Annotated in this window: 114 protein-coding genes and 1 pseudogene (2 of these 115 only partly in view); 64 read left to right on the forward strand and 51 right to left on the reverse strand. The window is 73.1% G+C overall.

Annotation, left to right across the window (positions count from 1 at the left end; translation table 11 throughout):
- The 6 genes from CK485_RS11255 to ligD form a co-directional block, all read left to right on the forward strand.
- Positions 1–79: the 3' end of a monovalent cation/H(+) antiporter subunit G gene (locus tag CK485_RS11255; RefSeq protein ID WP_109449556.1), read on the forward strand. 230 nt of this gene lie to the left of the window's left edge; 79 of the gene's 309 nt are visible here — the last part of the coding sequence; the start codon falls outside the window, past its left edge; its stop codon occupies positions 77–79.
- A 5-nt stretch (positions 80–84) separates the two neighbouring features.
- The gene (locus tag CK485_RS11260; protein WP_109452807.1) at positions 85–384 is read left to right on the forward strand and encodes a DUF4040 domain-containing protein; all 300 of its coding nucleotides are present in this window, start codon (positions 85–87) and stop codon (positions 382–384) included.
- Entirely contained in the window at positions 381–1,160 is a 780-nt protein-coding gene (gene mbhE, locus CK485_RS11265) for a hydrogen gas-evolving membrane-bound hydrogenase subunit E (protein ID WP_109449558.1), read from the forward strand. The genes CK485_RS11260 and mbhE overlap by 4 nt, the downstream gene beginning before the upstream one ends.
- Positions 1,157–1,501, forward strand: coding sequence for a sodium:proton antiporter (locus CK485_RS11270; RefSeq protein ID WP_109449560.1), 345 nt, complete (start codon positions 1,157–1,159; stop codon positions 1,499–1,501). Before mbhE ends, CK485_RS11270 begins: the two co-directional genes overlap by 4 nt.
- An 8-nt stretch (positions 1,502–1,509) precedes the next feature.
- Positions 1,510–3,363, forward strand: coding sequence for a complex I subunit 5 family protein (locus CK485_RS11275; RefSeq protein ID WP_109449562.1), 1,854 nt, complete (start codon positions 1,510–1,512; stop codon positions 3,361–3,363).
- A gap of 88 nt (positions 3,364–3,451) precedes the next feature.
- Positions 3,452–4,369 carry a non-homologous end-joining DNA ligase gene (gene ligD, locus CK485_RS11280; RefSeq protein ID WP_109449564.1) on the forward strand — a complete coding sequence of 306 codons (918 nt, stop codon included), beginning with the start codon at positions 3,452–3,454 and terminating at the stop codon, positions 4,367–4,369.
- A gap of 53 nt (positions 4,370–4,422) precedes the next feature.
- Here ligD and CK485_RS11285 read toward each other — a convergent pair whose 3' ends face one another.
- Positions 4,423–4,962: an isochorismatase family cysteine hydrolase gene (locus CK485_RS11285; RefSeq protein WP_275124608.1), complete on the reverse strand. Its 540-nt coding sequence runs from the start codon at positions 4,960–4,962 to the stop codon at positions 4,423–4,425.
- A gap of 15 nt (positions 4,963–4,977) precedes the next feature.
- The gene (locus tag CK485_RS11290; protein ID WP_109449566.1) at positions 4,978–5,943 is read right to left on the reverse strand and encodes an LLM class F420-dependent oxidoreductase; all 966 of its coding nucleotides are present in this window, start codon (positions 5,941–5,943) and stop codon (positions 4,978–4,980) included.
- Between the two features lie 586 nt (positions 5,944–6,529).
- On the opposite strand from CK485_RS11290, the gene CK485_RS11295 reads away from it, so the two are divergent.
- The 3 genes from CK485_RS11295 (at position 6,530) to CK485_RS11305 (ending at position 8,758) form a co-directional block, all read left to right on the forward strand.
- The gene (locus CK485_RS11295) at positions 6,530–7,330 is read left to right on the forward strand and encodes a SigB/SigF/SigG family RNA polymerase sigma factor (RefSeq protein WP_109449568.1); all 801 of its coding nucleotides are present in this window, start codon (positions 6,530–6,532) and stop codon (positions 7,328–7,330) included.
- A gap of 209 nt (positions 7,331–7,539) precedes the next feature.
- Positions 7,540–8,211 carry a biliverdin-producing heme oxygenase gene (locus CK485_RS11300; RefSeq protein WP_109449570.1) on the forward strand — a complete coding sequence of 224 codons (672 nt, stop codon included), beginning with the start codon at positions 7,540–7,542 and terminating at the stop codon, positions 8,209–8,211.
- A 133-nt stretch (positions 8,212–8,344) separates the two neighbouring features.
- A complete protein-coding gene (locus CK485_RS11305) occupies positions 8,345–8,758 on the forward strand; it encodes an SsgA family sporulation/cell division regulator (protein WP_109449572.1) in 414 nt (137 codons plus the stop codon).
- A gap of 68 nt (positions 8,759–8,826) precedes the next feature.
- Here CK485_RS11305 and CK485_RS11310 read toward each other — a convergent pair whose 3' ends face one another.
- Positions 8,827–9,318 carry a DUF5709 domain-containing protein gene (locus CK485_RS11310; RefSeq protein WP_109449574.1) on the reverse strand — a complete coding sequence of 164 codons (492 nt, stop codon included), beginning with the start codon at positions 9,316–9,318 and terminating at the stop codon, positions 8,827–8,829.
- Between the two features lie 45 nt (positions 9,319–9,363).
- Complete coding sequence (locus CK485_RS11315) at positions 9,364–10,497, reverse strand: glutathione-independent formaldehyde dehydrogenase (RefSeq protein WP_109449576.1); 1,134 nt, start codon at positions 10,495–10,497, stop codon at positions 9,364–9,366.
- A gap of 182 nt (positions 10,498–10,679) precedes the next feature.
- Between CK485_RS11315 and CK485_RS11320 the strand changes: the two genes are divergently transcribed.
- Positions 10,680–11,015, forward strand: a complete 336-nt coding sequence (locus CK485_RS11320) for an STAS domain-containing protein (RefSeq protein WP_109449578.1) — start codon at positions 10,680–10,682, stop codon at positions 11,013–11,015.
- Here the strand turns inward: CK485_RS11320 and CK485_RS11325 are convergent.
- From CK485_RS11325 to CK485_RS11345, 5 genes are all read right to left on the reverse strand, one after another.
- Complete coding sequence (locus tag CK485_RS11325) at positions 11,007–11,420, reverse strand: ATP-binding protein (protein WP_146214521.1); 414 nt, start codon at positions 11,418–11,420, stop codon at positions 11,007–11,009. The two genes, CK485_RS11320 and CK485_RS11325, sit on opposite strands and share 9 nt — an antisense overlap.
- A gap of 100 nt (positions 11,421–11,520) precedes the next feature.
- Positions 11,521–12,405, reverse strand: a complete 885-nt coding sequence (locus CK485_RS11330) for a SigB/SigF/SigG family RNA polymerase sigma factor (protein WP_199239315.1) — start codon at positions 12,403–12,405, stop codon at positions 11,521–11,523.
- A 224-nt stretch (positions 12,406–12,629) separates the two neighbouring features.
- Positions 12,630–13,328, reverse strand: a complete 699-nt coding sequence (locus tag CK485_RS11335; protein ID WP_109449582.1) for a haloacid dehalogenase type II — start codon at positions 13,326–13,328, stop codon at positions 12,630–12,632.
- A gap of 18 nt (positions 13,329–13,346) precedes the next feature.
- A complete protein-coding gene (locus CK485_RS11340; RefSeq protein ID WP_109449584.1) occupies positions 13,347–13,745 on the reverse strand; it encodes a hypothetical protein in 399 nt (132 codons plus the stop codon).
- An 81-nt stretch (positions 13,746–13,826) separates the two neighbouring features.
- Positions 13,827–14,540: a UdgX family uracil-DNA binding protein gene (locus CK485_RS11345; RefSeq protein ID WP_109449586.1), complete on the reverse strand. Its 714-nt coding sequence runs from the start codon at positions 14,538–14,540 to the stop codon at positions 13,827–13,829.
- A 95-nt stretch (positions 14,541–14,635) separates the two neighbouring features.
- Here CK485_RS11345 and CK485_RS11350 point away from each other — a divergent pair, with 95 nt between their 5' ends.
- Positions 14,636–15,424 carry a DNA-formamidopyrimidine glycosylase family protein gene (locus tag CK485_RS11350; RefSeq protein WP_109449588.1) on the forward strand — a complete coding sequence of 263 codons (789 nt, stop codon included), beginning with the start codon at positions 14,636–14,638 and terminating at the stop codon, positions 15,422–15,424.
- Between the two features lie 116 nt (positions 15,425–15,540).
- Positions 15,541–15,708 carry a hydrophobic protein gene (locus CK485_RS11355; protein WP_109449590.1) on the forward strand — a complete coding sequence of 56 codons (168 nt, stop codon included), beginning with the start codon at positions 15,541–15,543 and terminating at the stop codon, positions 15,706–15,708.
- A gap of 119 nt (positions 15,709–15,827) precedes the next feature.
- Here the strand turns inward: CK485_RS11355 and CK485_RS11360 are convergent, their stop codons facing one another.
- The 3 genes from CK485_RS11360 to CK485_RS11370 all read right to left on the reverse strand — a co-directional run bounded on the left by CK485_RS11360 (position 15,828) and on the right by CK485_RS11370 (position 19,083).
- Entirely contained in the window at positions 15,828–16,271 is a 444-nt protein-coding gene (locus CK485_RS11360) for a response regulator (protein ID WP_109449592.1), read from the reverse strand.
- The gene (locus CK485_RS11365) at positions 16,268–17,863 is read right to left on the reverse strand and encodes a sensor histidine kinase (RefSeq protein ID WP_241968284.1); all 1,596 of its coding nucleotides are present in this window, start codon (positions 17,861–17,863) and stop codon (positions 16,268–16,270) included. Before CK485_RS11365 ends, CK485_RS11360 begins: the two co-directional genes overlap by 4 nt.
- A gap of 62 nt (positions 17,864–17,925) precedes the next feature.
- Positions 17,926–19,083 carry a SpoIIE family protein phosphatase gene (locus tag CK485_RS11370; RefSeq protein ID WP_241968440.1) on the reverse strand — a complete coding sequence of 386 codons (1,158 nt, stop codon included), beginning with the start codon at positions 19,081–19,083 and terminating at the stop codon, positions 17,926–17,928.
- A 315-nt stretch (positions 19,084–19,398) separates the two neighbouring features.
- On the opposite strand from CK485_RS11370, the gene CK485_RS11375 reads away from it, so the two are divergent.
- On the forward strand, positions 19,399–19,773 hold the full coding sequence (locus CK485_RS11375; RefSeq protein WP_109449596.1) for an ATP-binding protein: 375 nt from the start codon (positions 19,399–19,401) through the stop codon (positions 19,771–19,773).
- Between the two features lie 48 nt (positions 19,774–19,821).
- Here CK485_RS11375 and CK485_RS11380 read toward each other — a convergent pair whose 3' ends face one another.
- On the reverse strand, positions 19,822–20,301 hold the full coding sequence (locus CK485_RS11380; protein WP_109449598.1) for a MarR family transcriptional regulator: 480 nt from the start codon (positions 20,299–20,301) through the stop codon (positions 19,822–19,824).
- Positions 20,302–20,493: 192 nt separating this feature from the next.
- On the opposite strand from CK485_RS11380, the gene CK485_RS11385 reads away from it, so the two are divergent.
- Complete coding sequence (locus tag CK485_RS11385) at positions 20,494–21,678, forward strand: PP2C family protein-serine/threonine phosphatase (protein WP_241968285.1); 1,185 nt, start codon at positions 20,494–20,496, stop codon at positions 21,676–21,678.
- 54 nt (positions 21,679–21,732) lie between these two features.
- On the opposite strand, the gene CK485_RS11390 is transcribed toward CK485_RS11385, so the two are convergent.
- Together CK485_RS11390 and CK485_RS11395 are read right to left on the reverse strand one after the other, a co-directional pair.
- Positions 21,733–22,197, reverse strand: a complete 465-nt coding sequence (locus CK485_RS11390; RefSeq protein WP_109449600.1) for a MarR family transcriptional regulator — start codon at positions 22,195–22,197, stop codon at positions 21,733–21,735.
- Entirely contained in the window at positions 22,187–22,690 is a 504-nt protein-coding gene (locus CK485_RS11395) for an STAS domain-containing protein (RefSeq protein ID WP_109449602.1), read from the reverse strand. The genes CK485_RS11390 and CK485_RS11395 overlap by 11 nt, the downstream gene beginning before the upstream one ends.
- 183 nt (positions 22,691–22,873) lie before the next feature.
- Here CK485_RS11395 and CK485_RS11400 point away from each other — a divergent pair, with 183 nt between their 5' ends.
- Both CK485_RS11400 and CK485_RS11405 read left to right on the forward strand, forming a co-directional pair.
- Positions 22,874–23,293, forward strand: coding sequence for an ATP-binding protein (locus CK485_RS11400; protein WP_109449604.1), 420 nt, complete (start codon positions 22,874–22,876; stop codon positions 23,291–23,293).
- Positions 23,294–23,373: 80 nt separating this feature from the next.
- Positions 23,374–24,945 carry a CYTH and CHAD domain-containing protein gene (locus tag CK485_RS11405; protein WP_109449605.1) on the forward strand — a complete coding sequence of 524 codons (1,572 nt, stop codon included), beginning with the start codon at positions 23,374–23,376 and terminating at the stop codon, positions 24,943–24,945.
- Positions 24,946–25,036: 91 nt separating this feature from the next.
- Here the strand turns inward: CK485_RS11405 and CK485_RS11410 are convergent, their stop codons facing one another.
- Positions 25,037–25,873: an RNA polymerase sigma factor SigF gene (locus CK485_RS11410; protein ID WP_109449607.1), complete on the reverse strand. Its 837-nt coding sequence runs from the start codon at positions 25,871–25,873 to the stop codon at positions 25,037–25,039.
- A gap of 198 nt (positions 25,874–26,071) precedes the next feature.
- Positions 26,072–26,557 carry a hypothetical protein gene (locus CK485_RS11415; protein WP_109449609.1) on the reverse strand — a complete coding sequence of 162 codons (486 nt, stop codon included), beginning with the start codon at positions 26,555–26,557 and terminating at the stop codon, positions 26,072–26,074.
- 259 nt (positions 26,558–26,816) lie between these two features.
- Between CK485_RS11415 and CK485_RS11420 the strand changes: the two genes are divergently transcribed.
- Together CK485_RS11420 and CK485_RS11425 are read left to right on the forward strand one after the other, a co-directional pair.
- Positions 26,817–27,518, forward strand: coding sequence for a hypothetical protein (locus CK485_RS11420; RefSeq protein ID WP_109449611.1), 702 nt, complete (start codon positions 26,817–26,819; stop codon positions 27,516–27,518).
- Between the two features lie 156 nt (positions 27,519–27,674).
- Entirely contained in the window at positions 27,675–29,504 is a 1,830-nt protein-coding gene (locus CK485_RS11425) for an MFS transporter (protein ID WP_342673474.1), read from the forward strand.
- Between the two features lie 75 nt (positions 29,505–29,579).
- Here CK485_RS11425 and CK485_RS11430 read toward each other — a convergent pair whose 3' ends face one another.
- Both CK485_RS11430 and CK485_RS11435 read right to left on the reverse strand, forming a co-directional pair.
- Complete coding sequence (locus tag CK485_RS11430; RefSeq protein ID WP_109449613.1) at positions 29,580–30,881, reverse strand: glycoside hydrolase family 27 protein; 1,302 nt, start codon at positions 30,879–30,881, stop codon at positions 29,580–29,582.
- Between the two features lie 175 nt (positions 30,882–31,056).
- Positions 31,057–32,556: a sugar porter family MFS transporter gene (locus tag CK485_RS11435; protein ID WP_109449615.1), complete on the reverse strand. Its 1,500-nt coding sequence runs from the start codon at positions 32,554–32,556 to the stop codon at positions 31,057–31,059.
- Between the two features lie 270 nt (positions 32,557–32,826).
- Between CK485_RS11435 and CK485_RS11440 the strand changes: the two genes are divergently transcribed.
- The 5 genes from CK485_RS11440 (at position 32,827) to CK485_RS11460 (ending at position 37,274) form a co-directional block, all read left to right on the forward strand.
- On the forward strand, positions 32,827–33,705 hold the full coding sequence (locus tag CK485_RS11440; RefSeq protein WP_199239420.1) for an SIS domain-containing protein: 879 nt from the start codon (positions 32,827–32,829) through the stop codon (positions 33,703–33,705).
- Positions 33,702–34,730, forward strand: a complete 1,029-nt coding sequence (locus CK485_RS11445; RefSeq protein WP_109449619.1) for an ROK family protein — start codon at positions 33,702–33,704, stop codon at positions 34,728–34,730. Before CK485_RS11440 ends, CK485_RS11445 begins: the two co-directional genes overlap by 4 nt.
- Before the next feature lie 124 nt (positions 34,731–34,854).
- Positions 34,855–35,739 (forward strand): class II fructose-bisphosphate aldolase, encoded by an 885-nt coding sequence (locus tag CK485_RS11450; RefSeq protein ID WP_109449621.1) that lies wholly within the window; start codon positions 34,855–34,857, stop codon positions 35,737–35,739.
- Positions 35,736–36,530, forward strand: coding sequence for a DeoR/GlpR family DNA-binding transcription regulator (locus CK485_RS11455; protein ID WP_109449623.1), 795 nt, complete (start codon positions 35,736–35,738; stop codon positions 36,528–36,530). Before CK485_RS11450 ends, CK485_RS11455 begins: the two co-directional genes overlap by 4 nt.
- A 105-nt stretch (positions 36,531–36,635) precedes the next feature.
- Positions 36,636–37,274, forward strand: a complete 639-nt coding sequence (locus CK485_RS11460) for an AAA family ATPase (RefSeq protein ID WP_109449625.1) — start codon at positions 36,636–36,638, stop codon at positions 37,272–37,274.
- Here CK485_RS11460 and CK485_RS11465 read toward each other — a convergent pair.
- Both CK485_RS11465 and CK485_RS11470 read right to left on the reverse strand, forming a co-directional pair.
- Positions 37,210–37,842, reverse strand: a complete 633-nt coding sequence (locus CK485_RS11465) for a flavin reductase family protein (protein WP_109449627.1) — start codon at positions 37,840–37,842, stop codon at positions 37,210–37,212. The two genes, CK485_RS11460 and CK485_RS11465, sit on opposite strands and share 65 nt — an antisense overlap.
- Before the next feature lie 165 nt (positions 37,843–38,007).
- Positions 38,008–39,495 carry an MFS transporter gene (locus tag CK485_RS11470; protein ID WP_109449629.1) on the reverse strand — a complete coding sequence of 496 codons (1,488 nt, stop codon included), beginning with the start codon at positions 39,493–39,495 and terminating at the stop codon, positions 38,008–38,010.
- Between the two features lie 138 nt (positions 39,496–39,633).
- Between CK485_RS11470 and CK485_RS11475 the strand changes: the two genes are divergently transcribed.
- Positions 39,634–40,089 carry a MarR family transcriptional regulator gene (locus CK485_RS11475; protein WP_109449631.1) on the forward strand — a complete coding sequence of 152 codons (456 nt, stop codon included), beginning with the start codon at positions 39,634–39,636 and terminating at the stop codon, positions 40,087–40,089.
- A gap of 277 nt (positions 40,090–40,366) precedes the next feature.
- Here the strand turns inward: CK485_RS11475 and CK485_RS11480 are convergent, their stop codons facing one another.
- The 3 genes from CK485_RS11480 to sigJ all read right to left on the reverse strand — a co-directional run bounded on the left by CK485_RS11480 (position 40,367) and on the right by sigJ (position 43,189).
- Positions 40,367–40,795, reverse strand: coding sequence for a hypothetical protein (locus tag CK485_RS11480; RefSeq protein WP_109449632.1), 429 nt, complete (start codon positions 40,793–40,795; stop codon positions 40,367–40,369).
- 353 nt (positions 40,796–41,148) lie between these two features.
- Complete coding sequence (locus CK485_RS11485; RefSeq protein ID WP_109449634.1) at positions 41,149–42,216, reverse strand: FAD-dependent oxidoreductase; 1,068 nt, start codon at positions 42,214–42,216, stop codon at positions 41,149–41,151.
- A gap of 82 nt (positions 42,217–42,298) precedes the next feature.
- The gene (sigJ, locus tag CK485_RS11490; RefSeq protein ID WP_241968286.1) at positions 42,299–43,189 is read right to left on the reverse strand and encodes an RNA polymerase sigma factor SigJ; all 891 of its coding nucleotides are present in this window, start codon (positions 43,187–43,189) and stop codon (positions 42,299–42,301) included.
- Between the two features lie 214 nt (positions 43,190–43,403).
- Here sigJ and CK485_RS11495 point away from each other — a divergent pair, with 214 nt between their 5' ends.
- From CK485_RS11495 to CK485_RS11510, 4 genes are all read left to right on the forward strand, one after another.
- A complete protein-coding gene (locus tag CK485_RS11495) occupies positions 43,404–44,255 on the forward strand; it encodes a PP2C family protein-serine/threonine phosphatase (RefSeq protein WP_109449638.1) in 852 nt (283 codons plus the stop codon).
- Positions 44,256–44,397: 142 nt separating this feature from the next.
- Positions 44,398–45,396 carry an MASE1 domain-containing protein gene (locus tag CK485_RS11500; RefSeq protein WP_109449640.1) on the forward strand — a complete coding sequence of 333 codons (999 nt, stop codon included), beginning with the start codon at positions 44,398–44,400 and terminating at the stop codon, positions 45,394–45,396.
- A 157-nt stretch (positions 45,397–45,553) separates the two neighbouring features.
- Positions 45,554–46,885 (forward strand): phosphodiester glycosidase family protein, encoded by a 1,332-nt coding sequence (locus CK485_RS11505; protein WP_241968287.1) that lies wholly within the window; start codon positions 45,554–45,556, stop codon positions 46,883–46,885.
- 96 nt (positions 46,886–46,981) lie between these two features.
- Positions 46,982–48,127, forward strand: a complete 1,146-nt coding sequence (locus CK485_RS11510) for an AI-2E family transporter (protein ID WP_241968288.1) — start codon at positions 46,982–46,984, stop codon at positions 48,125–48,127.
- On the opposite strand, the gene CK485_RS11515 is transcribed toward CK485_RS11510, so the two are convergent.
- The 7 genes from CK485_RS11515 to CK485_RS11540 form a co-directional block, all read right to left on the reverse strand.
- Complete coding sequence (locus tag CK485_RS11515; RefSeq protein ID WP_109449644.1) at positions 48,105–48,635, reverse strand: hypothetical protein; 531 nt, start codon at positions 48,633–48,635, stop codon at positions 48,105–48,107. The two genes, CK485_RS11510 and CK485_RS11515, sit on opposite strands and share 23 nt — an antisense overlap.
- 131 nt (positions 48,636–48,766) lie before the next feature.
- On the reverse strand, positions 48,767–51,268 hold the full coding sequence (locus CK485_RS30070; protein ID WP_275124609.1) for an acyl-CoA reductase: 2,502 nt from the start codon (positions 51,266–51,268) through the stop codon (positions 48,767–48,769).
- Positions 51,265–52,434 carry an acyl-protein synthase gene (locus CK485_RS11525; protein WP_109449647.1) on the reverse strand — a complete coding sequence of 390 codons (1,170 nt, stop codon included), beginning with the start codon at positions 52,432–52,434 and terminating at the stop codon, positions 51,265–51,267. The genes CK485_RS30070 and CK485_RS11525 overlap by 4 nt, the downstream gene beginning before the upstream one ends.
- Positions 52,431–53,570, reverse strand: coding sequence for a GNAT family N-acetyltransferase (locus CK485_RS11530; RefSeq protein ID WP_109449649.1), 1,140 nt, complete (start codon positions 53,568–53,570; stop codon positions 52,431–52,433). Before CK485_RS11530 ends, CK485_RS11525 begins: the two co-directional genes overlap by 4 nt.
- Positions 53,567–54,880 (reverse strand): MFS transporter, encoded by a 1,314-nt coding sequence (locus CK485_RS11535; protein WP_241968289.1) that lies wholly within the window; start codon positions 54,878–54,880, stop codon positions 53,567–53,569. The genes CK485_RS11530 and CK485_RS11535 overlap by 4 nt, the downstream gene beginning before the upstream one ends.
- Positions 54,877–56,139 (reverse strand): phenylacetate--CoA ligase family protein, encoded by a 1,263-nt coding sequence (locus CK485_RS29570; RefSeq protein WP_241968290.1) that lies wholly within the window; start codon positions 56,137–56,139, stop codon positions 54,877–54,879. Before CK485_RS29570 ends, CK485_RS11535 begins: the two co-directional genes overlap by 4 nt.
- Positions 56,140–56,705: 566 nt before the next feature.
- On the reverse strand, positions 56,706–56,879 hold the full coding sequence (locus tag CK485_RS11540) for a CsbD family protein (RefSeq protein WP_109449653.1): 174 nt from the start codon (positions 56,877–56,879) through the stop codon (positions 56,706–56,708).
- 144 nt (positions 56,880–57,023) lie between these two features.
- Between CK485_RS11540 and CK485_RS11545 the strand changes: the two genes are divergently transcribed.
- Positions 57,024–58,634, forward strand: a complete 1,611-nt coding sequence (locus CK485_RS11545) for an APC family permease (protein WP_109449655.1) — start codon at positions 57,024–57,026, stop codon at positions 58,632–58,634.
- A gap of 54 nt (positions 58,635–58,688) precedes the next feature.
- Here CK485_RS11545 and CK485_RS11550 read toward each other — a convergent pair whose 3' ends face one another.
- Positions 58,689–59,753: a PP2C family protein-serine/threonine phosphatase gene (locus CK485_RS11550; RefSeq protein ID WP_241968291.1), complete on the reverse strand. Its 1,065-nt coding sequence runs from the start codon at positions 59,751–59,753 to the stop codon at positions 58,689–58,691.
- A 218-nt stretch (positions 59,754–59,971) separates the two neighbouring features.
- Between CK485_RS11550 and CK485_RS11555 the strand changes: the two genes are divergently transcribed.
- The 3 genes from CK485_RS11555 (at position 59,972) to CK485_RS11565 (ending at position 62,523) form a co-directional block, all read left to right on the forward strand.
- Positions 59,972–60,154 (forward strand): antitoxin, encoded by a 183-nt coding sequence (locus tag CK485_RS11555; RefSeq protein ID WP_109449658.1) that lies wholly within the window; start codon positions 59,972–59,974, stop codon positions 60,152–60,154.
- 171 nt (positions 60,155–60,325) lie between these two features.
- On the forward strand, positions 60,326–60,775 hold the full coding sequence (locus tag CK485_RS11560) for a MarR family transcriptional regulator (protein WP_109449660.1): 450 nt from the start codon (positions 60,326–60,328) through the stop codon (positions 60,773–60,775).
- Positions 60,772–62,523 (forward strand): MFS transporter, encoded by a 1,752-nt coding sequence (locus CK485_RS11565; RefSeq protein ID WP_109449662.1) that lies wholly within the window; start codon positions 60,772–60,774, stop codon positions 62,521–62,523. Before CK485_RS11560 ends, CK485_RS11565 begins: the two co-directional genes overlap by 4 nt.
- 42 nt (positions 62,524–62,565) lie before the next feature.
- On the opposite strand, the gene CK485_RS11570 is transcribed toward CK485_RS11565, so the two are convergent.
- From CK485_RS11570 to CK485_RS11585, 4 genes are all read right to left on the reverse strand, one after another.
- Positions 62,566–63,438 (reverse strand): fructosamine kinase family protein, encoded by an 873-nt coding sequence (locus CK485_RS11570; RefSeq protein ID WP_199239316.1) that lies wholly within the window; start codon positions 63,436–63,438, stop codon positions 62,566–62,568.
- Complete coding sequence (locus CK485_RS11575) at positions 63,435–63,899, reverse strand: low molecular weight protein-tyrosine-phosphatase (RefSeq protein ID WP_109452829.1); 465 nt, start codon at positions 63,897–63,899, stop codon at positions 63,435–63,437. The genes CK485_RS11570 and CK485_RS11575 overlap by 4 nt, the downstream gene beginning before the upstream one ends.
- Positions 63,900–63,925: 26 nt before the next feature.
- Positions 63,926–64,318, reverse strand: a complete 393-nt coding sequence (locus CK485_RS11580) for an MmcQ/YjbR family DNA-binding protein (protein ID WP_109452831.1) — start codon at positions 64,316–64,318, stop codon at positions 63,926–63,928.
- A gap of 113 nt (positions 64,319–64,431) precedes the next feature.
- Entirely contained in the window at positions 64,432–64,965 is a 534-nt protein-coding gene (locus tag CK485_RS11585) for a universal stress protein (protein WP_109449664.1), read from the reverse strand.
- 294 nt (positions 64,966–65,259) lie between these two features.
- Between CK485_RS11585 and CK485_RS11590 the strand changes: the two genes are divergently transcribed.
- Complete coding sequence (locus tag CK485_RS11590; RefSeq protein WP_109449666.1) at positions 65,260–66,975, forward strand: hypothetical protein; 1,716 nt, start codon at positions 65,260–65,262, stop codon at positions 66,973–66,975.
- A 154-nt stretch (positions 66,976–67,129) separates the two neighbouring features.
- Positions 67,130–67,822 (forward strand): HAD family hydrolase, encoded by a 693-nt coding sequence (locus CK485_RS11595; protein WP_109449668.1) that lies wholly within the window; start codon positions 67,130–67,132, stop codon positions 67,820–67,822.
- A gap of 66 nt (positions 67,823–67,888) precedes the next feature.
- On the opposite strand, the gene CK485_RS11600 is transcribed toward CK485_RS11595, so the two are convergent.
- From CK485_RS11600 to CK485_RS11610, 3 genes are all read right to left on the reverse strand, one after another.
- Positions 67,889–68,494 carry a hypothetical protein gene (locus CK485_RS11600; protein ID WP_146214522.1) on the reverse strand — a complete coding sequence of 202 codons (606 nt, stop codon included), beginning with the start codon at positions 68,492–68,494 and terminating at the stop codon, positions 67,889–67,891.
- A gap of 191 nt (positions 68,495–68,685) precedes the next feature.
- On the reverse strand, positions 68,686–68,904 hold the full coding sequence (locus tag CK485_RS11605) for a ferredoxin (protein WP_109449672.1): 219 nt from the start codon (positions 68,902–68,904) through the stop codon (positions 68,686–68,688).
- Between the two features lie 5 nt (positions 68,905–68,909).
- On the reverse strand, positions 68,910–70,097 hold the full coding sequence (locus CK485_RS11610) for a cytochrome P450 (RefSeq protein WP_241968293.1): 1,188 nt from the start codon (positions 70,095–70,097) through the stop codon (positions 68,910–68,912).
- Between the two features lie 124 nt (positions 70,098–70,221).
- Here CK485_RS11610 and CK485_RS11615 point away from each other — a divergent pair, with 124 nt between their 5' ends.
- The 9 genes from CK485_RS11615 to CK485_RS11655 all read left to right on the forward strand — a co-directional run bounded on the left by CK485_RS11615 (position 70,222) and on the right by CK485_RS11655 (position 78,613).
- Positions 70,222–70,785 (forward strand): TetR/AcrR family transcriptional regulator, encoded by a 564-nt coding sequence (locus CK485_RS11615; RefSeq protein WP_109449676.1) that lies wholly within the window; start codon positions 70,222–70,224, stop codon positions 70,783–70,785.
- Positions 70,786–70,884: 99 nt separating this feature from the next.
- Positions 70,885–71,403 (forward strand): 2Fe-2S iron-sulfur cluster-binding protein, encoded by a 519-nt coding sequence (locus CK485_RS11620; protein ID WP_109449677.1) that lies wholly within the window; start codon positions 70,885–70,887, stop codon positions 71,401–71,403.
- Positions 71,400–72,401 (forward strand): xanthine dehydrogenase family protein subunit M, encoded by a 1,002-nt coding sequence (locus CK485_RS11625; protein ID WP_109449679.1) that lies wholly within the window; start codon positions 71,400–71,402, stop codon positions 72,399–72,401. The genes CK485_RS11620 and CK485_RS11625 overlap by 4 nt, the downstream gene beginning before the upstream one ends.
- Positions 72,398–74,491 carry a xanthine dehydrogenase family protein molybdopterin-binding subunit gene (locus CK485_RS11630; protein ID WP_109449681.1) on the forward strand — a complete coding sequence of 698 codons (2,094 nt, stop codon included), beginning with the start codon at positions 72,398–72,400 and terminating at the stop codon, positions 74,489–74,491. Before CK485_RS11625 ends, CK485_RS11630 begins: the two co-directional genes overlap by 4 nt.
- 261 nt (positions 74,492–74,752) lie before the next feature.
- Entirely contained in the window at positions 74,753–74,944 is a 192-nt protein-coding gene (locus CK485_RS11635; RefSeq protein WP_109449683.1) for a hypothetical protein, read from the forward strand.
- Positions 74,945–74,956: 12 nt separating this feature from the next.
- On the forward strand, positions 74,957–75,664 hold the full coding sequence (locus CK485_RS11640; protein WP_109449685.1) for a hypothetical protein: 708 nt from the start codon (positions 74,957–74,959) through the stop codon (positions 75,662–75,664).
- Positions 75,661–76,626, forward strand: a complete 966-nt coding sequence (locus tag CK485_RS11645) for a hypothetical protein (RefSeq protein ID WP_241968294.1) — start codon at positions 75,661–75,663, stop codon at positions 76,624–76,626. The genes CK485_RS11640 and CK485_RS11645 overlap by 4 nt, the downstream gene beginning before the upstream one ends.
- Positions 76,623–77,543, forward strand: a complete 921-nt coding sequence (locus tag CK485_RS11650; RefSeq protein WP_109449687.1) for a hypothetical protein — start codon at positions 76,623–76,625, stop codon at positions 77,541–77,543. Before CK485_RS11645 ends, CK485_RS11650 begins: the two co-directional genes overlap by 4 nt.
- A gap of 59 nt (positions 77,544–77,602) precedes the next feature.
- Complete coding sequence (locus CK485_RS11655) at positions 77,603–78,613, forward strand: serine hydrolase domain-containing protein (RefSeq protein WP_241968443.1); 1,011 nt, start codon at positions 77,603–77,605, stop codon at positions 78,611–78,613.
- Positions 78,614–78,639: 26 nt separating this feature from the next.
- Here CK485_RS11655 and CK485_RS11660 read toward each other — a convergent pair whose 3' ends face one another.
- Positions 78,640–80,052, reverse strand: coding sequence for an APC family permease (locus CK485_RS11660; RefSeq protein ID WP_109449690.1), 1,413 nt, complete (start codon positions 80,050–80,052; stop codon positions 78,640–78,642).
- Positions 80,053–80,173: 121 nt separating this feature from the next.
- Here CK485_RS11660 and CK485_RS11665 point away from each other — a divergent pair, with 121 nt between their 5' ends.
- Positions 80,174–80,923, forward strand: coding sequence for a Mut7-C ubiquitin/RNAse domain-containing protein (locus tag CK485_RS11665; RefSeq protein WP_241968295.1), 750 nt, complete (start codon positions 80,174–80,176; stop codon positions 80,921–80,923).
- A gap of 127 nt (positions 80,924–81,050) precedes the next feature.
- On the opposite strand, the gene CK485_RS11670 is transcribed toward CK485_RS11665, so the two are convergent.
- Positions 81,051–81,281, reverse strand: a complete 231-nt coding sequence (locus tag CK485_RS11670) for a hypothetical protein (protein ID WP_109449694.1) — start codon at positions 81,279–81,281, stop codon at positions 81,051–81,053.
- A 272-nt stretch (positions 81,282–81,553) separates the two neighbouring features.
- On the opposite strand from CK485_RS11670, the gene CK485_RS11675 reads away from it, so the two are divergent.
- The 5 genes from CK485_RS11675 to CK485_RS11695 all read left to right on the forward strand — a co-directional run bounded on the left by CK485_RS11675 (position 81,554) and on the right by CK485_RS11695 (position 86,420).
- On the forward strand, positions 81,554–82,495 hold the full coding sequence (locus CK485_RS11675) for a GDSL-type esterase/lipase family protein (protein ID WP_109449696.1): 942 nt from the start codon (positions 81,554–81,556) through the stop codon (positions 82,493–82,495).
- A gap of 271 nt (positions 82,496–82,766) precedes the next feature.
- Positions 82,767–83,795 (forward strand): L-threonine 3-dehydrogenase, encoded by a 1,029-nt coding sequence (gene tdh / locus CK485_RS11680; RefSeq protein WP_109449698.1) that lies wholly within the window; start codon positions 82,767–82,769, stop codon positions 83,793–83,795.
- 49 nt (positions 83,796–83,844) lie between these two features.
- Positions 83,845–85,038, forward strand: a complete 1,194-nt coding sequence (locus tag CK485_RS11685) for a glycine C-acetyltransferase (RefSeq protein ID WP_109449700.1) — start codon at positions 83,845–83,847, stop codon at positions 85,036–85,038.
- Positions 85,035–85,949, forward strand: a complete 915-nt coding sequence (locus CK485_RS11690; protein WP_109449701.1) for a LysR family transcriptional regulator — start codon at positions 85,035–85,037, stop codon at positions 85,947–85,949. Before CK485_RS11685 ends, CK485_RS11690 begins: the two co-directional genes overlap by 4 nt.
- Positions 85,950–86,096: 147 nt before the next feature.
- The gene (locus CK485_RS11695) at positions 86,097–86,420 is read left to right on the forward strand and encodes a DUF1330 domain-containing protein (protein WP_109449703.1); all 324 of its coding nucleotides are present in this window, start codon (positions 86,097–86,099) and stop codon (positions 86,418–86,420) included.
- A 69-nt stretch (positions 86,421–86,489) separates the two neighbouring features.
- Here CK485_RS11695 and CK485_RS11700 read toward each other — a convergent pair whose 3' ends face one another.
- Entirely contained in the window at positions 86,490–87,380 is an 891-nt protein-coding gene (locus CK485_RS11700) for an NAD(P)-dependent oxidoreductase (RefSeq protein ID WP_109452835.1), read from the reverse strand.
- Between the two features lie 155 nt (positions 87,381–87,535).
- Between CK485_RS11700 and CK485_RS11705 the strand changes: the two genes are divergently transcribed.
- From CK485_RS11705 to CK485_RS11715, 3 genes are all read left to right on the forward strand, one after another.
- Positions 87,536–88,084: a GNAT family N-acetyltransferase gene (locus CK485_RS11705; RefSeq protein WP_199239317.1), complete on the forward strand. Its 549-nt coding sequence runs from the start codon at positions 87,536–87,538 to the stop codon at positions 88,082–88,084.
- 58 nt (positions 88,085–88,142) lie between these two features.
- Positions 88,143–88,742 carry a TetR/AcrR family transcriptional regulator gene (locus CK485_RS11710; RefSeq protein WP_109449706.1) on the forward strand — a complete coding sequence of 200 codons (600 nt, stop codon included), beginning with the start codon at positions 88,143–88,145 and terminating at the stop codon, positions 88,740–88,742.
- Positions 88,743–88,950: 208 nt separating this feature from the next.
- Positions 88,951–90,276 carry an MFS transporter gene (locus CK485_RS11715; RefSeq protein ID WP_241968296.1) on the forward strand — a complete coding sequence of 442 codons (1,326 nt, stop codon included), beginning with the start codon at positions 88,951–88,953 and terminating at the stop codon, positions 90,274–90,276.
- A gap of 99 nt (positions 90,277–90,375) precedes the next feature.
- Here CK485_RS11715 and CK485_RS11720 read toward each other — a convergent pair whose 3' ends face one another.
- The 4 genes from CK485_RS11720 to CK485_RS11735 are packed head-to-tail and all read right to left on the reverse strand — an operon-like array spanning position 90,376 to position 95,084.
- Positions 90,376–92,160: an SDR family oxidoreductase gene (locus CK485_RS11720; RefSeq protein ID WP_109449708.1), complete on the reverse strand. Its 1,785-nt coding sequence runs from the start codon at positions 92,158–92,160 to the stop codon at positions 90,376–90,378.
- Complete coding sequence (locus CK485_RS11725; protein WP_109449710.1) at positions 92,157–93,020, reverse strand: M24 family metallopeptidase; 864 nt, start codon at positions 93,018–93,020, stop codon at positions 92,157–92,159. The genes CK485_RS11720 and CK485_RS11725 overlap by 4 nt, the downstream gene beginning before the upstream one ends.
- Before the next feature lie 55 nt (positions 93,021–93,075).
- Positions 93,076–94,179, reverse strand: a complete 1,104-nt coding sequence (locus CK485_RS11730; protein WP_109449712.1) for a PDR/VanB family oxidoreductase — start codon at positions 94,177–94,179, stop codon at positions 93,076–93,078.
- Between the two features lie 26 nt (positions 94,180–94,205).
- Positions 94,206–95,084 (reverse strand): metal-dependent hydrolase, encoded by an 879-nt coding sequence (locus CK485_RS11735; protein WP_109449714.1) that lies wholly within the window; start codon positions 95,082–95,084, stop codon positions 94,206–94,208.
- 136 nt (positions 95,085–95,220) lie between these two features.
- Between CK485_RS11735 and CK485_RS11740 the strand changes: the two genes are divergently transcribed.
- Positions 95,221–95,874, forward strand: coding sequence for a TetR/AcrR family transcriptional regulator (locus CK485_RS11740; protein WP_109449716.1), 654 nt, complete (start codon positions 95,221–95,223; stop codon positions 95,872–95,874).
- A gap of 91 nt (positions 95,875–95,965) precedes the next feature.
- On the opposite strand, the gene CK485_RS11745 is transcribed toward CK485_RS11740, so the two are convergent.
- The 4 genes and pseudogenes from CK485_RS11745 to CK485_RS11760 all read right to left on the reverse strand — a co-directional run bounded on the left by CK485_RS11745 (position 95,966) and on the right by CK485_RS11760 (position 100,934).
- Positions 95,966–96,853, reverse strand: coding sequence for a chitosanase (locus tag CK485_RS11745; protein WP_109449718.1), 888 nt, complete (start codon positions 96,851–96,853; stop codon positions 95,966–95,968).
- Positions 96,854–96,907: 54 nt separating this feature from the next.
- A complete protein-coding gene (locus CK485_RS11750) occupies positions 96,908–97,570 on the reverse strand; it encodes a polysaccharide lyase (protein WP_109449719.1) in 663 nt (220 codons plus the stop codon).
- A gap of 474 nt (positions 97,571–98,044) precedes the next feature.
- Positions 98,045–100,194 (reverse strand): annotated as a pseudogene (gene helR, locus CK485_RS11755) (RNA polymerase recycling motor ATPase HelR).
- A 323-nt stretch (positions 100,195–100,517) separates the two neighbouring features.
- Positions 100,518–100,934 (reverse strand): CBS domain-containing protein, encoded by a 417-nt coding sequence (locus tag CK485_RS11760; RefSeq protein ID WP_109449721.1) that lies wholly within the window; start codon positions 100,932–100,934, stop codon positions 100,518–100,520.
- A 243-nt stretch (positions 100,935–101,177) separates the two neighbouring features.
- On the opposite strand from CK485_RS11760, the gene CK485_RS11765 reads away from it, so the two are divergent.
- The 7 genes from CK485_RS11765 (at position 101,178) to CK485_RS11795 (ending at position 106,597) form a co-directional block, all read left to right on the forward strand.
- Positions 101,178–101,588, forward strand: a complete 411-nt coding sequence (locus tag CK485_RS11765) for a VOC family protein (protein ID WP_109449723.1) — start codon at positions 101,178–101,180, stop codon at positions 101,586–101,588.
- A 205-nt stretch (positions 101,589–101,793) separates the two neighbouring features.
- Positions 101,794–101,961 (forward strand): hydrophobic protein, encoded by a 168-nt coding sequence (locus tag CK485_RS11770; RefSeq protein ID WP_109452839.1) that lies wholly within the window; start codon positions 101,794–101,796, stop codon positions 101,959–101,961.
- Between the two features lie 454 nt (positions 101,962–102,415).
- Entirely contained in the window at positions 102,416–103,303 is an 888-nt protein-coding gene (locus CK485_RS11775) for an SDR family oxidoreductase (protein WP_109452841.1), read from the forward strand.
- Positions 103,304–103,376: 73 nt separating this feature from the next.
- Positions 103,377–104,567: a glutamate--cysteine ligase gene (locus CK485_RS11780; RefSeq protein ID WP_109449725.1), complete on the forward strand. Its 1,191-nt coding sequence runs from the start codon at positions 103,377–103,379 to the stop codon at positions 104,565–104,567.
- A complete protein-coding gene (locus CK485_RS11785; protein ID WP_109449727.1) occupies positions 104,564–105,664 on the forward strand; it encodes an iron-containing redox enzyme family protein in 1,101 nt (366 codons plus the stop codon). Before CK485_RS11780 ends, CK485_RS11785 begins: the two co-directional genes overlap by 4 nt.
- 14 nt (positions 105,665–105,678) lie before the next feature.
- On the forward strand, positions 105,679–106,350 hold the full coding sequence (locus tag CK485_RS11790; protein WP_109449729.1) for a HemK2/MTQ2 family protein methyltransferase: 672 nt from the start codon (positions 105,679–105,681) through the stop codon (positions 106,348–106,350).
- Positions 106,351–106,417: 67 nt separating this feature from the next.
- Positions 106,418–106,597, forward strand: a complete 180-nt coding sequence (locus tag CK485_RS11795; RefSeq protein WP_109452843.1) for a CDGSH iron-sulfur domain-containing protein — start codon at positions 106,418–106,420, stop codon at positions 106,595–106,597.
- A gap of 30 nt (positions 106,598–106,627) precedes the next feature.
- Here the strand turns inward: CK485_RS11795 and CK485_RS11800 are convergent, their stop codons facing one another.
- Complete coding sequence (locus CK485_RS11800) at positions 106,628–106,906, reverse strand: DUF6343 family protein (RefSeq protein WP_109449730.1); 279 nt, start codon at positions 106,904–106,906, stop codon at positions 106,628–106,630.
- Between the two features lie 142 nt (positions 106,907–107,048).
- On the opposite strand from CK485_RS11800, the gene CK485_RS11805 reads away from it, so the two are divergent.
- The 4 genes in view from CK485_RS11805 to CK485_RS11820 are tightly spaced (each overlapping or abutting the next) and all read left to right on the forward strand, a layout consistent with a single transcriptional unit that may run on beyond the window.
- On the forward strand, positions 107,049–108,098 hold the full coding sequence (locus CK485_RS11805; RefSeq protein WP_241968298.1) for an acyl-CoA dehydrogenase family protein: 1,050 nt from the start codon (positions 107,049–107,051) through the stop codon (positions 108,096–108,098).
- Positions 108,095–108,913: a PIG-L family deacetylase gene (locus CK485_RS11810; RefSeq protein WP_109449732.1), complete on the forward strand. Its 819-nt coding sequence runs from the start codon at positions 108,095–108,097 to the stop codon at positions 108,911–108,913. The genes CK485_RS11805 and CK485_RS11810 overlap by 4 nt, the downstream gene beginning before the upstream one ends.
- A complete protein-coding gene (locus tag CK485_RS11815) occupies positions 108,910–109,536 on the forward strand; it encodes an SAM-dependent methyltransferase (RefSeq protein ID WP_109449734.1) in 627 nt (208 codons plus the stop codon). Before CK485_RS11810 ends, CK485_RS11815 begins: the two co-directional genes overlap by 4 nt.
- Positions 109,533–109,548: the 5' portion of a glycosyltransferase family 2 protein gene (locus CK485_RS11820; protein ID WP_109449736.1), read on the forward strand. Its footprint extends 740 nt past the window's final position; the window shows 16 of its 756 coding nt (coding positions 1–16); it begins with the start codon at positions 109,533–109,535; its stop codon lies beyond the right edge, outside the window. The genes CK485_RS11815 and CK485_RS11820 overlap by 4 nt, the downstream gene beginning before the upstream one ends.

A 109,548-nucleotide genomic window follows, 5' to 3' on the forward strand; every position in this document is an offset into this window, starting at 1 on the left:
CGGGCCGGTCACCACGATGGCGGTCGGGCGGGCCACCGCGCAGGCCGACGGCCTGGTCGAGAGGGACTCCCCGCAATGAACGGCATCGCCCAGTACCTCGTCGTGGTGGCCCTGCTGCTGGTCGCCGCGAGCGCCACGGCCGCCGCCCTCGCCCGCGACCCGGTCACCCAGTCGACCCTGCTGGCCATGCTCGGGATCGCGCTGGCCGTGCTCTTCACCGTGTTGCAGGCGCCCGACGTGGCCCTGTCGCAGCTGGGCGTGGGCACGGCCGTCACCCCGCTGCTGATCCTGCTGACGGTGCGCAAGGTGCGCCGCGGCACGGGCGAGGACGAAGGCGCGAAGACGGACAGCTCCGACGGGGACACGGGCGGGCGGCGCCGATGAGCCGACGCCTTCGCACCTGGCTGTTCCTCGCCGCCGCCGTCGTCGTCGCCGCCTTCTACGCCGCCGCCTGTACGGGCCTGCCGCACTTCGCCGGGCTCGTCCACCCCTACGGGACCCGGGCGGTCGCGGCGGCGATGCGGCAGCGCACCGCCAACGTCATCTCCTCCGTCAACTTCGACCAACGCGCCTTCGACACCCTCGGCGAGGAGTCGATCCTGTTCGCCGCCGTGCTGGGCGCCATCGTGCTGCTGCGGCGGGCCCGCGACGAGCGCGAGGCGGCACCCGCGCCCGGCCGCGTGATGCCCTCCACGCGGCTGTTCGGCACCGTGATGCTGCCGATCACCCTGCTCACCGGCTTCTACATCGTCGCCCACGGGCAACTCTCGCCCGGTGGCGGCTTCCAGGGCGGCGTCATCCTCGCCACCGGGCTCCACCTCGCCTACATCGCCGCCGACTACCGGGCGCTGGAGCGCATCAGGCCGCTGGCCTCGCTGGACGTCGCCGACGCGCTCGCCGCCGGCGCCTTCGCCGCGCTGGGCTTCGTGGGAATCGCCAAGGGCGCCTCGTACCTCCAGAACGTCCTGCCGCTGGGCACCTTCGGGCAGTTGTCCTCCGGCGGCCTGGTGCCGGTCATCAACGCCGCCGTGGGCGTCGAGGTCGGCTCGGGCATCGTCGTGCTGATCGCCCACTTCATCGACCAGGCCGTCGAGATCGAATCGCCCTCGGACGGCGAACGGCCGAACGACGCGTCCGGCGCGGACGGAGGGAACCGATGAGTGTCTTCCCCTACCTGGTGGCGGGCTGGATCTTCCTGATCGGCGTCTACGGCATGGTCCGCAGCCGCGACGCCATCCACACCATCGGCTGCCTGGCCGTCGCGCAGTCGTCCACCTACGTGCTGCTGCTCGCGGTGGGATACCGGCGCGGCGGTACCTCGCCGTACTTCTCCGACACCCCGAAGTCCACACAGGTGGTGGACCCCGTGGTGCAGGCGCTGGCGCTGACCGACGTGGTGGTCGGGGCGACCGTGACCGCCCTGCTGCTGGCGCTCGCCATCCAGTTGCGCAAACGGCACGGCACCATCGACCCCGACTCGCTCACCGGGCTGAAGGGCTGACCGCGCACGTGCCCACCCAGGACCTGCTTCCCTTCGCCGTCGCCGTGCCCCTGCTGGGCGCGGTGCTGCTCGTCGTCGCCGGACGCCGGCTGCCGCGCGTGGCCATCGACTGCCTGGTGACCGCCCTGGCCGCCGCCGACGTGGCCGACCTGGCCCTGCTGTGGGCGCGCACCGGCGACGGCCGCACCGTCGCCTGGCTCGGCGGCTGGCGGCCGGCGCACGGCGAGAGCGTGGGCATCGTGATGGTCGGCGACCGCGTCGGCATCGGACTCGCCCTGCTGGCCGCGGTGCTCATCCTGGCCGTCGTCGGCTACTCCTGGCGCTACTTCGAGCAGCCGCCCACCGAGCACCCGGGGACGTTCCCCGCGCTCATCCTGATCTTCGAGGCCGGGATGTGCGGATTCGCGCTCACCGGCGACCTGTTCGACGCCTTCGTCTTCTTCGAGCTGATGGGTGCCGTCGCCTACGCGCTCACCGGCTTCCGCATCGAGGACCCGCGCCCGCTCCAGGGCGCGTTGACCTTCGGCGTCCTCAACTCCCTGGCCGCGTACGCCTCGTTGCTGGGCATCGGACTGCTGTACGCGCGCACCGGCGAACTCGGGTTCGCCCAGATCGGACAGCATCTCGCCCACCACCGCGCGGACGCCCTGCTGGTAGCCGCCTTCGTGCTGGTGCTCACCGGGCCACTGGTCAAGGCGGCGGTGGCTCCGTTCCACTTCTGGCTGCCGGACGCGCACGCGGTCGCGCCCACACCGGTGTGCATGCTGCTGTCCGGCGTGATGGTGGAACTCGGGATCTACGGCGCCGCGCGGATCTACTGGACGGTCTTCTCCGGCCCGCACGGCGTTCCCATGGCGTGCTTCCGCGACACGTTCGTGGCCTTCGGCGCGCTGACCGCCGTGGTGGGGGCGGTGATGTGCTGGCAGCAACGGCACCTCAAGCGCATGCTGGCCTTCTCCACCGTGGGACACGTGGGACTGTTCCTGATCGGCGTGGCGCTGCTGACCCCGGAGGGCGTCGCCGGGACCGCGCTGTACGTCGCGGGGCACGCGGGCGTGAAGGCGGCGCTGTTCGCCGTCACCGGGGTGCTGCTGGACCGGTACGGCTCGGTGGACGAGCACGGACTGCACGGCCGGGCCCGCGAACTGAGGCTGGGCGCCGTGCTGTTCACCGCCGGCGGCCTCGCGCTCGCCGGGCTGCCGCCGTTCGGCACCGGTCTGGGCAAGGCCGTCCTGGAGCACGCGGCCCTGTCCCGCTTCCCCTGGCTGCTCGTGGTCTTCGTAGGCGTCTCGGCGCTCACCGCCGGCGCGGTGCTGCGGGCGGCCGCGCGGGTGTTCGCCGGGGCGGGACCGCGACCGCGGGAGCGCTACGCGGGCACCGAGACGACCGGCGGCGGTGAGGAACCGGAGGTCCGCGACCCCTCGCGAGCGGTCCCCGCGCCCATGCTGGCGGTGCCCACCATCCTGCTGCTCGGCGCCCTCGCGGTCGGGGTGCTCCCCGGCATCGGCCGCCAACTCGCTGCGGCGGCGAGTTTGTTCACCGATCGCGCGGGATATGTGGCGGCGCTGTACGGGCCCGCCCCCGCCCCGTCAGGCGCGCCCCCGGCCACCGACTGGACCGCGGAGGGCGTCAGCCTCGGACTGCTGTCCACCCTTCTGGCGGTCGCCGTCGCCGCGCTGGCGGTGTGGGGCCCGGCGGTGCCGTCGGGCGCCGTGCACCGGGCCCGCGCGGCGTTCGAGGCGACCGGGCGGCGCGTGGTGCTGCCGTTGCGGCGCCTGCACTCCGGCCACATCGGCGACTACGTGAGCTGGCTGGCGGTCGGGCTCGCGGTGCTGATGGTGGTGACGGCGGCGCAGGTCTGAGCGGCGCGCACGACGGTACCGCCCGGGGCCGTACGGCGGGTTTGCCCCGCGTGAGCCCGGGGACCCGGAAGGAACGGTGAGGAGGACCATGGCCACCACGACGAAGGACCGGGTGCGCGTCGGCGGGCGCACCGTCGAGCTGACCCACCCGGACAAGGAGCTCTTCCCCGACGACGGCATCACCAAGGCGGAACTGGCCGACCACTACCGCCGGTTCGCCCGCCGCATGCTGCCCCACCTGCGGGACCGTCCGCTGGTGATGGAGCGCTACCCGGACGGCTACCGGGGGAAGTCCTTCTACCACAAGGACGTTCCCGACTACTTCCCCGACTGGATCCGCACCCGCGAGGTCCCCAAGGAGGGCGGTACGGTCACCATGGTGGTCTGCGACGACGCCGCCACCCTGGTCTACCTCACCAACCAGGCGTGTCTGACACCGCACCCCTGGTTGAGCAGGGCCGGACGACTCGACTGCCCCGACCGCCTGGTGTTCGACCTCGACCCGCCCGGCGAGGTCGACTTCGCCACGGTGCGCTGGGCCGCGCGGCGACTGGGCGACCTGCTCACCGGCCTCGGGCTGCGGCCCGCCCTGATGACCACGGGCTCACGCGGTCTGCACGTCGTCGTACCGCTGGTGCGCGGGACCGACTTCGACACCGCCCGGGGCTTCGCCCGCGCCGTCGGCGACACGCTCGCCTCCCGCCACCCGGACCGGCTCACCACTCAGGTCCGCAAGGACAAGCGCGGGGGGCGTCTCTACCTCGACATCCAGCGCAACGCCTACGCCCAGACCTCCGTCGCCCCCTACGCGGTGCGGGCCAGGCCGCACGCCCCGGTGGCCACACCGATCGACTGGGACGAACTGGACGACCCCGAACTCGGCCCGCGACGGTGGACGCTGCGTACGATCGGCGACCGGCTGGAGAAGCACGGCGACCCGTGGCGCGGCCTGAGCCGTTGCGCCCGCTCCCTGGGCCCGGCGATGCGCCGGCTGGAGCAGGAGTAGCAGGCGGGCCCCGACGCGGTGCCGCCGCGCCGGGGCCCGGCCGGCCTCCGCGCTCAGAAGACGATCGCATCGGCCGGACGGATGGCCGCGCCCATGTTCCGTTCCATCATCCGCAGCGCCGCCCGCGCCAGATCCTCGTGGATGTGGGCCACCGCGTCCTCGGCCACCGTCACGCCGAGCCTGCGGATGTGCGCGTCCAGCGCGGAGTACAGCACGCACTGCTCGGTGACCTGACCACACAGCACGACGTGGTCGGCGCCGAGTTGGGACAGCAGGTACTCCAGCGGGGTCTGGTAGAAGATCGAGTGCCGTGCCTTCACCACGAACAGCGACTCCTCGTCCGGCCTGATGGGCTCGACCAGTTCGGCGTACGGGCCGTCGAGGACGGCCGCCAGCAACTCGTCGTGGTGCGAGCGCCAGCGGCCGAAGTTGTCGTTGACGTAGACGACGGCGACGTCCTCCTCGCGAGCCCGCGCGATCAGGCGCTCTATGGCGGGCAGCACCTCGCGCACGGAGGCCACCAGCGCGTCGGCGTCCTCGTGCTCATAGGTGTTGATCATGTCGATGACGACGAGGGCGGCGCGTCCGGACACGGTGGCCGTCCTGCCTCACAGCTCGCGCAGCGCGGGCAGCAACTCCTTCTCCGCCCAGTCGAAGAAGGGCAGTTGGTGGCCGCCGCCGATCTGCACCAGGGCCACCTCGGTGAACCCCGCCTCCGCGTAAGGGCGCACCGCGTCCACGAACGCGCTCACGTCGTTCCCGCACGGGATCGACTCGGCCACGTCCTCCTTGCGCACGAACTGCGTGGCGGAGTCGAAGCCACTGGTCCCCGGCAGCTCGGAGTTGACCTTCCAGCCGCCGCCGAACCAGCGGAACTGGTCGTGGGCGCGGTCGATGGCCGCGTCACGGTCGGTGTCGTAGCAGACCGGAAGCTGCCCCACCCGGGGCTTGCCCGTGCCGCCGTGCCGGTCGAAGGCGGTCAGCAGCTCGGACTTCGGCTCGACGGCGATGACCAGATCGCCAAGCCGGCCCGCCAGTTCGCAGGACTGCTCGCCCGACACCGCGATACCGATGGGCGGCGGCTGGTCCGGCCGGTCCCACAACTTGGCCGACTCCACGTCGTAGTGCGTCCCGTGGTGGTTGACGTAACCGCCCTCGAAGAGCGAGCGGATGATCTCGACGGCTTCGCCCAGCATCTCGTGCCGGACGTCGACGGCGGGCCAGCCGCCGCCGATCACGTGCTCGTTGAGGTTCTCGCCCGCCCCGAGGCCCAGCCGGAACCGCCCCTGCGACAGCAGTTGCACGGTTGCCGCCTTCTGGGCGACCACGGCCGGGTGGTAGCGCATCGTCGGACAGGTCACGTAGGTCATCAGCGGAATGCGTGAGGTGGCCTGTGCGGCGGCGCCCAGCACGCTCCAGGCGTAAGGGGCGTGCCCCTGGGAGTCGAGCCACGGCGAGTAGTGGTCGGAGATGACGGAGAAGTCGAAGCCTGTCTCCTCCGCCCGCACCACATGCTCGACCAGCTCCCGCGGGCCGGCCTGCTCGGTCATCATCGTGTATCCGATTCGCACCATATGAGGCGGCTTCCCGGTCGTGTGGCAGGGAAACGTGCGACGGCGGTGTGCCCCGGATGCGCGCGATGGCGCGAGGTCCGCGTGTGCGGGCACCACGACGGCCGCCGCGCGAACGCGCGCGGCGGCCGTCGGACGACTCAGTACGGCAGCTGACGGCCGGACGGAGTGCGCAGGTCGAGGGGCGGGGGCTGCTTGGGGCGCTGGGCCCTCGGGACGAGGATGCGTGTCATGGCCGATCGCCTCCTGGTGCGGACTGCCGGTTCTCCCCGTTGTCGCGCTCCCAGTCTGCTCCGGGGCGCTCGCGCGTCGCCGGAGGCTCCGGAACCGCCGGGACGGCGACCCGTGGTGGCGTCGATCCCGTGCAGTGTGTCTGCTCGCCGGCCGTGCTTCTCAACCGCACTCGCCCGCGCCAATTGATCTCGCCCGAAAAGTCGTGAATGACGTTTGAAGGCGTGTGACAGGGACAGGCGTGACCTCGTGCTTCGGGTCGGCGGCAGCAGCCGACAGGGCGGCCGGGCCGCCCGCCGCGTGCGCACGGGGTAGTGCCCGCGCCAAAGGACCCATCGTGCATATCCCTGGAGACGCCATGCGTGAATTCGCGCGTCCCGCCCGTGCGGGTCGTTCCCTGCGGCACCACGACACCCCGGACACCGACGAGTCGTTCGAACGACTCACCCGAATGGCCGAAGGTCCGGAGCGCGAGGCGCTGCGCCAGGAGGTCATCACCGCCTGGATGCCGATGGCCGAGCGGCTGGCGACCCGGTTCCACAATCGCGGCGAGGACGACGACGACCTGCGCCAAATCGCCGCCCTGGGGCTGGTGAAGGCGGTCGACCGCTACGACCCGCGGCGCGGCACGGCGTTCGCCAGCTTCGCGGTGCCCACGGTGGTGGGCGAGATCAAACGGCACTTCAGGGACCACCTGTGGAGCCTGCACGTGCCACGCAGGGTGCAGGAGCTGCGCAACCGGGTGCGGCGGGCCCGCGTGGAGCTGTCACAGGGGCTGGACGCGCGCTCGCCGAGCGTGGGTCAGGTGGCCGAGCACACCGGCCTGACCGAGGAGGAGGTGCTGCTGGGCCTTGAGGCCATCGACAGCTTCTCCACCCTCTCCCTCGACGCCGAGCTGCCCGGTTCGGACGGCTACTCGCTGAAGGACACCATCGGCGCGGGCGACGGCGCGATGGACCTGGTGGTCGACCGCGAGTCCGCCAAACCGTGCCTGCGTCAACTACCGGACCGGGAGAGGGACATCCTCTACCTCAGGTTCTTCCGGGGCATGACGCAGAGCCAGATCGCCAGGGACATGGGGATATCCCAGATGCACGTCTCCCGGCTGCTGAGCCGCACCTGTTCGCAGCTGAGGACCCAGATCCTGGCCGACGCCTGAACGCGTCGTCCTCCCCCTCTTCCCCCAGGGGCCCGGCTCGGTGCCGGGTCCCTTTCCGTTCCCTACGGCCGCGCCCGCTTGCCGGGGGAGTGGCGTGGGTGCGTTACGGGTAAAGTTGCCGACACCTTGTCGGCAAACTGCGAGTGAGGTTCCCCTGACTCGCATCGGCGCGAACGCGCCGCCCGTCGTCCCCCCTGGAGGACCGCCCCATGACCGAGACGGTGTCCACCGGCTCCACCGGTTTCGCAGCGCTGCTGCGCGACGCCAGCGCGCAGGAACACCGCAGGGCGGAGCAGTCCCGCTTCATGGGCAACCTGCTCGGCGGCCGCCTCGGGATCGACGCGTACGCCGAACTGGCCGGGCAACTGTGGTTCGTCTACCGCGAGTTGGAGGAGACGGGTGCGCGGCTCGCCGCCGACCCGGTGGTCGGCCCCTTCATCGACCCCGCGCTGGAGCGCACCGGTGCCCTGGAGCGGGACCTGCGCCACCTGCGGGGCGAGGGCTGGCGCGACACGCTGTCAGCGCTGCCGGCCACGGAGGCGTACGCGGCCCGGCTGCGCGAGGTCGCCCGCGACTGGGCCCCCGGACACCTCGCCCACCACTACACCCGTTACCTGGGCGACCTGTCCGGCGGCCAGATCATCCGGGGTGTCGCGGAGAAGACCTGGGGTTTCGAGCGCAAGGGCGACGGCGTGCGCTTCTACGTCTTCGAGGGCGTCGCCAACCCGGCCGCCTTCAAGCGCGAGTACCGCGCCAGGCTGGACGCCGTCGCGGTGGACGAGGTCGAGCGGCAGCGGATCGCGGAGGAGTGCAAGCTCGCCTTCCGGCTCAACACGGCCCTCTTCCAAGACCTCGACGGACGCTTCCCGCTCACCGCCTGAACGCCCTGAGCGCGTCGCCGCGCGCGTCGCGAAGAGTGAGCCGGGCGAACCGGCCGACGTCCCCGGGGGTTTGACCACCCGCCGCTCGGGTTACCCGCGCAGCGAGGACAGACCCGTCCCGTGGAGGGCGCCGATGGACTACCGCTTCTATCACTACACGACCGGAGTCCTGCGGCTGCCCGCCCCAGAAGGCCCGGTCCACGTACCCACCGAACTGCGCTACAGCGACGCGGACTGCCTCGCCGTGCACATGACGTTCCACGTGCCCGGCAACCCGTCCGTCACCTGGGTGTTCGGCTGGGAACTGCTGGGTGAGGGAACGATTCACCCGGCGGGGGAGGGCGACGTACGGGTGGCGCCCGCCCCGGACGCGCCGTGCGACGTCGACCTGCTGCTGCGGGCGCCGGAGGGCGAGGTGCGCGTCCGGTACTCGGCACGGGACCTGCGGGAGTTCGTCGGCCGGGTCCGGGCGATGTCCGCCAGGAGCCTGTCGCGGATGTCGCAGGAAGCCGACCGCGAGCTGCTGGACATCCTGGAAGGCGCCTGAGAGCGGGGCGGTGGCCCGGTGGCGGGGAGGAAGAGCCGCCGCCGGAACACCGCCCCGCCTTCGCCGGCCTACTCCTGATCCTCTTCCACGCCGGCCTCCGGGTCGTCCACCGTGTGCACCGCCGCCTCCTCCGCCGAGGCCGCGCCGCCCGCGATGCCGACCTCCGACGCGGCGGTGTCGTCCACCTCGCCGGAGTGCCCGGGCACACCCTCGTCGTCGGCGACCAGCCGCCCCGAGCGGTCCTCGCCCGCCTCCGGGTCCACCGGCTCACCCGTGGCGCCGGGCGCGTCACCGATGCCGTTGCCGGGCGGGGCCTCGACGTCCGGTACCTCCTGCGACAACCGCTGGTCCAGGCTCTCGCCTGAGCGCTGCTCGTTCGCCGTGGTGCCGTAGTGCTCGGCCTCCCGCGGCCGCTCCGGTGGCGAGTACCCCTCGTCCAGCGCCGGATCGACCCCCCGGTCGTCCAGGGTGTCGAGCGGGTCCATCAGCCCCGCGTCGTCCTGCACCTCGGAGTCGTCCGGCTGGTAGACCTCGTCGCCGCGTGCCTCGTCGTCCGTCATGGCTCGCCCCTCCTTCTTCGCCTCGTACGTCGTCGTGTCCGCCGCTCACGGGCGCAGGACGACCTTCGTCCAGCCGTCGTCGCGGTTGTCGAAGTGCCGGTAAGCCTCGGGCGCGTCGTCGAGGTCGACGTGGTGCGAGACCAGGAACGACGGCTTGGCGCGGTCCGCCGCGATCAGATCGCGCAGCTGCCGGTTGTACCGCTTGACGTGCGCCTGGCCGGAGCCCATCCGCAGGCCCTTCTGGAAGAAGACGCCCAGGTCGAACGCGACCTGCCCCTCGCGGCCCAGCTCGTCGGGCGAGCCGGGGTCCTCGGGGACGAAGACGCCGACCACGCCGATGCCGCCGGTCGCCCGGACCGAGGCGACCAGGTTGTTCATGGTCGCGTTGGGGTGCTCGGTGCCGGACGGGTCGTGCGCCTGCCAGCCCACGCACTCGCAGCCCCGGTCGGCGCCCTCTCCGCCGGTCAGGTCCAGTACCTGCTCGACCGCGTCACCCGCGCTGTCGTCCACCGGGATCGCGCCGATCTTGTCGACCAGCCTCAGCCGGTCCGGCTGCCGGTCGACCACCATGACCTTGCTGGCGCCGAACAGCGTCGCAGAGTACGCGGCCATCAGCCCGACCGGCCCGGCACCGTAGATCACCACGGAGTCGCCTGGCTCCATCCCGGCCAGCTGGGTGGCGTGGTGCCCGGTGGGCCAGATGTCGGCCAGCATCACGTAGTCGTCCTCGCGCTCCCGCGCGTCCGGCGGCAGCCGCAGGCAGTTGAAGTCGCCGAACGGCACCCGCAGCAGCTCCGCCTGGCCTCCGCTGTACGGCCCCATGTCGGCGAACCCGTAGGCGCCGCCGGCGAACCCCGGGTTGACCGTCAGACAGGCTCCCGTGAAGCCGCGTTCGCAGTTCTTGCAGAAGCCGCACGCGACGTTGAACGGCACGCACACCCGGTCGCCGACCCGCACCCGGGTCACCGCGGGTCCGGCCTCGACGACCTCGCCGAGGTTCTCGTGGCCCAGCACGCGACCTTCCTCCAGGTCGGTGCGGCCTTCGTACATGTGCAGGTCGGAACCGCAGATGTTTGACGAGGTGATCTTCACCAGGACGTCGGTGGGCGCCTCGACGCGGGCGTCCGGCACGTCCTTGACGGCCACCTGCCGGGGGCCCTCGTAGACCAGTGCCCTCATGACGGCCTCCTCTTCGCTGGTCCGGCGGTTCGCTGGTCCCGTCGTGGGGCGGTTTTCATGGGTTCGTGCACGGGCCGGGTTCCCCGAGGCGGCGGCCTCAATCGCCGCACCTGCCGAAAAGCCCGCCGCCCCCGCACCGTCCGCGAGGGGCGGGGTGCGGCCGGGTGGGGGAGAATGACGCCATGTCCCAGGTGAGTTTCGCCGTCCGACGCGGCGGCGGGGGAGCGGGACCCGTCGTGCTCGCGCTGACCGGCGACATCGACCGCGACGAGTCGGTGGTGCTCGCCGAGGCCGCCGCAAGCGTCGGGGAGGGCGACCGCGACCTGCGCGTGGACCTGAGCGGCGTGCGCTTCATGGACTCCAGCGGCCTGCACTTCCTCGTCGCCCTGCGCAACGAGGCCGAGGCGCGCGGCGCCCGCTTCAGCCTCAGCGGCGTACGGCCGCAGGCCGCCCGGCTGGTCCGGCTGGTGGGCCTGGAGGACTTCCTCGGCCTGCCGCCCGAGACCCGGTCAGCCTGAGACCGCGGGCGGGCCGACCCGCAGTGCGGCCCGCACCACCTTGCCGCCGGGCGCGGGCTGGACCTCGACCCCCTCGGACAGCCGCGCCACGATGCGCAGCCCGTACCCGGCCGGTTCGGGCGCGTCCCCGGCGAACGGGGCGGACGGATCGCTGTCCGCGACCGCCACGTCCACGTACGGCGGCTCGACGGTCACCTTGAGCGTGCACGGGCCCGGGGCGTGACGGCAGGCGTTCGAGGTCAGCTCGGTCACGATCAGGACGACGTCCTCGGCCGCCCGCTCGTCCAGCTCCCCCTCGTACGCGGTCGGGAGGGTGTCGAGGAAGGCCCGGGCGGCCCACCCGGCGCGGTGGACCGAGCCGGCTCGTCCGTCCATCCGGACGACGAGGACCGGCGGGTCGTCCACGGCCACCACCTCGCGCTCGTCGCCTCGTCGCTGCCCACAGGTCTGCCCCTGCGGGCGGGTGGTATGCGCGGACGGGAAGAAGGGTTGCGGGGCGGGCGGCTCAGCCCGTGCGGGGCGGGTCGTCCTCCTGCCAGCGGGCCCGCAGGTCCCGCAGCGTGCCCGACAGCAGCCGGGAGACGTGCATCTGGGAGACGCCGATCCGCTCGGCGATCTCGACCTGCGTCATGTTCCCCCAGAAGCGCAGCAGCACGATGGTCCGCTCGCGCGGCGGCAGGTCGTTGAGCAGCACCCCGAGTGTCTCCCGGACCTCGGTGAGCTCCAGCTCGTTGTCGTCCTCGCCCAGGCGCTCCGACAGCGGGGTGCCGGGCTGGTCGTCGCCGGGATCGCCCAGCGCGTCGAGGCGGTCGATCCGGTACGCGCGCGCCGCCCGGATCCCGTCGTCCACGTCGCACGCCCGCACGTGCAGGTACGCGGCGATCTCGTCGGTGCTGGGGGCGCGGCCGAGGTCCTGCTCGAGCCGGTCGGAGCCGCGCGCCACGGCGAGGTAGAGCTCCTGCACCCGCCGGGGCACGTGCACCGGCCACGAGGTGTCCCGGAAGTAGCGCTTGATCTCGCCGGAGATGGTGGGGATCGCGAACGTGGAGAACTCCACGCCGCGCTCGACGTCGTAGGCGTCGACCGCCTTGATCAGGCCCACGACCCCGACCTGCACGATGTCGTCCATCGACTCGTGCCGGTGGCGGTAGGAGGCGGCGACGTAGCGCACCAGCGGGAGGCTGAGTTCGATGAGGGTGCCGCGCACGTAGCCGTAGGCGGGGTCGGCCGGGTCGAGCGCGGCCAGTCGGCGCAGCAGCACGTCGGTCAGCGCACGCGCCTCGGCCTTGCCCATGGCACGCATCTGCTCGGGTTGCAGGCGCGGCAGGCGGCCCCCGCCGGGGGCGGGGGGCGTCCCGGCCGCGCGGGTCGTCCGGGTCGACGTGGGCATGAGAGGTCATCCCCTAGCGCCGGCAACGGTGTTCCCGGCGGTGTCTCGTCGGTTCACGCCGGGCGAACGGACCACCGGTCCGCTCGCCGTGGTCCCGGCCCTGACGCCCGGACCGGGCCTGACACCCGGACCCGGCGCGAACCGGGACGACCTTCACCCCTCCACCCTGCCGTGCCCGGCCGGTGAGCGCCAACGCACGCCCGTCCGGGTGACGCGTGTCCGCCCTATCCGGTCCGCGTCAGCCCTTCCGTGAGGCGGTCGGCCAGGGCTCTGAGGTCGTCGGCGACGAGCGAAGGGCGGGTCAGGGTGCGCGGGAACTCGGCGCCGTCCCGGTGCACCCAGGCCGCGTGCAGCCCCGCCCGCCGCGCGCCGTCGACGTCCCAGGGGTGGACGGCGACCAGGAGGGCCTCGCCGGGCGCGACGCCCAGGCGTTCGACGGCGTCCAGGTAGGCACGCGGCGCGGGCTTCCACTGCCGCGTCGCCTCGACGCTGAGCATCGCCTCGAAGCGGTCGGCCAGTCCTGCCTGCCCGAGCAGCCGTTCCGCGACGGCCGCCGGGCCGTTGGAGAGCGTGGCCAGCCGGAACCCCGCGGTGTGCAGCGCCATCACGCCCTCGGGCACGTCGGCGTGCGGCTCCAGGGCGGCGAACCCGGCCAGCACGTGGTCGACCGCGCCGTCCAGGTCCGCCGGGGGCCGCGGCAGGCCGGACAGCAGGGTGCGCGCCTCGTCGTGGGCGAGGGCGAGGAAGTCGGCGTAGCCGCCCGCGGCGGTCGCCGCGATGCCGTCGCGCAGCAGCGCGGACAGCCACGCCTCCGCCAGGTGGGCGGGCGCGCCGATCGCACGGAAGCGGCCGGCCAGCGGTGCCGGATCGCTGAGCGTGCCGTTGACGTCGAAGAGGATCACGTGCGGTCCCGGGAGTGCCATGCCCGTCTCCCGGCCCGCTCAGCGCTTTCCGCGTCCGCCTGACGTCCGCTCGGGTACGGACGTCAGGCACAGCACCTGCTCCATCTCCTGGTCCCCCAGGCTGCTGCCGCGGTCCTCGGCCGCGAAGTCGTCCATCAGCGCGCCGCGGGCCTCGCGCACGGCCGTGGGCTGCCCGGACAGGTAGGCGCTGACCTCACCGGAGATGCGCTTCGGACCCTGCGAGGGGCGGCACTCGCTGGTGTCGTAGTGCGCGTAGCGGATCACCGGCCGTTCGCCGTCGTGGGCCTCGGTGACCTCACCCGGCCCCTGCTCGGTGGTGAAGTGCTCCGCGAGGGCGCCGAACACCACATTGGCGTCCTTGGCGGAGCACCCGGCGAGCTTGACGTCGACGTGGTGCACGTTGCTGTCTGTGGCCATCGGAATTCGTCCTTTCCTGACCGGATCCGGCCGCCGGCTGTCCGGCGCGGGTGACGAACGGGGCGTCGCGGGGCCGCGACGTCACGTCAGCTCCCGCGCCGCCACCTTCAGGTCGGAGACCAGCCCCTGGTAGACCTTCTCGCGTTCGTCGTCGTCGGCACGCAGTACGGCCGACGGATGGATGGTGGCCACCAGGCCGCACGCCGGACGCCCCGACGCCTCGCCGCGGTGGCCGTCGCCGGGCTCGCCGCCGCCCTGACCGAGATCGGGCATCGGCATGAGCACCCCGCGCTGCTTCGTCACCCGGAAGGACGACCCCAGCAGCGCCTTGCCCGCCGTCGCGCCCAGCGCCACGACGACCTGAGGGTCCAGCAGGTCGAGCTCGGCCGCGAGCCACGGGCGGCACGCGGTCATCTCGCGCAGGTTCGGCGGCTTGTGGATGCGCCGCTTGCCGCGGGTGGCCATGGAGAACTTGAAGTGCTTGACGGCGTTGGTGACGTAGCCGACCTCGGGATCGATGCCCGCGTCGTCCAGGGCCCGCGCCAGCAGCTTCCCGGCCGGTCCGACGAACGGCCTGCCCTGCCGGTCCTCCTGGTCGCCCGGCTGCTCCCCGAGCAGCACGATCCGCGCCGCCGCGTCGCCCTCACCGAAGACGGTCTGCGTGGCGTCCCGGTACAGCGGGCAGCCGTGACACCCGGCCGCCGCCTTCCGCAGCGCCGTCAGGTCCGCGTGTGCGGGCACGAACGAGGACGCGTCATACGCCTGACCGGCTCGTTCGCCGTCACTGGATGCCATCGCGCCCTCCGTTCGCTCTGGCGGGGCGGGTACCCGGCTGCTCACGGCTTATGTGGACATATGCCTGGCGGACGGATTCCGGTTACGGTGACGGCATGCCCGAGTTGCCGGACGTCGAAGGCTTCCGCGAGGTGCTGGCGCGGCACGGCGAGGGCCACCGCGTGGAGCGGGTGAAGGTCGCCGACGCGGGCGTGCTGCGCGGGGTGTCGGCCGCACGATTGCGCCGCGAGCTGCGCGGCCGCCGCCTGGGCACCCCCACCCGGCGCGGCAAATGGCTGATCGCGCCCACCGGGGGACCGACGCTGCTGCTGCACTTCGGCATGACCGGCCGGCTGGTCCACTGCGCGGAGAAGGACGCACCGCACCCCCACGACCGCGTCGTCATCGCCCTGCGCGGCGACGGCCAGTTGCGCTTCCGGGACCAGCGCAAACTGCAGGGCATCCGGCTGGAGGACGACGCCGGAGTGCGGCGCGTGCTGGACTCGCAGGGGCCGGACGCGCTGGAGGTGGACCGCGCCGGCTTCGACGACCTGATGAGGGGACGACGAGCCCGTGTGAAGTCCGTGCTGATCGACCAGTCCGCACTGGCCGGGCTCGGCAACCTGCTCGCAGACGAGATCCTCTGGCGCGCCCGCCTGCACCCCGCCCGGCGCGCCGACACCCTCGGCCCGGACGAACTGCGCCGGCTCTACGGCCGCATGCGCGGCGTGCTGCGCTCAGCCGTGCCCACCGGTCGGGTGCCGCCGAGGCGCTCGTGGCTGACCGGCCACCGCGCCGACCCGGACCCGCACTGCCCGCGCTGCGGCCATCCGCTGCGCCGCGGCCGGGTGGCGGGGCGCGGGACGGTGTGGTGCCCGCAGTGCCAGCCCGAGAAAGGCGGCTGAGCGGATGGGCGCCGCGCACGCGGGGCGCGCCCGCCCGGCGTACTCGCGCCAATCCGGGTGCCGGGTGCGTGCGGGCCCGGAAGCGGGGCAGACGCTCCAACGGAGGTGGATGTCCTATGGTTCCCCTGCTTCTGGTGCTGCTCCTGGCGGTGCTGTTGTTCGGCGTGGGCTTCGCGCTGCACGTCCTGTGGTGGGTCGCGATCGTCGTGCTGGTGCTGTGGCTGCTGGGCTTCCTGGTACGCCCGGGCTCCGGCGCCGGGCGCGGTCGCTGGTACCGATGGTGACGCCGACGAGGTGTCGATGACGTCCCCGTGACGTCCCCGGGCGGGCACGACGCGCTCCGCCCCCGCGGGCCGGTTACCTGACCGGCCCGCTCCCCTGAGCGCCGGGCGGCCCCCGGCGCTCAGTTACGGCCCGGCAGCTTGACGACCGTGACGAAGAAGTAGTCGATCTGCCGGATCGCCGCCATGAACTGGTCGAGGTCGACCGGCTTGGTGACGTAGGCGTTGGCGTGCAGCCGGTAGCTGCGCAGGATGTCCTCCTCGGCGGCCGAGGTGGTCAGCACCACGACCGGGATGTGCTCCAGGTCCGGATCGGACTTGATGCGTTCCAGCACCTGACGTCCGTCGTACTTGGGCAGGTTGAGGTCGAGCAGGATCAGGTCGGGGGACGGCGCGTCGGTGTGGTCGCCGCGCCGGTAGAGGAAGTCCAGGGCTTCCAGGCCGTCCCGCACGACGTGCAGGTTGTTGCCGATCTTGTTGTCCTCGAACGCCTCGCGCGTCATCATCTCGTCGCCCGGGTCGTCCTCGACGAGCAGGACCTCTACGGGCTGGGCGGTGGCGTTCATGCCGGAGTTCCTTCCGTGGTGCGCGGAGCGTCGTGCCGTGCCGGGGCGTCCTCGGCGGGCAGGGTGAAGCACACCCGGGTGCCCTGGGCGCGGGTGGTGTCGAGCCAGATGCGGCCGCCGTGGTGCTCGACGATCTTCTTGCACATCGCCAGTCCGATGCCGGTGCCCTCGTAGGCGTCCCGGGTGTGCAGCCGCTGGAAGATGACGAAGACCTTCTCGGCGAACTCCGGCGCGATGCCGATGCCGTCGTCGGTCACCGTGAGGAGCCACATCCCGTCCTCGTCCCGCACGCAGTCGATCCGCACGTGCGGGGCGGTGTCGGGGACGCGGAACTTGATCGCGTTGCCGACGAGGTTCTGCCACAGCATCGTCAGCAGCGTCGGGTCGCCGGTGAGCACCGGGAGGTCGCGCGGGCGCTCGATGTCCGCGTGCGTCTCCTCGGCGACCGCCTCCAGGTTCGCCAGAGCCTTGCCCAGCGCGGCTCCCAGGTCGACCGGCTCGCGGGCGTCGTAGTGGCGGCCGACGCGGGAGAAGGTGAGCAGGTCGTTGATGAGCACCTGCATGCGCTTGGCGCCGTCCACCGCGAACGCGATGTACTGCGTACCGCGTTCGTCCAGCTGGTCGCCGTAGCGCTTCTCGATCAGCTGGCAGAACGACGCCACCTTGCGCAGCGGCTCCTGCAGGTCGTGCGAGGCGACGTAGGCGAACTGCTCCAGCTCGGCGTTGGATCGCTGGAGTTCGACCGCCTGGTCGCTGAGTTTCGCCTGCTGCTCGCGCGCGGCGGTCAGCGCGGCGACGACCGTCTCGCGCATCGATTCCACGTCCTCGCCCAGATCGCGGATGTCGCGGGGCCCGGCCGCCGGGATGCGCCGGGCGAAGTCCCCGCCGGCCACCTGCCGCGCCGACAGCCGCAGGGACTCCAGCGGCCTGCCGACGTTGCGCCGGGCGAGCACCATCAGCGCGGCACCGGTCAGCAGGAAGAGGACCAGCAGCGCGGCGAACGTCGCGTCGCGCACGGTCTCGTCGGTGTCCAGCCGGTGGCGCAACTGAGCGGAGTCGGTGTCGAAGTGCGCGTTCTGGGCGGTCATCAGGGCGCGCAGGTGGTCGAACGCGGTCTTGCTGCCGTCGACCGTCGTCGGGCTCACCGTACGGCCCGCCCGGGTGGCGGCGACGATCGGCTCGGCGTACTGGCGCCGCCAGTTCCCGGCGGCTTCCTCCAGAGCCGTCAGGTCCTGGACGAGGGCCGGCCGGTGCCCGACGAGCCGGGTGATGGTGGTGGACGCCTGCCGTTCCGTCGTCAGGCCCTGGGTGTACGGCTGGAGGAACTCGGTGTCGCGGGAGATCACGTAGCCGCGCACCCCGGTCTCCTGGTCGAGCAGGGCGGACTGGAGGGTGACGGCGGCCACCCGGGCCGGCGCCACGTGGTCGGTCAGCTGGTCCGAGGTGTCCTGGGTGGTCCGGAACAGCACCACCCCCGCCACTCCGGCGACGACGACCAGGACGGTCATCACCCCGGCCATGAGCTGGCACCAGCCCTGCACGGTCAGTCCCCGGCGCGCGGTGCTCCGCGGTGCCCGTGCCGCCTGCGTCACTCGAATGCCCTCCGTCGTCCTCGTGTCCCGGGTCGCCTCGGTCGGCCCGGTCGCCTCGGCCGTCACGGCGCGTCCCACCGAAGCTCGACCACCGCGACGTCGTCGGCGAATCCGTCGCCGGTCGTGGTGGCCTCCTCCGCGTCGGCGATGAGCGCGTCCACGAAGGCGGCGCCGTCCAGCGCGGCACGGCGCGCGGCCAGTTCCGCCAGGCCGTCCTCGCCCAGCCGGGCCACACCCGCGCCACCGAGCCTGCCCTCGAAGAGCCCGTCGGTATAGAGGGCGACCGCGCCGCCCGGCGGAAGCTTGAGCGGCACCGGCCGCCAGTGGTCGCCGGACGACGACAGCAGCCCGAGCGCCGGGCCGAACGGTGGATCGACCAGCTCGACTTCGCCGGCGGAGCGCAGCAGCAGGCCCGGGTGCCCGGCGCGCAATACCGACAGGCTGCCGTTCGTGCAGTCCAGCGCGACGGACGAGACGGTGGCGAAGATCTCGGGCCCCGAGCGTTCGGCGATCAGGATGCGCTCCAGTTGCCGCATCAGCGCCTGGCCGCTGACGCCGCTGAGCACCAGGGTCCGCCACGCTATCCGCAGGCAGACCCCCAGCGCCGCCTCGTCGGGGCCATGGCCCGAGACGTCGCCGATGACGGCGTGCACGATGCCGTCGTCGGCTTCCACCACGTCGTAGAAGTCGCCGCCCAGCAGCGCGCTGGCCCGGCCCGGGCGGTAGCGGGCCACCACGGAGACCCCTGGGTCGGCGCGCAGCAACGGCACCGGCAGCAGCCCCCGCTCCAGCCGGGCGTTCTCCTGCGCGCGCATCCGCTCCGCCTGCAGGGCCGCGGCGGCCTGTTCGGCCTGCTTGCGCTGCACCGCGTACTGCACGGTGCGGCGGAACAGCTCGGGATCCACCCGCCCCTTGACCAGGTAGTCCTGGGCGCCGGCGGCGACCGCGGCGAGGCCGGTCTGCTCCCCGGCCAGCCCGGTGAGGACCACCACGGCCGCCACAGCGGCCTGGCTCAGCACGCCGTCGAGCGCCGCCATGCCGTGCGCGTCGGGCAGGTGCAGGTCGAGCAGCACGCAGTGCGGCATGCCCTCGCGCAGGGCGGCGTGGGCGTCTTCCAGGGAGCGCACCCAGCGCAGACTCGCCGGCAGGCCGCTGTCGGCGAGCAGCTCCTCGACGAGGAGCGCGTCACCCGCGTCGTCCTCCACGAGCAGCACGCTCAGCTCCGCACGGAGCTGCGGCGCCGTGACACCGGTACCGCGCGGTTGCGTCGGAACCACCCATGACCCCCAGCAGCATCTGGCCTCACCCCAGGTGAAGCGGCCCACTCTCCCACGCCGAACGCGAAGGGGTGTCCCCCTCACCCTTCCTGGCCGGAGCAAACAGTTGTTGGGTGACAAACGATCCCTCGATCGTTGCCGAGAAGCAAGCCGCCCCTGGTGCGGGCCGCCGCGGGGCAGCCACCGTACCCTCGCACGCCGGGTGTCGTACCCCGGTGCGATCCTGGGAGGAGGTCATCACGGGGGAAGGGCGAGGGGATGCTGACGGTCGACTCGACGCGGGCCGGGATAGCCGAGGCCCGCGACGCCGCGCAGGCGTACCTGGGCGAGTCCTGCCCGTGGGCGGATCGCGGTGCCGTGGTGCTGGTGGCGTCGGAGCTGATCACCAACGCGGTGCGGCACGCCGGCGGCTGGTGGCGCATGCGGCTGCTGGCGGCAGACGGGCTGCTGACGATGGAGGTCGAGGACGCGAGCCCGCTGCCGCCCCGGCCCCGGCCCGCCCAACTGGACGGAGGGGGCGGGCTGGGCTGGCACCTGGTCAGGCGGCTGGCCGGCCAGGTGGAGGTACGCCCCGGGGAGTCGGGCAAGGTGGTCCGGGTCAGCTGGACGGCGCCCTCGCCCGCCACGGTGTGAACCGCCACGTGTCCGGGCGGACACCAGGGCTCAGGTGTGGTGAACGTCTCAGGCCGTGCGGGCGTCGGCGTCCGCCGTGCCGTCGGACATCTGGTCCGCGGCGGTCGCGCAGAACGCCTCCAGGCCGTCCAGCAACGCGGACCGCTTCGCGGGCGGCATCCGCTCGACGACCGTGCGCAGTTCCCGCTCGCGCCGGGAGCGCAGGTCACCCAGGAACTCGCGGCCACGCGCGCTGACCCGTAGCCGCACCTCACGCCGGCTGGTGTCGCTGGTGGCCCGCTCCACGAAGCCCACGGCCTCCAGCCGGTCGCACAGCCGGCTCATCGACGGCGGCGTGGAGCCCAGCGCCTCGGCCAGGGTGCGCAGATTGATGCCCTCGTTGTGTTCCAGGATGAACAGCACCCGCAGCTGCGAGGTGGACACCGGCGCGGTCGACGCCCGGCCCCACAGCACTTCCAGCAGCTCCGCGGCCACGGAGGCGACGCGGGCCACCTCGTCGGGCTGACGGCGCTGGGCGGAAGGACTCACGCCTCCACTCTCGCAGGCCGCGGCGCCCACTGTCAGCGCGGCACGGGCAGCCGCGCCCGCGAACCGCCGCAAATGCGGCCCAAACCGGCGGAGGGGTAGCGCGCCGAGGACGGGGTAGCTGCCACACCATGGGGAACGCACCCGCCCGCCCGGGCCGCCGGGCCGTCTGCCCGCCGCACGCCGGGAGCCGCTGTGACCGCCGCTGACGGCGGTCTGGCGGGGATCTGCGGTGCGGCCCTGCGCTCCGCACCGCCGCACGCCCTCGTCCCGGCCGCCGCCGAACTGCTGGCCGAGCACGCCGGGGCGAAGGGCTGCGACGTGCTGCTCGTCGACTACGGGCTCACCGTGCTCCAGCCCGTCGCCGAGGAGCCCCGGCCCGAGGACGCCGTCCCGCTCGACCAGGGCCCGCTCGGCCGCGCCTTCGCCGCCCAGGAGGCCGTCGTCGGCAGCGACGAGCACGGCGTCACCGTCCACCTGCCGCTGTCGGTGCGCGGCGACCGGCTCGGAGCGCTGCGGGTGCGACTGCCCGCGGGCACGCCGTACGCACGAGACACCGCGCCGCTGCTGGACTTCGCCGACGTGCTCGCGCACGAGATCGTCGCCGCGGGGCGCCACACCGACCTGTACCTGCGCTCCCGGCGCCGCCGCAGGCTCACCCTCGCGGCCGAGATGCAGTGGCAGCTGCTGCCCGGCCTAGGCTGCGTCCGCGACGAGTACGCCATCGGCGGTCACCTGGAGCCCAGTTACGCCATCGGCGGCGACAACTTCGACTGGAGCACCGGCGAACGCCGGCTTCTGGTCGCCGTCACCGACGGCCTGGGCCAGGGCATCGACGCCACGTTGCTCACCTCACTGACGGTCGGCGCGCTGCGCAACGCCCGCCGCGCCGGGCTCCCACTCGGCGATCAGGCGCGTCTGGCCGACCAGGCCGTGCACGCGCAGTACGCGGGCAAACGGCACGCCTCCACCGTCCTGCTGGAGTTCGACGTCCCCACCGGCACCGTCCGCGCCGTCGACGCGGGCTCGCCCAGGGTGCTGCGGCAGCGCGGCGGACGGGTCGAGGCCGTTCCCCTGGAGGCGCAACTGCCGCTCGGCATGTTCGAAGAGACGCCCTACGAGGAGCAGACCTTCGAGGTCCTGCCGGGAGACCGGCTGGTCGTGGTCAGCAGCGGGGTGCACACCGCTCGCTCGCGCGACGGTGACACCTTCGGGGACCAGGCACTCCACAGGGCGGTCGCCGAAAGCCGGCTCGCCCCGCCCTACGAGACCGCCCGCTCGGTGGTGCGCGGCCTGACGCGGTACCTGGACAGTCCCGAACTGTCGGCCGACGCGGCGGTGGTGGTCATCGACTGGTACGGGCCGGACGGGAGAACGTGAACGACGCCCCCGCCGCGAAGGACGCTCCGCCCGCGCCGCCGCCGGCGCGAAGGGTCACGCCCGTGGCCGCAGCGCCGCGTAGGCCTCACGGAACGCCCGCAGACCCCGTGCGAGATCGCCGCGGCGCTCCTCGGGCATCGCGCCCAGCACCTCGCCCAGGTCCCGCTCCCGCCGGTCCGCCACCTCGGCCAGGAGCGCGCGCCCGGCGGGGGTGAGGGTCAGCAGGATCTCGCGGCGGTTGTCCGGGTGGGCCAGCCGGTCCAGCAGCCCGGCCGCCTCCAGCCGGTCGCACAGCCTGCTGGCGGCGGGCGACGTGGTGCACAGCGCCTCGGCCAGTCCCGTCATGTTGAGCGGTGGTCCCGCCTCGGTCACCTCCAGCACCCGCAGTTGCAGCGGCGACAGACGTGGACTGACCCGCCGCGGGGCCCGGGACCACAGACACGCCAAAGTCCGGACGGCGTCCGCCAGTTCGCGAACGCCGTCCGGCGGTCCGGGCTCCGTGCCGGGCTCAGCGGCCATCCGTCCGGGGCCCGGTCTGTTCGGGTACGCCCCCGCTCTCGCCCCGGTCCCGCGGCTCCCGCGCGTCCTGCGGGGGCAGCGTGCCGATCCCCTTGCGGTCCTCGTCGGGCAGCCCACCCGTCGCGCCGCTGAGCGAGTCGGCGCGGGCCGCCTCCACCGCCTGCTCGACGGTGTCGTGGACAGGAGTGTTGAGGTTCACACCTGTCAGCTCCAGCAGGCGGCGCACTGCGCTGGTGGGCGCGGCGATGCGCACGGTGCCGTCCACCAGCCGCACCTCGCGGTTGACCCGCAGCACGATGTTCAGGCCGGAGGAGTCCATGAAGGGCACTTCCTCCATGTCGAGCACCAGGTGCTTTCTGCCGTGCGCGATCTGGTTGGCCAGCTGGTGGTGGAGCTTGGTGGCGGTGTCCACGTCCAGCTCGCCGCCGATCCTCACCACAGCGAGCCACGACTCGGGAACGGCCACCTCGACCACGAGCGGGGCGATCTCCATTGGCACGACGTGTACCTCCACGAACTCGGATGTATGAGCGGCGGTTACCCAGGGCCGCCGCTTCCATTCGTCCCGTTCGCCGCCCGCCCTCTGCGGACGGCCTGTCAGGCATGATTCGGCCCCGAGTGGCAAAACGTCCAGGAGTGACGCCCGAGTGAACACGAACGATCGCGGAGGTTCCCGATGCCGAAGGTCTTCGACCGGTCCGCCGGTCCGCGGAGCCGCTCTCGCGACCTTCTGCTCGGGACCGCGGGCGCGGGTGCCGCGGACGCCAGGGACCTGGTGCGCGAGGTGCTGGAAGGCGGCCTCGACGGGCGGCGCACGGCGCGGCCCGACAGCGACGTGGTGCTGGCCGTGTCCGAACTGGTCACCAACGCCCTGCGGCACTGCGCCGGCCCGGCCCGCATGCGGGTCGTCCCGCGTGAGGACGGTCTGCTGGTCGAGGTGCACGACGACTCGCAGAACCCGGCACGGCCGCGCGACGCGCACAGCGACGGAACGGGTGGCTACGGCCTGCACATCGTCGAGGTCCTCGCCGACCGCTGGGGCAACCGCCGGACACCGCGCGGCAAGGCGGTGTGGGCGCTGTTCGCCTGGAGGTAGCGCGACCGGCATCCGGTGACCGCAGGCGGCTCTCGGATTCCGCGCCGTATACGTGGTGCGCGGACGGGCAGACGCTCTGCATGGCACAGACGCATACGGAACGGGAAGGAAAGTTCGAGGGACTGGGCGACGGGCCCCTGCCGGCCCTGGACGGTCTGCCGGGCGTGGCCCGGGTGGCGCCGGGGGAGCCGGAGGAACTGGACGCCCTCTACTACGACACGCCCGGCCTGGCTCTGCTCGGCGCGGGCTCCACCCTGCGGCGCAGGACCGGCGGTCACGACGCGGGGTGGCATCTGAAGACCCCCGCGAAGGACGGAGCTCGCCACGAGACCCGGGTTTCGGCGGCCGACGGGGAAGGGGAGGCGCCGCCGGGCGAGATCACCCGGCTGGTCAGGGCCCGGGCGCGGGGGCGCCAGGTGGTGCCGGTCGCCCGGCTGCGTACCCACCGCGAGCGACTGCTGCTCCTGGACGCCCGCGACCGCCTCCTCGCGGAGGTCGCCGTCGACCGGGTCTCGGGACAGGTGCTCGGCACGGTACGGACCGACGGCGAACGGGAGGGCGAGCCGCCGGGCGACCGGACCGTGCTGACCGCCTGGTCGGAGGTCGAGGTGGAACTCGACCGCGGCGACGAGGCCCTGCTCACAGCGGTCGGCAAACGCCTGCGCAAGGGCGGGCTGCGCCCCGGCGGCCATCCCTCCAAGCTCCAGCACGCGCTGGCCGCTGCCGGAGCCGCACCGCGTCCGCCCGCCCGCCCGGCCCCCGGCAGCGCGGGCGCCGTCGTACTGGACCGGCTGCGCACGCAGACCGAGGCCCTGCTGACCCTGGACGCCGCCGTGCGCGCCGACGAACCGGACTCCGTGCACCGCATGCGGGTCGCGGTGCGTCGGCTGCGGTCGGCCCTGAAGACCTACCGCGGACTCTTCCTGCCCGGCAGCACCCGGGAACTGGAACGCGGGCTGCGCCGGCTCAGCCGGACCCTGGGAGAGGCCCGGGACCACGAGGTGCTGGGGGAGCGGCTGGGCGACGACCTGGCGGCGCTGGCCGCCGACCCGGCCACCGCGGCGCTGACCGGCACGGGCGCGGGGCGGATCACCGGCGAGGAGGCGCGGGCCTACCGCACCGCGTGGCGCGGCGTCGTCGAGGTGCTCGACAGCGGTCGCTACTTCGCGCTGCTGGACGCGCTGTGCGCCTGGCTGGCCGATCCGCCGTTCGGCTCGAAGGCGGAACGCACGGCGCGCGGGCGCCTGGAGAAGGCCGTGCGCCGCCGTCGCAAGAAGCTGCTGGCGCGCGCCGACCACGCGTTGACGCTGGAACGCGGCCCGGCCCGCGACGAGGCGCTGCACGCCACGCGAAGGGCGGCCAAGCACCTGCGGTACGCGGCGGAGACGGCCCGGCCGGTGGTGGGCAAGCCGGCGCGGAAGCTGGCGAAGCGAGCCAAGGCGGTCCAGAAGCTGCTCGGTGAGCACCAGGACTCGGTCGTCGCCCGCCGCGCCCTGCCCCTGCTCGCCGACCGTGCCCACCGCAAGGGCGAGGAGACCTTCGGCCACGGGCTGCTGTACGCGTACGAGGGCGGCCGGGCGCAGGAGGCGTTCGCCGCGGTGCCGGGCGCGTTGCGGAAGGTGTCGAAGCGGCGTCTGAGGCACTGGCGATGAACACCACTGAGGGGCCCGGCGCGCCGGGCCCCTCAGTGAGCGCTGGTATCAACGTGTACGACGGCTTCCCATCGCGCCGGACGGCGCTGGATCAGTCCTCGGTCAGCAACTGGGTGCGCAGCCGGGTCAGGGTCCGGCTCAGCAGCCGGGAGACGTGCATCTGGGAGATGCCCAGCTCGGCCCCGATCGCGGCCTGCGTCATGTCCGCGCCGAACCGCATCGACAGGATGGTCCGCTCGCGGTCGGGCAGACGCGCGATCAGCGGCTTGAGGGCGGTCAGGTTGTCGACGCCCTCAAGCGCGGGGTCCTCGGCCCCGATGCGGTTGGCCCACGCGGTGCCGTCGTCCTCCTCGTCACCGGCCTGCGCGTCGATGGAACCGGCGCTGTAGGCGTTGGCGGCGATCCTGGCCTCCAGGACCTCCTCCTCGGTGATGTTCAGCCGCTCGGCCAGCTCGCCGACGGTGGGGGCGCGGTCCAGCTCGGCGCTGAGCGCGTCGGTGGCCTTGGCCAGGTCGATGCGCAGCTCCTGAAGCCTGCGCGGCACCCGCACGGCCCAGCTGGTGTCGCGGAAGAACCGCTTGATCTCGCCGACGATGGTCGGCAGCGCGAAGGTGACGAACTCGACGCCGTAGTCCGGGTCGAAACGGTCGACCGCCTTGATCAGCCCGATCGTCCCGACCTGGAGGATGTCCTCCATCTGGTCGGCTCGGTTGCCGAACCGCTTCGCCGCGAAGCGGACGAGCGCCATGTTCAGCTCGATCAGGGTGTTGCGTACGTACTGGTACTCCTCGGTGCCCTCCTCAAGGCGTCCCAGGCGCGCGAACATGACCTTGGACATGTCACGCACCTCGGCCACCGACGCCCCCGTCGTGTCGATCGGGGTGTCGACCGCCGTGGTGCTGACCTGTTCTACGAGCTGGACCGACATCGGGTCTGCCCTCCCTGGGATCCGTTTGACGCGAAGCCATGGAGGCGCCTACCCACACCTGAAGCGGCAAACACGAATTCTGGTACGTATTTCGAGGAGGTTCCCCGCCCGGGCGCGGGGCTACCGGCCGAAATGGCCCTTTACCAGACATAACGCCCGCGCGGGAGGGGGTGGTGCCCGGGCGGGAACCTTCCGCGTTCAGGCGGAACGCGCTCCCGAGGCGCCGCGGGACGCGCACAGCAGCCAGCGCGGCCGCTGCCCCGGCAGCGTCAGGCCCAGCGCGCCCAGCGCCTTGAGCAGGGCGTCGTCCCACTCGGCGGTCTCCCGCCCCGGCACGTCGGGACCGAGGTCGGCGCACTCGCCCAGCGGCACGCGCACCACGTGGGCGGTGAGCAGGTACATCGGCGCCTGCTCCCTGCCGTACGGAGTGAGTTCCACGCCGAGGGACCGCAGCCGCTCGTCGCGCCGCAGGAAGTAGCCGTGCGCCTGCGGCGACCACCGTTCGGTGAAGCCGGTCGAGGCCAGCAGCCGGTCCTGCGCCGCCTCACGGAAGCCGCCCTCGGTGTCGGGGGAGTACCAGTCGACGGCCAACTCGCCGTATTCATCGGTTTCTTCGGCCTTCCAGCCGTCCGCGCCACCGAGGTCGTAGCCGTAGGCGAGGAGGGCGTCCGTCGGGTTGCTCACAGGCAGTGCTCCGTAGCGGAAGGCCCGCGAGCGGCTCCCGCGGGCGTGTGGTGCCGGCGCGTCCTCTTCGTGCAACGCCACCGTGCGGTCGTGTCGTTGCGGATCGGAGCCGACTCGAACCGCTTACCCCGGACCGGACGGGCTGACGCGTGGCGGTCCCGCGTGTAGCGGATCGGCCCCCGGGTAGCCGCAGCCCCACGCACGACCGACCATCGCGCGCCGCGGCCCGCCCGCGGGGCGCCCGACGGGAAGGACCTCCATGACTGCCCGGCAGCACACCAGCACCGCCCGGCACAAGGCATACCGTCGTCGCACCCCCGCACTGCGCGCCGCGCTCACGGCCGCCGCGGGATCGGTCCTGGTGACCACGGCCGCCGCCGGTGCGCCGGCCCAGGCGGCGGCCCCGACCGCACCGCACCGGGCGGCCCCGGCGTCCACGGCCGCCCAGCGGGCGCCGGCCGACCTGCGCCGCGCCGTCGACGACCTCACCGTGCGCACCCCGGACGGTTCCGCCCTCGGCCAGGCCCGGCTCTTCGCGGTCTACCGGGACCTGCGCGCGGCGGGTGTCGACGACTGGACCGTCGTGGGCGCGGAGGACCCGGGACGGCCCGAGGTGGTGCTGCGGCTGTGGCACACGGATCCTGCGAAGGTGCGCGCCGTGCGACAGTCGATCGCGTCGGCGCTGCGGGTGACCTCGCGGGCGCACGAGGTCTACAGCGTGGGGCTGCTGGCGCCGGTCCACCCCGGCTCGGCCGCCGCACGCGGCGACGTGGCCGAGCTGACCCGGGTGGCACGCGAGGCGGGCGGTCCGGGCGCGCTGGTGGACCCGCAGCCCGATGTCGTCCACGTCCACCTGGAGGCCGACCGGCTGAGCGAGTCCGCGCTGAACGCGGTGCGGGCTCAGGCCGCCCGCACGGCCGGTTCACCGGTCGGCGCGGTCCGCGTGATCGGGGAACCGTAAGCCCCGGCGCGCCTCGCTCGCGACCCTCACCGGAGGACAGCCGCGGTCCTCGGACATACGGATGTCATATGAACGCGATAAAGTTAGTTAGCCTCAAGCAACTAACTTCCTCGCGGTCGGCGCGTACGCGACGCGAAGGGGACGGGAATCACAGAAGTGGGCATAGCCAGGAGAACAACCCCAGCACCGGCGACGCCGGGCGGGTCCCCGGACGCGTCGGCGCTGGGCCCGCACTACAAGTGGATCGCGCTGTCGAACACCACCCTCGGTGTGCTGATGGTGATGATCAACCAGTCGATCGTGCTGATCGCGCTGCCCGACATCTTCCGGGGCATCCACCTCAACCCCCTCGACCCCTCCAACACCAGCTACCTGCTGTGGATGCTGATGGGGTTCATGGTGGTCACCGCGGTGCTGGTGGTCACCTTCGGCAGGCTCGGCGACATGTTCGGCCGGGTCCGCATGTACAACATGGGCTTCGCGGTCTTCACCGCCTGCTCGATCATGCTCTCGCTGACCTGGTTGCACGGCAGCGCGGGCGCGCTGTGGCTGATCGGCTGGCGCATCGTGCAGGGCATCGGCGGCGCGCTGCTGTTCGCCAACTCCACGGCGATCCTCACCGACGCCTTCCCGGCCAAGCAGCGCGGGACGGCGCTGGGCATCAACTCCATCGCCGCCATCGCGGGCTCGTTCCTCGGCCTGATCCTCGGCGGCGTGCTCGCCCCGGTCAACTGGAAGATGATCTTCCTGGTCTCGGTGCCGTTCGGCGTCTTCGGCACGATCTGGGCGTACGTGAAACTGCACGACACCGGTGTGCGCCGCAAGGCGAAGATGGACTGGTGGGGCAACGTCACCTTCGCCGTCGGCCTGATCTCGGTGCTGGTCGGCATCACCTACGGCATCCAGCCGTACGGCTCGAGCAGCATGGGCTGGGGCAACCCCTGGGTGCTCACCGCGCTCATCGGCGGGGCCATCGTGCTGGTCGGCTTTGTGGTGATCGAGAACCGGGTGGCCGAACCGCTCTTCCGCCTGTCGCTGTTCAAACTGCGGGCGTTCACCGCGGGCAACATCGCCAGCCTGCTGACCGCGCTCGGCCGCGGTGGCCTGCAGTTCATGCTGATCATCTGGTTGCAGGGCATCTGGCTGCCGCTGCACGGCTACAGCTTCGAGCAGACCCCGCTGTGGGCGGGTATCTACATGATCCCGCTGACCATCGGCTTCCTGTTGTCGGCGCCGGTCTCCGGCTGGCTGTCGGACCACTTCGGCTCACGGGCCTTCACGGTGGGCGGCGCGCTGCTGACCGCGGCGAGCTTCGTGGCGCTGATGGAGCTGCCGACCGACTTCAGCTACTGGGTCTTCGCCCTGCTGATCCTGGTCAACGGCCTGGGCTCCGGCCTGTTCGCCTCGCCGAACCGCGCCGAGATCATGAACGCCGTCCCCGCCGACGCGCGCGGCGCGGGCGCGGGCATGACCGCCACGTTCCAGAACTCCTCGATGGTGCTGTCCATCGGCATCTTCTTCAGCCTGATGATCGCGGGCCTGTCCCACACCCTGCCGCACACGATGCACGACGGCCTGGTCGCGCAGGGCGTGCCGAACGCCGAGGCCACCCAGATCTCCCAACTGCCGCCGATCGCCGTGCTGTTCGCGGCCTTCCTGGGCTACAACCCGTTCCAGCAGCTGCTCGCAGGCCACCTGGGCGGGCTGCCGCACGGCGGCGCGACCATCACCGGCAAGGAGTTCTTCCCGCACCTGATCTCCGGTCCGTTCCACCACGGCCTGGTGATCGCCTTCTGGTTCGCGGTTGCCGCCTGCGTGGTCGCCGCGTTCTCCTCGCTGCTGACCGGCCGCCTCGGCCGTCGGCACGAGCAGCGCACCGAGCCGCTGGGCGAGGAGCTGGCCGCGGTCTCCGGTGAGGCCGGCATCGCGATGAGCGAGCTGGTCGTCCCCGACGAGGGCGGACGCCCGGAGGACCGCAGGGCCTGACACCCGCACGAGCGAACGACGCGGCGCCCGCCCCTTCGGCCTGGTCGGAAGGGGCGGGCGCCGCGCTGTCGAGGGTCAGCCGGTGGTGTGGAGGCGGTACATCACGGTGCCGTGCGCGGGCACCGTCGCCGACACCGACGAGGTGAACGGCGTGGTGGTCTTGCTGATCAGGTCCTTGGCGGCGAGCTTGGCTCCGGCCGAGTAGCCCAGCTCCTGGCTGCCGATGGTGAAGGTCTGCTGCTTGGCGCTCTTGTTGAGGAAGACGACCGCCTTGTCACCATTGGCCAGCGGCTTGACCAGCACGTCGTAGGTGGCGTCGCTGTAGACCTGGTGGCCCTGCACGCCGGCCGGATCCTGGTCGACGGCGATGACGTCGGTGTTGCCCAGGATCGCCAGCGCGGAGGGACTGAGCTTGGTCAGGTCGGTGCTGCTGATCAGCGGCGCCGCCATCTCGGCCCACAGCACCACCTGCGACTGCGTCTCGTCGGCGGTCAGGCCCGAGTCACCGGCGAGCAGGAAGTCCGGGTCGTTCCAGTGACCGGGGCCGGAGTAGGCGCCCAGCGGCACGTTGTAGCCGTAGTTGGCCATGATGCTCGACCACTTGTCGCTGTCCTGGCCCAGCGCGATGTCCCACCCCTCGCGCCACAGGTTGCCGTACTTCGGCGTCCACTGGAGGATCTTGTACCAGTCGGCGGTGCCCTGGAAGTACGCGGGCGCCGACTCCGAGAAGACGATCTTGCGGCCGCTGTCCAGCAGCGCCTGGCTCATCTTCTGGTACTCCTTGCGGTACGTCTCCTCGTCCGACTGCCCCTGCACACTGGGTACGTTGCAGCCGTCGAGTTTGAGGTAGTCCACGCCCCAGGAGGCGAAGCGCCTGGCGTCGGCGGCCTCGTGCCCCCAACTGCCCGGGTAGCCGCCGCAGGTCTCGGTGCCGGCGTCCTCGTAGATGCCGAACTTCAGCCCCATCTTGTGCAGTTGGCTGCCGACGTAGGCCATGCCGTCGGGGAACTTGGTGGAGTCGCCCACCAGGTTCCCGTTGCGGTCACGGCTCTTGGCCATCCAGCAGTCGTCGATGGTGACGGTGTTGTAGCCCTTCTTCGCCAGGCCGGTGCCGACCAGCGCCTTGGCCTGGTCGAGGATGAGCTGCTCGGAGATGTTGCACTGGTAGTACGACCAGTCGTTCCAGCCCATCGGCGGGGTGAGCGCCAGGCCGTTGTAGGCGGGGGAGGTGTTGCCCGCCTTCGGCGGCGCGGTGTGGGCGGCGGGCGTGGCCGGGGCGGCCTGGGCGGGCAGCGCCGCAGTGAGCGCGAGGGCGCCGCCGATGGCCAGGGCGGTGGTGATCGCGTGGACGAGGCGCTTGCGGGACGGGTGTATCAACGTGTCGACCTCACTCGGCTCAGGGCCGGACCGGGAGCCGGCCGCTGGGGGATACCGGACTGTGCGGACGTGCGGTGGTGCGGTCGTGCGGTGTCGCGTGTTACGTGGTGCGGTCGTGCGGTCCTGGGGCGGGCGCCCTGCCGGGGCACCCGCGGTCGGGGTCGGGGGGCCGGTTTCAGGCGGAGCGGTCGTGCGGTCCCGGGCCCGCGTCCTGGACCGGCTGGGCCAGCGCGGGGGAGTCCAGGAGCGAACGCGGCTCGCGCACTCCGGGGGCCGGGGCGGCCTGGGGGTCGGGCCAGTGGCCGCTGTTCTGCCAGTAGGCGCGGATCTCCTCCAGCTGGCGGCCCTTGGTCTCCGGCGCCATCACGGCGATGAACGTGATCGCGAGCAGCGCCAGCACCGCGAACCCGCCGAACGTCCAGGACGCGCCGACGTGCGCGAGCAGCGAGGGGAAGAACTGGGCGACCAGCAGGTTGGCCACCAGGTCGGCGGCGAGCATCACCGAGGCGCCCAGCGACCGCAGTTGGGCCGGGAACGCCTCGCTCGCGTAGACCCAGATCAGCGAGCCGAAGCCGAAGTTGAACGCGGCGGTGAACAGCGTGATGGCGGCGAAGCCGACCCAGGTGCCGCCGCCGTGCACGGCACCGGTGCCGAACACCGCGCTGAGCACGACGAGAGTGGCGAGCATCGTGCCGATGCCGCTGAGCAGCACGACGCGGCGGCCGAACCGGTCGACGATGAACAGCGCGCAGACGGTGGCGACCAGGGAGACCAGTTCGACCAGCGAGGGCAGGAAGAAGTTCTGCCCGCTGCCGGTGAAGCCCATGGTCTGGAAGATCTCCGGGCTGTAGTAGGTGACCGCGTTGATGCCGGTGATCTGGCAGAAGAAGCCCATGCCGACGACGAACACCGTGGCCCGGGCGAACGGCTTGCGCACCAGCTGCCCGAGCGATCCCCCGTTGCGCCGCTCGGCCCGCAGCTCGCGGTCGATCGCCGCCGTCTCGGCGACCGGGTCGACGTCCGGGTCGGTGTCGGCCATCACGCGGGCGGCCTCGTCCAGGCGCCCCTTGAGGATGTACCAGCGCGGGGTGTCGGGCAGCCGCAGCAGCGGGACCACCACCAGCGCCGCCGGGATCGCGGACAGGCCGAGCATCAGCCGCCAGTGACCGCCGCCCGACAGGCCCCAGTTGACGAAGTAGGTGATGGTGATGCCGGCGACGCAGGCCACCTGGTAGGTGGCGACGGCGGCGCCGCGGATGCGGGCCGGGGTCGACTCGGCGATGAACAGCGGCGCCGCCACGATCGACACGCCGATCGCCACCCCGAGCAGGAAGCGGAACGCGTACAGGACCCCGACGCCCGGTGAGGCGGCGGACAGTGCCACGAAGACCGCGTAGCAGGCGGCCACCAGCACCATGGTCATCCGGCGGCCGATCGCGTCGGCGAGCCGTCCCGCGGCCAGCGCGCCGAGGATGGAACCGAACACCAGGATGCTGTTGACCAGGCCCTTCTGCCCCGAGTTGAGGTGGAAGTCGCGGGCGAGGAAGACCAGCGCGCCGGAGATGCTCCCGGTGTCGTACCCGTAGATCACCCCGACGACGGCACCGGTGAACGCGATCCGGTGACCCGTGTCGAAGCGGCGCCGCGCGGGGGGTGCGGCGGTCTGTGACGCCATGGTGCGGTCCTTAGAACAGGGCAAGCGGCTGATTGATTGTGCGAGTGTCGCGACCGTTTCGCTCAACTGTCAACAGTCACGGGCGCCTCTGTAGTGCCGAACAAAATACATGAATGGTGAAAAATGGCTCGTATTGAAGAGACGGTGCTGTCGAAGCGCGCGAATCAAGGTGCACAATGCTGATGCGAGTACCGCACTTCACGTCACGAGGTGTCATCAGCGCTTCCGTGACAGCCGACGACAGGGGAGCCCGTGAGCCAGCTCGAATTCATGGCCCAGGAGATCGAGTCGCAGCCGGAGACCTGGCGCGCCGCCGCCCGCCTGGCCACCGCCGCCGACTGCCCGCTGCCCGCGCCGGGCCTGAAGGTGGCGGTGATCGGCTGCGGGACGTCGTGGTTCATGGCGCAGTCCTACGCCGCCCTGCGCGAAGCCGTGGGGCTGGGCGTCACCGACGCCTTCGCCGCCTCCGAGGCGCCGCTCGCCGGCCGGGACTACGACGCGGTGGTCGCCATCACCCGCTCGGGCACCACCACCGAGGTGCTGCGGCTGCTGGCCGAGGTGCGCGGCCGGGTCCGCACCGTCGCCGTGGTCGGCGACCCGGACACCCCGGTCCGGGAGAGCGCCGACGAGGTGATCGCGCTGCCGTTCGCCGACGAGCGCTCCGTCGTCCAGACCCGCTTCGCCACCACCGCCCTCACCCTGCTGCGGGCCCACCTGGGCCAGGACGTCGGGCCCGCAGCCGCCGACGCCCAGGCCGCGCTGCGGCAGCCGGTCGCGCAGGAGTGGATCGACGCCGAGCAGTTCACGTTCCTCGGTCGCGGCTGGACCTACGGGCTGGCCAACGAGGCCGCGCTGAAGATGCGTGAGGCGTCGCAGAGCTGGACCGAGTCCTATCCGGCCATGGAGTACCGGCACGGGCCCATCGCCATCGCCGCCCCGGGCCGGGTCACCTGGATGTTCGGCGACGCGCCCGAGGGGCTGGCCGAGCAGGTCGCCGCCACCGGGGCGGCGTTCGTCGACCACCCGCTGGAGCCGCTGGCCGACCTCGTCCTGCTCCAGCGCGTCGCCCTGGAAAGGGCCAGGGCCCGGGGCCTCGACCCGGACGCCCCGCGCAACCTCACCCGTTCCGTCATCCTCGCCCCGCGGTGACCAGCGGTCCCGAGGGCTCCGACGGCGTCGAGGACCTGGTCGTGGCCTGCGACGTCGGCGGCACCGCCATCAAGGCCGGACTGGTCGACGCGTGCGGATCCGTCCGCCACGACGACGGCCTGCCGACGCCGGTCGTGGCGGGCGACGGGGCGGCCACGGCGGACGCCGTGCTGGCCGAGGTGGTCCGCATCACCGCGCGGCTGCGCGAGTCGGCCGCCGAACGGGACGCGCGGGTGGTCGCACTCGGCGTGATCGTGCCAGGGCTGGTCGACGCCGAGGCGGGCCTCGCCCGCTACTCGGAGAACCTCGGCTGGCGCGACGTGCCGTTCGTGCGCAGGCTGGCCAGGGCCACCGGGCTCCCGGTCGGCTTCGACCACGACGTGCGGGCGGCGGGCGCCGCGGAGCAGCGGCTCGGCGCGGGCCGCGGCAGGCGCGACGTGGCCTTCGTGCCCGTCGGCACCGGCATCTCCGCCTCCCTCGTGCTCGACGGCCGCCCCTACGCGGGTGGCGGCTGGGCCGGGGAGATCGGCCACCTGGACGCCGGCAGCGGACTGCCCTGCCCCTGCGGCGGCACCGGCTGCCTGGAGACCGTCGCGTCCGCCTCCGCCATCCGCCGCCGCTACGAGGAGCGCACCGGCCGGGCGGTCTCCGGCGCGGTCGACGTGGCCGCCCGGCTGGAGCGGGGCGATCCCGACGCCCGGGCGGTCTGGGACGCGGCGATCGACGCGCTGGCGGCCTCCCTGACCGGGCTCGCCGCGATCGCCGCACCCGAACTGGTGCTGATCGGCGGTGGGTTGTCGGGCGCGGGCGACGCGCTGCTCGCGCCGCTGCGCCGGGCCCTGGACGCCCGGCTGACCCTGCAACGCCGCCCCGAACTGCGCCTGGCCGGCCTCGGCGACCGGGCCGGGCTGCTGGGCGCGGCGCTGCTGGCCTGGGAACGCGTCGGCGTACGGGTCGCGGAGCCGGAGCCGCACACCTCCCGGCCCGACGCCCACCGGACACCGGCCGCGGACCCGGCCACATAACCGCCGGACCCGTCCCGCGCGGGACCGCCGACCACGCGGCCCCGCACGAAGCCCGCCCCCTTCCAGCTGCCCGTGTTCCGCCCGTGCCCTCCGCCCCGCCTTCCGTTCCCGACCGGAGACCGCCATGACCCTCGTCCCCACCTCGTCCATCGTCGAGTCCGCGCGGAGCCGGGGCGTCGGCGCCGCCGCGTTCAACGTCATCCACCTGGAGACGGCGGAGGCGCTGGTCACCGCCGCGGAACGCACCGGCCTGCCGGTGATCCTCCAGATCAGCGAGAACTGCGTGCGCTACCACGGCTCGCTCGCGCCGATCACCCGTGCCACCCTCGCGCTCGCCGAGGCCTCGTCCGCCGACCTTTCGGTCCACCTCGACCACGTCACCGACCCGGACCTGATCCGCGAGGGGGTGGCCGCCGGAGTCCGGTCGGTCATGGTGGACGCCTCCGCGCTGCCGTACCAGGAGAACGTCGCGCTCACCGCCGAGCTGACCGCCTGGTGCCACGAACGCGACGTCTTCGTCGAGGCCGAACTCGGCGAGGTGGGCGGCAAGGACGGGGTGCACGCCCCCGGCGCGCGCACCGACCCGGCCGAGGCCGCCGCGTTCGTGGCGGCCACCGGGGTGGACGCGCTGGCGGTGGCGGTCGGCTCCTCGCACGCGATGCTGGAACGCACCGCCGAGCTGGACAAGACGCTCATCGCACAACTGCGCGCGAAGGTGCCCGTACCGCTGGTGCTGCACGGTTCCTCCGGGGTGCCGGACGAGGAACTGCTGCGCGCGGTCGCCGCGGGCCTGACGAAGATCAACATCTCGACCCATCTGGTCTCGGTCTTCACCGCCCGGGTCCGCGAGAAGCTCGCGGCGGACACGGGCCTGGTGGACTCGCGCAAGTACCTGCGGCCGGCCCGCGACGCGGTGGCCGAAGAGGCGGCCCGGCTGCTGCGGTTGCTCGGCCGAACGGGGGGCGACGCCGGCTGCTACGGTTCACGCGAACCGGGAGATGGACGATGACGCGACACGAGCGGCTCAACGCCCTGCTCGAACTCCTGGCCGAGCGCGGCCAGGTACAGGTGGACGAGGCCGCCGAGGCGCTGGAGGTCTCCGCCGCCACCGTGCGGCGCGACATGGACGCGCTCGCCGAGCAGCGCCTGCTGACCCGCACCCGGGGAGGCGCGGTGCTCAGCTCCGTCGCGTACGACCTGCCGGTGCGCTACCGCGCGGCGCACCGCCCGCAGGAGAAGCGGCACATCGCCGAGGCGGCCAGCGCGCTGGTCAGCCGAGGCAGCGTGATCGGCCTGAGCGGCGGCACCACCACCACCGAGATCGCCCGCACCCTGGCGGCCCGTCCCGACCTGGACGAGGCGGGGCCCCGGCCCAACCTCACGGTGGTCACCAACGCCCTGAACATCGCCTACGAGTTGTCGGTGCGGCCGACCGTCAAGATCGTGCTGACCGGTGGCGTCGCGCACAGCCGCAGCTTCGAACTGGTCGGCCCCTACAGCGACCTGGTGCTGAGCCGGATCACCATGGACGTCGCGTTCATCGGCGTCAACGGCGTCGACCCGGTGGTCGGCGCGACGGTGCACGACGAGGCCGAGGCGCGGGTCAACCGGCTGATGGCGGAGCGGGCGGGCCGCGCGATCCTGGTCGCCGACTCCTCCAAGATCGGCACGCGCGCGTTCGCCACCATAGGCGGACCCGAACTGTTCGACACCCTCATCACGGACCCCGCACTGCCCTCCGACTCCCGCAAGGCGTTCGAGGAGGCGGGCTGGCAGGTGGCCACGGCACCGCAGGAGTGAGGAGGGCGACGGAAACCGCGAGCGGCCGCGGCCCCCGCGGGTGAGCCGCGGGGAAGCGGGCTCATAATGGGCGCCCGAACCTCCGCCGCGACCCCGGGAGCACCGATGCCCGCGCCCGCACTCCCCGCCGAGTACGACGAACGGCCTGCGCAGGCGCCGCGCGGCCGGGTCGTCTTCCTCAACGGCACTTCGAGCGCGGGCAAGTCGAGCATCGCCGCGGAACTGCTGCGCGTGCTGGACGGCACCTGGTTCCATGTCCCGCTCGACGCCTTCCACCGCATGCGCAGCGACCGCGACATCGCCCCGCAGGACCTCCAGGCCGAGATCGACCGCACCGCCCGGGGCTTCCACCGCGCCGCGGCGGGTATGGCAGCGGCCGGCAACAACATCGTCGTGGACCACGTGCTGACCAGGCGGTGGCGGCTGCTGGAGTGCCTGGAGCTGTTCACCGCCCGGGACGTGACGTTGGTCGGCGTGCACTGCCCACTGCCCGAGCTGGAGCGGCGCGAACGCGAGCGCGGTGACCGCGGGAGCGTGGCGGCGCGTCAGTTTCCGCTGGTGCACGCGCACGGCGTGTACGACATCGAGTGCGACACGAGCGTCTCCGGCCCGGCCGAGTGCGCCCGCGAGATCGCCAGGTTCCTGCCGGTGCGGCCGCTGCCCACCGCGTTCCAGCGGCTCAGGCGGGAGTACGCAGTGGGGGCATCCGCCATCCCCCGGCCAGCCGCGACGAGCGGACGTTGACGCCCGCGCCGAAGAACTCGCAGAACTTCATGATCAGCGGATCCCAGGCGACCGGGTCGACGTGGTGGGTGCCGGGCACGATCAGCTCCTCCTCGACATGGGTGCGCACCACCTCGACCTGGAAGGCGGTCGCGTTCACCTCCTGCCCCGCGATGTCGTGGGCCGTGACCAGACGGCACTCCATCTGGATCGGGCACTCCAGCGCCCGCGGCGCGGCGACCAGTTGGGACGGCTGCTCGGTGAGCCCGGCGGTGGCGAACTTGTCCGGCTCGAACCGGTAGCCCTGCGCCCGCTTGCGGTCGGAGAACTCCGGCTCGCCGGTGGTGAGCGCGATGCGGTCGACAGCGTCGGCCATGGCGGCGGACGGCAGGTTGAGCACGCACTCGCCCTCGCGCAGCAGGTTGCGCGTGGTGCGGCTGGCGCTGCCCATGCCGAGCATCGCGTACGGCCCGAGCCACCAGGCGGACGACATCGGGGCGAGGTTGGCGGTGCCGTCCTCGTTACGGGTGCTGATCAGGACGACGGGGGTGCCGAAGTAGAGCACCTCGACTCCGGGGACCTGGTGCATCGCTGCCGCCTTTCGCGGAACGTGGGGAAGGGCCGGGACGAGCACGCCGTGGATGGCGTACCGGTCCCGACCCTTTCCGATCACGGTCCCGCATGCTGGCGGGGATCGGACGTCGCGTCCGGGACGGCGGTCGGTCCTACGGGACCGCCCGGTCTCGTCGGCCGGTCAGACCGCCGCGCCCGTCTCGCTCGCCGGCTGCGCGGTGTGCTCGGCGACCGGCGCGGTGCGCGGGCCGTGGATCCGGCGCAGGCCGAGCCCGGCGACCGCGGAGACCAGCAGCAGGGCCACGCCCGCGATGACGAACGTGAGGGTGAACTGGCTCTCGGCGGGCAGCGCGGGCGCGCCCGGCGGCAGGTGCGCGATGGACTTGGAGGCCAGCACGGTGGTGATGGTCGCGCTGCCGATGGCGCTGCCGGTCGAGCGCGAGATGGAGTTGATGCCGTTGGCGATGCCGGTCTGGTGGTGCGGGACGCTGGCCACGATGACGGCGGGCATCGCCGCGTAGCCGAAGCTGATCGCCGCGCCCACCAGCATCGCGCCGACGATGACCGACGCGCTGTGCTGGTGGTCCAGCGCGATCCAGCCGAAGCCCGCGGTCCCGGCGACCGACGCGAGGACCAGCACCAGGCGCGGACCGTGGTGGCGCACCAGCTGGCCCCCGACCGGGGCGGCGAGCAGCGAGACGATGGTGCCCGGCAGCAGGTACTCGACGGAGGCCCGCAGCACGCTGGCGTCGAACCCGTACCCGGCGATCGCCGACGGCATCTGCACCAGGTACGAGACGCCGATGAACAGGGCGAAGGAACCGAAGCCGACCAGCAGCCCGGCCAGGTTGGAGAAGAGCACCGGGCGGTGCACGAACATCCCCATGTCCACCAGTGGTTCGCGCACCCGCTTCTCCACCATGACCCATACGACGGCCATCACGACCGCGCCGGTGAAGCAGGCCAGCGTGCGCGCCGAGGACCAGCCCCAGTCGTGGCCCTGGGTGATCGGCAGCAGCAGGAGCACCAGCGCCGCGGCGAGGGTGAGCGCGCCCAGCACGTCGGTGCGTCCACCGGTGGTCTGACGGGTCGCCGGAACGAGGAAGACCACGGCCAGCAGCGCGAGCGCGGCGAGACCGGTGGCCAGCCAGAAGGCGCTGCGGTAGTCGGGGTGGCTGCCGGAGGTCAGCAGACCGGTGGAGACCAGCGCCAGACCGCTGCCGAAGGCGAGGGTGCCGCTGACCATGGCCATGGCGCCGGGCAGCTTGGCGGGCCTGATCTCCTCACGCAGCACGGACAGCGCGAGCGGGAAGATCGCGGTGGCCGCGCCCTGCAGCACCCGGCCGACGATCAGCCACAGCAGCGAGTGGGTGACGGCGGCCAGCACCGATCCGGCCACCATCACGACGAGCACGGCGACCAGGGTGCGCTTCTTGCCGTGCTGGTCGCCGAAGCGCCCGAGCAGCGGGGTGAAGACCGCGGCGGACAGCAGGGTGGCGGTCGTCACCCAACTGGTGTTGGCGGTCGTGGTGTGCAGGTCGGTCTGGATGAGTCCCAGGATCGGGATGACCAGGGTCTGCATCATCGACACGACCATGGCGGCCAGGCTCAGGGCGAAGACGACGGCCGTCTCGCTCCGCGGCGCCCGCGGGGAAGGGGTGTTGCTCATGGCGGTGGGTGTCCTCGATTTACTTCACAACATGGATGCTTAAGAGCATCAAGTATTTGTCCGTGACTCTAGCCCGGGATACTTGAGGTAGTCAAGTTAATGATTGAGAGCCTCAAGCTCTTCAGTAGACTCGCGGACATGACCGCCGCGACCGACCCGACGCCTTCCGCGTCCTCCGCCGTCAAGAGCCGCCTGCTCGACCTGATGGTCGCCCTCGGCACCGCGCACTGGAAGGACTACGCGGCGACGGCCGCGCAGCACGGACTCACCTCGGTGCAGGCCAGACTGCTGGCGCAGGTGACCGAGCCGGTGCCGATGCGCGGTCTGGCCGAACAGCTCGGGTGCGACGCGTCCAACGTCACCGGCGTCGTCGACCGGCTCCAGGCGCGCGGGCTCGTGCTGCGCGAGAGCGACGCGCGCGACCGCCGGGTCAAGAACGTGGTCGCCACCGCCGAGGGGCTGGCCACCATCCAGCGCATCCGTGCCGAGATGCAGGCGACCCACACCGCTCTCGACTCGCTGACCGAGGACGAGCGGGCCACTTTGTACACGTTGCTGGAACGGCTGCGGCCGGGGCTGGAGAACCGCGACTGAGGCGCGGGCGCCGGACCGCCCGGCGTGCGGCCCCGGAGTGCGCCCCCGCCTGTGGGCGACTCCGGCTCGGGCGGCTTCGCGTCCGAGCGGCTTCGTCTCCGGGCCGCTCCCGAGGGGTGCGCGCATGGTCGTGCCCGCACCTGGGGAAGGATGCGGGCGCGAAAGGAACGGGCACCGGACGCGGGGAGGGGGTGCGTCCGGTGCCCTTGCGGTTGTTCCGAACCGGTACCGGGACAACGACCGTCGGGCCGTCAGGTCACGGTTCGCCGTCCGTGGTTCAGACGTTGGTCCGACGACGACGGCTCGCCAGCAGCACGCCGGCGGCGGCGGTGGCGATCAGGCCGGCGCCCGCCGCGGTCTCGACGGTGCTGCCGCTCACCACGGAACCGCCCAGGCCGGTGTGCGGGCCACCGTGCGGACGGTGGTGGTGGCCGTGGTGGTGCTTGTGGCAGTCGTCACCGCCGTGCTTCCAGCTGTTGTCGCCGGAGTGGTCGCCCTGGCCCTGGTCCATGCCCTGGCCCTGGTCCATGCCCGAGTCGTCCGACTGACCCTGGTTCCAGCCGCCGTCGTGGCCGCAGTCCCAGGTGACCGCGCCGGTGCGCGCCGAGTCGCCGGGCAGCGAAGCGGCGGAAGCGGTCGGCAGGGCCATGAACAGGGCCGTGGTCGCGATCGAGGCGACGGCGAGGGTGTTGCGCATACCGCGCATGTCTTCTACCTCCTGTGCGGACGGCGCGACGGCGGGGAGATTGACCCCCGCAAGGGAACGGCGCGCTGCCCGTAACAGGAACATAAATGTCGCATAATCAGACAAATAGTGGAGCTAGGCCGAAGGGGGCAGGGAGGGGCCGACATTCACCGGGTTGGCTCCCACCGGCGCCGGGCGGGCCCTCAATTCCCTTGTCCCGCAAGCCCTCTGCGCTCCGGCCGAAGAGCCCCCTGCCGACTCCCTGCGACCTTCCAGGGCCCTCCCCGGCCTCCTTCAGCCCCCTTCGGCTTGCCCCGGGCCACCGCGCCTGGCGCCGGATCAGCACCGCGCCTGGCGCCGGACCTGGCGTGGGATCAGCGCAGGCTCGCCCGCACACCCATGACGATCGCCGCCTTGGCCAGCCGCCCGGCCGTGCCCGTGAACACCCGCGGCCGCATGGAGTCGTCCGGGCCCACGACCTGCAACAGGCCGTCACGGCGCCCCAGGCTGAGGCACTGCGCGACGTAGCGGTAGGAGAACGGCCCCGAGTCGCCACGCAACAGCCGCTTGCCCACGTACTGGCCCATCGGCAAAGCGGTGGCGCAGCCCATTCGCAGCGTCCCCACCTCCGGCACGGTCACCGACGCGGCGTCACCGATCGCGTGGACCTCGGGATGCGAGACAGAGCGCAGGTACGCGTCGACGACCACCTGGCCGCGCCCCGTCACCGTCAGCCCGGACTCGGCCGCCAGCGGATGGGGTCTCATGGACGCGGCCCACACCACGACGTCGGCGGCCAGCGGCCCGGCCTCGGTCTCAAGACCCGCCGGGCCGACCGCGGTGACCCGGGTGTGCTCGTGGCGCCGCACCCCGAGGCGGTCCAGCACCCGTAGCACGTGCTGCCGTCCCCTGGGTGACAGCCAGCCGCCGACCTCGCCGCTCGCCGGCAGCTCCACCCGCCACGCCGGATGGGCCTCGGCCAGCTCGGCCGCCAGCTCGATGCCGGTCGCACCGCCGCCCACCACCGCGACCGTGCCGGGTGCCGGGGCCGCGGCGATCCGGCGCCGCAACTCCTCGGCCCGCGCCGCGTCCCACGCGTGCTCCCGCGCGCCCGGCACGTCCTGCCACGCGGTGCGGCTGCCCAACGCGTACACCAGGGTGTCGTACGAGACCGCGTCCCCGGTGTCGGTGAAGACCTTGCCCGCCGTCAGGTCGAGCCGGGTCACGGACGCCTGAAGGTGCGTCACGCTCCGCCCGCGCAGCAGGTGGGCCAGGGCGGGGCGGTGGCCGGGCCGGCCCGCCGCCGTCTCGTGCTGACGCACCCGGTGCAGGAAGCGCGACTCCGGCGCGATCAGCGTGACGTTGCTGCCCTTGCCCGCGCGGGTCGCCGCGGTGATCCCCGCGTAGCCCGCGCCCAGCACCACGATCCGTGTCCCGGTCATGTCGCCCTCCTGGTGTCCCGGCTCGCGCCGCACTGTCGCAAGGGGGACGGGACGGCCCGCCAAGGTGTGACAGTGAACCACGTCACACCAGGTGGCGGAGCTTGTCCGGGTTGACGACCACGTACGCCTCGGTGATCCGGCCCTCGTGGATCGCGAACCCCACCACGCCGCCGACCACGCCGGGGGAGGGGTACCAGAGCAGCCCCGGCTCGCCGTTGACCAGGCCGAAGCCCATGGTGCCGGGGGCCGGACCGCGCAGTTCCCTGCCCAGCAGCCCGGCCACCAGACGGGCGACCCGGTCGGCGCCCAGGACCGGACGGGCGCCCGCGCTGACCACGCCGCCGCCGTCGGAGTGCCAGACCACGTCCGGGTCGAGTACGGCCAGCAGCCCACCCAGATCGCCCCGCGACGCGGCGGCCGCGAAGGCGCTCACCACCTGCCGGTGCTCGGCCGGGTCGACCGGCGCGCCGCGCCGGCCGCCGTCGCGCACCCGGCGCCGGGCCCGCGAGGCGAGCTGCCGGGCCGCCTGCGGGGACCGCTCCAGGACCGCGCCGACCTCGTCGAAGCCGACCGCGAACAGGTCGTGCAGCACGAACGCCACCCGCTCGGCGGGGGTGAGCTGCTCCATGACCGCCAGCATCGCCAGCGACACCGACTCCCCGGTCTCCGCGCGGGCGGCGGGCGAGTCGGCGTCGTCCACCAGGGGCTCCGGCAGCCACTCGCCGTAGTACGCCTCGCGGCGGCTGCGCGCCGAGCCCAGCGCGTCGTAGCACAGCCGGGTCACCACGGTGGTCAGGAAGGCGCGGGCGTCCGAGACCGCGGACCGGTCCGCGCCCTGCCAGCGCAGCCACGCCTCCTGCAGGACGTCCTCGGCGTCGCTGACCGACCCCATCAGGCGGTACGCCACCGAACCCAGGTAGCGCCGGTGCGACTCGAAGACGTCCACGGCGGCGGTCCGCTCGGCATCGCTCACCCGGTCACCGTAGCGTGACGCCCGGCACGCACGGCGGGCCGGGAGTTCGGGCGCCGTGGGGCGGCAGGGCCGGCCGCGGCGAAATAGCATGGTCGCCGAGGCATCCGGCGAAGGGCCGGGGCCGTCACGGCCCGCGCGCCGGGGCCGGACGGGAGGCCACGAGGACGGGCGCCCGAGTGCGGTACGAAGGCCCTGATCCAGTGCGGAGCGGTCCATGACATGGCGTCGTCCCACGCGGTCGGCGAGCGCAGACGACCTGCTCGCCAAGCTCGGGCGGCTCACCGCCCAGGCGCGCGACCGCGCGGAGATGCACCGGGCCCGGGTCGAACTGGCCGAGGCGCTGCAACGCGAGATGCTGCCGAGCGCCCTGCCCGCCCTGCCCGGACTGCGTACCGCCGCCGGGTACCAGCCCGCCCGCGACGGCCTGGACATCGGCGGCGACTGGTACGACGGCTTCCGGCTGCCGGACGGCACGCTGGGCTTCTCCATCGGCGACGCCCAGGGGCACGACGTCGAGGCGGCCGCGTTCATGGGCCAGGTGCGCATCGCGCTGCGGGCGCTCGCCGGAGCCGTCGCCGACCCGGGCGAGGTGCTCAGCCGGCTCAACGACCTGCTGTTCTCCATGGACACCGACCTGTTCGCCACCTGCACCTTCCTGCGCTACGACCCCGGCACCCAGGTGCTGGCCAGCACCCGCGCCGGTCACATCCCCACCGTCTTCGCCACCGCCGGCGGCGGCTGCCTAATCGACGACGCGGACTGCGGCATCCCGCTCGGCGTCCTGCCGGGGCAGCACTACCCGGTCGCCCGGCAGCGGCTGTCCGGCACCGGCGCGGTCGTCCTCGTCACGGACGGCGTGGTGGAAGGGCCGACCTTCGCCCTGGACGACGGACTGCGCGAGGTGGCCCGGGTGGCGGTCTCCGGCGCCGCCGATCCGCCGGAGCGGCTGGCCGCCCGGGTGCTCGGGGTCTCCACGCACACCGGGCACGCCGACGACGCGGCCGTCCTCGTCCTGCGGCACGGCGGACCCCAGGACGGCCCCCGGCGGCTGCGGGCGGGCGGCTGACGCGGCGGTCACCGGGGCGGCCGACGGCCCGGGGCCTACGCGCGACGAGGCAGGGCGACGGTCGCGGGGCCCACCGGGGACGGGGCCGCCCGGGCGCCTCACCGGCGATGCCGGTCCCGGCCCGGTGCCCGATGCTGAGGGGGTGGGCAGACCTGGGATCCGGCGCGGCGCGCTCGCGCTCGCGCGGGTACTCGCCGTCGCGGCCGTCTACTACGGCGCCGGACGGCTCGGTCTGCTGCGTCAGGTCGTGCTCGAGGGGACCCGGGTCACCCCGCTGTGGCCGCCCACCGGGATCGCGGTCGTCTGCCTGCTCTTCCTGGGTCCGGCCGTCTGGCCCGGCATCGCGCTGGGCACGCTCGCCGTCACCGCGTCGCTCTCCCCGCTGGACCTGGCCGACATCGGCGTCATCGTCGGCAACACCATGGCCCCGGTCTGTGCCTGTCTGCTGCTGCGCTGGGCGGGGTTCCGCACCGAACTGGACCGGTTGTGGGACGGCGTCGCGCTCGTCTTCCTCGGCGCGCTCGCGCCCATGACCGTCAGCGCCACCCTGGGCACCGTGTCGCTGCTGCTCGACGGCGCCCTGCCGGGCAGCGGCTACTGGGCCGCGTGGTCGGCGTGGTGGGCAGGGGACGCCATGGGCGTGCTGGTCGTGGCACCGGTGCTGCTGGCGCTCGCCAAGGCGCGGGTCCCCAGCGGCGTGCCGATCAGCCGCTGGGCCGAGGCCGCCGTGCTCGCGGTGTGCGCCGTCGTGGTGGTCCTGGTGGCCACCCGAAGCTCGCTCGCCCTGCTGTTCCTGCCCTTCCCGGTGCTGATCTGGGCGGCGCTGCGCTTCCAGTTGTCCGGCGCGGCCCCCTGCACGCTGCTGCTCTCGGTGGCCGCGATCGTCGCCGCCACCGACCACACGGGCCCCTTCGACCACCACGGCCTGGCCTCGACCATGGTCAACCTCCAGGCCCTCAACGGCTCCGCGGCGCTGACCGGCCTGCTGCTGTCGGCCATCGTCACCGAGCAGCGCGCGGTGCGCCACCGCATCGAGGAAGCGTGCCAGGAACTCGCCGAGGTGGTCGACCGCCTGGCCCCCGGCACCGCCACCCCGCGCATTCCCCCGGTCGGAGCAGACCGGCGCCGCCGCGGCTCCTGACGGCGGACCGAATCGCCTGATTGGCGGGTGTCGGACCGGTCGGCATGTGGATAAACACCTTCAGGCCCGAAAACGGCGGCCGTCCCTCCCGGTAGCGCCTGGGGTGAACGTGGCACGACGTGCGTACCGATACCGTTGCCGCGCCCGGACGGCGCTGGTGCTCGCCACCGGCCTGCTGGTGGCGACCGGGGGCACCGCCCGGGCCATCGACGACGCGTCGCTGCGCTGGACCGACGGCTTCCAGGTGGCACCCGGCGTGCGCTACCGCGAGTTCACCGTGCACGCCGTGCAGGGGGACGTCCACGGCCACGTGCTCATCGCCGACCTGACCGACCGCGCGGTCTCCGCCGACCTGCTGCGCTCCCGCCGCCCCGGCGAGCCGCTCACCGTCTCCGCCATGGCAGACGAACGCGGCGCGGTCGCCGGAATCAACGGCGACTTCTTCGACGTGGACGAGAGCCAGCACCCGGGCGTGACCGCCACCGACTCAGCGGTCGGTCCCGCGATCTCCGCCGGCATCGGGCTGAAGGCGGCCGTGCCGCGCAGGCAGCGCTTCGGGCCCGCGCTGCCGCCGGGCACCTCCGTGGACGACGTGCTCGGCGTCGACCGCTACGGCGTCGCCCGCATCGACCGCCTCACCGTGACCGGCCGCGTGCGGACCCCGTACGGCAGCGTGCCGGTGGCGGGCCTCAACCAGTACGCACTGCCGGAGAACGGCGTCGGCGTCTACACCCCGCAGTGGGGCAGCGCCTCACGGCTGCGCGCGGTGTGCGGCTCCGACCACCGCCGCGCCGCGTCGTGCAGCACGGCGACGCGCGAGGTGACCGTGCGCGGCGGACGGGTCACCGCCGTACGCACGACGCCGGGCGGCGGACCCGTCGCGGCGGGGACGGTCGTGCTGGTCGGCCGCGAGGGCGGGGCGCGCGCCCTCGCCCCGCTGCGGCCCGGCGACCGGGTCCGGGTGACCGACGCGCTGAACGAGGCCAGCGAGCAGCCGCCCGCGCCCTCCGGTCTCGTCCCCGTGGGCTACGAGACGCGGTCGGCGGTGCGGGCGGCGAACACACCGCTGAGCGACACGTTGCGCGGCCTGAACGACGAGGTGGCCGCCGACCTGCGCCGCCAGGCCCAGGAGGAGTTGTTCCCGCCGCTGCGCTTCGCGGTCGGCGGCTTCCCGGTGCTGCGGCACGGGCAACCGCTCGACGGCCTCGACGAGCAGGACGACGCGCTGCGCGCCTCCGCGGGCTATGGCCCCGGAGGCCACCGGCTGTACCTGATGGCGCTCGACGGCGCCGACTCCTGCGGGGTGACGCTGCGCCAGCTCGCCGAGATCATGTCAGACCTGGGCGCCGTCGACGCGGTCAACGTGGACGGCGGCGGCTCCGCTACCCTCGTCGCCCGCGAGCCCGGGGACGACCGGGTGAGCGTGCTGAACCACCCGTCGGACGGCAGCGAACGGCAGGTCGCGTACGGGATCGGGCTGTTCGGCTGAGCGCGGGAGCGGCGGCGCAGGGGAGGAGTGACGGTGGACAGCGCAACACCCCCGCCTCGTAGGCGCCGCGGGGCCGCGGGCCGCCTCCGGCGGTCCGTGGCGGGCCGCGCTCGCCCGCGCCCCCGGCCGCGCCGCGTCCACCCGGCCGGACCGCCCAACCCGGACACCGCCGCGCGGGCCGCGGGAGTGCCGCGCGGACTGCGGCGCGCGGCGGGCTACGCCTGGCGGCTGCTCGCGCTCGGTGTGGTGGTCTACGAGGCGTTCACCGTACTGGCCCGTTTCCAGCTGGTCGCCATCGCGCTCTTCCTCGCGCTGATCCTGACCGCCCTGCTGCGGCCGCTCACCGACCTGATCGCCCGGTGGCTTCCCAAGCCCCTGGCGGTGACCGCCGCGTTCCTGCTGAGCCTGCTGCTCCTGCTGTCGCTGTTCTCGCTCGTCGGCTACACGGTGGCGGCCCAGTCGGGGCAGCTCGGCGACGAGTTCAGGGGTGGCGCCGACCGCATCGAGCGCTGGCTGGAGGGCGCCCCCTTCCACGTGGCCCGGCACACCCTCACCTCCCTGCGCGACAAGGGCGTCGCCTACCTCCAGGCCCACCGCTCCGGCCTGTTGTCCAGCGCGCTCAGCGGTGCCGGGCGCGTGGTGGACGTGGTGACCGGCGCCGCCCTCGCCGTCTTCTGCGCCATCTTCTTCATCCACTCGGGCGAACGCATGTGGCTGTGGTTCCACCGGCAGCTCCCGGCACGCTCACAGGCCGGCTGGGACCGCGCCGGCCGGGCCGCATGGCACACCTTCGCCGGGTACACCCGGGGCATCCTGATCGTCTCCTCGACCAACGCCGCCCTGGTGGGCGTCGCGCTGTTCCTGCTGCGGGTGCCGCTCGCCCTGCCGTTGACGCTTCTGGAGTTCTTCGCCGCGTTCGTGCCGCTGATCGGCTCGCCCATCGCGCTGGCGGTGGCGACCGTCGTGGCGCTGGCCGGACGGGGCGTGACCACGGCGGCCCTGGTGCTGGTGCTGATCGTGGTGATCGGCGAGCTGGAGGGCCACGTCCTGCACCCGCTGGTGATGGGCTGGTCGGTGCGGCTGCACCCGGTGGTCATCGCGGTCTCGGTCATCGGCGGCAGCGTCGTCGGCGGCGTCATCGGGGCCGTGGTCGCCGTGCCGATGGTGTCGGTCGCCTGGGCGGTCTTCGAGGCGCTTCGCCCGCGCCGGGACCCCGCGGTCAGTCGGCGCGCAGCTCCCTGACGTGGTCGCGGGTGGCCCTGGTGATCCCGTGCCAGAACGGCACCGCCGTCAGGTACACCCCGAGCGCGCTCAGGATGCCCAGCGAGACGTCCACGCTGATGCGGCCCTGCTTGGCCCAGTACACGTCCTTCAGGTCGAGCAGCAGCGCGAACTCGTCGGCGATCAGCGCCGCCCCCGCGCCGTACGCCGCGCCGACCCCCGGATGGCCCACGTACGCCTCGTCGCCGCGCACCGCCACCAGCCCGACGCCCGCCAGCGTGGCGATGCCGAAGTTGTAGTGGTGCAGGTGGGTGCCGCCGGCCGAGACGTTGCCCCACGGCAGCCAGTTCCCCCTGATGCCGTGGGTGATCAGCCGCGCTGCACCGAAGGTGCAGCCGAACGACAGCCACGTCGCCATCAGCGAACGCTGCGTGGGCGAGGTGTGTTCGTCCAGCACCTCGCGCCAGCGGTCGCGCAGCCTGGGCCGCCGCTCGTCGCCGGAACGCCGGGGCGTGGGGTCACCGGTCATGCGCGCTCCTCGGTCGGTGGGCCGGTGCGCGGGCGGTCGCTCGCCGCGCACCGGCCATCCGTACCCCGTACGGACCCGGCGATACCGGTCGTACGGAACACCGTGCCGCGAGGGGCGCCGGTCAGCGCCGGTCAGCGCCGATCAATGACGGTGCGCAGCTTGCCGCTGGTCGCGGTGCGCTCGAACGCGTCGGTGGCCGCCGTCACCACCTCGAACGCCAGCAGCCCCTCCGCCTCGGCCGCCGCCAGCTCCTCCACGTCACCGGTGAACGCCTCCCGCGCGGCGGACGGATCCGGCGCGTACCGCTCGTCGAGGCGCACCGTCAGGCGCTCGCGGCCGGCGTCCGCGTCCAGCAGCAGCTGCACCTCGCCGTGGTAGCCGAGCCGCTCCTGCGCCGCCCTCACGAACCGCCGGTAGTTGAAGAAGTACGTGCCGACGCGCACCACGTCGCCGTAGCGCCCGAGCAGTTCCAGACGCGGGGTGTGGCTGCCGCAGGCGCACCGGCCCGCGATCTCGCGGCCCAGGTCGCCGATCTCGTACCGCTCCAGGCGCTGGCCGGAGCGCGCGCGTGAGGTGAACACCAGCCTGCCCGGCTCGCCTGCCGGCACCGGGCGGTCCTCGTGGCGGTCGAGGACCTCCAGCGTGTGCAGATCGGTCAGCACGTGGTGGACACTGCCCTCGGCCGCCTCGCACTGGTAGCCGAGCGGGCCGAGGTCGGTGCTGCCGTAGGCGGCCGAGCGGATCACCTCGACGCCGAACTCCTCGGTCAGCACCCGGCGCTGCTCGGCGGTGAAGTGCTCGCCGCCGTAGAACACCTTGCGCACCCCGCCGTACGCCCGCAGCCGCTCGCCCTCGGCGTGGAAGAGCTGCCACAGGTAGGAGGGCATGCCGAAGACGGTGTCCGCCCGGTACGCCACCAGCGCCTCGGCCACCACGGCGTGGTCGGGCCCGGCGGCCATCGGGATCTGCGTCGCGTTCAGCCGCTCCAGGATGGAGAAGAAGCTGATGAAGCTGCCGTACATCCCGCCGCAGAAGAACAGGTTGGCGGCCCGGTCGCGGGCGGGGTCGAACCCGGCGGCTACCAGCCCGAGCGCCGCCGCCCGCATCTGGTTGTCGTAGTCGTCGCAAGTGAAGACCGACAGCGCGGGCGCCCCCGTGGTGCCGCCGCTGCGGAAGTACAGGTGGGCCTGCTCGGCGTCGAGCGTCTCCAGCGCCCGCTGCACACCTGCCTTGCCCAGCAGCGGCCCGGACGGCGCCGGGGGCAGCACCGGCGGTGCCACCAGGTCGTCCAGGCAGGCCACCGCGCGGAACGCCGGGTCCTCGACGCGCACGCTCACCCGGCGGCTGTAGCGCTGCAACGCGTAGACGCCGTCGTGCGGTTCGCCCGCGTAGCCGTCGAGCATCCCGCCGACCGGCGTCACCCGGGTGACGCCCGCGGCGAACACCGCGCGGCTCAGCTCGGCCACGTCCGCCCGTCCGCCGCCGATCGCCGCCGTCTGCAGATAGCGGCGCATCGGCCGCAGCGTGCTCGTGACCGCGTGCCGGGGCAGCGGCTTGACCAGGACGCTGCGGTGCAGCGGCGAGGCGGCGGGGGCGGGCCGGACGTCGGCCAGCACCCGCCAGGAGCCGTCCTCGGCGGCGATCACCCTCGTCAGGCCCACGTGGCCCTCCAGCCGGGCCACCAGCTCGGTGGCCGTCACCTCGGCGCGCGCGGCGGGGTCGGCGGGCGGCGCGGGACGCGCGTCGGAGACCTTCGCCAGGCGCTCGGCGAAGCGGTCGGCGAACGCGAACACCTCCGCGTCCTGCTCGGTGTCGAGGTAGACGATCTGTGGGCTGGAGCACGCCTGCTGCTCGAGGCGGCAGACGTCCTCGGCGAGCGCGTCCAGCACCGCGTCGTCGGCCGCCGCGTCCCGGGTCAGGTAGGCGAAGGAGATCCGGTGGCCCCACTCGACGACCCGGCACCCGGGTGGCGCCAGGCGGGTGATCGCGGCCACCGCGTCGTCGCCGCCCCACACGGCCACCGCGTCCGCGTGCTCGCACAGCGCCCGCAGCCACTCCTCGCGCGAGGACGGGAAGCGCAACGCGATCACCCGTTCGGCGATAAGGCCGGATGGGTCGGCGGCGCCGAGCGCGGCCAGCAGGTCCACGGCGAGCGCGGTGTCGGAGCCGCTGGTCTTGAGCACGTTGACGTTCCCGGCCAGCAGGCCCTCGACCACGCTCAGCGGGGCCACCGCGGCGGCGTTGCCGGGCGCGATGTGAACGAGCAGGCCGACCGGCGCCCACGCCTCGTAGACCGTCTGCCGGGCGTCCGGCCGGGTCAGCCGCTCCGGCCGCGGGCCGCCCAGCTCGCGGCGCAGCTTGCGCTCCAGCACGGGCCGGGCCAGGGCCGCCGCCAGCTCACCGAGCGTCATGGCGTCGTCGGCGGGCAGGTGCGCCGCCAGCCGGACGCGCAGCGGATCGGCCGGATCGGCGAGCGCCGTGGCGATCGTCTCGCAGGCGCCGAGCACGACGTCGGTGGGCAGCGGCCGGGGAGACACCCGCCCGGCCAGGTCCGCGAGGCGGGCGAGCCGCCGTCCGGCCTCCTCGTCGTCGACGAACTCGCCCTGCCACAGGTGGAGTCGGGAAGTGGTCACGACAGTCCCTTCAGAAGTTCGGCGGCGGCCACCGCGCAACTGCGGTTCCGGCTCACCCCGGCCCGGCCGTGCACGGTGAACCAGTCGGTCTCCAGCGGACACGGGCACTCGGCGCCCGGGTGCAGCGAGGCCAGGTCGCCCATCACAACGCTGTGCGCCGGGACGGACGTGATGTACGGGCTGATCAGATGGAGGAAGCCGGGCTCCCCGTAGGGCAGCGGGCGCAGCGTCGCGGTGTCGCGGATCGCCGCCCGCGACCACACCGGCACGTGCAGCCGGTGGTGCGCGCACTCGACGTAGGGCACGCAGTGCTCGACCGAGCCGAAGGTGTCGCGGATCCGCTCGCCCGGGACGCCGAGGCGTTCGGTGACCTCGGCGTAGAACTCCTCCTTGCCGATGCGCCGGTCGGCGTGGCCCTTCCAGCCGCCGCCCAGCACCACCAGGGACCCTTCCGGCAGCCGCAGCGGCGGCAGGCCCACGGCCCGCATCCGCTCCAGGGTGAAGTGCAGGAACGCCGGGAAGCCCAGGATGCGCACCGGCACGTTCTGTTCGGCGTACCGCTGGAGCGCGGCGACGCAGCCGTGCACGTCGAACTCGTGGCCCGCCCCGGTGTGCCGCAGCGCGTGCGTGGTGTGCCGGGCGGGGGCGAAGTCGCACAGGTAGTTGTCGGTGAACGAGGTGCCCAGCCGCACCGACGGCGCCGGTTCGTAGCTGTAGAGCAGGTAGTTGACCGGCTGCCCGGGGGTGATCCAGCCGTAGTGGTCGAAGACGCGGGCGACCATGCGCTGCGCCGAGCGGATGGTCCACTCGTCGAAGAACATCTGCGACTTCTGGCCGGTCGTCCCGGAGGAGGTCAGGTGCAGGAACACCTCCTCGCTCGGGATGGAGAGCACCTCGTGGCGCTTGAAGAAGTTGGCGTGCACCAGCGGCGCGCGCACGTGCGGGCCCGGACCCGGCACGGGTTCCTCCTCGGCCGGGTCCGCCAGCAGCGAGCGGAAGAACCGGGAGCGCTCGGCGTGCCAGGAGTTCGCCTCGGCCATCGCCGCGGCGAACAGCGTGTCCACCGCGGGACCGGTCGCGTACGGCGACGGAAGGTCGCACAGCCGCTGGACCTGGCCGAGCGCCGCCGGGTCGGGGACCGTGACGGGAGCGAGATGGGGGTTCATCGGGACACCTCGTGAAGGGGCAGGTAGGTGGCCGTCCACGCGGCCAGGTAGGCGCTCAGGTACGGCTGGAGCAAGGGGCTGACGGCCGCGGAGCGGAAGTCGATCTGACGGCTGGTCCTGGACAGCACGACGTAGTCGTGGAACCGGTCGCCGATCCGGCGCATGGCGGGGTAGAGCGCGCTGGGCACGAAGCCGGAGGCGAGGAAGACCTCCAGGGCCTCGGTGTCGGCCAGCGGCAGCAGCGTCTCGACGTAGTCCGCGCCGGCCCGGGTGACCGCGGACATCAGCGCCTCCAGCGCGCCGCTGACCGCCGCCGGGCGCGGGTGCACCGCGACCAGCGCGCAACTGGCCGCCACCGGGTCGAGGTCGGCGTACGCCTCGAAGCCGCCGTCGTGCGCGACCAGCACCGCGTTCGGCGCGTGCAGCGGGAAGAAGCGGTCGCCCGCGTCGGGGAAGCGCTCCAGGAAGCGGCGGCGCACGAACGCGGGGGCCGCGACCAGCTCGATCGGCTCGGCGCCCGGCACCGCGCGGGTCCGGCCGCGCGCCGCGACCCGTGCCACGTCCGCGTAGTCGATGCCGACGCCGAGGGCGGCCGCGTCCAGCAGCGCGGCGAGCCGTTCCGGCACGCGTTCCACCGCCGCCCGCCGCTCCAGCACGCCGTCGGCGTACCGGGCGAACAGCGCGAGGCTCTCGCAGCCCTCCACCTCGACGGCGTTGGGCATCAGGCCCAGCGGCCGGAATCCGTTGCGCACGACGACGTGCTGCGGGCCCTCGGTGACGACGCGGACGGTGGCGTAGACCGAGTCCAGGCGGCCGGTGGCGAACGCGTCCGCGCAGACGGCCGCCGTCAGCCGGGAGGCCAGCCCGCCCTCGCGGTGACCGGGGTGCACGGCGAGTCCGACCAGCTTGCCGATGCGGCTGCCGGGCTCGGTCTGCACCACGGCCGAGGCGATCAGTTCACCCGTCCCGGCGGTGCGGGCGGTCAGCCAGTGGGCGTGGCCGCCGGTCATCAGCCGGCGCATGACCGCGGGGTCGCTGCCGAGCGGCACCGGGTAGCCGTGGCCGTAGACGTCGAAGTACAACTGGCGCAGCGCGGCGACGTCCTGGACGCCCGCCGGGGACAGGACGGCGGTCACGACGCGTCACCCGCCGCCGCGAGGGACTCCGGGACGGGGCGCGCGGACGCGGCGGGCCCCCGGCCGTCGCGGGTGCGCAGCCCCCACAGCGCCAGCGCGACCGGCACCAGCCCGATGCCCTGCGCCAGGCACAGCACCCGGGCCGACAGGTGGTCGCCGAGCGCGCCGAAGACCAGCGAGGACAGGGGGAAGGTCGCGCCCAGCAGCGCCTGCATGACGGCGAAGAACCCGGGCTTGTCCGCGGCGGGTACCAGGCGCTGGAAGAGCGCCACGAACCGGACGCCGATCACGCCCACGCACCAGCCCACGACCACCAGCGAGCCGAGCGCGGTGGCGTGCCCGGCGGCCAGCCCCGGCAGCGCCAGGGCCGCCGCGGTCAGCGCGAGGCAGCCCGCGCCCACGTCGGTCGGACGGCCGGGCAGGCGCCCGCCGGTGAAGGACCCGACGAGCGTGCCGACGCCGAGCGCGGCTTCGAAGGACGCGACGGTCGACCCGCTGGAGTGCAGGACACTACGCGTGTAGAGCGGCATGACGACGTAGATGGCGGTGGTGAAGACGTTGGCCGCGGCGAAGCAGACCAGGACGTTGCGGATGAACGGGAGACCGGCGAGCACGGCGCGCAGACTCCGGCCCTGCGGGACGGCCTCCCGCGCCCGATCGCCCGGCTCGGCGGATCGCGCCACGGCCGTCGCGGTGCCGTAGGGGAAGCGGGCCGAGGCGACCAGGGCGCAGGCCAGCAGGTACGCGCCCGCGCAGCCGGCGACGACGCCCGGCAGGCCCCGGGCGTCCACGACCAGCGGGCCCAGCAGGCCGCCGGCGAGCCCGGCGAGGGACTGGGTGGACAGCTCGAAGCCGGTCGCCGCCTCGATGTCGGCGTCCTCGACCAGTTCGGGCACGGACGTCGTCAGACAAGGGTCGAAGACCGCCTGGCAACTGGCCAGCGCCAGCGCGGCGGCGTAGGCGGCCGCCATCGGCAGGGACGCGGCGCAGGCCCAGGCCGCGGTGGCCACGGCGACGACCCCCGCGACACCGGCCGCTGTCGACAGCACCGTGCGGTGCGCGTGGCGCGCGACGATACGGGCCACGACCGGGGCGAGGGCGACGGCGGGCAGCGTGCTGACGGTCAGGAACAGGCCGGACTCCAGGCCGCGGTGGCCGCCGCCCGCGAAACCGACCAGCCACCAGACCGCGCCCACCTGGAACATCCGGTTGGCCGCCTGGGTGAGGACCTGGGCGGCCCACACCGCGCCGAAGGAACGGTTGCGCAGCACGACGGGCAGACGGCGCCCCCGGCTCACGGTGCCGGTCACGCGTGCGGCCGTTCGTCGACCACGCGGATCAGCTTGCCCGAGCGCGCGTTGACCGCGAGGTCCTCGTGGCGCACCCACTCCACGGCGAGCGGGTTGACGTGGCCCGCGTCCACCGCAGCCTCGTACAGCGGGCGTTCGGCGAGCACCGCCTTGATCACGAGATCGGTCAGCTCGCCGCCCGCGCGCGCCGGTTCGTGGGACGCCAGACGCAGCACGAGCCCGTCCCTGCCGTCTTCGCGGCGCACCACCAGCTGGAGCGCGGTCACCACGCCGGCCGCGTCCACCGCCGTCACGATGTCGTGCACGTCCTGGGTGTAGAGCGAGACCGGCCCGACCCGCACGCCCTCCTCGGCGCGGCCGAGGATGCGGAAGACGCCTGCGGCCCGGTCGACCCATTCGGCCCGGTCGCCCGCCGGATAGCGCAACACCGGCATCAGGCGCCTGCGCAGGTCGGTGACGACCAGCCGCCCGGCCACCCCCTCCCCCTCGACAGGCCGATCCGCCTCGTCGTGGAGGATCTCGACGACGGTGTGCGGGGTGAACGCGCGGTGCACCCGGGGATCGTCCCCCGGCACCGCCTCGCCGAGCAGACCCGCGTCGACGCTCGCGTACCCCAGGGAGCGGGCCACGGCGTTGGGGAACGCGGCCTGAAGCAGCGGGAGTTGGTCGCCGAAGAGGCACTCGCCGCCGAAGAACAGCAGCTCGACGTGGGGCATGGAGCGGCCCGCCGCGGTCAGCCGCGCCGCCAGGGCGCACAGCGTGGTGGGCGTGCCCGCCACCACCTGGACCGCGAATTCCTCCAGTGTGGCGGCTGTCGACTCGAAAGGCGCGGCCCCGCCGATCGGCAGTCGCACATTCGCGACGGGGGAGCGGTGCAGGGAGTCCAGAATGAAGCTGAAACTGGCGTAGAGGTCACCCGCGTAGAACAGATCGGCGACCCGGTGACCCGGCCTGAGGCCGGCCGCGACGAGTCCGGAACCGAAAGCCGTGGTGAACTCACGCCATTCCGTTCGGGTGTAGTAGGAGAATTTCGGCGACCCGGTCGTACCGCCGCTCCTGAACACCACCGCCTCGTCGAGCGGCGCGGTCAGCAGCCTGTTGTGGCGGGGTGAGTTCGCCCGCCAGAAATCGGCTTGCGGGACCACCGGGAGTTCGGCGACGTGGGCCACCTCGTCCGGGAGATGCGCGTAAAGCTCCTGATAGAAGGGCGAGTTGCGGCGCGCGAAGCGTATCAGCTCCGCGAATGACTGAACGGGCATCAATTCCTGCTCGACTGCGTGCTCGGCGAACCGCTGGTAACCCAAAGGTGACTGCGGCGCGACGGAAGGTGTCGTTCACTCCGATACGGCGGAGGAAACCTGGCACTGGGTGCGATGACTCGCTGGGAGTGGCCCCGGGAAGCCGGGGCGTCCGAGCGGAAATGATATCTCATCATTCGGGACGCGCTTGCGCCAACTTGCCGACCGGGTAACGGGATTCGTTGAAGGATGGACGAAACGGCGGAGTTCGCGCTGGTGGCGGCCGGAAGGGGAGACGGGCGTCACATTTGACGGGCAATCGGTCGCATAAGGAATCGTTGAGCATCCTGCAACAAGCCTTTATGGGCCGCGTTTCCTTCGGATGGCCGGTCGGCTCCTCGGCTCCGTGCAGGGGGAGGCTTCGGGCCGCGCGCGGCCGGCGTCGCCCCGGGGCCCCGACGCGGACGCGATGGGCCGAAACCCGCCTGGCGCGGGCGTACGGGTGCGGACATGGTGGTGGGGTCGGTGCTCGTCCGCACCGACCCCACCACCATGTCGATCGCCCTGGGGCGATCCTTTGCGTAGGACTACCGCTGCACGGCGTCCTTGCCCTTCTCCTTCGCCTGACGCAGATCGCCCTTGGCGCGCTCCGCCTCGCCCTCTGCGGTCATCCTCTCGTTGCCGACCGTGCGGCCCGCCGCTTCCTTGGCGGCGCCCTTCATCTGCTCGGCCTTGGCCTTCGCCTTCTGCTCGGCACTCATGTGCGTCACGCCTCCTTCGAGCGGGCTGTGCGTTGACGTCGGATCGCCTCACCGCTTCCGGTCGGCGTAAACCACGTCGCCCATGGCGTGCATCAACGGGGACTTCCGGGTGCGTCCGGCGGCCGAGTGGGGTAGTGGGATGGGATGACAATCGAAGCCGCGGACGAGCGGGAGGTGCCGGAGGACCGGCACCTTCGTCGTCATCTTGGGTTCTGGCACCTCACGGCTGTCGCGTTCGGCGGCGTGATCGGATCGGGCTGGCTCCTCAGCCCGATGCACGCCGCGGCCACCGCGGGGCCCGCCTCGATGATCACCTGGGTGGTCGGCGGGCTGGCCCTGGTACTGATCGCCCTGGTCATGGTGGAGATGGGCGCCACCATGCCGGAGGCGGGCGGCCTGGTGCGGTGGCCGCTCTACACCTCCGGGCGGCTGGTCGCCAGCCTGGTGGGCTGGGGTATCTGGGTGGCCTACGCGACCAATCCGCCGAGCGAGTCGGCGGCCATGCTCCAGTACATGAGCAAATACGTCCCCGGGCTGTTCTCCGGGGGACGCCTCACCCCGCTCGGGGTGATCCTCGGACTCGCGTTCATGGCCGTCTTCGTGGCCATCAACTGGTTCGGGGTGCGGTTGTTCGCCCACGTCAACCTGGCGGTGACGATCGCGAAGTTCGCCGTCCCGGCGATCACCGTGGTCGCCCTGCTCGCCTCCGGATTCCAGTCGCACAACCTCAGCTCCCACGGGGGCTTCGCCCCCTACGGCTACGCGGCGCCGCTCTCGGCCATCGCGACCGCGGGCATCATCTACGCCTACACCGGCTTCCAGGGCCCCATCGACCTGGCCGCCGAGGCCCGTGATCCGCGCCGGGACATCCCGCGGGCCGTCATCACCGCGCTGGTGCTGTCGATGCTGGTCTACCTCGGGCTGCAACTGGCGTTCATCGGCGCCGTGCCGGGGGCCGACCTGCTGCACGGCTGGCACGGCATCGACTTCGACTCGCCCTTCGCCCAGCTGGCCACCGCGCTCAACCTGACCTGGCTGTCCTGGGTGCTCTACGGCGACGCCATCGCCTCCCCGGGCGGCTCGGCGATGGTCTTCACCGCCGAGACCAGCCGCGAGGTGTACGCGCTCGGCAAGAACCGGCTGCTGCCGGAGTGGGTCGCCCACGTGCACCGCGGCTCCGGCGTGCCGCGCCGGGCCCTGGTGGTCAACTACCTGGTCGGCGTCGCGTTCCTGCTGCCGTTCGGCAACTGGCAGTCCATCGTCGCCGCCACCAGCGTGCTGGGCCTGTTCGCCTACTCCCTGACCGTCGTCGCCGAGGCCTCGGTCCGGCACGCCGACCCCGAACGGATGGCCAACTGGGTACGCGGGACCCGGCTGATCGCCCCGGTCAGCTTCGCCATCGCCACGTTGATCTTCTACTGGGCGGGCTGGCACGAGCTGAGGATCGCACTGCCGGTGCTGCTGGTCTCCGTCGTGCTCTACGCGTACCAGCAGATCCGGCACGACCAGGATCCGGCCGACCTGGTCAACGGAGTGTGGCTGGTGGGCTACCTGCTGGCCCTCGGGGTCTTCTCCGCCGTCGGGACCTTCGACGGGCAGGGCTGGCTGCCCGCGCCCTGGGACTCGGTGGCGGTCGCCGCGATGAGCCTGGTGGCCTACGTGTCCGGCATCCGCTGTGCCGCACGCCACCTGGCCGCCCACCCGCTGCCCCGGCGATGGCGCCCGCTGGACGACGAGGAGCCCGCGCCCGCCTGAGACCCGCGAACGTCCACCCCCCGGGCCCCCGGGCCCCCGGCCGCCTGAAGCCCGTCAGGCGGCCGGGGGCCCGGGCACGCGGGTGACGGCGAGCAGCGCCATGTCGTCGTCGCGCGGCCCGCCGGTCCAGCGCCGCACCCCTGAGAGCACCGCGTCCAGCGCGTCGCCGGGGGAGCGGAACGGGCCGGCGCCGGCCAGCTCGGTCATCGGGTCGTAGAAGACGCCAGCCCCGTTCCTGGCCTCCGTGACCCCGTCGGTCACCAGCAGCAGCGTGTCGCCGACCGCCACCGGCCAGCAGTCCGGGGCGGGCCGCGCGACGCCCAGGACGCTCATCCCCAACGGCAGTCCCGGGTCCGCCGACTCCAGCGCCTTCAGGCCCCCGTCGCCGAACAGGTACGCCGCGGGGTGGCCGCAGTCCAGCAGGCGCAGGGTGTCGCCGCGTGGGCTGAACTCGCCGAGCAGCGCGGTGACGAACCCCTCGAGGCCCACCTCGTCCCGCTCCCGCCCGACCAGCTCACGCAGCAGCGACTGCTCCAGCCGGTCGGCCAGGGTGACCAGGTCGGGCGCGCGGTCGGCGTTCTCCCGGAACGCGCCCAGCAGCACCGAGACCGCCCGGACCGCCCCCAGCCCCTTGCCGCGTACGTCCGCGATCAGCAGCCGGGGCCCGTACCTGCTGGGCTGCACGGCATAGGCGTCGCCGCCGATCAGGGCCTCGGTCTGGGCCGCCTGGTAGCAGGCCGCCACCGCCAGCGGGCCGACCCGGGCCGGTGGTGCCGGCAGGACCGCGGCCTGCGCCGCCTCGGCGACGGACCGCACGACCGCGAGCCGGTGGCCGTGCCGGGCGATGATCAGGTTGACGGCGACCCCCACCAGGGCCGCGAAGACGGTGTTGGCCAGCTCCAGCGAGCCGGAGGTGTGGCCCACGTAGCCGTCCCTGGCGATCAGGGCGATGATCCCCAGCGTGATCACGGTGCCGACCAGCACCGTGTACCGCAGCGAGGTCAGCGCCCCGGCCACCACGCACGCCGCCGCGACCATGCCGTCCCCCCAGTACTCGCTCGGCGACAGGGCGTTCCACACCAGTCCGCCCGCGGCCAGCGCGGCCGGAACGAATCCCACGTACCGCGGCCATCGTCCGGGGAAGGTTGCCATAGGCGCGGGTCCCGTTCGCGGCGTCGAGGACTGGTCGGCGGGAGGACTTGTGGATGATTGGGCGAAACATGCTGTTTCGCCCGTCAATTCTAGTCGTCGCCCCCGGCCCCCGCGCTCGCGGATGCGGAAGCCGCTGGGTGCGGTGATGCTGGGACGTGGGGGACCTAGGCGAAGGAGGCTTTCCCATGTCCATGCTGGACAAGCTCAAGAACATGCTGAAGGGCCACGAGTCGCAGGTGGACAAGGGCGTCGAGAAGGGCGGCGACATGGTGGACGACAAGACCGGGCGCAAGTACAGCGACCAGGTCGACACGGCGCAGGACCGCCTCAAGAACGAGTTCGGCGACGACAGCGGGAACCAGCGCTGAGCGAGCCGCACACCACCGGACCCCCTCACGCTCTCCGCTGACCCGCGGGCAGGACGACGCCCGGCGCCGCACCGCGCCGGGCGTCGGCTCGTCCCGCGCGCGGACCGGGCGCCGGTTCCTTTCCGCCCTGGGGTTACTAACATCAGGCTGATAAGCCTATTGTTAGTACCTATGGGTGAAGGAACGGAAGCGACAGACGACGCCGCTCGGGCGGCCAACGGGCTGCGGCTCGCGGTCGGCCGCATCGCGCGGCGCCTGCGTCAGCAGCACGCCGTGGGTGACCTGGCACTCTCCGAGGTCTCGGTGCTCTCGCGGCTCAGCCAGGACGGCCCGGAGTCCCCGAGCGTGCTGGCCGAGCTGGAACGGGTGCGCCCGCAGGCCATGGCCAACACGCTCGCGGTGCTGGAGGAACGCGGCCTGGTGCGGCGGCGCCCGGACACCGCGGACGGCCGCCGGGTCGTGCTGACCGCCACCGAGGAAGCGGAGCGCGTGCTGCTCGACCGCCGCTCGGAGAGCGTCCAGCGCCTGACCACGGTGCTGCGGGAGGACTTCGACGAGGACGAACGCGGCCGCCTGCTCGCCCTGCTGCCGCTGCTGGAGAGGCTGGCTGAGCGACTGTGAAGGCCACCGACCGCCCCAATGACGCCACCGCCGGCGGCGACCGCTACAAGTGGGTCGCCCTGTCCAACACCACCCTCGGCGTCCTGATCTTCACGGTGGACTCCTCCATCGTGATCATCTCGCTGCCCGCGATCTTCCGCGGCATCGGCCTGGACCCGCTGGCCCCCGGCAACATCGGCTACCTGCTGTGGATGATCCTCGGCTACCTGCTGGTCTCCGCCGTGCTGGTGGTCGTCCTCGGCAGACTCGGCGACATGTTCGGCCGGGTCAGGATGTACAACCTGGGCTTCGCGATCTTCGCCTGCGCCTCACTGGCGCTGTCCCTGGACCCGTTCAAGGGCGGCAGCGGCGCGCTGTGGCTGATCGGCTGGCGCGTCGTGCAGGCCTTCGGCGGCTCGATGCTCACCGCCAACTCGGCCGCCATCCTCACCGACGCGTTCCCCGCGAGACAACGCGGCCTGGCTCTCGGCATCAACCAGATCACCGCGCTGGCCGGACAGTTCCTCGGCCTGCTGGCGGGCGGCCTGCTCGCCGCGATCGACTGGCGCGCGGTGTTCTGGGTGAGCGTGCCCATCGGCGTGGTCGGCACGATCTGGTCGTACCGCAGCCTGCGCGAGACGGGCAGCCGCAAGCCCGGACGCATCGACTGGGTGGGCAACCTGACCTTCACCGCCGGCGCCGGCCTGCTGCTCGCGGCGATCACCTACGGCATCCAGCCGTATGGCGGCGCGCCGACCGGCTGGGGCAGTCCGAAGGTGCTGGGCGGGCTGTTCGGCGGCATCGCGTTGCTGGTCGTCTTCTGCTTCGTGGAGACCCGCGTCAAGGAGCCGATGTTCCGGCTCGCTCTCTTTCGCAACCGGGCGTTCGCGGCGGGCAACCTCGCCGCGCTGCTGACCGCCATCGCCCGCGGTGGCCTGCAGTTCATGCTGATCATCTGGTTGCAGGGCATCTGGCTGCCGCTGCACGGCTACAACTTCGAGGACACCCCGCTGTGGGCGGGCATCTTCATGCTGCCGCTCACCGCGGGCTTCCTGATCGCCGGCCCCACTTCCGGCTACCTGTCGGACCGCTTCGGCGCCCGGTTGTTCTCGACCACCGGGCTGGTGCTGGTGGCGTTGTCGTTCGGCGGGCTGCTGATGCTGCCGGTGGACTTCAACTACTTCGCCTTCGCCGGTCTGCTGCTGCTCAGCGGCATCGGGCAGGGGATGTTCTCCGCGCCCAACACCTCCGCGATCATGGGCAGTGTGGCGCCGGAGCAGCGCGGTGTGGCGTCCGGGATGCGCTCCACCTTCCAGAACTCCGGTACGGCGCTGTCCATCGGCGTGTTCTTCTCGCTGATGATCTCCGGTCTCGCGTCCAAGCTGCCGCACACCCTGACCAGCGGGCTGATGGCTCAGGGCGTGCCCGCGGGCACCGCCCACCAGGTGGCGTCACTGCCTCCGGTGAGCACGTTGTTCGCCACCTTCCTGGGCAACAACCCGATCGCCCACCTGCTGGAGCCCAGCGGCGTGCTGCACAAGGTCACGACCGCCCAGGCCAACACCCTGACCGGGCACGAGTTCTTCCCCCGGCTGGTGTCCGGGCCGTTCCACCACGGGCTGGTGACGGTCTTCTCGGTGGCCGCGCTGATGGCCGTGGTCTCCGCGGTCGCCTCGCTCTCGCGCGGCCGGCACCAGCCCGCGCCGCCGGTGTCCGCGGCCACGACGGGTGAGCGGGAGCGGCCGCAGACGCCGTCGTCCTCCTCGTGACGGCCCGCCCCGCGTGATCGCCCGCCCGGCGCTGCCGGGTCCCTACCCGCGCAGCGCCGAGCGGGCCGCCGCGACCGCCTGCGCCGCGTAACCGCCGCCGAACAGGACGGTGTGCACCAGCAGCGGGAACAACTGGTGCAGCGCCACGCGCCCGCGCCAGCCGTCGTCCAGCGGGTCCGCCCGGTCGTAGGCGTCCAGCACGCGCTCCAGGTGCGGGCAGCCGAAGAGCCGCAGCATCGCCAGATCGGTTTCCCGGTGACCGCCGTGCGCGGCAGGGTCGATCAGCCGGACGTGGCCGTCGGCGCCCCACAGCACGTTGCCGTTCCACAGGTCGCCGTGGAGCCGCGCGGGCGGCCGGTCAGGACCGGCCAGCTCCGGCAGGCGGTCGCAGACCCGCTCGACCACAGCGGCGTCGCCGGTGCTCAGCGCGCCCTGGTCCACGGCGTCGCGCAGGTACGGCAGCACGCGGTACTCGGCGTACCACCGGGGCCAGCTCTGGCCCGTGCGGTTGGCCATCGGGGCCCGCCCGATCCACGCGTCGGCCGGACCGCCCGGAGGCGGCGCGCCGAACGCGGGAGCTCCCGCGGCGTGCAGCGCGGCCAGCCCCCGCCCGAACTCCTCGGCCGCCTCGGGCGTCGCGGCCGCGGTCTCCACCCGGTCCACGACCAGCCAGTCGTCGTCCGCACCGCGCACCTCGGGGAGCCGTACGGCGCCCGCCCGGGCCAGCCAGCGCAGCCCCGCCGCCTCCGCGCGGGCCGAACGGGGGTCGCTCCCGCGTTTGACCACCACCGTGCCCACGCCGTCCAGCGTCACCTCCGCCGGCCCGGATCCGCCGTGCGCGGACAGGCTCCGGCTCACGCGGCGGCTGGTCAGCCGGGCGGCCACGTCGGCGGGATCCTCAGCGCCGCCGGTCATGCCGGAAGCCGGACGCGTACCCAGGCCAGCAGGCCGGGCATCGCCGCCTCGATCATCGCCAGCACGTCGTCGAAGCCGTCCGCGCCGCCGTAGTACGGATCGGGCACGTCGAGATCACCGCCCGCCCCAGGATCGAACGACCGCAGCAGGCGCACCCGGCCGCGGTCGCCTACCCTGCGCAGCAGCGCCTCCTCGTGGCCGCGGTCCATGGCCACCAGCAGATCCGCGTCCAGGTGCTCCGGGCCGAACTGCGCCGCGACGTGACCGGTGGGGTAGCCGTTGCGGTCCAGCACCTCGGCGGAGCGCACGTCCATGGGCTCGCCGACGTGCCACGGGCCGATGCCGCAGCTGCTGACCCGCACCTCACCGGCGAGACCGGCCTCGCGCAGCCGCTCGCCGAAGACCACGGCGGCGCTGGGGGAGCGGCAGATGTTCCCGCTGCACACGAACGACACATGCACGCGGCCCAGGGTATCGGCCGTCCCGGTCACCGCGGGTCCTCGCCGTCCGCGTGCTCCCCCGGCCAGTCCAGCAGGAGGCGCCGGTGACGGGGGAGGGCGGCGACGATCAGGTCGTAGGAGTCCTCGATCATCTCCTCGACCATGCGGTCGGGCAGCGAGCCGTCGAGCGTCACGGTGTTCCAGTGCCTCTTGTTGAGGTGGTAGCCGCCCACGATGCACGGGTGCTCGGCGCGCAGACGGAGGGCGAGTTCGGGCTCGCACTTGAGGCTCACCGAGAGCGGCGTGACGGGCAGCGCGCTGAGCGCGAAGATCTTGCCCCCGACCTTGTAGACGGCCACGTCGGGGTTGCGGGGGAACGGGTACTCCTCCACGGCGCCGTTCAACGCGAGGCAGGCGGCCCTGAGCTCGTCCGGGGTCATGCCCACAGTCTGCGCGATCACCACCCCACCGTGCCACCGATCACCGTCCGACGGCGCCCATCCGCCCGGCGGTGACCGAACAGGGCGGGCGGCGAGGCGAGTTGGGGTGCGCGTCAGCCGCGGACCGCAGTCGCCCACTGGGGGGTGTCCATCACCGGGAGTTTGCGCAACGCCCTTGCCGGCAGGCTCAGTTCACGCATCAGGTCCGGCGGCGGGACGGCGATGACGGGGCACGTCGCGTGCGCCAGCACGTAACGGCTGACCGAGCGGTGCACCAGGCGGCGCAGCCTGCCCCGCCGGCCGGTGCCCACGACCAGGACGTCGTCGTGCTGATCGGCGAGCTGGACGAGCGCGGGGCCCGCCGCGTACTGCACCGGCAGCGGGTGGACGTCCACGTCGGACGGGTAGCCGCCGAAGGCCTGCTCGAACGCGGTGTCCAGGCGGCGGCGGGCCTCCTGCTCCCAGCGGGAGCGCAGCTGCGGGACGGGGTGGCTGCGGTAGGCCCGCTCGCCGCCGGGCGGCATCCACGCGAGGACCGGCACCAGCAGCGCGTCCGTGCGGCGCGCCTCGGCGACCGCCCGTCGCAGCGCCGCCAGGCTCGCGGGTGACTCACTCACACCGACGATGACTCGCTTGCCCCCGGCCATGACTATCCGTCCCCTTCCAAAGAACGACTACGCAACCTCTTGAACTTTCGATTCATGGGAAGAATATCATCTGGATAGGTTGATTCTTAGGTCAGTTGGGGTGACTTTCCATACAATCCCCGGCAACGCGCAGGTGGCGACAGGCTGCGCGCGGTCACCCGGGGGCGGGCCCGGGACGGGTGGGCCGGCGAGCGCCCCGGCTCCGGAGGCTCCGGCGGCACCTCGGGGCGCCTGAGCGGCGGCAGGATCGGCCCGCCGTCCCAACTGGCCCCGGTCTACGGCAGGATGACGCCCATGGGTCGTACTACCGTTCTCCCCGCCGGCACCGTGCCGCGCCGCCTCGGCCGGCTCAGCGAGACCGAACACCGGGTCTGGCGCGCCTTCCCCCGCGGCGAGCTGGTCGACCTGCGCACCGGCGACCCGGAGGCGGACGACCCCGAGCGGGCCGACGTCTGGACCGCCGACCGCACGGTGCGGGCCGAGGTCATCGCCGCCCTGCTGCTCGGCGCCTGCTCCGCCTCGGCGGGCGCGGTCGCGGCGGTCCGTGTCGCGGGCGCCCGCGTCACCGGGGAGCTGCGCGTCGACCACGGGCGTGTCTCCTCCCTGCTCCAGCTGCGGCAGTGCCGCTTCGACGCGGCGGTCGACCTGGAGGGCGCCGTCACCGAGTCGGTCGACCTCAGCGGATCACGGCTGCTGCGCCTGAGCGCGTACGGCGCCCACATACGCGGCACGCTCGATCTGCGGGACACCGTGGTGGCCGGGCCCGGGCGCTCGGTCCACGCGGACGGCCTGCGGGTCGACGGCAGCCTGTTCGCCTCCCGGACCCGGGTCGCCGGCTCGTTCTGCCTGATCAACGCGCAGATCACCGGCCAGGTCACCCTCGCCGACGCGGTCATCGGCCACGCCAACACCAGTGGCAAGTCGCTCAACGCGGGCGGCATGCACGTCGGCCGCAGCCTGCTGGCCCAACGGCTGCGCACCCACGGCGAGTTGCGGCTGCCCGGCGCGCGCATCGGCAGCTCGCTGCTGCTGGCGGGGGCCACCCTCGACGGCCTCGGTGACACGGCGCTGTACGGCGACGCGCTGACGGTGGCCGGTGACACGCGCCTGTGGCCCGACGGCTCACGCGACGGCCGCCCGTTCAGCGCACGGGGGCAGATCAGAGTGCCGGGGGCGAAGTTCGGCAACGGCCTCGACCTCAGCGGCGCCCACCTGGAACCCGCGCCGGGTCGCGCCGTCGCGCTGCACGCCATGCGCATGACCGTCGACAGCGCGCTCAAGCTCGGCGACGGATTCCGGGCCGACGGTGAGGTCCACCTGACCGGATCGAGGATCACCGGTCACCTCGACCTCGTCGGCATGGCGAGTCCCGACGCGTACCTGAGCGTGTACTCGGTCACCGTCGACGGCGGCATCCGGGACGAGCCCGGCTGCTGGCCGAAGCGTCTCAACCTCGACGGCCTGAAGTACGGGCCGTTCTCCGACTACCGCGACGCGCGGGAACGCCTGGACCTGATCAGGCGTCAGGTCACGCGCTCCGACTCCACGGTCACCGGCGGCTTCCGGGCCCAGCCCTACGAGCAACTCGCCGCGTACTACCGTTCGTTGGGCATCGACGGCGAGGCCAGGACCGTCCTGCTGGCCAAGCAGCGCGCCCAGCGCGCCCGGCTGCCCTGGTGGCGCCGGGTCCCCGGCCACCTGCTCGACGTGCTGGTCGGCTACGGGTACCGGCCACTGCGCGCGATCGGCTGGGCGGCCGTGCTGCTGGTGGCCGGCAGTGCCTACTTCGACCAGGTCCGCCCGCAGCACGTGGCCACCGACGACACCTCCTCGTTCAACCCCGTGCTCTACACGGCCGACCACCTGATCCCGGTGATCCGCTTCGGCGAGCCGGACGTCTGGCAGTACCACGGCGTCCCTGAAGCGGTCACGGTGGTGCTCACGGTGCTCGGCTGGACCCTGGGCATCGCGATCGCGGCGGCCGCCTCCCGCACCCTCACCCGCAACTGACCCCGCCGGAAGCCACGCAATCCCGTTCGTGTCGTGAGGCAGGCGATCGGGGCCGGCTGGGATGCATGCGCCCGTCCGGGGTACCCGTCACGCCGAGGCAGCGCGTGGGCCGCGGTGAGGCGCGCGCGACGAACGGGATCGCGGAGGTGGTGACATGGCCGGACGGGACGCTTCCCGGGCCGTGCTGTTCGACGTGGACGGCACACTGATGGACACCGTCCACCTCCACACCGTCGCCTGGTGGGAGGCGCTGCGGCAGAACGGGCACACCGTGCCGATGGCCGCGATCCACCGTGCCATCGGCATGGGCAGCGACCACCTGCTGGAGCACCTGCTCGGGTCCGGCCGCGACACCTCGCGCGACGACGACATCAGCGGCGCCCACGGCGTGCTCTACGCGCAGTACTGGTCCCGGCTCGCTCCGCTCGACGGCGCGTCCGACCTGCTGCGCGCCTGCTCCGACCGGGGCTGGACGGTGGTGCTGGCGAGTTCGGCGAAACCGGCGGAGTTCCAGGTCATGCGGGACGCGCTGGACGCGGACGACGTCATCGACGCGGTGACCAAGTCCGACGACGTGGAGGCCAGCAAGCCCGCCCCCGACCTGGTCGAGCGGGCCTTGGAACGCGCGGGAGTGCCCGGCCGCCACGCGGTCTTCGTCGGCGACGCGGTGTGGGACGCGCAAGCCGCGGGACGGGCCGGGGTGCGCAGCGTCGGCGTGCTGTCCGGCGGCTTCCCGCGGCAGGACCTGCTGGACGCGGGCGCGGAAGAGGTCTACGACGGACCGCGCGACCTGCTGGCGCACCTCGACGACAGCCTGCTGGGAAAGCCGTCCGCACTGGGCGGCTGACGAGCGGGCGGTACGGGACCAGGTGCCCCGGCGGCATCGGGTGCCCTGCCGGCGGCGTCGGCCGCCTCACCCGCCGCCGAGCAGCCCCCCGATCAGGTGGACGACGGCCCCCACGCCGTTCACCACACCGTCCACGGCCGTGGTGAGGACACCACCGCCGCCCGAGCCCTTCCCGCCTCCGCCTCCGCCCCCGCTCGTGGGCGCCGGTCCCGGCGTCGTGGGACTGGAGGACGGTGCGGTTCCGCCGGGGTCCGTCGGCAGGGCCGTAGGACTCGGCCGGCCGGATCCGGTCCCTGGGCCCGATGCCGTGGCGCCCCCGCCTCCGGATCCCGGCCCGCTCGCGGTGCCCGGCGACGTGACGCCCCCGGTCGCGAGGGGCGCGGACGAGGCCAGCGCGAGCCGGGGCGCCACGGCGTCCTGCGTGGCGGTGCCGCTCGGCACCGTCCGCCCGGCCCCCGCCGCGGCGGAGCCCGACGGCGTCGCCACGGCGGCCGGGGCGAGCGACCGCAGCGGCACCCGGTACGGCTCCGGCGCCGCCTGCGCGCCGGTCGGGCCGTCGACCACCGCGGTCACCCCGGTCGCGATGGCGGTCGCCACCCCCATGGCGGCGGCCGCCTTCACCATCGTCGATCGCGTGCACAACTCGCCCACCGGCCGCCGGTGTCTGCCCATCGGCGTCACCACTCCGTTCGCTGTCTGGATGGTTGGAGTCACGCTGCGCAGCGAGAGGGCTCACGGTATCCATGACAGCGCTGGATCGGGACAGTTCCCCGGGAAGGCCCACGCGGTGCGGGCGCGAACGGTAGACTTCCCCGTTCGACCGATGGCCGTGTGGCTTCCCGTTCAAGGGACATGACGCCCCGTCAGTCTGGTCGCGGCCCTACGATCTCACCCGCCGCGCGCACGGTGATGGCCTGCGCCGGGCACACGTCGGCGGCGTCCAGCACGCTCTCGTCCGGTGCCGTCTCGTCCGCCACCGGCCGCGCGTGCACACCGTCCAGCGTCAGCGCGTCCGGCGCGATGGCGGCGCACATGCCCGATCCCATGCAGCGGGTGCGGTCGACCCGTACCTCCCAGCTCACCGGCCTCACCACGCCACCGGCATGAACCGCGGGCCGCGGACCAGCATCTCGGACTTCCACACCACGTCCCCCGCCGTGCGCAGCCCCGGCATCCGGCCGATGAGGGCGGCGAGCGCCTCCTGGAGTTCCAGCCGGGCCAGCGGGGCGCCGAGGCAGTGGTGGACCCCGTGACCGAAACCGAGGTGCTGGTTCGTCTCGCGGGTGATGTCCAGCGTGCCGGGCGCGGTGAAGCGCAGCGCGTCGCGGTTGGCGGCGCCGGTCGCCACCAGGACCGGGCTTCCGGCGCGTACCAGCGTGCCGCCGACCTCGATGTCCTCGGTGGCGTACCGCGGCTGCGCGGCGCCGCTGCCCAGCGGCACGAAGCGCAGCAACTCCTCGACGGCGGCCGGGATCAGCGTGGGGTCCTCGCGCAGCGCGGCGAGCTGGTCGGGGTGGTCGAGCAGGGTGAGGACGAAGTTGGGGATCTGGGTCGCCGTCGTCTCGTGCCCGGCGACCAGGATGCCGACGCACAGGTCGACCAGTTCGAGTTCGCTGAGTCGGTCGCCGTTGTCGCGGGCGTCGATCAACGCCGTCATCAGGTCGTCGCGCGGCTCGTCGCGGTGGAGGTCGATCAACTTGCGCATGTAGGCGCGCAGTTCCTCGCGGTTGGCCTCGAACTCCGCGGCGGTCAGCGAACTCGTCGAGAGGGCGGCGTCGCTCCACACCCGGAACTGCGGGCGGTCCTCGGCGGGCACCCCCAGCATCCGGCAGATCACGGCGACGGGCAGCGGCAGCGCGAAGCGGTCCACCAGGTCGGCGGGCGGACCGGCCGCCTCCATCTCGTCCAGCAGCTCCGCGCACAACTGCCGTACCTGCGGCCGCAGTTTCTCCGCCTGGTGCACGGTGAAGGCCTTGGCCACCAGCGACCGCAGCCGGGTGTGGTCCGGCGGGTCCATGCTCAGGATGCCGCTGCCGAGTCTGCCCTCGGACTGCCGGGGCTCGTCGTGGTCGGCGCCGGCGGCCCGGCTGAAGCGGCGGTCGCGCAGGACGAGCCGGGCGTCCTCGTAGCGGGTGACGAGCCACGCGGGCTCGCCGTAGGGGAGCTGGACGCGTAACAGGCCCGGTTGTCCCTGTGCCTTCTCGTACGCGTCCGAAAGGGCCAGTCCTTCCGCGGAGTTGAAGGGGTACGCCAGTGCGGTGTCGTTCACGGTCACCGTTTCCTCCGGTGGGAATCCGTTAAGTAAGCACGCGTTGACAACCGTAGGCGGGGCCGGTGGGGCGGTCAACGACGCCGTCCGGCCGTTATCCTGGGCGGCCGCGTCCCAGGAGGTCAGCACCATGGAGAACCCGGCCCAGCGGCACCGCAGGGACGCGCCCAGGACGCGGGCGCGGCTGCTGGCCGCCGCGGCGGAGCTGTTCGCCGAACGCGGCTACGAGGCGGCGACGGTCCGGGACATCGCGGAGCGCGCGGGCGTCAACCAGGCGCTGGTCTACCGCTACTTCGGCTCGAAGAAAGGCCTGCTGGTCGAGGCGATGGCTCGCGGCGGGCACGAACAGGTCCGCGCCACGCCCGCGGACAAGCTCTTCGAGACCGCGCTGCGCGGCCTGCTGGAGACCGGCTCCACCGCGCCCGGCGACCGCTCGCTTGAGGTCTACCTGCGCTCGGTCGGCGGCCGGGACGAGGCGGCCGACACCCTCCAGGCGCTCGGCACGCGCTACGCCGAGGCCCTGGCGTCCCTGTCCGGCGCCCCGGACGCGGCCCTGCGGGCGGAACTGGCGATGGCCTGGCTCCTGGGCATCGGCCTGCTCCGTGTCGTCGAACCCCGCGAGCCGCTGTCCGAAGCGGCACCGGAGGAGATCTGCGCGCTGGTCCTGCGCGCGGTGGAACGGCTGTGGGAGTAGGCGCGCGCTCCGGTGCCGAGGCCCGGATGGCCGCCGGTGCGTGTTTCGTCCCGGCCCGGGTGGGATACCCCGGAAACCGGGGACGAAGGAGGACGCGGCATGGACGGGACGAGTCGGGTCGGGCTGCGGATCAACGGGGAACCGTTCTCCCGGGTGATCGACAACCGGACGACGCTGCTGGACCTGCTGCGCGAGCAGGCCGGGGTGACCGGGCCGAAGAAGGGGTGCGACCACGGCCAGTGCGGCGCCTGCACCGTGCTGCTCGACGGCGACCGGCGGGTCAACGCCTGCCTGCTGCTCGCGGTCTCGCTGGACGGCGCTGACGTCACCACCGTCGAGGGGCTCGCGGACGGCGACCGGCTCCACCCCGTGCAGCAGGCCTTCGTCGACCACGACGGCTTCCAGTGCGGATTCTGCACACCGGGCCAGATCTGCTCCGCCGTCGCCGCGATCGCCGAGGCGAGGGCCGGCTGGCCCAGCGTCGTCACCCCGCCGGACACCCCACCTGGTCCCGTCGAGCCGACCGCGCCGGAGATCCGCGAACGGATGAGCGGCAACCTGTGCCGCTGCGGTGCCTACGTCAACATCGTCGCCGCCGTGCGGGAGGTGGCCCGGTGAAGAGCTTCCGTTACGAACGCCCGGCCGACGCGGACGCGGCCGTGGCCCTGCTCGCCGACGCGCCCACGGGGACGTACCTCGGCGGCGGCACCAACCTGGTCGACCTGATGAAACTCGGCGTCGCCGTGCCCGACCTGCTGGTGGACGTCAGCGGACTTCCGTTCGACGCCGTCGAGGAGACCGGGACCCGGGGCCTGCGGATCGGAGCGGCCGTGCGCAACAGCACGGTCGCGGTGCACCCGCTCGTACGGGAGCGCTACCCGGTGCTCTCCCAGGCGCTGCTGTCCGGCGCGTCGACCCAGTTGCGCAACGCGGCGACCGTCGGCGGCAACCTGCTCCAGCGCACCCGCTGCCCGTACTTCCAGGACGTCGGCAAGCCCTGCAACAAAAGGCGCCCCGGCACCGGCTGCCCGGCCCGTCAGGGCGCGCACCGCGACCTGGCCGTGCTGGGCGCCTCCGAGCACTGCGTGGCCACCAACCCCTCCGACATGGCCGTCGCCCTCGCCGCGCTCGACGCCATCGTGGACGTGGCCTCGGCCAACGGGCCGCGCCGGGTGCCGCTGACCGACCTGCACCGACTGCCCGGCGACCAGCCCGACCGCGACACCACCCTGCGGCACGGCGAACTGATCACCGCCGTCGAGCTGCCCCCGCCGATGCCCGGCGCCCGCAGCGCCTACCGCAAGGCCCGCGACCGCGCCTCCTACGCGTTCGCGCTCGCCTCGGTGGGTGCCGTCCTCCAGGTTCGCGACGGCCTCGTGCACCACGTGCGCATCGCCTTCGGCGCGCTTGCGGCCAAGCCGTGGCGGGCCAGGACCGCGGAGGAGGCGCTGCTCGGCGAGCCCGCCACGACCGCCGCCTTCGACGACGCCGTACGGCGTGAACTGGCCGCCGCCCACCCCCTGCGCGACAACGGCTACAAGGTGCCGCTGGCGCGCCGCATGGCGGTGGCCGTGCTGACCGAACTGGCCGCCGCGAGCGCAGGAGGGACGCCGTGACCACCCTTCCCCGCGTCACCGGCGACGCCGTCGCCCGTATCGAGGCCTTCGACAAGGTCACCGGCGCCGCCCGGTACGCCGCCGACCACCCGTTGGACGGCCTCACCTACGCCTGGCCCGTCACCTCGGCCGTCGCCCGCGGCGAGATCACGGCCGTCGACGACGGCGAAGCGCTCCGCGACCCCGCGGTGCTCGCCGTCCTCACCCACGCCAACGCGCCCCGGCTCGCGGACGCGGGCGACCCGATGGTGGACGTCCTGCGCTCCCCGCACGTGGCCCACCACGGCCAGATCGTCGCGCTCGCGGTCGCCGAGACGCTCGAGGCCGCCCGGGCCGCCGCGGGCGCGGTGCGAGTCACCTACGACGAGCAGCCGCACGACGTGGTCCTGACGGCCGACCACCCCGGGCTCTACACCCCCGACGAGGTGAACGCGGGCCACCCGGCGGACCGGCGGCGCGGCGACTTCGACACCGCCTACGCCGCGAGCGAGGTCACCGTGGACGCCGTCTACGAGATCACGCCGCTGCACAACCACCCCATGGAGCCGCACGCCGCGACCGCCGTGTGGGACGGCGAGGCTCTCACCGTCTTCGACTCCAACCAGGGCTCGACCGTCGTGCGCTCGACCCTGGCCACGCTGTTCGAGGTGGACGAGGACGACGTGCACGTCGTCAGCGAGCACGTCGGCGGCGGCTTCGGCTCCAAGGGCACCCCGCGTCCGCACGTCGCGCTCGCCGCCCTCGCGGCGAGGGCCGTGGGCCGCCCGGTGCGCCTCGCGCTGCCGCGCAACCGGATCGCCGCCGTCACCGGCCACCGCGCACCCACCATCCAGCGGGTGCGGCTGGGCGCCGACGCCGACGGCCACATCGACGCGCTGGCCCACGAGACGGTCACCCAGACCTCGACGCTCACCGAGTTCGTCGAGCAGGCCTCCGTCTCCAGCCGGATGATGTACGCCTCCCCGCACAGCCTCACCACGCACCGGGTGGCCCGGCTCGACGTGCCGAGCCCCTCGTGGATGCGGGCGCCGGGGGAGTGCCCGGGGATGTTCGCGCTGGAGTCGGCGATGGACGAACTCGCCGTCGCCTGCGGCCTCGATCCGGTGGAACTGCGCATCCGCAACGAGCCGCCGGTGGAGCCGGACTCCGGGCGGCCGTACAGCAGCCGCCACCTCGTGGACTGCCTGCGGGAGGGCGCCCGGCGCTTCGGCTGGCACGACCGCGACCCGCGCCCGGCCGTGCGCCGTGACGGCCCGCTGCTGATCGGCAGCGGTGTCGCCGCCTCGACGTACCCGGTGTGGGTGTCGCCCTCGCAGGCCGAGGCGTACGCGGGCGCGGACGGCCGCTACGAGGTACGGGTCAACGCCACCGACATCGGCACCGGCGCCCGCACCGTGCTCACTCAGATCGCCGCCGACGCCCTCGGCGTACCGCTGGACCGGGTACGGGTGAGCGTCGGCCGCAGCGACCTGCCCGCCGGATCGGTCGCCGGCGGCTCGTCCGGCACCGCCTCGTGGGGCTGGCCGGTGCACAAGGCCTGCACCGACCTGCGGCGGCGGATGAGCGACGCGGGCGGTCGTGTGCCCGATGAGGGCCTGCTCGTGCGGGCGGACACCGAGCGGGAGGCGGGCAGCGGAAAGGAGTACTCCCGGCACGCCTTCGGGGCGCAGTTCGCGGAGGTCCAGGTGGACACCGTGACCGGCGAGGTGCGGGTGCGCAGGATGCTCGGTGTCTTCGCGGCGGGGCACATCCTCAACCCCCGGACCGCGCGGTCGCAGTTCATCGGCGGGATGACGATGGGGCTCGGCATGGCGCTGACCGAAGGCAGCTTCCTGGACCCGCAGTTCGGCGACTTCACCGAACGGGATCTGGCCTCATACCACGTCGCCGCCTGTGCCGACGTTCCGGAGATCGACGTGCACTGGATCGACGAGGACGATCCGCACCTGAATCCGATGGGATCCAAGGGTATCGGCGAAATCGGCATCGTCGGCGCGGCGGCAGCTTTGGCCAATGCTGTGCGCCATGCCACGGGTATTCGCGTAAGGCGGCTTCCGATCCATCCGGACGCGATTCGCCTCGACCTCTGAAGCGGGATCTGACCGGGCCCCTGAACCAGCGTGCCGAACAAGGTGATTGACGGCACGTCACTGTTGTGACGTGCCGTTCTCTCGTGTTCTTTTCCGTTGCGCTTTCAATTGAGCGGGTATTTACGTCACTTGCCGACCGGTAAATGAACGTCAAACAACAATTTTTTCCCGGCCGCCCGCTGGACCGTTTGCGGGATGGGTCGTTGTGCGTTCCACTGGACAGGTAAGCGAAACCGCACTTCCCACTTAGGGGATGGTTGCATGTTCTCCGAGGAATCCGTCGTCCGGGACGTCGCACAAGGCATCGACACCGACCTCGAAGCCGCCCTGAACCCCGCGGAAGCGGAAGGGACCTTCCGGGACACCCGTGAGTGCGCCGCACTGGCGCTGGCCGGTGGCGCAGGCCAGGTTCTGCTGTCGCCCCCGACTCCTCGGCCCAAGAAGAAGGGCTGACGGGGGACCCGCATGAGTCAGTCAGGCCTGCCCCCGCTGACGGGCGCGGTGCGTGACCTGGCACACGAGGTGGTCTCCGCCCTTCGGGGCGGGGGCCACCTCGCTGGGAGCACGGCCCTCGCGGACGACGAACTCGCACTCGCCGCCGTACGGGTCCTCGGCGCCGACGTGCTGCTGCCCGCCACCCTCGCCGGCTGCCCGCTGCCCCCCGAGCGGGTGGCCGCCTTCCGCACCGCGACCCTGGCCTTCCCCGCCGCCCCGGGAGCCGCGCCGGTCACCGCCTGGAGCCACTGGGGCATGCGGCGCGCGCTGCGCGCCCTGGGCGGCCCCGAGGAGGACCCGGCGCTCCCCGACACCGGCGAGCCCGGCGCCTCCTGGCTGCAATCGCTGCCCTGGCAGCGGTTCACCCATCAGCTGGCTGTCCTCAGCGCCCTCGCGCTGCCGGGTATGCCCAGCGAGGTCGCCACGACCGCGGCGCTGCGGCCGGTGGACCTCGCCCGCGGCTTCGTGCGCGCGGTGCGCCGCAGGGACTGGCTGCAGGCCGCCGGTGCCGCCCGATGGCTGGCGCTGCTCGACGGCGTCCCCGACACCCTCGGCCTCGACACCGGCCTCGACTTCGTGCTGCTGATGAGCGACGACGACCCCCGCGTCGCCCTCCAGGCGCACGTCGCCCGGCACATCCGCGACGAACGCCTGCTGGACGAAGGACTGCGCGCGTGACCACGCCGTACGCCACCGCGGTGGCCCGCCACGCCCTGCGCTGGATCGACGGCCACCGCGACGGGTTCGCCCTGCCCGCCGACGTGACCGACCCGGGCGTCCCGGTGGACCGCACCCTCAAACCGCTGGGCGAACTGGCCCAGTTCAGCCTGTCGATCCGCCGTGCCACCCACACGGCCGACGAACGGCACCGGATCGCGGCCGGGTTGCTGGACTTCGCCTGGCGGCAGACCGACGGCGGGACGCTCTTTCTCGATCTGCTGCGCGCCGAACCGTTCGCCACCTACCCACTGGAGATCTACGCGGCCTTCGCCGAAGCGGGGCTGCGTCACGAGGAGTTCGAGCGGTTGAGCGCCGTGGTCCTGCGCACCCGCAACTGGCGGGCCACCGAGCAGGACCCCAACCGGCGGCTCGGCATCCTCAACTCCGAATGCCGCAGCAGCTTCCCGCGGTCCGCCGACACCGCCGCCGCGCTGGACCGCACCTGGCTCGCCGCCCTGCCCGAACCGTGGGCCTTCGAGCGGCCCAGCGGCTACGCCCTCACCCACACCGTCTTCCACCTCACCAACTGGGGCGCCGCGCCGCACGCCGTGCCCGGCGACCTCGCGCGCTACCTCGGCACCTGGCTGCCCGCCTGGACGGACGGCTGCCTGGAGGACCGGCAGTGGGACCTGGGCTGCGAACTGCTCGCCGTGGCCGCGGCCCTGCCCGAGCCGTCCGACCCGGAACCGGACACCGCGGCGGGCCGGGACTCCGACGAGAGCGTGTGGGCCAGGATCGCCGACGCCCAGGACGAGGAGGGCGGCCTGCCCGAAGTCGGCGGCAGGCCGAGGAACTTCGCCAACTGCTACCACTCCACCCTGGTCGCCGCCTTCGCCGCGACCCTGACCACCGAGCGGGCGGCCTCGCCGCCGCGGACGGCTCCGCTCGCCACCGAACCGCTGGACGGAGCACGCACATGACCAGCACCCGGCTCATCCACGGCGTGGGTCTGCGGGCCCTGGAATGGCTGCACGCCCACCGCGACGGCTTCCGGCTGGAGCTCGACGCCGACCCCGAGATCGGCCTGATGGACCGCTTCAAGCCCGTCGGTGAACTCGCCCTCATCTGCGGGGTCATCTTCCGCGAGGGAGTGGCCGGCTCACGGCAGACGCAGCTCGCCCGCCAACTGCTCGACCACGTCTGGCGCGACACCCTCGACGGCGGCCGGATGCTGGTGGAGGGAGCCCGCACCGAACCCATCTCGCCGATCCCCTTCGAGGTCTACCTGCCGCTGCGTGAACTCGGCTACGAGCAGCCCGACATCGAGCGGTTCACCCGGCTCAACCACCGCCTCGCCAGCTGGTCGGCGTTCGAGGTGACCCCGGTACGGCGGCTGAGCCTGTCCGCCTTCCAGCGCCGCTTCGGCCTGCGCCCCGAGCCGTCCGTCGACGAGGCCGCCGCGCGGACCTGGCTGGCCCGCACCCCGGAGCCGTGGACGGTCGAGGGCCACATCGCGTACGACATCACCCACGCCGTCTTCCATCTCACCGAGTGGGGTGAGCGGCCCGACCGCCTGCCGCCGCACATCGCCGGCTACCTGGCCGACTGGCTGCCGGTGTGGCTGGACGACTGGCTCGAACTGCGGCGCTGGGACCTGCTCGGCGAACTGCTCGTGGTCGACGCCTGCCTGCCGCGCCCCACCTTCGACGAGGCCGCGTGGGAGGGCTTCGCCGCCGCCCAGCAGCCGGACGGTGCCATGCCCGTGGTGCGCGAGATGCCCGAGGGCGATCCGGACGACGTCTTCGACCTCGTCTACCACCCCACCCTCGTCGCCGCCTTCGCCTCCGCGCTGGCCCTGTCCCGCTCGCTGTCCGCGCTGACGCCCGAGCCGTCGTGACCACGACGGCATCGCGGACCGAGGCCGAGCGGCCACGGCGGGCCGACGACCCGGACCTCCTGCTGGAGCGGGCGGTCGCCGCGGTCGAGGCGCCCGACGTCGTCTTCGCCCTGTCCGTCGACGGCACGCGCCGGGTCCGGCACGGCGGCACCGGACCGGCCCCGCCCGGCGGACGCGACCGGCTGCGGTACGAACTCGGCTCCGCCTCCAAGCCGTTCGCCGGACTGCTGCTCGCCCGGCTGGTCGGCACCGGCCGCGTCGGCTACCACGACGGCGCCGCGGAGCTGCTCGACCCGGGAAGGCGGCACGGCGGGGTCGAGCGCGTCACGCTGACCCACCTGATCACCCACACCTCGGGACTGCCCGCCCTGCCCGCCGACTTCTACCCGCAGGCGCTGCCGCGCTGGACGACCGACCCCTTCTCCGGCTACCCGGCGCACCGCGTCGTCGCCGCCTTCCTGCGCGCCCGGCCCCGGCACCGCCCCGGCACCCGGTGGCACTACTCCAACTTCGGCGCCTCCGTCCTCGGCCACACCCTGGCCGCCGCGACCGGCACCGCGTGGGAGGAGCTGCTGACCGCCGAGGTGCTCGCCCCGCTGGGCCTGCGCGACACCGCGCTGCGGCCGTCCGGCGCCGCGGGGACGGACGCCGTGGGACACCGCAGGGACGGGACGACGCAGCTGCCGCCGCTGGACGTGGCCGGCTTCGCGGCCGCGGGCGCGGTACGGGCCACGCCGTACGACATGCTCGGCTTCCTCGAAGCCCACCTGCGGCCGGACACCACGGCGTTGGGCCCCGCGCTGCGGGCGGTGCGCCAACCGCTGCTGCGCCGCGGGTGGGGCCGCCGCGAGGTCCACACCCTCACCTGGTTCCAGCACTCCACCGAGCACGGGCCGGTGTACTTCCACTGCGGGGCGACCAGCGGGCAGCAGGCGTTCCTCGGCTTCTGCCCCGGCACCGGCGCCGCCCTCGCCGCGGCCTGCACCCGCCGCTTCCGCAAGAGCGACGCCTTCGTCCCGACCGCCTACGGGCTGCTGCTGGACGTCGCGGGATCCGGCCCCACGGCGTGAGCCGCCGGGCGTCCGGGCGGGCGCTCTCAGGCGTCCAGCTTCAGTTCCGTCGAACGGCCCGTCAGCTTGCGGATCACCAGGATCGCGATGCCGACCACAAGCCAGCACGAACCGCCGATCTGCGCCTTGGAGTCGGCGTTGTAGAGCACGTAGCCGATGATGGCGAAGCCGATCAGCGGTACCACCAGGTGCATCCCGTAGGTGTGTTCACGCCTGCGCACCAGGAAGTAGAACATCACCGACAGGTGCAGCATCAGGAACGAGAAGAGCGCGCCGAAGTTCACCAGTGACGACAACAGGCCCACCTGCCCGACCAGTCCGAGCCCCAGGCCCAGGCTGATCACGGCGACCAGCAGCACCGCGCGCTCGGGCACCTTCCGGGTGGGGTGCACGTGCGCGAGGAAACGCGGCAGCTGGCCGTCGCGTGCCATCGAGAACAGCAGTCGGGAGGTCGCGGCCTGCGCCGCCAGGGAGTTGGCGACGGCGGCGGCCAGGGCACTGGAGATCGCCACCACGTCCTTGAACCACACGCCACCCGCGATCCGCGCCACGTCGTAGAACGCGGTGTTCTCCGCCGCCTGGTTGGGCAGCGAGGTGCGGCCCGGCAGCAGCAACGCCGCCAGATAGGTCTGCACGACGAACAACGCGGCCACCAGGCACAGCGACAGCAGTGTCGCGCGCCCGACCACCTTCCGGCCCCCGCGGACCTCCTCGGCCAGGGTGGAGATGGCGTCGAAGCCGAGGAACGACAGGGCGGCCACCGACAGGGCGGAGAAGACCAGGCCCACCGAGAAGACGTGCGAGTCGTAGAACGGCGTGGTGCTCCAATGGGCGCCGTTCTTGCCTTCGTTGATCGCGATGACGCTGAGCACCACGAACATCGCCAGGATGACCAGTTCCGCCAGGAGGAACAGCTTGTTCATCTGCGCCGTGGTCCGGATGCCCAGCATGTTCACACTGGTGTTGAACACCACGAACACCACGATCCACAGCCACTGCGGCACCCCGCCGATCACCGACTGCAACGCCACCGCCCCGGTCACGTACAGCAGTGTCGGCACCAGCAGGTAGTCCAGCAGGATCGCCCACCCGGCGAGGAACCCCGCCTCCGGCCGCAGCCCGCGCCCGGCGTACGCGTAGACGGACCCGGCGATGGGAAAGGCCTGCGACATCTCCCGGTAGCTCAGCGCGGTGAACACCATCGCCACCAGCCCGATGACGTAGGTCAGCGGCACCATGCCCTTCGCCGTGTCGAAGACGACGCCGAAGATGGCGAAGGGCGCGATCGGCACCATGAAGACCATGCCGTACACCAGCAGGTCGCGCAGTCCCAGCGTTCTGCGCAACTCCTGCTCGTAGCCGAACCGCGACAGCGACTCGTCGCCGTCGGCGCCCTCCGGTCGTGGCCGGCCTGCCGTCTCGTGGTCTGACTCGCTCATGGGGCTCCCCTGGAACGCGCGTCCGACCAACGTACCGCCGGGGAGCGGGCCCGCGCGGGAGCGCGCCGCGTGCGTCGAAAGACGTTGGCACGGCGGGGCGCCGCGCTGGCATGCTTGCCGTGTGGACAGGACTGCGATCCGGCTGACCTTCGCCCCTCACCTGCACGTCTTCGTGGCGGCGCGGTTGCGGGAGGACGGCGCGCAGGTGCGCACCGACGGTGTCTCCACGCTGGGGCACGTGGTCGAGTCCCTCGGCGTGCCGCTGACCGAGGTCGGCGCGCTGTACGTCGGCGGGCGCGAGGTCGCGCCCCGCTACGTCCCCGTCCAGGGGGACGAGGTACGGGTGCGCGAGGTGACGCGCCCTCAGCGGCTGCCCGCACCGCCCCGCTTCCTGCTCGACGTCCACCTCGGCACGCTCGCCCGAAGGCTGCGGCTGCTGGGCGTGGACACCGCGTACGAGAGCGTGGACATCGGCGACGCGGCGCTGGCCGCGCGCTCGGCCGCCGAGCGGCGGGTCATGCTCTCCCGCGACCGGGGCCTGCTGCACCGCCGCGAGCTGTGGGCGGGCGGCTACGTCTACAGCCACCGGCCCCCGGAGCAGCTCAAGGACGTGCTGTCGCGCTTCGCGCCGCCCCTGCGGCCGTGGACCAGGTGCACCGCGTGCAACGGACTGCTGCGCGACGCGGGCAAGGAGGCCGTGAGGGAACGGCTGCACGGCGGTACCGAACGCAGCTACGACGTGTACGCGCAGTGCGCCGACTGCGGCCAGGTCTACTGGCGCGGCGCCCACCACGAGCGGTTGAACGCCATCGTGGAGGAAGCGGTGCGGGAGTTCGGGACCCCCGGGCAGGGCGCGGTCGCCGGCCGGTGAGCGATGCCGGACGGCCGGGCCGACGGCCCGGCCGTACGAGCGTCGCCACGCGGGGCCGCGGCACGACGCGCGCTGACGACGCTCGTACGAGCGGCACCGCGCCGGAGCAACCGGTACCGCGCCGGGATCAGAAGAAGTCGCGCTCGACGATCTCCTCGCGCTCGATGACCTCTTCGCCACCGAAGAGGCCGCCGAGGAAGCCGCCGCGCTCCTCCACAATGGTCTCCCGCTCGATGACCTCATCGCGGCCGAAGAACCCGCCGCGGTGCTCGACGACCGTCTCGCGTTCGATGATCTCCTCCCCGCCGAAGAACCCGTCCCGCTCGATGATCTCTTCGCGCTCGTAGTACTCACGCACGGCGCTTCCTCATTTCCCTCGGTACGACCCGTCGCGGCGCCACCGCCGTACGGGCGGATCAACGCGGGCCGCCGGACCGGCCGTTCGAGACGGGACCGGCGAACCCGGGCTGATCATAGAGGCGGGGGCCAGGTACGCCGGCCGGGTGGTGGTCAACCGGCAAGCGGAGCAATGTCGTTCACTACGCGTCAAAGCTCTTGTCGAACGTGGTTCACCGGTGCCCATAATCGGCCGCGCGCGGGCGGTGGAGCCCGGCCGGAAGGAGCCGCACCATGCTGTCCGACGTGCTCAACCGCTCGTGGAGGACCGGGGGCCGGACCCGCCGCGGGCCGCGCACCGGGCCGGGCGGGCTCGCCGCCGCTGCCGCCGTCACCGCCGCGCTGCTGCCCGCGGCCGTGTGCGCCACTCCCGCCTCCGCGGCGCCCGTCCCCCCGGCGCACGCCCGCACGCACTACTACCTCTCGCTCGGCGACTCGCTCGCCGCCGGGTACCAGCCCGACGCCAGGACCGACGTACCGGGCGTGTCCTACACCGACCAGCTCTACCAGCGGCTGAAGAAGAGCGACCCGGATTTGGTGCACGTCCAGCTCGGGTGCAGCGGCGAGACCACGACCACCATGATCGACGGCGGCATCTGCTCCTACTCCGGCGCCCGCTCCCAACTCGACGCCGCCACCGCGTTCCTGAGGCGGCACCGGGGCCAGGTCACCACGGTCACCCTGGACATCGGGGCCAACGACGTCGACGGCTGCTTCTCGGCCTCCGGCATCGACACCGGCTGCGTGGCCGAGGGCCTGGCCACGGTGACGAAGGACGTGCCCCGCATCGCTGCCGAGCTGCGCGCCGCGGGCGGGGGCGGACCGCGCTACGCGGGCATGACGTACTACGACCCCTTCCTCGCCACCTGGCTGCTGGGGGCGAGCGGCCACACCCTGGCGGACCTGTCGGTGCCGCTGGCCGACACGCTCAACGTCGTCCTGAGCACCGCGTTCCGGATCAACGGCTTCCGCGTCGCCGACGCCTCCGCCGCCTTCGAGACCAACGACTTCGCCCCGGTCGACGCCCCCGGCCTCGGCAGCGTCCCGGAGAACGTCGCGCGGATCTGCGCCCTGACGTGGATGTGCACACCCTACGAGGACATCCACGCCACCCGGCAGGGCCACGCGCTGCTGGCCGACGTCTTCCAGCGGGCGCTGGAGGCCCGGGGCCGCTGACAGCGGCGGGGCCCGGCGCCCGCCTGCCGGGCCCCAGGTGTCTCGCGGCGTGGGCCGAGTCCGGCGCCCCGGGCCCCTCCCGGACCCCGGCGACACGCCCGGGCCCGGGAGCCGCTCGGACCCCTCTCGCCCCTGGCGTGAAGCCGTTCTGTTGCCCTGCTTAAGAAATCCTCGATGGACGCGGCGGCGTTCCGGTCGGCACATTGATGATCGCCGCTGGTCAGCGCCTGATCGGTGGGCCCAGCTCTTCGTACGCCCAGGAGTCGCGCCGATGAAGGCCCTTGTCAAGCAGCACGCGGAACCCGGTCTGTGGCTCATGGACGTGCCCGAACCCGACTACGGCGCCTCCGACGTGCTGATCAGGGTGAAGCGCACCGGCATCTGCGGCACCGACCTGCACATCCGGTCCTGGGACGGCTGGGCGCAGCAGGCCGTGCGCACGCCGCTCGTGCTGGGCCACGAGTTCGTCGGCGAGGTCGCCGCCGTGGGCGCGGACGTCGCCGACATCGCGGTCGGCGACCTGGTCAGCGGCGAGGGCCACCTGGTGTGCGGCAAGTGCCGCAACTGCCTGGCCGGCCGCCGCCACCTGTGCCGCTCCACGATCGGCCTCGGAGTGGGCCGTGACGGCGCGTTCGCCGAGTACGTCGCCCTGCCCGCGTCCAACGTCTGGGTGCACCGCACGCCGGTCGACCTCGACGTCGCCGCGATCTTCGACCCGTTCGGCAACGCCGTGCACACCGCGCTGTCCTTCCCGCTGGTCGGCGAGGACGTGCTGATCACCGGCGCGGGTCCGATCGGCATCATGGCCGCCGCCGTCGCCCGGCACGCCGGCGCCCGCAACGTCGTGATCACCGACGTCAGCGAGCCCCGCCTGGAGCTGGCCCGCAAGGCCGGCGCCACCCTCGCGCTCAATGTCGCCGAGTCCACCATCGCCGACGCGCAGACCCGCCTCGGCCTCAAGGAGGGCTTCGACATCGGCCTGGAGATGTCCGGCCGTCCCGAGGCGATGCGCGAGATGGTCGCCAACATGACGCACGGCGGCCGCATCGCGATGCTGGGCCTGCCCGCGCAGGAGTTCGCGGTCGACTGGTCGAAGATCGTCACCTCGATGATCACCGTCAAGGGCATCTACGGCCGGGAGATGTTCGAGACCTGGTACGCGATGACCGTGCTGCTGGAGGGCGGTCTCGACCTCACCCCCGTGATCACCGGCAGTTACGCCTGCACGGACTTCGACGCCGCCTTCGACGAGGCCGCCACCGCCCGCAGCGGCAAGATCATCCTCGACTGGACCGTCTGAGCGGCCCCCGGCCGCCACCCCCGCGCCGCCCGACCCTAGGAGAACCCTGATGTACGCGTCCGTACGCGACGACCTGCGCGCCACCCTCGACGAGATCCGGGACGCCGGCCTGTTCAAGCCCGAGCGCGTCATCGGCACCCCGCAGTCCGCGTCGGTGGCCGTCACCGCGGGCGGCGCCCCCGGTGAGGTGCTGAACTTCTGCGCCAACAACTACCTGGGTCTGGCCGACCACCCCGAGGTGATCGCGGCCGCCAAGGAGGCGCTGGACCGCTGGGGCTACGGCATGGCCTCGGTGCGCTTCATCTGCGGCACCCAGGACGTGCACAAGGAGCTGGAGGCCAGGCTCTCGGCGTTCCTCGGCCAGGAGGACACGATCCTGTACTCCTCCTGCTTCGACGCCAACGGCGGTGTGTTCGAGACGCTGCTGGACGCCGAGGACGCGGTGATCTCCGACGCCCTCAACCACGCCTCCATCATCGACGGCATCCGCCTGTCCAAGGCCCGGCGCCTGCGGTACGCCAACCGCGACATGGCCGACCTGGAGGCGAAGCTCAAGGAGGCGTCCGGCGCTCGGCGCCGCCTGATCGTCACCGACGGCGTCTTCTCGATGGACGGCTACGTGGCGCCGCTGGACGAGATCTGCGACCTGGCCGACCGCTACGACGCCCTGGTCATGGTCGACGACTCGCACGCCGTCGGCTTCACCGGCCCGAGCGGGCGCGGCACCCCTGAACTGCACGGCGTCACCGACCGCGTCGACATCGTCACCGGCACCCTCGGCAAGGCGCTCGGCGGGGCCTCCGGCGGCTACGTGGCCGCCCGCGCCGAGATCGTCGCCCTGCTGCGCCAGCGCTCCCGCCCGTACCTGTTCTCCAACTCGCTCGCCCCGGTGATCGCCGCCGCCTCCCTGAAGGTCCTCGACCTGCTGGAGACCGCCTCCGAGCTGCGCGACCGGCTCCAGGCCAACACCAAGCTGTTCCGCACGAAGATGACCGAGGCGGGCTTCGAGATCCTGCCCGGCGACCACCCCATCGCCCCGGTGATGATCGGCGACGCGGCCGAGGCCGGACGGATGGCCGAACTGCTGCTGGAGCGCGGCGTCTACGTGATCGGCTTCTCCTACCCGGTGGTGCCGATGGGCCAGGCGCGCATCCGCGTCCAGCTGTCCGCCGCGCACTCCACGCAGGACGTCGAGCGGGCCGTGGCCGCGTTCGTCGACGCGCGAGCGACAATGGCTGGGTGATCGACCCACGCAGACTCCGGATACTGCGGGCCGCGGCGGACCACCGTACGGTGACCGCCGCGGCCGCGGCCCTCTACCTCACGCCGTCCGCCGTGTCCCAGCAACTGGCCGCCCTGGAGCAGGAGACCGGCCACACGCTGCTGACCCGCAGCGGCAAGGGCGTGCGGCTGACCGCGGCCGGGGAGATCCTGCTGGCGCACGCCAACACCGTCGCCGCCCAGCTGGAGCGCGCCGAGGCCGAGCTGGCCGCCTACGCGGGCGGCACCGCGGGCGAGGTCACCGTGGCCGCCTTCGCCACCGGAATCGCCGAGGTGCTGGCCCCCGCCGTGGCCCGGCTCCGCGACGACCGGCCCTCCCTGCGGGTACGGGTCCGCGACGCCGAGGGCGACGAGAGCCTGCCGATGGTGCTGGACGGCGAGGCGGACGTGGCGCTCGCCGTCGAGTACCGCGGCGCCCCCCGCGAGGACGACCAGCGCCTGGCGCGCGTGCCGTTGTACGCCGAGCCGTTCGACGCGGTGCTGCCCGCCGCGCACCCGCTCGCCCAGGCGCCCGACGTGGCGTTGTCCGCGCTGGCCGCCGACGACTGGATCGGCCCGTACCCGGGCAACCCCTGCCACGAGGTGATGCTGCTCGCCTGCGAACTGGCCGGATTCCAGCCCGCGTTGACCCACTCGTCCGACGACTTCCGGGCGGTCGTGGCGCTGGCCGGGGCGGGCGCGGGGGTGGCGCTCGTGCCGCGCTCCGCGCTGCGCGGGATGGAGCTGAAGGACACCGTGGTGCGCCCGGTCACCGGCCCGGCCGCCACCCGCAGGGTGTTCGCCGCGGTACGCCGTGGCGCCGACCGCCATCCGCTGATCCGGCCGGTGCTCGACGCGCTGGCCCTGGCGGCGGACGGGCTGTCGACGCGGTGAGGGGGCGGGGGCGCGAGCCGATACGCGGGCGCGGGCGCGAAGTACCTAAGCACGACTGATTCGGCGGTCCGAGCGCCCCGCATAGTTTCGTTCCCGTAAGCGAGAAGCCGTACCGGAGCACACGTCCGGGGAGCACAGGGAGCAGCCATGACCGCCTTTGCCGTCGCCCACGTCCGCAGCGTCGAGTTCGGCCCCGACATCGTCGCGTACCTGGAGCGCATCGACGCCACGCTGGACCCGTTCGGCGGGCGCTTCGTGGTGCACGGCGGCGACGTCGAGGTCGTCGAGGGCTCGTGGGGCAAGGACCTGATCATCATCGAGTTCCCCGACCTCGACCGGTTGCGCGCCTGGTACGACTCGCCCGCCTACCGCGCGATCCTTCCGCTGCGCACCGAGCACATGGAGGCGGACATCGTCTTCGCCCAGGGTGTCCCCGCGGACTACCGGGCGGCGAGCGCGCTGGAGCACTGAAGGCGTCCGGACGGGCCACGGGCACGCCCCTGACCGATCACCGGGTCCCGTCGCTGCCCGGTGGGCCCGTTACTCCCCGGTGGGCGCGGTCGCCCGCGTCCTGGCCTCGATCGCCCGCAGCACGGAGACCATGTCCCCGTCCCCGTGCCCTAGGGCGACCGTCTCGGCGAACAGGGCATGGCAGACGTCCAGCAGCGGTGAAGCGGCCCCGGCGCCGCGGGCGGCCTCCGCGATGAGCCGGTTGTTCTTGAGCACGTCGGTCGCGGCGGCCTGCACGCCGAAGTCACCGGCCGTCAGTTTGGCCCCCTTGGTCCGCGAGACCGCGCTCGCCATCGGCCCGGCCGCCAGCACGGCCGCCAACCGCTCGGCGTCCAGGCCGTGTTCCGCGGCGAAGTGGAAGGCCTCGGTGAGCCCGGTGACCATGGTGATCAGGAAGAGGTTGACCGCGAGCTTCATCGCCATGGCGCCGGGAACCGCACCGCAGACGAACGTCTCGTGGCACAGCGGACGCAGCAGCGGGCGCACCGCCTCCACGGCCTCCGGCTCACCGGCGAGCATTCCCACCAGCCGCCCCTGGATTGCCGGTTCGCGGGAGCCGGAGACCGGCGCCTCGACGTAGCGGCCCTTCGCGGCGTGGATCGCGGCGCCGAGGTCGCGGGAGTAGCCGGGGGAGGTCGTGCCCATGTGCACGACCGTGCGGCCCGCGACCCGCTCGGCGAACCCCGGCGTGCCACGTGCGAGCACGGTGTCCATGGCCGCCTCGTCGGCCAGCATCAGGAGCACCGTGCGCGCTTCGGCGAAGACCTCGCCCGGCTCCTGAGCCACCTTCGCGCCCGCCTCCCGCAGCGGCGCACCGCGAGCGGCGGTGCGGTTCCAGACGACGAGGTCCGCGCCGGCGCGGACCAGGTTGAGGGCCATGGGCTGTCCCATCACGCCGAGGCCGATGAATCCGGCGTCCACCACGGGTAACACCACCGCTCGCTGTGCCCTGGGCGTGCCAGGGCTTGCCGACTATGACGAGCGTCATAATAATAGCGATTATGACAGCTGTCATAGAGGGTGGTCCCAAGCGGTCGGACGCGGAGGCCGTCGCTGGTCAGGAGCGTGCGAGGGGTGTGCCGGCCGCGACGGCGAGGCCGAGTGGCGCGACCCGCGCGGCGAGCGGTCCGGTGGCGTCCGGCTGGTGCGTCGACGGGCTCCGGCCGGGCGACCGGGACGCGCTCGACACGCTGTTCGCGCGGTGCTCGCCCGAGACGGTGCGCCTGCGCTTCTTCGGGCGGCTCCACCGCTGGCCCGCGCCCTACCTGGACAGCGTGCTGGCGGGCCCGGCGGAGACGCACGACGCCGTAGTCGTCAGGAACCCGGAGGGCGACCAGGTCCTCGCACTGGCCGGACTCGTCGCCGTGTCGGACACGGTCGCGGGAGCGGCGGAGCTCGGTGTGCTGGTGGCCGACGCCTGGCAGCGGCAGGGACTGGGCAGCGCCATGCTGGAGGTCCTGCTGGACCGGGCCCGGCGGCGCGGGGTGCGGCGCGTCTGCGCGAACGCGCTGCCCGGTCGGCAGGCGCTGCTGGCCGCCCTTGCGCGCCGCCTGGAGCTGGAGCGGTCGGCGTGGACGGAGGGCGGTCTCGTCGGCGTCTATAAGCTGGCCGGAATCGTGGAGTGACGGCACCGCGGGATGTGGCAGTCGCCGCGCGCGGCGGTGAGCGGTTGGGAGGTCGGTGATGGCGGAGTCCGTACGGGGGCCGCGCGAACGCATGGTCTTCAGCGCGGCCCAGCTCATCCGGCGTGACGGGGTCGCCGCCACGGGCCTGCGCGACGTGGTCGCCCACGCCGAGGCGCCTCGGGGCTCGCTGGGGCACTACTTCCCCGGTGGCAAGGAACAGTTGGTCAATGAGGCCGTCGAGTGGGCCGGGCGCTACGCGGCCGGGCGCGTGGCGCGCTTCCTCGCGGCGATGGGGGAGGAGCCGACGCCGAGCGGTCTGTTCGCCGCGATGGTCGGGCAGTGGGCCGACGAGTACCGAGCCGACGGGTTCGCGGCCGGTTGCCCGGTCGCCGCCGCGACGGTCGACTGCGCGCAGACCGCCGATTCCACCCGGTCCGCCGCGGCCGACGCGTTCGCCTGCTGGACCCGTCCGGTCGCCGACGCGCTGGCCGGCATGGGCGTTCCGCCCCAACGGGCCGCCGCGCTCGCGACGTTGATGATCAGCACCCTGGAGGGCGCGATCCTCATCGCGCGGGCCGAACGCGACGTGCGGGCGCTGGAGACGGTGGTACGCGAGTTGGGGCCGCTGCTGGACGCGGCGGTCGTGGGAAGGGGCTGAAGTCCCCGGCGGGCGTCACGGCCGGCCCGAACCCGGACGAGGCCTCGTCCCCTCCTCCAAGGTATGTCGCCATCAAGTATCTTGACGTCGAGATGAAGTCGCGGCAGGCTGCCTCCCGTACAGGCGATGCCATCGGTACGGACGGGGAGTGGAGCTCATGCTGCGCGGTGCTGTGCGTTGGGGAGGCGGACGCGGAGGGACGGGGCTCGTGGCGCAGCTGCGTCACCCGCCGGGCGGACGCGACGCACGGATCATGCTGTTCGCGCAGTTCCTCGACCGCACCGGATCCGGCATGTGGAACTCGGCGGCGGTGCTCTACTTCACCTTCGTCAGTCAGCTGACTCCACGTCAGGTCGGTTTGCTGCTGGGCGTGTCCGCGATCGCCGGTGTCGCGGGGGCGCCGCTGGCGGGACACCTCGCGAGCCGCTTTCCCGCCCGCTCCCTGCTGGTCGGCTGCCACCTGCTGCGCCTGGTCACCATGAGCCTGTTGCTGCTGTGCGGCAGCTTCGCCACGCTGCTGCCGGTGGTCGCCGTCACGTGTCTCGGCGACCGCGCGGCGAAGATGCTGGACATGCTCTTCGCCACTCTGGTGGCGGGCGAGCGGCACTCGACCTACCGGGGACTGTCGCGCAGCGTCACCAACGCCGGGTACGCGGTCGGCGCCGGCGTCGCCGCCCTCGGGCTCGCCGTGGGAACCGCCGGCGCCTACCGGGGCCTGGTGCTGGCGGATGCCGCGTCGTTCGTGGTCGCGGCCGTGCTCGTCGGCCGCCTGCGGGAATCGGCCCACCCGCGTGCGGCGGCGCGCGAGCACGAGGCGGTGAGGTCGCACGCCGTGGCACCGACCGGGTCGGCGACGGCGGCCGGGCGGAACCCCTGGCGGGACCGGGGCTACCTGCTGTTCGTCGCGCTCGACACCCCGCTCAACCTGGACGACTCCGTGCTCAACGTGGGAATGCCGCTGTGGCTGGTCAGCCGCACCACCGCGCCGCACGCGATCGTCCCGGTCCTCCTCACCGTCAACACCGTGCTGGTCGTCGTCCTCCAGATGCGGGTGTCCGCCAGAGCGGAGGGCCCGCGGCGGGCGGCACGGGCCGTCGGCCTGTACGGCGCCTCGATGTTCGCCTGCTGTCTCGTGCTGGCGGTCTCGGCGACGGGCGGCACGTGGCCGGCGGTGTGCGTGATGCTGGCGGCGGCGGTCCTGGTGACCCTGGCGGAGCTGATGCGGACGGTGAGCTCGTGGGAACTCGCGGTCTCCCTTGCGCCGCCCGCCCGGCGGCCCGCCTACCTTGGCGTTGCCGGAGTGTCGTCGGCGGTGCAGAAGTCCGCCGGGCCGCTACTGCTCACCGGCGCGGTGTTGGCCGCTGGGCCCGCGGGCTGGATCGCGCTGGGGGCGGCCGTCGCCGGTGTCTCCCTGGTCCAACAGCGGGCCTGCGGAAGGCGGTTGGACGCGATGGAGAGTGCCGCCACCGCACCGGTCGCTGAACCGGTGCGCGCAGACGACGCCGAGAAGCTGCCGCTCACGACACGGAAGTGACGTCCCGCCGGCGCGCGGTGGTCGGCACCGGAGAACGCCGACCACCGGGCGCACCCAAGCGTCGCCCCGTCGCGCGAGCCGTACGGCCGACCCCGCGGATCACCCCGCGTTGACGCGCGCCGTCAGCCGCAGCAGAGCGGGGGAGAGGCGGCCGACGAGCCGGGCCGCCTTGGCCTCGAACGTCACCGGGACGACCGCCTTGTTCCCGCTCACCGCCCGCAGGATCTGCTCGGCCACCTTCTCCGGCGGGTAGTTGCGCTTGGCGTACATCCCCGACACACGCTTGCGGCGGGCGTCCTGCTCGGAGTCGCTCAGGCCGGAGAACGTCGCGGTCCGGGTGATGTTGGTGTTGACGATGCCGGGGCAGATCGCGCTCACCCCGATCCCCGCGGGCGCCAGCTCCGCGCGCAGGCAGTCCGACAGCATGAACACGCCCGCCTTGCTGGTGGCGTACGCGGCGAGCACCTTCGAGGGCAGGTAGGCGGCGGCCGAGGCGAGGTTGACGATGTGACCGCCCTCCCCGCGGCCACGCATCAGGGTCCCGAAGGCACGGCAGCCGTGGATGACACCCCACAGGTTGACGTCCAGGACCCGCTTCCACTCCTTCTCGGTGGTGTCGAGGAACGTCCCCGAGTGGCCGATGCCCGCGTTGTTCACCACGACGTCCGGCACGCCGAGTTCGGCCGCGACCTCGGCGGCGAAGGCGTCCACGGCCGCGCCGTCCGAGACGTCGACCCGCCACGCCCGCGCGCTCGCGCCGAGCAGTCCCGCCAGTTCCACGGTGCGTTCGGCCGCCTCCAGGTCGAGGTCGCAGACCGCCACGTCCGCGCCCCGCTCGGCGAACGCCAGTGCCGTGGCCCGGCCGATACCGGACCCCGCGCCGGTGACGACCACCAACTTCCCCGCGAACGGCCCCCGTTCGGCCTCCTTGCGACCCGCCCTGTCCAGCCCGGGAGCGGCCGGCTCGCCCTCCACGTGACCGGTGAACTCCCTGACCATGCGTGCCACGGTCGTTCCCTTCTCCAGCAGCGCCGACCAGTGGGTCGCCGGAACGGTACGCCGCCACAACCGCGGCGCCCACCGCTCCAGTCCTTCGGACAGCGCCGGGCTGACGTAGTGGTCCTTGGTCAACGTGATCAGCTGCACCGGCACGTCGGTGGGCCGCTGCCGCGGTCGCGCCATACGGGGCAGCATGTTCGCCCGGTACAGCGTGATGCCGCGCACCGCGTCGTCCGCGAGCGTCGGCTGCGGATGCCCGGGGTGGGGCGTGACGCCCTCGATCCGCCGCAGCACGGTGCTCCAGCGGTCCGCGAGCCCCAGCCGCCAGGCCGCCGGGGCGAGCGCGGGCAGGTGGAAGGCGGTGATGTACCACGAGTGCGCGGCCTGCGTGAGCAGTTGGCCCACGTGGCGGGGCGTGGGTCGGGCCAGCCGGTGCCGGATCCACAGCGCCACGTGGTCGAGGCACGGCCCCGACAGCGAGGTGTACGAGGCGACGCGCTCGGCGGCGCCGGGTTCGGTGACCGCCTCCCAGGACTGGATGGACCCCCAGTCGTGCGCCACCACGTGCACCGGCTCGCCCGGGCTGACCGCGTCGACGACGGCGAACAGGTCACCGGCGAGCAGCGGGAGCCGGTAGTCCGCGCGCCGCCGAGGCCGCCCGGAGGCCCCGGCGCCGCGCACGTCGTAGCGGACCACGTGGTGGTCGCGGGCCAACTCGTCGGCCACGTCGTCCCACACCCGGTGCGTGTCCGGATAGCCGTGCACCAGCAGCACCGTGGTCCGGTGCGCGTCGCCCTGCTCGTAGACCGCCAGCGGCACCCCGGCCGAGTCCACCGTGCGCCGCCGCACCGCCGCCGGTCCGGTCCGCTCCGCCGGGCCGCTCATCGCAGCGCCCCCTCGTGGACGCGCCGCACGTGCGGCAGGTCGTCGTCGAGCCAGTAGGCGTCGTCCTCGGTCACCACGAGCAACTCCTCGAACTTCAGGCCCACATCACGGAAACCGACGTGCGGTTCCACCGCCCACAGCCCCGGCGTCGGCGGATGTGCCGACGAGCGGCCGTCCGCCCACAGCGGGGAGCGCCCGTGCAGCCGCTCGCTGATCAGCTCGCGGCCCAGCGTCTGGAGGGTGCGCACGCCGAAGCCGAAGAGGTTCACCCCGGCCGGACCGCGCGGGGTCACCCGGGTGACCTGGTGGCCGATCACCCGGCCCGGGTAGACCTGGTGCCGGTTGTCGTAGCCGTGCCGGGCGATCAGCGCGTCGACGGCCGCGTACACCTCGTTGAGCGGCTTGCGCGCCCGCACCTCGCGCAGGATCAGGTCGCGGTACTCCAGCAGGTCGACCGCGATGCGGTCCCAGACGGGATTGTCGCCGACCTTGCCCGCGTACCCGATGTCGGCGGTGTAACCGTCCACGACCGGCGCGCAGTCCAGCACGTACGACATGCCGGGCCTGAGCACGCGGCCACTGGCGAAGAACTGCAAGGGCGTGCGGAAGTGCCGGAACGCGGTGCGGTCTCCGAACCAGGCGAACGGCACGTGGAAGAAGTCCTCGACGCCCTCTGCCACCAGCTCGCGCCGCAGCCGCGCCGCCGCCTGACGCTCCGTCACCCCCGGTTCCAGCCAGTCGGCGACCCGGCCGGCGCACCGGTAGGCGAGCTGCTGGAGTTCACGGAAGCGGTCGAGGTCGCGGTCGTCGTAACGGAACGACGGGGCACGCCCGTTGCGGGGCGGCGAGAGGGTGCTCATGGCGGGCCTTCCGGATGTCGGACGGTGACGTGGGTGCGAGGGCGGGGGGATGCGGTCACAGGTCGAGTTCGAGGCACCCGCCCTCCGGGGCACGCGAGACGCACACCAGCATCCGCCCGGCCGCCCGCTCCTCGTCGGTCAGCTTGCGGTCCCGGTGCTCGACCTCTCCCGCCAGCACCCGGACCGCGCACACCCCGCAGAACCCCTGTCGGCACGAGTACGGGGTGGCCGGATCGCGCTCGCGCAGCACCTCCAGGGCGGAGCGGTCCGCCGGCACGTCCAGCACCTCGCCGCTGCCGCGCAGCCGCACCGTGAACGGACGCCCGTCGCGGACCGGCGCGGCGGTGAAGCGCTCGAAGTGCAGCGCCCGCGCCGCGCTCGCGTCGAACGCGGCCCGCACCGCGTCCAGCATCGGCCCGGGCCCGCAGCAGTAGACGGCCGAGCCGGCGGGCGCGCGGGACAGCAGCCCGGCCGCGTCCGGCACGCCGTGCTCCTCGTCGGTCAGCACCTCCACCCGGTCCGGCGAGCGCGCGGCCAGCTCGGCGAGTTCGTCGGCGAACGGCAGCGACGCGCGGGTGCGTCCGCAGTGCACCAAACGCCAGTCCAGGCCGCGCCGTTCGGCCTCGCGGGCCATCGGCAGCACCGGTGTGATGCCGATCCCGCCCGCGACGAGCAGCACCGAGGCGTCGGCCGCGAACGGGAAGGCGTTGCGCGGCCTGCGCACGGTGATCCGCGTACCGGGACGCAACGCCTCGTGCACCTCCACCGATCCGCCGCCCCCGCCGTCGATCCTGCGCACGGCGATCCGGTAGGCGTGGACGTCGGCCGGGTCGCCGCACAGCGAGTAAGGGCGGCGGCGCCCGGACGGCAGCGTCACGTCCAGATGGGCGCCGGGCTGCCAGGCCGGAAGCCGCCCGCCGTCCGGCGCGGTCAGCCGCAACGACACCACGTCGTCGGCTTCCTGGCGCCGCCGCGTCACGAGCAGCTGAAGCGCGTCGTCCACCGGGGCGGGCGCGGGCCTGGGGCGGCGGCGTCCGGCGAGCGGGATGTAGACGTCGGCGAAGGCGGTCAGCAGGCGCATCATGCGGTCGCTGCGGTGCCGGCCGTTGACGTCCGGTGGCGGTGCGGCGGCCGGCGGGCTGGGGGCGGTGCGGCTCATGGGGTCCTCGGGCTGGTCGCGGCGGATCAGTGGGCGGCGGCGCGGGCGGCGGGAGAGCTGCCGAGGTAGGCGACGGCCTGCCGGGTCGAGCCCTCCTGGGTGGGGTGGTAGTGCGGCCGCAGGTAGCGGGCGCCGGAGCGCGCGGTGCGGCGCAGGTCGGGCAGCAGCCCGCGCCGGGCACTGGCGAGGTAGCCGCGCCAGGTGGCCCGGACCCGGCCGCGCAGTTCCGGGTCGGCGGCCATCAGGAAGCGGGCGCCGCGCACCCACAGCCAGTACAGGACGGGGCCCGCGACGGCCATCGCCCGCACCCGGCGCCCGTAGCCCGGGTCGAGGTGGCACAGCAGGTCGTACGCCACGCTGCGGTGCTCGACCTCCTCGGCGCCGTGCCAGCGCAGCAGGTCCAGCATGACCGGGTCGGCGCCCACGCGGTCCAGCTCGTCCGCGTTGAGCACCCAGTCGCCGAGGAAGGCGGTGAAGTGCTCGATGGCGGCGATGACGGCGACGCGTTCGATCACGTGCTCGCGCTGCTGCGCGCCGGACAGGCCGGGGCGGTCGCCCAGCACCCGCCGGAAGAGCCACTCGATCTGCCGCACGTACGGCGCCGGGTCCAGGCCCTTGGCCAGCAGGTGGTCCAGCACGCCCTGGTGCGCCTCGGCGTGCATCGCCTCCTGGCCGACGAAGCCGATCACGTCCTCGCGCACCCGCTCGTCGGTGATCAGCGCAAGCGCCTGCTTGAAGACCCGGACGAACCAGCGCTCGCCCTCGGGCAGCAGCAGGTGGAGCACGTTGATCGTGTGGGTGGCCATCGGATCGCCCGGTATCCAGTGCATGGGCAGACCGGACCAGTCGAACCGGACGTTGCGGGGCTCAAGGACCAGGTCGGCGTGGTCTTCCGCGGTGGTCATGGCGGCGACTCCGTCAGCGAGAGGGATCACGTGAGGGTTCACGCGGGGAATCAGCGGAGGGGTGCGGCAAGCGAGCGCTTTATTGAGGGTTACTCAACAGTAAGAGATATTGAGGTCCTGTCAATAGGATGGGGACATGGCTCGTACCCCCGCCGCCCGCGCTCCGCGCATGCCGCCGACCGACCGTCGTACCCAGATCCTGTCGGCGGCCCGCCGCGTCCTGGAGGTCCGTCCGATCGACGACCTCTCGGTGGAGACCGTCGCCGCCGAGGCCGGGGTCTCGCCAGGACTGCTCTTCCACTACTTCGGATCGCAGCGCAAGTTCCGGCACACCGTCCTGGAGGCCGCCGCGCAGGAACTCCTCGACCACGTGCGGCCCGACCCCGGCCTGAGCCCCGCCGCCCAACTGCGCGCCGGAATCGAGACCTTCGTGGACTACGTCACCCGGTATCCCACCATCTACCAGGCGGTGACCCGGCTGGGCGGCGGCGCGGGGGTGCGCACCCTGCACCGCTCGGCGCGCTCGACGCTCGCGGGCTGGATCACCGAGGGACTGGCGAGCGCCGGGGCGCCGGTGACGCCCGCGCTGGCCTTCTCGGTCGCGGGCTGGCTCGCGTACATGGAGGAGGTCGTCCTCGCCTGGCTCGACGATCCCGCGATGGAACGCGCCGACCTGCTCGACCTGTGCGAGCGGACCGCCTACCAGGTGGTGATGGTCGCGCTGGACGACCCCGCGCAGTGGGAACGCATCCGCGCCGGGATGCGCGCGGAACCGGAGGCGGGAGTGTGACCCCCTGAGAACGCGCCCGCCCCGCTGCCGCCTTCGTGGGAAGCGCGCACGAATGGGACAGCGGGGGCGGGGCGATCGGCGTGACGTGGGATCAGGTCGGGCTGCCGGAGCCGCGTTTGGGGATGGTGTAGCCGAAGTCGGCACCCACGTGCAGCGGCAGCGGCAGGCTCCACTCGCCCGCCGACGCCATCTGCTGCAAGGCCTGCACCCGGTCCACGCTGTCCGGCCAGTCCGACTTGCGGCCCGGGGTCCTGGGGTTCTTCAGGTGCGCGGTGCGCACCTGGTTGAACACCCCGAGCCAGGTGTGCTCGTTGACACCGGAGGCCGGTGTGCCGCCCGCCTTCGAGGTCGTCTCTGCGACCAGGACCAGCAGACCGTCGGGGCTGTCGGGGGCGCCGTCCGGGCCCATCTCGACGGCGGTGTCGAAGAAGTCGGCCACCCCCAGGGCGGAGGTGATCCCGACCTTCCGGGCCTCGGTGAGCGCGGGGTCCAGGTAGTTCATGTGGGCCTGCTCGAACTGCGCCTGCACGAACACCGGGTCCTTCGCCGCCTGCTTCCACGCGGAGGTGAAGCCGTCCAGTCCGGTGTGCGCGTCGCTGCCCTCGGCGGCGAGCTTCCTGAGGGCGGGAAGGTACTTCGCCAGCGGGTTGCCCGGCTCCTGCGAGTCGTAGTACGTGACGAGCCTGACGTCGTCGTCGGTCTGGGTGCAGAAGCCGATGTATCCCGCGGTGTAGCCGCAGCCGTCACCGTAGTCCTCGATGGCGGCGAAGCCGCTGGTGATGTCGCCGTTCTCGAAGACGTTGGTGATCTCGTCGATCGCGTAGCGCTGGTCGTCCGTGAGGCTGATCCCGGCGGCCCTCGCGGGTGGGGTCGTCGCGGTGTGGGCGCTCGTCGCCTGCGCGGTGGGGACGAAGGCGACGGTCACGGCGGCGGCGACGCCGGTCGTGCCGAGGGCGAGGGCCCGTTTGTGCGATGCCATGCTGGATTCCCTTTCCGCGGTTGGAAGTGTGACGTCGCGTCACGACGCTGCGGGTCAGTGCTGGACGGAGGTGGAGAGGGAGAAGCCGGCGAACTCGGCGCGTTCGGTGGACTTCGGTCCCCAACTGGTGTCGTGGCCGCCGAAGAAGGTGGAGAAGAACACCCCGGAGAACGCGATCCCGGAGACGCCCGAGGCGGCCCCCTTCGCGGACAGCACCTGCCGGCCGTCGTACCAGACGGTGACGTCGCCGGTCCTGCGGTCCACCGACTGCTCCACGGTGTGCCAGTGGCCGTCGGCGGTCAACTTCCAGTCGCCCACACCGATGTCCACTCCGTAACCGGTCGGACCGGAGTCGGTGGGCGTGTAGAGGTAGACCTCACCCTCGTTCGGGCTGGACTTGGCACGGAACATGTACCGGGTCGACCAGCCCTTGCCGTGGTTGCCGCCGGACTCCTCGCCGATGGCGCCGCCGTACAGGCCGGGCAGCTTGCCGCCCTTGCCGAAGTCGAAGCCGCTGGGGAGCTTCAGGCTGTACTTCAGGTCCAGCGTCGCCGCGTTCGCGAGATCCTGCCGTCCGAGGGCGGACAGCTGGGTGTAGAACTGCCCGCCGCCCGGATCGGCGCAGTCCGTGCAGGAGTTGGCGGACGACCCCTTGCCGTAGGTGACCTGGAGCGCGGAACCGCCGCCCGGGGCCGCGGAGTCGGTGTCCTCCTTCAACTGCCCCTGGCCCCAAGCACCCTTGGCTGTGTACCCCCAGGCCGACTTCCATGCGCTCGACCCGTATCCGGCGAACTGGCCGGTCCACGTGGCGGCGTGCGGCCGGGGCGCGGCCCTCGCGGCGGAGGCGCCGGTGGCGGCGGCGACCAGCGCGGCACCGCAGGCGAGGGCGAGGCGGGCTCCCGCATGGTCGTCGGGCGTGGCCGGAGACGGACATGACGCTCCTAGGGGGAGGCGGGCGCGGCGACACCGCGCCTGGAGGTGTTCGCGTACCTGGTCGCGGTACGTGTACGTGTCCTGGCATTGGAGAAGCTAGCGCCGCACTCGCGCGGGCGTCCAGAGCTATGTTAGGAAACTTTCCTAATCTCGCCACGCGTGGCCGAACCACGACACCGCCGATGCCACGACGGCTGCCGGGGCCCCGGTGCGCACCGGGCGTCCCCTCCCGCGAGGGAGAGCGGCGCGGCGCCTCCCTCAGACGCTGGTGAGGACCACGAGTTGCCGCGTGGCCCGGGTCATCGCCACATAGCGGTCGACCGCCCCCTCGACGCCCTCGCCGAACGCTTGCGGATCGACGAGCACCACCAGGTCGAACTCAAGCCCCTTCGCCAGCTTTGGCGTCAGCGACCGGACCCGTGGCGTCTGCCGGAACGTGGGATCGCCGATGACGCAGGCCGTCCCGTTGGCGTTCGCGTCGAGCCAGGTGCCGAGGACCGACTCCAGGTCCGCGACCAAGCCGTGCACGACGGGAACGCCACTGTCACGAATGGACGCCGGCACGTTGGCGTCCGGCAGGACGGCACGGATGACCGGCTCGGCCTCCGCCATGACCTCTCGCGGCGTACGGTAGTTGACACCCAGCGACGTGAGGGTGACGCGGTCGAAGCCGACGCGCTCCAGCCGTTCCCGCCATGACTCGGTGAAGCCGTGCCGGGCCTGGGCGCGGTCGCCGACGATGGTGAAGCTGCGCGACGGGCAGCGCAGCAACAGCATCTGCCACTCCGCGTCCGTCAGCTCCTGCGCCTCGTCCACGACGACGTGCGCGAACGGGCCCGCCAGCGGCTCCCGTTCAAAGGTGGGCAACGCGGTTTCGTCGACGAGCGCCTCCCGCAGGTCCTCGCCCCGCAGCATGGTCACCGCGCCCTCGCCGTCGGCGTCGGCCGCGATCACGTTGTCGATCACACCGGCCATGCGCTCGCGTTCCGCCGCGACGGCGGCCTCGTGCCTGCGTCTGCGAACCGCCGCCCCGGGATCGCCGAGCCGGTGCCGTGCCATGTCCAGCAGCGGCAGGTCGCAGTCGGTCCACGCCGGCGGTTGCGCGCGGCGGCGCAGCGCGCGTGCCTCGTCGGCGCTCAGCCAGGGAGCGCACATGCGCAGGTAGGCGGGGACCGACCACAGATCCGAGACGAGGTCGGCCGCGTCCAGCAGCGGCCAGGCCCGCCGGAAGGTCGTGACCAACTCCTCGTCGCGCAGCAGCGACCTGCCGAACGCCTCGGGCGGGACGTCGCCGCCGTGCTTGTCCAGCAGGATCGCCACCAGTTCCTCCCAGACCTGCTCGCGTGCCTCGTTGTGCGGCGTGCCCGGGCCGGGCGCCCGGAACGCCTCGGCCCAGTCGTCGGCGCTCAGCCAGACGTCGGACCAGTCGGTGGTGACCGTCATCCCCTCGCCGGGTGGTTCCTCGTAGAACCTGACGGCCGCCTCGATCGCCTCCACCATGCCCGCGGACGACTTGAGCGGGGCCACCTGCGGTCGGTCTCCTCCTGGGCGCCGGCTCCCTCCGGGACGAGGTCGCGCAGGGTGCAGGTCCGCACGCCTTCCTCGCCCAGGCTGGGCAGGACGTCGGAGACGTAGGCCAGATAGGGCTGATGGGGGCCAACGAACAGCACGCCGCCGCGACGGTGCCCCAAGCGGGGGTCGGAGTGGAGGAGGTAGGCGGAGCGGTGCAGGGCGACGACCGTCTTGCCCGTGCCCGGTCCGCCGTCCACCACCAGGGCGCCGCGGGACCCGGCGCGGATGACGGCGTCCTGGTCCGCCTGGATGGTGGCGAGCACGTCCCGCATCCGCGGTGACCGGCTGCCGCCGAGACTGGCGATGAACGCGGACTGGTCGTCGAGCGCGGCATGGTGTTCGAGCCCTTCGGCGGTGAACACCTCGTCCCAGTAGTCGCTGATCCGCCCGCCCGTCCACCGGTACCTGCGGCGGCTCGCCAGGCCCATGGGGCGGGCGTGGGTGGCGGCGAAGAACGGCTCGGCCGCGGGGGAACGCCAGTCGACCAGCAGGCGTCGCCCGGTGCTGTCGGTCAGGCCGAGGCGGCCGATGTACACCGGGTCGGGGTCGCCGTCGGCCACGACGCGCCCCAGGCACAGGTCGAGCCCGAAACGGCGCAGCGCGCGCAGCCGCGCGGTGAGCCGGTGGACCTCGGTGTCCCGGTCCATCGCGGCGCGGCCGACGCCACCGGGCGCCTTGAGCTGCGCGTCGAGGCGGGAGGACAGGTCGGCGACGGTCCGGCGCAGGCTCTCCGCGACGGCGGCGAAGTGCCGGTCGTCATCGGCGATGAGCGCTGGGTCGGCCTTGGGGGAGAGGCGGCCGGGCAGGTCGAACGCGCTGGGGGACGGCGGCCTCATGCCATCGCCTCCGGCCGATGGCCCGCGCCGCGATCCTGATCAAAGGCTGACGACAACACACGCACGTCGCGAGGCTCCTGTTTGCGCTGGTCATGGCTTCGGCCTGCGATTGTGCGGCATGCCGGGGGCCTTGCCGCAAGGCCCCCGGTGCGCTATACGTTGAGAGTGGCGAGGAGAGGAACGGTCTCCTTGCCCTTTCTGTTTTCCTGACGCCGGTCGGCGACGTGTGTCCGTCCATGGGAGCGCATGCGCGGCGCCGCCCGGGTGCCTCGTGGGGAGGACCGGGCGGCGCGCGATGGGTTCGTCGGACCCGACGGGGAGGGTCAGTCGCTGGAGAGCGCCTCGATGAGGGCGCCCGCCTCGGGGTTCGGGACGCTGCGCGCGACGTCGGCGAGCGCGACCATGCCGACGAGCTTGTGCCCGTCGATCACGGGGAGCCGCCTGACCTTGTGGCGGGTCATCGTGCGGAAGATCTCCTGCGTGTCGTCGTCGGCGCCGATGGTGACGGCCTCGGCCTGCGCCAGGCTGCCCACGGGGGTGTCCGACGGGTCCTTTCCGACGCCCAGGACCTTCACCACGATGTCGCGATCGGTGAGCACGCCCTTGAGCCGCTGGTCCGTTCCGCAGATGGGAAGGGCGCCCACGCCGAGGTCCGTCAGCTTGCGGGCCGCGTCGGTGACACTCTCGTCCGCTGCCACGCACTCGGCGCCGGGTGTCATGATCTCCCGGGCGGTCGTCATGGTGCCTCCTTCTGAGTCGGTGGTCGCTGCTGCGTTTCCCCTCGGGTGCCGCGTAGGACAACGCGCAAACACGCCGAGCGCGGAAGATTCCGCCGCGGTCCGCCCGCCGTTCGACCGCGCGCCCTACGGTGGACGCACTGACGCACTCATCACATGACGCGAGATCAGATTCACCGGCCGGCCCTCCGGCCGCCTCGGCAGCGTGCCGCTGACTTCCTCGCGTCGCGGAAGGGCTCAAGTGACATGAAGATCCCGACGTCGAAGAAGATCACCACGTTCCTGATGTTCGAGGGCGACGCCGAGGAGGCGATGGCCTTCTACGTCTCCCTCTTCGACGACGCGGAGATCGTCGCCGTCGACCGCTACGGCGCCGAAGGCCCCGGCAGGCCCGGAAGCGTACGGCTTGGCACGTTCTCACTCGCGGGGGAGGTGTTCATGTGCATCGACAGCCCCGCGCCACACGACTTCACCTTCACGCCGGCCCTCTCGCTCTTCGTGCAGTGCGGGAACGAGGCCGAGATCGACCGCCTCTACGCCGCGCTCGCCGAAGGCGGCACCGAGTTGATGCCGTTGGGTGACCACGGTTTCAGCGCGCGATTCGGGTGGGTCGACGACCGGTTCGGCGTCTCCTGGCAACTGAACCTGGCGGCGTGAGCCCCGGGGGTGCCCGAGCTGCGCGGGAACAACGTGTCGGGTGACAACGACGTTGCCGTGGTGGCCCGTTGGTCCGTCCGTGCATCGCGTTTCCCCGAGCCCGAGCCGCCGAGCCCGCGTGCCCCCGACGTACTTCACCACTTTCCGACGGCGGAGGAATGATCGCCCGGAGCCGGGGCACTGGCCGTTGTGGAGGTGGATGACAATGGGTCCCTTGCTTTTGGTTCTTCTGCTCGCCCTCATCCTTTTCGGTGCGGGATTCGCACTGAAGGTGCTGTGGTGGGTCGCCGTGGCGGTCCTGGTGATCTGGCTGCTCGGATTCCTGATCCGCGCCGGTGAAGGCGCCGGGCGCAGTCGCTGGTATCGATGGTGAACTGACGCCTGATCAGCCCGATCAGGCGATGCGCACCAGGCCGGAGCGGCACCCGGGGACGGGTGCCGCTGCGGCGCGTTCATGCGAGGACGCGTTTGTCGCGCGTCATCCAGCAAGACATGACGAATCGGCTCATGCGCCGGGAACCGCCTCGGCGGCCTCGCCGGACAACACGACGGCGCGCGGCGCTCACGACGCCGCCAGGGCTTTTGCGGGGGGTGCTTTCGTTTGTTGACCGCGAGTCCTCCCGACCTCTCGCCGGGGGTCGGGAACCGGGCGGCCTCCGGTGAGGCCTTGCCCATGCCTTGTCACTCCCGTTCCGCCATCGTGCTCGCGCCCGTGCATGGTCCCGCTTCACCGGGTACTCGCAAAGAGACCGAAATCGCTCCCCACGGCGAACGTCTTGCGGGCGATGCGCTTCTCCATCGACCGGACACCGCACGGAGGCCAGAACATGCCGGAGCGGCACGAACAGCAGCACCCCGCCGACCAGCACCCGAAGCCGGACCTGCCCGCGCAGGACCAGCCGCATCCGGGCTGGACGGGCCCGATGGACCCGCCGCCGGACCACGGGGAGGAGTCCTACGTCGGAGCGGGTCGGCTGGCCGGACGCCGGGCGCTGATCACGGGCGGGGACTCCGGCATCGGAAGGGCCGTGGCGATCGCGTTCGCCCGCGAGGGCGCGGACGTGGCGTTCGCGCACCTGGAGGCGGAGGGCGACGACGCGGCCGAGACGGCACGCCTGGTGCGTGACGCGGGCCGCAAAGCGGTGCCCGTCGCGTGCGACCTGCGTGAGGAGGACAACTGCGCGGCGCTCCTGGACCGCACGGTCTCCGAGCTGGGCGGCCTCGACATCCTGGTCAACAACGCCGCCTACCAGATGTCCCAGCCCGACGGCATCGAGGCGATCACCACCGAGCAGTTCGACCGCGTGATGCGGACCAACCTGTACGCCATGTTCTGGCTGTCCAAGGGGGCCGTCGCCCACCTGCCGGAAGGCGGCAGCATCATCAACACGACATCGGTCCAGGCGTACAAGCCCAGCCCGCACCTGCTGGACTACGCCACGTCCAAGGGCGCCATCGTCACGTTCACCCAGGGTCTGGCGCAGATGCTCGCGCCCCGTGGCATCCGGGTCAACGCGGTCGCCCCGGGACCGGTGTGGACCCCGCTGATCCCCGCCACCCTGCCCGACACCGTCGAATTCGGGAAGCAGGCACCGCTCGGCCGCCCGGCCCAGCCCGCCGAGATGGCGCACGCCTACGTCTTCCTCGCCTCCCAGGAGGCCTCGTTCATCACCGCCGAGGTCGTCAACGCGACGGGCGGCACACCGATCCCATGACGTTGACGCTCTCGCGTCGGCGCGGCGATCGCCGACCGGGACGTGCCGGTCGTGCGCCACGAGGAGGTGGGCGGTGGAGGACGCGGGACGGACCCTCGGTGTGGAGGAGGAGTTCCTGCTCGTCGACCCGGTCACGCGGCAGGTCTCGCCCGCCGCGCCCGCGGTCCTGGCGGCTGCGGGCGACGCGCCGGGCGATGGCGGACGCTTCCATCCCGAGCTGCTGACCGGCCAGGTGGAGCACGCCACAGGGGTCTGCCGCGACCTGCCCGAGCTGGAGCGGCAGCTGGTGGCGGGGCGGCGGAGGCTGGCCCTGGCCGCGAGCGCACACGGCGTCCGGCTGCTGGCCAGCGGCACCGCTGTCACGACGGCCGACGCGCCCGTCACCGCCGGCCCGCGCTACGACCGCATCGCCCGCCGCTTCGCGGGTGTGGTCACCGACTACCACGCCTGCGGTTGCCACGTCCACGTCGGCGTGCCCGACCGCGACACCGCCGTGGCCGTCGTCAACCACCTCGCCCCCTGGCTGCCCACCCTGCTCGCGCTGTCCGCCAACTCGCCGTTCGAACGCGGGAAGGACACCGGCTACGCGAGCTGGCGCGCGGTGCGGCAGTGCGGGTTCCCCGGCAACGGACTGCCGCCCTGGTGCGGATCGGCGCGTGCGTACGACGCCATGGTGGAGCGGTTGGTCGAGTGCGGTGTGCTCGTGGACGCACACATGACGTTCTGGTTCGCGCGTCCTTCCGGCAGACTTCCCACGGTCGAGGTGCGGGCCGCCGACGCGGTCACCGAGCCCGCCGAGGCGGTGCTCCAGGCGGCGATCACCCGCGCGCTCGTGCGCTCGGCGCTGGGCGACCTGGCCGCCGGGCGGGAGGCCGCACCGGTGGACCCGCAACTGGGTGCCGCCGCCGTGTGGTCCGCCGCGCGCCACGGGATGACGGGGCCCGCCGTCGACCCGCTCACCGGAACCTGTGCCGGCGCGTGGGAGCAGACGGACCGACTCCTCCAGCACATCGGCCCCGCGCTGGAGGACACCGGCGACCTGGCCGCCGTACGGCGCGGGCTCGACGGCCTGCGGCGGCACGGCACCGGGGCGGAGCGCCAGCGCCGTGCCGCCGCCCGGGCCCCCGGCACCGATCCCGCGGCGGCCGTCGTCGACATGCTGATCCGGCGCACCGTGTCCGTACGAAACCGGCAGGAATGGGACGACCTTGCCAGGGCACCTGTTACCTCGACGGAGGACCCCGATCCCACGGAGGCACCATGACCGCGATTCCCGTCCGGGCCGGGCTGCCTTCCGTACGACCACAAGCCCGCGCCTGCGCACGGTCCGCGCACCACGCCCCGCCGCCCAGCCCGCGTGGCGAGCTGTCGGCGGCCGTGCTCGGCGCGCTGACCGGTGCGGATCCCGGCGAACCGCTGCGGCTGCCCCGCCCGAGCGAGACCGCCGCCGCCGATCCGCTCGGGGAGGACGTGCAGCTCACGCTCTACGTCCTGTACGAACTCCACTACCGCGGCTTCCCCGGCGTCCCGGCGGCGTGGGAATGGCATCCGGACCTGCTGCGGCTGCGCGGTGACCTGGAACGCGGCTTCGAGGGCGCGTTGCGCGAGCACACGACCGGCGGCACAGACCTTCCCGGCGAACTCGACGCGCTGCTCACCGAGCCGGTCCACCCGCAGGGCCCGTCCGTCTCCCACCACCTCGCGGACACCGGGGTGTGGTGGCAACTACGCGAACACCTCGCCCACCGGTCCGTCTACCACCTCAAGGAGGCCGACCCGCACGCCTGGGTCATCCCACGGCTTACCGGGCAGGCCAAGGCGTCGCTGGTGGCCGTGGAGTTCGACGAGTTCGGCGGCGGACGAGGAGAGCGGGTGCACGCGCGCCTCTTCGCCGACCTGCTCGCCGCCGCGGAACTGGACGACCGGTACGGCGGGTATCTCGACGCCGCCCCCGCCGTCACCCTCGCCACCGTCAACCTGATGTCGCTGACCGGATTGCACCGCTCCCTTCGCGGCGCCCTCGTCGGGCACTTCGCCGCCGCGGAGATCACCACGGCGCCCTCGGCACGACGCATGGTGCGCGCACTGGAACGCTCCGGGCACGGCGAGCCCGCGTTCACCCACTTCTACACCGAGCACATCGAGGCGGACGCCGTCCACGAACAGGTGATGCGCCACGAGGTCATCGGCGCCCTGCTGGCGGCGGAGCCGGAGCTGACCGCCGACGTGGTGTTCGGCATCCAGGCCACAAGCCTGCTGGAGGAACGGCTCGCGGCCCACCTGATGAGTGCCTGGAGTGCGGAACGCACGTCCTTGCGGCTACCGCTGCCGGACGGACCGCACGCGGCCACGAACAGCTGACCGGGAGGCTCGCCATGTTGCTGCTGCGTCCGCCGGGCGTCTACCAACCGCAGTCCGATTCCCTGCTGCTGGCCCGTACCGCACTGGCCCACAAGAGTTCCTGCGCCGCGCGTGAGGGGCGCAGGCCGCGCGTGCTCGACCTGTGCACCGGCACCGGCGTGCTCGCGCTGGCCGCCGCGCGCGCCGGTGCGGACGTGACCGCCGTGGACATCTCGCGCCGCGCGGTCCTCGCCGCCCGCTGCAACGCGGCCCTGCACGGCGTGCCGCTGCGCGTCCTGCGGGGCGACCTGGCCGCGCCGGTGGCCGCCGAGCGCTTCGACCTCGTCCTGGCCAACCCGCCCTACGTCGTCCGCCTCGCCGGCCGGCCCGGCCACCACAGCCGCGCCCGCGCCTGGGACGCGGGGCCGGACGGCCGGGAACTGGTGGACCGGATCTGCGGCGCCGCCCCGGCACTGCTGGCCCGTGGGGGAGCGCTGGTGATGGTGCACTCCGGCTTGTGCGGCGTGGGCGCCACCTTGCGGCTGCTCCGGGACGGCGGGCTGCGGGCGGACGTGGCGGCCCGCAGCGACGAGCCGTTCGGTCCCGTGATGTCCGCGCGGGCGGCCGGTCTCGCCGGGCGCGGCCTGATCGAGCGGGACCAGCGGTCGGAGGAACTGGTGGTGATCCGTGCCGAACGCGTCGTCTGACGAGCCGGGGACGGCAGCCGCGGGCAGGCCTCCGGTGCGCGTCCGGCTCGACCCGGGCGGGCCGCTGATGGTCGAGGGGCCGGTGGAGGTCGAACTCGAGGACGGGACGCTCGTGCGCTCCGACCGGTTCCAGTGCGCGGTGTGCGTCTGCCGCCGCAGCCGCACCTACCCGTGGTGCGACACCAGCCACCGCAGGCGCTCGCGCGACGGCCGACGCGACGGGGACGAGGCCGAAAGGCAGCGTTGAGCCGTCGGCACGGCGTGACCGGGCGGTGTGTCAGCGGCGCAGCCGCCTGCGGACGACGAGCAGGTCGACCAGCGCGGTCGCAGCGATCACACCGCAGACACCCGCGAGCGTGGCCAGTTCCGCCGTGTTCGGCGACCCGTCGGTCGTGGTCGCCGTCGACCACCAGGCCAGGGCACCGGTGCCCGCGGCGAAGACCACAAGCGCGACGGCGGCCAGCGCCGACCGCAGCCTCAACGGACTGCGCGCGGTCACAGGTTCCGAGCCCGCACGGGGTACGTCCCCGCCGGACCGCCCTGGTCGCGCCGTCATGGCCTTCCTCTCACACTTCTCCGTTCGTCTCGCGAGGTCGGGTACCCCCGCCTCCCGCGGGCGAAAACACCGGCGCGCTGCACTGCTCGTTTCCCGTGGGAAAGCGTGGGCACTGGCTCCGGTGGGAGATCTGGAGGCAAGCATGGCGCTGTCGCACGAGGACCGGGACGAGGCGGGGACGGCCGGTGCCTCGACGGCCGAGGAGCACCGGAAGGCTGTCGCGCGGGAATTCACCCGCCTGGTGGAAGCGGGCGAAGCCGACCTGCCGCTGCCCGGGCACGGGGAGACCCGGCGCCGCTGGGATCTGCTGACACGGGTGGCCGAGACGGACCCGGCGCTCGCCCGGCTGGTGGAAGGGCACACCGACGCCCTGGCCATCCTCGCGGAGCTGGCCGACCTGGGCGTCCCCGAGGTGCCGCACGCCGCGCCGGGCACCCGGTGGGGAGTGTGGGCGGCGGAGCCCCCGGGGCAGGTGCTGCGGGCGGAGCGCGACGCGGACGGCTCGTGGCGGCTGTCGGGGCTCAAGCCGTACTGCTCCGGCGCCAGGGTGTGCACGCACGCCCTGGTCACGGCGCGTGCGGGCGAGGAGCGCAGGCTGTTCGCCGTCGAGGTCGACCCGTCGCGCATGGCCCCCGTCCCGGGTAGCTGGCCCGCCGCCGCCATGTCGGGCAGCGACACGCTGGATGTGCGCTACGTGGACATGCCCGCGGCGCCCGTGGGCCCGCCCGGCGCCTACCTGGAGCGTCCCGGCTTCCAGCACGGTGGCATCGGGGTCGCCGCCTGCTGGTACGGCGGCGCACGGGCCGTGGCACGCACCCTGTACCAGGCGATGGCCGATCGGCCCGAGCCGCACGGGTTGGCCCATCTCGGCGCCGTGGACGCCCAGTTGGATGCCGTCGACGCCGTGCTGGACCGCGCCGCGGCCGAGGTCGATGCCGACCCCGCCGACCGCAAGGGCCGCGCCGCACTGCGTTCCCGACGGGTGCGGGCCTTCACCGAACGGGTCGCGTCCGAGGTCGTCGAACGGGTCGGCAGGGCCCTGGGTGCGGCGCCACTGGGACACGACGAACGACACGCGAGGACCGTCTCGGACCTCACCGTCTACCTGCGACAGCATCACGCGGAACGGGACCTGGCCGCCCTGGGCACCGAACTCGCCGAGCTGACGCGCACCAAGGAGAACCTCCGATGAGACTCACGACCGCCCAGGCCACCGCCACGACCGCTTCGCCCGATGCCACGACCACGCGAGCCGCCGCCACGCGACCCGCGGACCCCATCGAGGCGCCCGGGACCCCGGAGGACGTCTGGGCAGCGTGGCAGGGGCCCGCGGCCTTCCCTGAGGTGGACCTGGCAGGTCTGCGCGACGTCGTCCTCGTGGCGGCCCACCCCGACGACGAGGTGCTCGGGCTCGGCGGCACGATCGCACGCCTGGCCGCCGCCGGCGTCCGGCTGACCCTGGTCGCGGTGACCGACGGCGAGGCCTCGCACCCGCGCAGCACCGCCGTCACCCGCAGGCAACTGGCCCGCACCCGGCGCCACGAGACGCGGCGGGCGCTGGAGGTGCTCGGCGCGTCCTGCACCGAGATCGTCCACCTGGGCGTGCCCGACACCGCCGTCACCGACCACGAGGAGTGGCTCACCGAGCGGCTGACGCGCGTGTGCGACGGCGCCGACGTGCTGGCCGCGCCCTGGAGCGGCGACGTGCACAGCGACCACGAGGCCTGCGGCCGTGCGGCGTCGACGGCGAGCCACGCGACGGGCGTGCCGCTGTGGCACTACCCCGTGTGGACCTGGCACTGGGCCGTGCCCGGCGACCCTCGCGTGCCCTGGGACCGCGCGGCGCGCGTCCCGCTCGACGAGGCGACGCGCGACCGCAAGCGCCGGGCCCTGGAGTGCTTCGCCAGCCAGATACACCCGCTCGGCCGCCACGCGTCCGACGCGCCCATCCTGCCCCCCGAGGAACTGGCGCACTTCGCCCGCGACTACGAGACGGTGCTGCGATGAGCACACCGGCGCAGTACTTCGCCGAGATGTACCGGGACAGCGACGACCCGTGGCGGCTCGCCGAGCGGTGGTACGAACGGCGCAAGTACGCGCTCACCATGGCCGCGTTGCCCCGTGAGCGCTACCGCGACGCGTTCGAACCCGCGTGTTCGGTCGGCGTTCTCACCCGGCTGCTGGCCGACCGGTGCGACCGCCTGCTCAGCTGCGACCGAGTGCCACGCGCCGTGGACGCCGCCCGCCGCCGCGTGGCGGGCCTCGCGCACGCCACCGTCGAGCAGCGGGTGCTGCCCGCCCAGTGGCCGACCGACCGCCGCTTCGACCTCGTCGTGCTGTCGGAGATGCTCTACTACTTCAGCCCTGACGAGGAGCGCACGCTGCTCGACCAGGCGACGGCGTCGCTGGAGCCGCAAGGCACCCTGGTGGCCGTCCACTGGCGTCACCCCGTCGACGACCACGCGCAGACCGGCGACGAAGCGCACCGGGTGCTGCGCTCCGTCCCCGGGCTGGCCCGGGTCGCGGCGCACGAGGAACCGGACTTCCTGCTTGAGGTGTTCGCACGGTCCTCGCGCCCCGGCGCCGACCCGCGGAGCCTGTCGGTGGCCGCGCTGGAAGGCCTCGTGTGATCCGGGCGGTCC

Origin of the sequence: Streptomyces sp. ICBB 8177, from assembly GCF_003144095.1 — a bacterium.
GTDB lineage: Bacteria > Actinomycetota > Actinomycetes > Streptomycetales > Streptomycetaceae > Streptantibioticus_D.

What these genes read in the sequence shown, in the direction of transcription:
- CK485_RS11720 (WP_109449708.1), bottom strand. Translation starts at nt 92,160, where the DNA reads ATGAGCGGCCCGGCGGAGCGGACCGGACCGGCGGCGGTGCGGCGGCGC.
- CK485_RS11420 (WP_109449611.1), top strand. Translation starts at nt 26,817, where the DNA reads ATGACTGCCCGGCAGCACACCAGCACCGCCCGGCACAAGGCATACCGT.
- CK485_RS11390 (WP_109449600.1), bottom strand. Translation starts at nt 22,197, where the DNA reads ATGGCCGCTGAGCCCGGCACGGAGCCCGGACCGCCGGACGGCGTTCGC.
- CK485_RS11480 (WP_109449632.1), bottom strand. Translation starts at nt 40,795, where the DNA reads ATGCGCGGTATGCGCAACACCCTCGCCGTCGCCTCGATCGCGACCACG.
- CK485_RS11465 (WP_109449627.1), bottom strand. Translation starts at nt 37,842, where the DNA reads ATGCACCAGGTCCCCGGAGTCGAGGTGCTCTACTTCGGCACCCCCGTC.
- CK485_RS11400 (WP_109449604.1), top strand. Translation starts at nt 22,874, where the DNA reads ATGCCGAAGGTCTTCGACCGGTCCGCCGGTCCGCGGAGCCGCTCTCGC.
- CK485_RS11345 (WP_109449586.1), bottom strand. Translation starts at nt 14,540, where the DNA reads ATGGCATCCAGTGACGGCGAACGAGCCGGTCAGGCGTATGACGCGTCC.
- CK485_RS11675 (WP_109449696.1), top strand. Translation starts at nt 81,554, where the DNA reads ATGCTGTCCGACGTGCTCAACCGCTCGTGGAGGACCGGGGGCCGGACC.
- CK485_RS11695 (WP_109449703.1), top strand. Translation starts at nt 86,097, where the DNA reads ATGACCGCCTTTGCCGTCGCCCACGTCCGCAGCGTCGAGTTCGGCCCC.
- tdh (WP_109449698.1), top strand. Translation starts at nt 82,767, where the DNA reads ATGAAGGCCCTTGTCAAGCAGCACGCGGAACCCGGTCTGTGGCTCATG.
- CK485_RS11800 (WP_109449730.1), bottom strand. Translation starts at nt 106,906, where the DNA reads ATGACGGCGCGACCAGGGCGGTCCGGCGGGGACGTACCCCGTGCGGGC.
- CK485_RS11470 (WP_109449629.1), bottom strand. Translation starts at nt 39,495, where the DNA reads ATGAGCAACACCCCTTCCCCGCGGGCGCCGCGGAGCGAGACGGCCGTC.
- CK485_RS11410 (WP_109449607.1), bottom strand. Translation starts at nt 25,873, where the DNA reads ATGTCGGTCCAGCTCGTAGAACAGGTCAGCACCACGGCGGTCGACACC.
- CK485_RS11310 (WP_109449574.1), bottom strand. Translation starts at nt 9,318, where the DNA reads ATGACGGACGACGAGGCACGCGGCGACGAGGTCTACCAGCCGGACGAC.
- CK485_RS11270 (WP_109449560.1), top strand. Translation starts at nt 1,157, where the DNA reads ATGAGTGTCTTCCCCTACCTGGTGGCGGGCTGGATCTTCCTGATCGGC.
- CK485_RS11355 (WP_109449590.1), top strand. Translation starts at nt 15,541, where the DNA reads ATGGTTCCCCTGCTTCTGGTGCTGCTCCTGGCGGTGCTGTTGTTCGGC.
- CK485_RS11710 (WP_109449706.1), top strand. Translation starts at nt 88,143, where the DNA reads ATGGCGGAGTCCGTACGGGGGCCGCGCGAACGCATGGTCTTCAGCGCG.
- CK485_RS11765 (WP_109449723.1), top strand. Translation starts at nt 101,178, where the DNA reads ATGAAGATCCCGACGTCGAAGAAGATCACCACGTTCCTGATGTTCGAG.
- CK485_RS11805 (WP_241968298.1), top strand. Translation starts at nt 107,049, where the DNA reads ATGGCGCTGTCGCACGAGGACCGGGACGAGGCGGGGACGGCCGGTGCC.
- CK485_RS11790 (WP_109449729.1), top strand. Translation starts at nt 105,679, where the DNA reads ATGTTGCTGCTGCGTCCGCCGGGCGTCTACCAACCGCAGTCCGATTCC.
- CK485_RS11660 (WP_109449690.1), bottom strand. Translation starts at nt 80,052, where the DNA reads ATGAGCGAGTCAGACCACGAGACGGCAGGCCGGCCACGACCGGAGGGC.
- ligD (WP_109449564.1), top strand. Translation starts at nt 3,452, where the DNA reads ATGGCCACCACGACGAAGGACCGGGTGCGCGTCGGCGGGCGCACCGTC.
- mbhE (WP_109449558.1), top strand. Translation starts at nt 381, where the DNA reads ATGAGCCGACGCCTTCGCACCTGGCTGTTCCTCGCCGCCGCCGTCGTC.
- CK485_RS11440 (WP_199239420.1), top strand. Translation starts at nt 32,827, where the DNA reads ATGGCCCAGGAGATCGAGTCGCAGCCGGAGACCTGGCGCGCCGCCGCC.
- CK485_RS11595 (WP_109449668.1), top strand. Translation starts at nt 67,130, where the DNA reads ATGGCCGGACGGGACGCTTCCCGGGCCGTGCTGTTCGACGTGGACGGC.
- CK485_RS11725 (WP_109449710.1), bottom strand. Translation starts at nt 93,020, where the DNA reads ATGAGCACCCTCTCGCCGCCCCGCAACGGGCGTGCCCCGTCGTTCCGT.
- CK485_RS11735 (WP_109449714.1), bottom strand. Translation starts at nt 95,084, where the DNA reads ATGACCACCGCGGAAGACCACGCCGACCTGGTCCTTGAGCCCCGCAAC.
- CK485_RS11740 (WP_109449716.1), top strand. Translation starts at nt 95,221, where the DNA reads ATGGCTCGTACCCCCGCCGCCCGCGCTCCGCGCATGCCGCCGACCGAC.
- CK485_RS11300 (WP_109449570.1), top strand. Translation starts at nt 7,540, where the DNA reads ATGACCGAGACGGTGTCCACCGGCTCCACCGGTTTCGCAGCGCTGCTG.
- CK485_RS11795 (WP_109452843.1), top strand. Translation starts at nt 106,418, where the DNA reads ATGGTCGAGGGGCCGGTGGAGGTCGAACTCGAGGACGGGACGCTCGTG.
- CK485_RS11290 (WP_109449566.1), bottom strand. Translation starts at nt 5,943, where the DNA reads ATGGTGCGAATCGGATACACGATGATGACCGAGCAGGCCGGCCCGCGG.
- CK485_RS11810 (WP_109449732.1), top strand. Translation starts at nt 108,095, where the DNA reads ATGAGACTCACGACCGCCCAGGCCACCGCCACGACCGCTTCGCCCGAT.
- CK485_RS11730 (WP_109449712.1), bottom strand. Translation starts at nt 94,179, where the DNA reads ATGAGCCGCACCGCCCCCAGCCCGCCGGCCGCCGCACCGCCACCGGAC.
- CK485_RS11360 (WP_109449592.1), bottom strand. Translation starts at nt 16,271, where the DNA reads ATGAACGCCACCGCCCAGCCCGTAGAGGTCCTGCTCGTCGAGGACGAC.
- CK485_RS11775 (WP_109452841.1), top strand. Translation starts at nt 102,416, where the DNA reads ATGCCGGAGCGGCACGAACAGCAGCACCCCGCCGACCAGCACCCGAAG.
- CK485_RS11375 (WP_109449596.1), top strand. Translation starts at nt 19,399, where the DNA reads ATGCTGACGGTCGACTCGACGCGGGCCGGGATAGCCGAGGCCCGCGAC.
- CK485_RS11685 (WP_109449700.1), top strand. Translation starts at nt 83,845, where the DNA reads ATGTACGCGTCCGTACGCGACGACCTGCGCGCCACCCTCGACGAGATC.
- CK485_RS11615 (WP_109449676.1), top strand. Translation starts at nt 70,222, where the DNA reads ATGGAGAACCCGGCCCAGCGGCACCGCAGGGACGCGCCCAGGACGCGG.
- CK485_RS11305 (WP_109449572.1), top strand. Translation starts at nt 8,345, where the DNA reads ATGGACTACCGCTTCTATCACTACACGACCGGAGTCCTGCGGCTGCCC.
- CK485_RS11815 (WP_109449734.1), top strand. Translation starts at nt 108,910, where the DNA reads ATGAGCACACCGGCGCAGTACTTCGCCGAGATGTACCGGGACAGCGAC.
- CK485_RS11475 (WP_109449631.1), top strand. Translation starts at nt 39,634, where the DNA reads ATGACCGCCGCGACCGACCCGACGCCTTCCGCGTCCTCCGCCGTCAAG.
- CK485_RS11330 (WP_199239315.1), bottom strand. Translation starts at nt 12,405, where the DNA reads ATGCCCACGTCGACCCGGACGACCCGCGCGGCCGGGACGCCCCCCGCC.
- CK485_RS11350 (WP_109449588.1), top strand. Translation starts at nt 14,636, where the DNA reads ATGCCCGAGTTGCCGGACGTCGAAGGCTTCCGCGAGGTGCTGGCGCGG.
- CK485_RS11450 (WP_109449621.1), top strand. Translation starts at nt 34,855, where the DNA reads ATGACCCTCGTCCCCACCTCGTCCATCGTCGAGTCCGCGCGGAGCCGG.
- CK485_RS11585 (WP_109449664.1), bottom strand. Translation starts at nt 64,965, where the DNA reads ATGGCCGGGGGCAAGCGAGTCATCGTCGGTGTGAGTGAGTCACCCGCG.
- CK485_RS11295 (WP_109449568.1), top strand. Translation starts at nt 6,530, where the DNA reads ATGCGTGAATTCGCGCGTCCCGCCCGTGCGGGTCGTTCCCTGCGGCAC.
- CK485_RS11635 (WP_109449683.1), top strand. Translation starts at nt 74,753, where the DNA reads ATGTTCTCCGAGGAATCCGTCGTCCGGGACGTCGCACAAGGCATCGAC.
- CK485_RS11555 (WP_109449658.1), top strand. Translation starts at nt 59,972, where the DNA reads ATGTCCATGCTGGACAAGCTCAAGAACATGCTGAAGGGCCACGAGTCG.
- CK485_RS11395 (WP_109449602.1), bottom strand. Translation starts at nt 22,690, where the DNA reads ATGGAGATCGCCCCGCTCGTGGTCGAGGTGGCCGTTCCCGAGTCGTGG.
- CK485_RS11760 (WP_109449721.1), bottom strand. Translation starts at nt 100,934, where the DNA reads ATGACGACCGCCCGGGAGATCATGACACCCGGCGCCGAGTGCGTGGCA.
- CK485_RS11315 (WP_109449576.1), bottom strand. Translation starts at nt 10,497, where the DNA reads ATGAGGGCACTGGTCTACGAGGGCCCCCGGCAGGTGGCCGTCAAGGAC.
- CK485_RS11435 (WP_109449615.1), bottom strand. Translation starts at nt 32,556, where the DNA reads ATGGCGTCACAGACCGCCGCACCCCCCGCGCGGCGCCGCTTCGACACG.
- CK485_RS11560 (WP_109449660.1), top strand. Translation starts at nt 60,326, where the DNA reads ATGGGTGAAGGAACGGAAGCGACAGACGACGCCGCTCGGGCGGCCAAC.
- CK485_RS11640 (WP_109449685.1), top strand. Translation starts at nt 74,957, where the DNA reads ATGAGTCAGTCAGGCCTGCCCCCGCTGACGGGCGCGGTGCGTGACCTG.
- CK485_RS11460 (WP_109449625.1), top strand. Translation starts at nt 36,636, where the DNA reads ATGCCCGCGCCCGCACTCCCCGCCGAGTACGACGAACGGCCTGCGCAG.
- CK485_RS11485 (WP_109449634.1), bottom strand. Translation starts at nt 42,216, where the DNA reads ATGACCGGGACACGGATCGTGGTGCTGGGCGCGGGCTACGCGGGGATC.
- CK485_RS11570 (WP_199239316.1), bottom strand. Translation starts at nt 63,438, where the DNA reads ATGACCGGCGGCGCTGAGGATCCCGCCGACGTGGCCGCCCGGCTGACC.
- CK485_RS11590 (WP_109449666.1), top strand. Translation starts at nt 65,260, where the DNA reads ATGGGTCGTACTACCGTTCTCCCCGCCGGCACCGTGCCGCGCCGCCTC.
- CK485_RS11785 (WP_109449727.1), top strand. Translation starts at nt 104,564, where the DNA reads ATGACCGCGATTCCCGTCCGGGCCGGGCTGCCTTCCGTACGACCACAA.
- CK485_RS29570 (WP_241968290.1), bottom strand. Translation starts at nt 56,139, where the DNA reads ATGCCCGTTCAGTCATTCGCGGAGCTGATACGCTTCGCGCGCCGCAAC.
- CK485_RS11540 (WP_109449653.1), bottom strand. Translation starts at nt 56,879, where the DNA reads ATGAGTGCCGAGCAGAAGGCGAAGGCCAAGGCCGAGCAGATGAAGGGC.
- CK485_RS11525 (WP_109449647.1), bottom strand. Translation starts at nt 52,434, where the DNA reads ATGAACCCCCATCTCGCTCCCGTCACGGTCCCCGACCCGGCGGCGCTC.
- CK485_RS11455 (WP_109449623.1), top strand. Translation starts at nt 35,736, where the DNA reads ATGACGCGACACGAGCGGCTCAACGCCCTGCTCGAACTCCTGGCCGAG.
- CK485_RS11335 (WP_109449582.1), bottom strand. Translation starts at nt 13,328, where the DNA reads ATGGCACTCCCGGGACCGCACGTGATCCTCTTCGACGTCAACGGCACG.
- CK485_RS11620 (WP_109449677.1), top strand. Translation starts at nt 70,885, where the DNA reads ATGGACGGGACGAGTCGGGTCGGGCTGCGGATCAACGGGGAACCGTTC.
- CK485_RS11340 (WP_109449584.1), bottom strand. Translation starts at nt 13,745, where the DNA reads ATGGCCACAGACAGCAACGTGCACCACGTCGACGTCAAGCTCGCCGGG.
- CK485_RS11405 (WP_109449605.1), top strand. Translation starts at nt 23,374, where the DNA reads ATGGCACAGACGCATACGGAACGGGAAGGAAAGTTCGAGGGACTGGGC.
- CK485_RS11650 (WP_109449687.1), top strand. Translation starts at nt 76,623, where the DNA reads ATGACCAGCACCCGGCTCATCCACGGCGTGGGTCTGCGGGCCCTGGAA.
- CK485_RS11545 (WP_109449655.1), top strand. Translation starts at nt 57,024, where the DNA reads ATGACAATCGAAGCCGCGGACGAGCGGGAGGTGCCGGAGGACCGGCAC.
- CK485_RS11745 (WP_109449718.1), bottom strand. Translation starts at nt 96,853, where the DNA reads ATGGCATCGCACAAACGGGCCCTCGCCCTCGGCACGACCGGCGTCGCC.
- CK485_RS11515 (WP_109449644.1), bottom strand. Translation starts at nt 48,635, where the DNA reads ATGACCGGTGACCCCACGCCCCGGCGTTCCGGCGACGAGCGGCGGCCC.
- CK485_RS11320 (WP_109449578.1), top strand. Translation starts at nt 10,680, where the DNA reads ATGTCCCAGGTGAGTTTCGCCGTCCGACGCGGCGGCGGGGGAGCGGGA.
- CK485_RS11770 (WP_109452839.1), top strand. Translation starts at nt 101,794, where the DNA reads ATGGGTCCCTTGCTTTTGGTTCTTCTGCTCGCCCTCATCCTTTTCGGT.
- CK485_RS11495 (WP_109449638.1), top strand. Translation starts at nt 43,404, where the DNA reads ATGACATGGCGTCGTCCCACGCGGTCGGCGAGCGCAGACGACCTGCTC.
- CK485_RS11580 (WP_109452831.1), bottom strand. Translation starts at nt 64,318, where the DNA reads ATGACCCCGGACGAGCTCAGGGCCGCCTGCCTCGCGTTGAACGGCGCC.
- CK485_RS11600 (WP_146214522.1), bottom strand. Translation starts at nt 68,494, where the DNA reads ATGGGCAGACACCGGCGGCCGGTGGGCGAGTTGTGCACGCGATCGACG.